99 protein-coding genes, 5 tRNA genes and 2 pseudogenes (2 of these 106 only partly in view) are annotated in these 114,419 nt (G+C 72.0%); 26 read left to right on the top strand and 80 right to left on the bottom strand.

Annotated elements, in window-relative coordinates:
- From HA039_RS08780 to HA039_RS08795, 4 genes are all read right to left on the bottom strand, one after another.
- Positions 1-155, bottom strand: partial view of a M50 family metallopeptidase gene (locus tag HA039_RS08780; RefSeq protein WP_167026316.1) — the 5' end (the start) only. It extends 1,147 nt beyond the left edge of the window; the window shows 155 of its 1,302 coding nt (coding positions 1-155); it begins with the start codon at positions 153-155; the stop codon falls past the left edge of the window.
- Positions 152-1,405 (bottom strand): 1-deoxy-D-xylulose-5-phosphate reductoisomerase, encoded by a 1,254-nt coding sequence (gene dxr, locus HA039_RS08785; RefSeq protein ID WP_167026319.1) that lies wholly within the window; start codon positions 1,403-1,405, stop codon positions 152-154. Before dxr ends, HA039_RS08780 begins: the two co-directional genes overlap by 4 nt.
- 140 nt (positions 1,406-1,545) lie before the next feature.
- Positions 1,546-2,238, bottom strand: coding sequence for a hypothetical protein (locus HA039_RS08790; protein ID WP_167026322.1), 693 nt, complete (start codon positions 2,236-2,238; stop codon positions 1,546-1,548).
- Between the two features lie 192 nt (positions 2,239-2,430).
- Positions 2,431-3,426 (bottom strand): GNAT family N-acetyltransferase, encoded by a 996-nt coding sequence (locus HA039_RS08795; protein ID WP_167026325.1) that lies wholly within the window; start codon positions 3,424-3,426, stop codon positions 2,431-2,433.
- A 283-nt stretch (positions 3,427-3,709) separates the two neighbouring features.
- On the opposite strand from HA039_RS08795, the gene HA039_RS08800 reads away from it, so the two are divergent.
- Positions 3,710-4,894 carry a glycoside hydrolase family 64 protein gene (locus tag HA039_RS08800; RefSeq protein ID WP_425086408.1) on the top strand — a complete coding sequence of 395 codons (1,185 nt, stop codon included), beginning with the start codon at positions 3,710-3,712 and terminating at the stop codon, positions 4,892-4,894.
- A gap of 91 nt (positions 4,895-4,985) precedes the next feature.
- Here HA039_RS08800 and HA039_RS08805 read toward each other — a convergent pair whose 3' ends face one another.
- From HA039_RS08805 to HA039_RS08820, 4 genes are all read right to left on the bottom strand, one after another.
- Positions 4,986-6,959, bottom strand: coding sequence for an acyl-CoA dehydrogenase family protein (locus HA039_RS08805; RefSeq protein WP_167026331.1), 1,974 nt, complete (start codon positions 6,957-6,959; stop codon positions 4,986-4,988).
- 143 nt (positions 6,960-7,102) lie between these two features.
- On the bottom strand, positions 7,103-8,551 hold the full coding sequence (locus HA039_RS08810; protein WP_167026334.1) for an aldehyde dehydrogenase family protein: 1,449 nt from the start codon (positions 8,549-8,551) through the stop codon (positions 7,103-7,105).
- Positions 8,552-9,082: 531 nt separating this feature from the next.
- On the bottom strand, positions 9,083-10,624 hold the full coding sequence (locus HA039_RS08815) for a PucR family transcriptional regulator (RefSeq protein WP_167026337.1): 1,542 nt from the start codon (positions 10,622-10,624) through the stop codon (positions 9,083-9,085).
- 123 nt (positions 10,625-10,747) lie between these two features.
- Positions 10,748-12,961, bottom strand: a complete 2,214-nt coding sequence (locus tag HA039_RS08820; RefSeq protein WP_167026340.1) for a type IV secretory system conjugative DNA transfer family protein — start codon at positions 12,959-12,961, stop codon at positions 10,748-10,750.
- Between the two features lie 317 nt (positions 12,962-13,278).
- Here HA039_RS08820 and gabT point away from each other — a divergent pair, with 317 nt between their 5' ends.
- Entirely contained in the window at positions 13,279-14,625 is a 1,347-nt protein-coding gene (gabT, locus tag HA039_RS08825; protein ID WP_167026343.1) for a 4-aminobutyrate--2-oxoglutarate transaminase, read from the top strand.
- A gap of 137 nt (positions 14,626-14,762) precedes the next feature.
- Positions 14,763-15,722, top strand: coding sequence for a phosphatase PAP2 family protein (locus HA039_RS08830; RefSeq protein WP_167026346.1), 960 nt, complete (start codon positions 14,763-14,765; stop codon positions 15,720-15,722).
- Here the strand turns inward: HA039_RS08830 and HA039_RS08835 are convergent.
- The 8 genes from HA039_RS08835 to HA039_RS08870 all read right to left on the bottom strand — a co-directional run bounded on the left by HA039_RS08835 (position 15,676) and on the right by HA039_RS08870 (position 25,464).
- Positions 15,676-17,499, bottom strand: coding sequence for a chitinase (locus tag HA039_RS08835; RefSeq protein ID WP_208298572.1), 1,824 nt, complete (start codon positions 17,497-17,499; stop codon positions 15,676-15,678). The genes HA039_RS08830 and HA039_RS08835 overlap by 47 nt on opposite strands.
- 96 nt (positions 17,500-17,595) lie before the next feature.
- The gene (locus tag HA039_RS08840; RefSeq protein ID WP_167026352.1) at positions 17,596-18,063 is read right to left on the bottom strand and encodes a hypothetical protein; all 468 of its coding nucleotides are present in this window, start codon (positions 18,061-18,063) and stop codon (positions 17,596-17,598) included.
- 139 nt (positions 18,064-18,202) lie between these two features.
- A complete protein-coding gene (locus tag HA039_RS08845) occupies positions 18,203-19,618 on the bottom strand; it encodes an NAD(P)/FAD-dependent oxidoreductase (protein WP_167026355.1) in 1,416 nt (471 codons plus the stop codon).
- Positions 19,619-19,657: 39 nt separating this feature from the next.
- Positions 19,658-20,464, bottom strand: coding sequence for an ABC transporter permease (locus HA039_RS08850; RefSeq protein WP_167026358.1), 807 nt, complete (start codon positions 20,462-20,464; stop codon positions 19,658-19,660).
- Positions 20,464-21,417 carry an ABC transporter permease gene (locus HA039_RS08855; protein ID WP_167026361.1) on the bottom strand — a complete coding sequence of 318 codons (954 nt, stop codon included), beginning with the start codon at positions 21,415-21,417 and terminating at the stop codon, positions 20,464-20,466. The genes HA039_RS08850 and HA039_RS08855 overlap by 1 nt, the downstream gene beginning before the upstream one ends.
- A complete protein-coding gene (locus HA039_RS08860) occupies positions 21,414-22,598 on the bottom strand; it encodes an ABC transporter ATP-binding protein (RefSeq protein WP_167026364.1) in 1,185 nt (394 codons plus the stop codon). Before HA039_RS08860 ends, HA039_RS08855 begins: the two co-directional genes overlap by 4 nt.
- Positions 22,599-22,653: 55 nt before the next feature.
- Complete coding sequence (locus HA039_RS08865; RefSeq protein WP_167026367.1) at positions 22,654-23,901, bottom strand: polyamine ABC transporter substrate-binding protein; 1,248 nt, start codon at positions 23,899-23,901, stop codon at positions 22,654-22,656.
- Positions 23,902-23,946: 45 nt separating this feature from the next.
- A complete protein-coding gene (locus HA039_RS08870; RefSeq protein ID WP_167026370.1) occupies positions 23,947-25,464 on the bottom strand; it encodes a gamma-aminobutyraldehyde dehydrogenase in 1,518 nt (505 codons plus the stop codon).
- Between the two features lie 251 nt (positions 25,465-25,715).
- Between HA039_RS08870 and HA039_RS08875 the strand changes: the two genes are divergently transcribed.
- The gene (locus tag HA039_RS08875; RefSeq protein ID WP_167036445.1) at positions 25,716-26,285 is read left to right on the top strand and encodes an NADAR family protein; all 570 of its coding nucleotides are present in this window, start codon (positions 25,716-25,718) and stop codon (positions 26,283-26,285) included.
- Positions 26,286-26,316: 31 nt separating this feature from the next.
- Here the strand turns inward: HA039_RS08875 and HA039_RS08880 are convergent, their stop codons facing one another.
- Entirely contained in the window at positions 26,317-27,072 is a 756-nt protein-coding gene (locus HA039_RS08880; protein ID WP_167026373.1) for a DUF4190 domain-containing protein, read from the bottom strand.
- Between the two features lie 163 nt (positions 27,073-27,235).
- On the opposite strand from HA039_RS08880, the gene HA039_RS08885 reads away from it, so the two are divergent.
- The 6 genes from HA039_RS08885 (at position 27,236) to HA039_RS08910 (ending at position 33,239) form a co-directional block, all read left to right on the top strand.
- Positions 27,236-28,261: an adenosine deaminase gene (locus HA039_RS08885; protein WP_167026376.1), complete on the top strand. Its 1,026-nt coding sequence runs from the start codon at positions 27,236-27,238 to the stop codon at positions 28,259-28,261.
- A gap of 27 nt (positions 28,262-28,288) precedes the next feature.
- The gene (locus HA039_RS08890; RefSeq protein WP_167026379.1) at positions 28,289-29,137 is read left to right on the top strand and encodes a glycerophosphodiester phosphodiesterase; all 849 of its coding nucleotides are present in this window, start codon (positions 28,289-28,291) and stop codon (positions 29,135-29,137) included.
- Positions 29,134-29,937 (top strand): SAM-dependent methyltransferase, encoded by an 804-nt coding sequence (locus HA039_RS08895; protein ID WP_167026382.1) that lies wholly within the window; start codon positions 29,134-29,136, stop codon positions 29,935-29,937. Before HA039_RS08890 ends, HA039_RS08895 begins: the two co-directional genes overlap by 4 nt.
- Before the next feature lie 50 nt (positions 29,938-29,987).
- Positions 29,988-31,181, top strand: coding sequence for a sensor histidine kinase (locus HA039_RS08900; RefSeq protein ID WP_243869291.1), 1,194 nt, complete (start codon positions 29,988-29,990; stop codon positions 31,179-31,181).
- Positions 31,178-31,894, top strand: coding sequence for a response regulator transcription factor (locus HA039_RS08905; RefSeq protein WP_167026385.1), 717 nt, complete (start codon positions 31,178-31,180; stop codon positions 31,892-31,894). The genes HA039_RS08900 and HA039_RS08905 overlap by 4 nt, the downstream gene beginning before the upstream one ends.
- A gap of 97 nt (positions 31,895-31,991) precedes the next feature.
- The gene (locus tag HA039_RS08910; RefSeq protein ID WP_167026388.1) at positions 31,992-33,239 is read left to right on the top strand and encodes a serine hydrolase domain-containing protein; all 1,248 of its coding nucleotides are present in this window, start codon (positions 31,992-31,994) and stop codon (positions 33,237-33,239) included.
- 72 nt (positions 33,240-33,311) lie between these two features.
- On the opposite strand, the gene HA039_RS08915 is transcribed toward HA039_RS08910, so the two are convergent.
- Positions 33,312-34,751 carry a gamma-aminobutyraldehyde dehydrogenase gene (locus tag HA039_RS08915; protein WP_167026391.1) on the bottom strand — a complete coding sequence of 480 codons (1,440 nt, stop codon included), beginning with the start codon at positions 34,749-34,751 and terminating at the stop codon, positions 33,312-33,314.
- A gap of 184 nt (positions 34,752-34,935) precedes the next feature.
- Between HA039_RS08915 and HA039_RS08920 the strand changes: the two genes are divergently transcribed.
- From HA039_RS08920 to HA039_RS08940, 5 genes are all read left to right on the top strand, one after another.
- Positions 34,936-35,439, top strand: coding sequence for an Lrp/AsnC family transcriptional regulator (locus HA039_RS08920; RefSeq protein WP_167026394.1), 504 nt, complete (start codon positions 34,936-34,938; stop codon positions 35,437-35,439).
- Positions 35,424-36,803: an aspartate aminotransferase family protein gene (locus tag HA039_RS08925; protein ID WP_167026397.1), complete on the top strand. Its 1,380-nt coding sequence runs from the start codon at positions 35,424-35,426 to the stop codon at positions 36,801-36,803. Before HA039_RS08920 ends, HA039_RS08925 begins: the two co-directional genes overlap by 16 nt.
- A 153-nt stretch (positions 36,804-36,956) precedes the next feature.
- Positions 36,957-37,685 (top strand): ABC transporter ATP-binding protein, encoded by a 729-nt coding sequence (locus tag HA039_RS08930; RefSeq protein ID WP_167026400.1) that lies wholly within the window; start codon positions 36,957-36,959, stop codon positions 37,683-37,685.
- Positions 37,667-38,887: a hypothetical protein gene (locus tag HA039_RS08935; RefSeq protein ID WP_167026403.1), complete on the top strand. Its 1,221-nt coding sequence runs from the start codon at positions 37,667-37,669 to the stop codon at positions 38,885-38,887. The genes HA039_RS08930 and HA039_RS08935 overlap by 19 nt, the downstream gene beginning before the upstream one ends.
- A 171-nt stretch (positions 38,888-39,058) precedes the next feature.
- Complete coding sequence (locus HA039_RS08940; protein WP_167026405.1) at positions 39,059-40,180, top strand: LOG family protein; 1,122 nt, start codon at positions 39,059-39,061, stop codon at positions 40,178-40,180.
- Positions 40,181-40,471: 291 nt separating this feature from the next.
- On the opposite strand, the gene HA039_RS08945 is transcribed toward HA039_RS08940, so the two are convergent.
- The 9 genes from HA039_RS08945 to rpsB form a co-directional block, all read right to left on the bottom strand.
- Positions 40,472-41,521, bottom strand: coding sequence for an ABC transporter ATP-binding protein (locus tag HA039_RS08945; protein WP_425086322.1), 1,050 nt, complete (start codon positions 41,519-41,521; stop codon positions 40,472-40,474).
- Positions 41,521-43,131 (bottom strand): ABC transporter permease, encoded by a 1,611-nt coding sequence (locus HA039_RS08950; protein WP_167036451.1) that lies wholly within the window; start codon positions 43,129-43,131, stop codon positions 41,521-41,523. Before HA039_RS08950 ends, HA039_RS08945 begins: the two co-directional genes overlap by 1 nt.
- Before the next feature lie 53 nt (positions 43,132-43,184).
- Positions 43,185-44,294, bottom strand: coding sequence for a thiamine ABC transporter substrate-binding protein (locus HA039_RS08955; protein ID WP_167026408.1), 1,110 nt, complete (start codon positions 44,292-44,294; stop codon positions 43,185-43,187).
- 273 nt (positions 44,295-44,567) lie between these two features.
- Positions 44,568-45,680, bottom strand: a complete 1,113-nt coding sequence (gene rlmN, locus HA039_RS08960) for a dual-specificity RNA methyltransferase RlmN (protein WP_167026411.1) — start codon at positions 45,678-45,680, stop codon at positions 44,568-44,570.
- Between the two features lie 169 nt (positions 45,681-45,849).
- Complete coding sequence (locus HA039_RS08965) at positions 45,850-46,920, bottom strand: phosphatidate cytidylyltransferase (protein WP_167026415.1); 1,071 nt, start codon at positions 46,918-46,920, stop codon at positions 45,850-45,852.
- Positions 46,920-47,477: a ribosome recycling factor gene (frr, locus tag HA039_RS08970; protein WP_167026418.1), complete on the bottom strand. Its 558-nt coding sequence runs from the start codon at positions 47,475-47,477 to the stop codon at positions 46,920-46,922. Before frr ends, HA039_RS08965 begins: the two co-directional genes overlap by 1 nt.
- Positions 47,478-47,634: 157 nt before the next feature.
- The gene (gene pyrH / locus HA039_RS08975; protein ID WP_167026421.1) at positions 47,635-48,432 is read right to left on the bottom strand and encodes a UMP kinase; all 798 of its coding nucleotides are present in this window, start codon (positions 48,430-48,432) and stop codon (positions 47,635-47,637) included.
- A 157-nt stretch (positions 48,433-48,589) separates the two neighbouring features.
- Positions 48,590-49,444, bottom strand: a complete 855-nt coding sequence (tsf, locus tag HA039_RS08980) for a translation elongation factor Ts (protein ID WP_167026424.1) — start codon at positions 49,442-49,444, stop codon at positions 48,590-48,592.
- 105 nt (positions 49,445-49,549) lie between these two features.
- Positions 49,550-50,497 (bottom strand): 30S ribosomal protein S2, encoded by a 948-nt coding sequence (rpsB, locus tag HA039_RS08985; RefSeq protein ID WP_167026427.1) that lies wholly within the window; start codon positions 50,495-50,497, stop codon positions 49,550-49,552.
- Positions 50,498-50,774: 277 nt separating this feature from the next.
- Between rpsB and HA039_RS08990 the strand changes: the two genes are divergently transcribed.
- On the top strand, positions 50,775-51,320 hold the full coding sequence (locus HA039_RS08990; RefSeq protein ID WP_167026430.1) for a M23 family metallopeptidase: 546 nt from the start codon (positions 50,775-50,777) through the stop codon (positions 51,318-51,320).
- A 361-nt stretch (positions 51,321-51,681) separates the two neighbouring features.
- Here HA039_RS08990 and HA039_RS08995 read toward each other — a convergent pair whose 3' ends face one another.
- The 17 genes and pseudogenes from HA039_RS08995 to HA039_RS09075 form a co-directional block, all read right to left on the bottom strand.
- Complete coding sequence (locus tag HA039_RS08995) at positions 51,682-52,239, bottom strand: TetR/AcrR family transcriptional regulator (RefSeq protein WP_167036457.1); 558 nt, start codon at positions 52,237-52,239, stop codon at positions 51,682-51,684.
- Positions 52,240-52,300: 61 nt separating this feature from the next.
- A complete protein-coding gene (whiG, locus tag HA039_RS09000; protein WP_161310885.1) occupies positions 52,301-53,137 on the bottom strand; it encodes an RNA polymerase sigma factor WhiG in 837 nt (278 codons plus the stop codon).
- 188 nt (positions 53,138-53,325) lie between these two features.
- Entirely contained in the window at positions 53,326-54,507 is a 1,182-nt protein-coding gene (gene dprA / locus HA039_RS09005; RefSeq protein ID WP_167026432.1) for a DNA-processing protein DprA, read from the bottom strand.
- Positions 54,504-56,165, bottom strand: coding sequence for a YifB family Mg chelatase-like AAA ATPase (locus HA039_RS09010; RefSeq protein WP_167026434.1), 1,662 nt, complete (start codon positions 56,163-56,165; stop codon positions 54,504-54,506). Before HA039_RS09010 ends, dprA begins: the two co-directional genes overlap by 4 nt.
- Entirely contained in the window at positions 56,165-56,542 is a 378-nt protein-coding gene (locus HA039_RS09015) for a YraN family protein (protein ID WP_167026438.1), read from the bottom strand. The genes HA039_RS09010 and HA039_RS09015 overlap by 1 nt, the downstream gene beginning before the upstream one ends.
- Before the next feature lie 204 nt (positions 56,543-56,746).
- Positions 56,747-57,055, bottom strand: a complete 309-nt coding sequence (locus tag HA039_RS09020) for a DUF2469 domain-containing protein (protein WP_014675276.1) — start codon at positions 57,053-57,055, stop codon at positions 56,747-56,749.
- Between the two features lie 56 nt (positions 57,056-57,111).
- Positions 57,112-57,639, bottom strand: coding sequence for an NUDIX hydrolase (locus HA039_RS09025; protein WP_167026441.1), 528 nt, complete (start codon positions 57,637-57,639; stop codon positions 57,112-57,114).
- Between the two features lie 31 nt (positions 57,640-57,670).
- Positions 57,671-58,474 (bottom strand): signal peptidase I, encoded by an 804-nt coding sequence (gene lepB / locus HA039_RS09030; protein ID WP_167026444.1) that lies wholly within the window; start codon positions 58,472-58,474, stop codon positions 57,671-57,673.
- 45 nt (positions 58,475-58,519) lie between these two features.
- Positions 58,520-59,659: a signal peptidase I gene (gene lepB / locus HA039_RS09035; RefSeq protein ID WP_167036460.1), complete on the bottom strand. Its 1,140-nt coding sequence runs from the start codon at positions 59,657-59,659 to the stop codon at positions 58,520-58,522.
- Positions 59,628-60,646: pseudogene (gene lepB, locus HA039_RS09040) on the bottom strand (signal peptidase I). The gene lepB (HA039_RS09035) and the pseudogene lepB (HA039_RS09040) overlap by 32 nt, the downstream one beginning before the upstream one ends.
- A complete protein-coding gene (gene lepB, locus HA039_RS09045; protein ID WP_167026447.1) occupies positions 60,639-61,436 on the bottom strand; it encodes a signal peptidase I in 798 nt (265 codons plus the stop codon). The pseudogene lepB (HA039_RS09040) and the gene lepB (HA039_RS09045) overlap by 8 nt, the downstream one beginning before the upstream one ends.
- Positions 61,437-61,493: 57 nt before the next feature.
- Positions 61,494-61,844, bottom strand: coding sequence for a 50S ribosomal protein L19 (gene rplS, locus HA039_RS09050; protein ID WP_161308525.1), 351 nt, complete (start codon positions 61,842-61,844; stop codon positions 61,494-61,496).
- A gap of 129 nt (positions 61,845-61,973) precedes the next feature.
- Positions 61,974-62,795 carry a tRNA (guanosine(37)-N1)-methyltransferase TrmD gene (trmD, locus tag HA039_RS09055; RefSeq protein WP_167026450.1) on the bottom strand — a complete coding sequence of 274 codons (822 nt, stop codon included), beginning with the start codon at positions 62,793-62,795 and terminating at the stop codon, positions 61,974-61,976.
- Positions 62,795-63,370 (bottom strand): ribosome maturation factor RimM, encoded by a 576-nt coding sequence (gene rimM / locus HA039_RS09060; protein WP_167026453.1) that lies wholly within the window; start codon positions 63,368-63,370, stop codon positions 62,795-62,797. The genes trmD and rimM overlap by 1 nt, the downstream gene beginning before the upstream one ends.
- A gap of 98 nt (positions 63,371-63,468) precedes the next feature.
- Positions 63,469-63,708, bottom strand: coding sequence for an RNA-binding protein (locus tag HA039_RS09065; protein WP_020868149.1), 240 nt, complete (start codon positions 63,706-63,708; stop codon positions 63,469-63,471).
- A gap of 2 nt (positions 63,709-63,710) precedes the next feature.
- Positions 63,711-64,157, bottom strand: a complete 447-nt coding sequence (gene rpsP, locus HA039_RS09070) for a 30S ribosomal protein S16 (RefSeq protein WP_161308528.1) — start codon at positions 64,155-64,157, stop codon at positions 63,711-63,713.
- 225 nt (positions 64,158-64,382) lie between these two features.
- Complete coding sequence (locus HA039_RS09075) at positions 64,383-64,976, bottom strand: hypothetical protein (protein ID WP_161308529.1); 594 nt, start codon at positions 64,974-64,976, stop codon at positions 64,383-64,385.
- 707 nt (positions 64,977-65,683) lie between these two features.
- Between HA039_RS09075 and HA039_RS09080 the strand changes: the two genes are divergently transcribed.
- Positions 65,684-66,556, top strand: coding sequence for a methyltransferase domain-containing protein (locus HA039_RS09080; RefSeq protein WP_167026456.1), 873 nt, complete (start codon positions 65,684-65,686; stop codon positions 66,554-66,556).
- Positions 66,557-66,764: 208 nt separating this feature from the next.
- Here the strand turns inward: HA039_RS09080 and ffh are convergent, their stop codons facing one another.
- From ffh to nsdA, 5 genes are all read right to left on the bottom strand, one after another.
- Positions 66,765-68,324: a signal recognition particle protein gene (gene ffh / locus HA039_RS09085; RefSeq protein WP_167026459.1), complete on the bottom strand. Its 1,560-nt coding sequence runs from the start codon at positions 68,322-68,324 to the stop codon at positions 66,765-66,767.
- 147 nt (positions 68,325-68,471) lie between these two features.
- Positions 68,472-70,931 (bottom strand): [protein-PII] uridylyltransferase, encoded by a 2,460-nt coding sequence (locus HA039_RS09090; RefSeq protein ID WP_167026462.1) that lies wholly within the window; start codon positions 70,929-70,931, stop codon positions 68,472-68,474.
- Positions 70,932-70,948: 17 nt separating this feature from the next.
- On the bottom strand, positions 70,949-71,287 hold the full coding sequence (locus HA039_RS09095; RefSeq protein WP_167026465.1) for a P-II family nitrogen regulator: 339 nt from the start codon (positions 71,285-71,287) through the stop codon (positions 70,949-70,951).
- A complete protein-coding gene (locus HA039_RS09100; RefSeq protein ID WP_167026468.1) occupies positions 71,284-72,561 on the bottom strand; it encodes an ammonium transporter in 1,278 nt (425 codons plus the stop codon). The genes HA039_RS09095 and HA039_RS09100 overlap by 4 nt, the downstream gene beginning before the upstream one ends.
- 265 nt (positions 72,562-72,826) lie before the next feature.
- Complete coding sequence (nsdA, locus tag HA039_RS09105) at positions 72,827-74,302, bottom strand: transcriptional repressor NsdA (protein ID WP_167026471.1); 1,476 nt, start codon at positions 74,300-74,302, stop codon at positions 72,827-72,829.
- A 427-nt stretch (positions 74,303-74,729) separates the two neighbouring features.
- Here nsdA and HA039_RS09110 point away from each other — a divergent pair, with 427 nt between their 5' ends.
- A complete protein-coding gene (locus HA039_RS09110) occupies positions 74,730-75,299 on the top strand; it encodes a bifunctional DNA primase/polymerase (protein ID WP_167026474.1) in 570 nt (189 codons plus the stop codon).
- Positions 75,300-75,408: 109 nt separating this feature from the next.
- Here HA039_RS09110 and ftsY read toward each other — a convergent pair whose 3' ends face one another.
- On the bottom strand, positions 75,409-76,647 hold the full coding sequence (gene ftsY, locus HA039_RS09115) for a signal recognition particle-docking protein FtsY (protein ID WP_167026477.1): 1,239 nt from the start codon (positions 76,645-76,647) through the stop codon (positions 75,409-75,411).
- A 183-nt stretch (positions 76,648-76,830) separates the two neighbouring features.
- Here ftsY and HA039_RS09120 point away from each other — a divergent pair, with 183 nt between their 5' ends.
- Positions 76,831-78,363, top strand: a complete 1,533-nt coding sequence (locus HA039_RS09120) for a purine-cytosine permease family protein (protein ID WP_167026480.1) — start codon at positions 76,831-76,833, stop codon at positions 78,361-78,363.
- Here the strand turns inward: HA039_RS09120 and HA039_RS09125 are convergent.
- The 4 genes from HA039_RS09125 to HA039_RS09140 all read right to left on the bottom strand — a co-directional run bounded on the left by HA039_RS09125 (position 78,276) and on the right by HA039_RS09140 (position 84,717).
- A complete protein-coding gene (locus tag HA039_RS09125) occupies positions 78,276-79,694 on the bottom strand; it encodes a sugar porter family MFS transporter (protein WP_243869293.1) in 1,419 nt (472 codons plus the stop codon). The two genes, HA039_RS09120 and HA039_RS09125, sit on opposite strands and share 88 nt — an antisense overlap.
- Positions 79,695-79,810: 116 nt before the next feature.
- Positions 79,811-83,617 carry an AAA family ATPase gene (locus tag HA039_RS09130; protein WP_167026486.1) on the bottom strand — a complete coding sequence of 1,269 codons (3,807 nt, stop codon included), beginning with the start codon at positions 83,615-83,617 and terminating at the stop codon, positions 79,811-79,813.
- Between the two features lie 211 nt (positions 83,618-83,828).
- The gene (locus HA039_RS09135) at positions 83,829-84,047 is read right to left on the bottom strand and encodes a hypothetical protein (protein ID WP_167026489.1); all 219 of its coding nucleotides are present in this window, start codon (positions 84,045-84,047) and stop codon (positions 83,829-83,831) included.
- Positions 84,048-84,435: 388 nt separating this feature from the next.
- Positions 84,436-84,717 (bottom strand): acylphosphatase, encoded by a 282-nt coding sequence (locus HA039_RS09140; RefSeq protein ID WP_167026492.1) that lies wholly within the window; start codon positions 84,715-84,717, stop codon positions 84,436-84,438.
- 146 nt (positions 84,718-84,863) lie between these two features.
- Here HA039_RS09140 and HA039_RS09145 point away from each other — a divergent pair, with 146 nt between their 5' ends.
- On the top strand, positions 84,864-85,763 hold the full coding sequence (locus HA039_RS09145; RefSeq protein ID WP_167026495.1) for a CAP domain-containing protein: 900 nt from the start codon (positions 84,864-84,866) through the stop codon (positions 85,761-85,763).
- A 31-nt stretch (positions 85,764-85,794) separates the two neighbouring features.
- Here the strand turns inward: HA039_RS09145 and mutM are convergent, their stop codons facing one another.
- The 9 genes from mutM to HA039_RS09190 all read right to left on the bottom strand — a co-directional run bounded on the left by mutM (position 85,795) and on the right by HA039_RS09190 (position 95,219).
- Positions 85,795-86,655, bottom strand: a complete 861-nt coding sequence (gene mutM, locus HA039_RS09150; protein ID WP_167026498.1) for a bifunctional DNA-formamidopyrimidine glycosylase/DNA-(apurinic or apyrimidinic site) lyase — start codon at positions 86,653-86,655, stop codon at positions 85,795-85,797.
- Positions 86,656-86,828: 173 nt separating this feature from the next.
- Positions 86,829-87,743 carry a ribonuclease III gene (gene rnc, locus HA039_RS09155; RefSeq protein WP_167026501.1) on the bottom strand — a complete coding sequence of 305 codons (915 nt, stop codon included), beginning with the start codon at positions 87,741-87,743 and terminating at the stop codon, positions 86,829-86,831.
- A gap of 19 nt (positions 87,744-87,762) precedes the next feature.
- Positions 87,763-87,936 carry a 50S ribosomal protein L32 gene (rpmF, locus tag HA039_RS09160; protein ID WP_003965982.1) on the bottom strand — a complete coding sequence of 58 codons (174 nt, stop codon included), beginning with the start codon at positions 87,934-87,936 and terminating at the stop codon, positions 87,763-87,765.
- 2 nt (positions 87,937-87,938) lie between these two features.
- Positions 87,939-88,577 (bottom strand): YceD family protein, encoded by a 639-nt coding sequence (locus HA039_RS09165; RefSeq protein WP_243870026.1) that lies wholly within the window; start codon positions 88,575-88,577, stop codon positions 87,939-87,941.
- Between the two features lie 168 nt (positions 88,578-88,745).
- Positions 88,746-89,924, bottom strand: coding sequence for an ATP synthase F0 subunit B (locus HA039_RS09170; protein WP_167026507.1), 1,179 nt, complete (start codon positions 89,922-89,924; stop codon positions 88,746-88,748).
- 98 nt (positions 89,925-90,022) lie between these two features.
- Entirely contained in the window at positions 90,023-90,502 is a 480-nt protein-coding gene (gene coaD / locus HA039_RS09175; RefSeq protein ID WP_208298779.1) for a pantetheine-phosphate adenylyltransferase, read from the bottom strand.
- 26 nt (positions 90,503-90,528) lie between these two features.
- Complete coding sequence (gene rsmD / locus HA039_RS09180; protein WP_167026513.1) at positions 90,529-91,113, bottom strand: 16S rRNA (guanine(966)-N(2))-methyltransferase RsmD; 585 nt, start codon at positions 91,111-91,113, stop codon at positions 90,529-90,531.
- A gap of 187 nt (positions 91,114-91,300) precedes the next feature.
- Positions 91,301-93,517, bottom strand: coding sequence for an ATP-dependent DNA helicase RecG (gene recG / locus HA039_RS09185; protein ID WP_167026516.1), 2,217 nt, complete (start codon positions 93,515-93,517; stop codon positions 91,301-91,303).
- 25 nt (positions 93,518-93,542) lie between these two features.
- A complete protein-coding gene (locus tag HA039_RS09190; RefSeq protein ID WP_167026519.1) occupies positions 93,543-95,219 on the bottom strand; it encodes a DAK2 domain-containing protein in 1,677 nt (558 codons plus the stop codon).
- A 281-nt stretch (positions 95,220-95,500) separates the two neighbouring features.
- Here HA039_RS09190 and rpmB point away from each other — a divergent pair, with 281 nt between their 5' ends.
- Positions 95,501-95,686 carry a 50S ribosomal protein L28 gene (rpmB, locus tag HA039_RS09195; protein ID WP_078877327.1) on the top strand — a complete coding sequence of 62 codons (186 nt, stop codon included), beginning with the start codon at positions 95,501-95,503 and terminating at the stop codon, positions 95,684-95,686.
- Positions 95,687-95,788: 102 nt separating this feature from the next.
- Here rpmB and thiD read toward each other — a convergent pair whose 3' ends face one another.
- Positions 95,789-96,598 (bottom strand): bifunctional hydroxymethylpyrimidine kinase/phosphomethylpyrimidine kinase, encoded by an 810-nt coding sequence (thiD, locus tag HA039_RS09200; protein WP_167026522.1) that lies wholly within the window; start codon positions 96,596-96,598, stop codon positions 95,789-95,791.
- A 10-nt stretch (positions 96,599-96,608) separates the two neighbouring features.
- The gene (locus HA039_RS09205) at positions 96,609-97,580 is read right to left on the bottom strand and encodes a thiamine-phosphate kinase (protein WP_167026524.1); all 972 of its coding nucleotides are present in this window, start codon (positions 97,578-97,580) and stop codon (positions 96,609-96,611) included.
- A gap of 204 nt (positions 97,581-97,784) precedes the next feature.
- Here HA039_RS09205 and HA039_RS09210 point away from each other — a divergent pair, with 204 nt between their 5' ends.
- Positions 97,785-98,018, top strand: a complete 234-nt coding sequence (locus tag HA039_RS09210) for an Lrp/AsnC ligand binding domain-containing protein (RefSeq protein WP_161309489.1) — start codon at positions 97,785-97,787, stop codon at positions 98,016-98,018.
- Positions 98,019-98,038: 20 nt separating this feature from the next.
- Positions 98,039-98,539, top strand: a complete 501-nt coding sequence (locus tag HA039_RS09215; protein ID WP_425086323.1) for a DUF3515 domain-containing protein — start codon at positions 98,039-98,041, stop codon at positions 98,537-98,539.
- Between the two features lie 45 nt (positions 98,540-98,584).
- Here HA039_RS09215 and HA039_RS09220 read toward each other — a convergent pair whose 3' ends face one another.
- The 3 genes from HA039_RS09220 to HA039_RS09230 all read right to left on the bottom strand — a co-directional run bounded on the left by HA039_RS09220 (position 98,585) and on the right by HA039_RS09230 (position 101,592).
- Positions 98,585-99,757, bottom strand: a complete 1,173-nt coding sequence (locus HA039_RS09220; RefSeq protein WP_167026527.1) for a D-alanine--D-alanine ligase family protein — start codon at positions 99,755-99,757, stop codon at positions 98,585-98,587.
- Between the two features lie 78 nt (positions 99,758-99,835).
- A complete protein-coding gene (locus tag HA039_RS09225) occupies positions 99,836-100,837 on the bottom strand; it encodes an NAD(P)H-dependent glycerol-3-phosphate dehydrogenase (protein WP_167026530.1) in 1,002 nt (333 codons plus the stop codon).
- On the bottom strand, positions 100,834-101,592 hold the full coding sequence (locus tag HA039_RS09230) for a lysophospholipid acyltransferase family protein (protein ID WP_167026533.1): 759 nt from the start codon (positions 101,590-101,592) through the stop codon (positions 100,834-100,836). The genes HA039_RS09225 and HA039_RS09230 overlap by 4 nt, the downstream gene beginning before the upstream one ends.
- A gap of 227 nt (positions 101,593-101,819) precedes the next feature.
- Between HA039_RS09230 and cofC the strand changes: the two are divergent.
- A pseudogene (gene cofC, locus HA039_RS09235) lies at positions 101,820-102,422 on the top strand (2-phospho-L-lactate guanylyltransferase); the annotation flags it as partial.
- A 334-nt stretch (positions 102,423-102,756) separates the two neighbouring features.
- On the opposite strand, the gene HA039_RS09240 reads toward cofC, so the two are convergent.
- From HA039_RS09240 to leuC, 4 genes are all read right to left on the bottom strand, one after another.
- Positions 102,757-103,389, bottom strand: coding sequence for an HU family DNA-binding protein (locus tag HA039_RS09240; RefSeq protein ID WP_167026536.1), 633 nt, complete (start codon positions 103,387-103,389; stop codon positions 102,757-102,759).
- Between the two features lie 143 nt (positions 103,390-103,532).
- Positions 103,533-103,760, bottom strand: a complete 228-nt coding sequence (locus tag HA039_RS09245; RefSeq protein WP_167026539.1) for an SCO5555 family protein — start codon at positions 103,758-103,760, stop codon at positions 103,533-103,535.
- A gap of 104 nt (positions 103,761-103,864) precedes the next feature.
- Positions 103,865-104,473, bottom strand: coding sequence for a 3-isopropylmalate dehydratase small subunit (gene leuD, locus HA039_RS09250; RefSeq protein ID WP_167026541.1), 609 nt, complete (start codon positions 104,471-104,473; stop codon positions 103,865-103,867).
- Between the two features lie 2 nt (positions 104,474-104,475).
- Positions 104,476-105,912, bottom strand: coding sequence for a 3-isopropylmalate dehydratase large subunit (leuC, locus tag HA039_RS09255; protein WP_167026544.1), 1,437 nt, complete (start codon positions 105,910-105,912; stop codon positions 104,476-104,478).
- 176 nt (positions 105,913-106,088) lie between these two features.
- On the opposite strand from leuC, the gene ndgR reads away from it, so the two are divergent.
- Positions 106,089-106,805, top strand: a complete 717-nt coding sequence (gene ndgR, locus HA039_RS09260) for an IclR family transcriptional regulator NdgR (RefSeq protein WP_030361934.1) — start codon at positions 106,089-106,091, stop codon at positions 106,803-106,805.
- Positions 106,806-106,859: 54 nt separating this feature from the next.
- On the opposite strand, the gene HA039_RS09265 is transcribed toward ndgR, so the two are convergent.
- The 8 genes from HA039_RS09265 to HA039_RS09300 form a co-directional block, all read right to left on the bottom strand.
- Positions 106,860-106,932, bottom strand: a tRNA-Glu gene (locus HA039_RS09265).
- A 19-nt stretch (positions 106,933-106,951) separates the two neighbouring features.
- Positions 106,952-107,023, bottom strand: a tRNA-Gln gene (locus tag HA039_RS09270).
- A 20-nt stretch (positions 107,024-107,043) separates the two neighbouring features.
- Positions 107,044-107,116, bottom strand: a tRNA-Glu gene (locus HA039_RS09275).
- A gap of 61 nt (positions 107,117-107,177) precedes the next feature.
- Positions 107,178-107,250, bottom strand: a tRNA-Glu gene (locus HA039_RS09280).
- Between the two features lie 20 nt (positions 107,251-107,270).
- Positions 107,271-107,342: transfer RNA gene (locus HA039_RS09285), tRNA-Gln, on the bottom strand.
- Between the two features lie 195 nt (positions 107,343-107,537).
- Positions 107,538-109,016, bottom strand: coding sequence for a glutamate--tRNA ligase (gene gltX / locus HA039_RS09290; RefSeq protein ID WP_167026547.1), 1,479 nt, complete (start codon positions 109,014-109,016; stop codon positions 107,538-107,540).
- Entirely contained in the window at positions 109,009-109,791 is a 783-nt protein-coding gene (locus HA039_RS09295; protein WP_167026550.1) for a fumarylacetoacetate hydrolase family protein, read from the bottom strand. Before HA039_RS09295 ends, gltX begins: the two co-directional genes overlap by 8 nt.
- 141 nt (positions 109,792-109,932) lie before the next feature.
- Positions 109,933-110,136, bottom strand: a complete 204-nt coding sequence (locus HA039_RS09300) for a hypothetical protein (protein WP_167026553.1) — start codon at positions 110,134-110,136, stop codon at positions 109,933-109,935.
- 574 nt (positions 110,137-110,710) lie between these two features.
- On the opposite strand from HA039_RS09300, the gene HA039_RS09305 reads away from it, so the two are divergent.
- A protein-coding gene (locus tag HA039_RS09305; protein WP_167026556.1) for a sensor histidine kinase crosses the window boundary here: on the top strand, positions 110,711-114,419 show its 5' portion. It continues 206 nt past the right edge of the window; 3,709 of the gene's 3,915 nt are visible here — the first part of the coding sequence; the start codon lies at positions 110,711-110,713; its stop codon lies off the right edge, out of view.

Below are 114,419 nucleotides of genomic sequence, written 5' to 3' on the forward strand. Positions count from 1 at the left end.
GACCACACCGTCGGGCCGAAGCCGACCATGTACTGGGGGACGCGGATCCCGAAAAGCTTGGCCGTGGAGAGGTGGCCGAGCTCGTGCCAGGCGATGGAGATGAGCAGCCCCACGGCGAAGACGGCGATGCCGAGGACCGTCAACAGGATCGTCATGCGCGAGCCTCCGCTGTTGCCTTCACTGCCAGTTCCCGGGCCCGGGCGCGGGCCCAGGTCTCCGCTTCAAGGACGTCCGGCACGGTGAGGGAGGTTCCCGTGAGGGGATTCCCGTGCTCCGCGACGACCTCGGTGACCGTGTCCATGATGCCGTTGAACGGGAGCCGGCCGCCGAGGAAGGCGTCCACGCACTCCTCGTTGGCGGCGTTGAACACCGCGGGAGCCGTGCCCCCGAGCGTACCCACGTGCCGGGCGAGCCCGACCGACGGGAAGGCCTCGGTGTCGAGCGGGAAGAACTCCCAGGCCGACGCCTTGGTCCAGTCGAAGGCGGGGGCGGCGTCCGGGACGCGCCGGGGCCAGCCCAGTCCGACGGCGATCGGTCCGCCCATGTCGGGCGGGGTGGCCTGGGCGAGGGTGGAGCCGTCGGTGAACTCCACCATCGAGTGGACGTACGACTGCGGGTGGACGACGACCTCGATGCGTTCGAAGGGGATGTCGTACAGGAGATGCGCCTCGATGACCTCGAGGCCCTTGTTGACGAGGGTCGCCGAGTTGATCGTGATGACCGGGCCCATGGCCCAGGTGGGGTGGGCGAGGGCGTCCTCGGGGGTGACGTCCGCCAGCTCCGCCCGCGTGCGGCCCCGGAAGGGTCCGCCGGAGGCCGTCACGACCAGCTTGCGGACGTCGGCGCGGGTGCCGGCGGCCAGCGCCTGGAAGAGCGCGGCGTGCTCGGAGTCCACGGGGATGATCTGGCCGGGTCTCGCCACGGCCTTGACCAGCGGGCCGCCGACGATCAGCGACTCCTTGTTGGCGAGGGCGAGGGTCCGGCCGGCTTCGAGGGCGGCCAGGGTGGGCGCGAGACCGATGGAGCCGGTGATGCCGTTGAGCACCGTGTGGCAGTCGGACGCGGCGAGGTCGGTGGCGGCCCCGGGGCCCGCGAGGATCTCGGGGAGGGGCTCGCCCGGGCCGTACTCCAGCCGCAGGGCCTCCTTGAGCGCGGGCACGGCGTCCTCGCGCGCGACGGCGACCGTGCGCACCCTGAGCCGCCGCGCCTGTTCGGCGAGCAGCGCCACCCGGCCGCCCGCGGCGGACAGCGCGGTGACGCGGAAGCGGTCGGGGTTGCGCAGGACCAGGTCGATGGCCTGGGTGCCGATGGAGCCTGTCGAGCCGAGGACGACGATGTCCCGGCGGCCTTCGGTGGGATCGAAGGCGATGTGCGGGTCCGCGAGAGGGGCTGGGCTGTCGCTCATGGGCCCCATTCTTGCCCCATCAGCGCCGCGTAAGGACAGCGCGCCCCTCCGCACGACCCGATCGGGACACGCGGATCCCGGACGGGGTTCTCCGGGGGGCGGTCGGAAGGGTGGTCGGGAGGCGCGGTCGGGGAGCGTGGTCAGGAGGCGTCGAACTTCGCCCACTGGGCGCGGATCACGTCGGCGGGCACGGCGCCGACGTCCTGAGTGCCGGTGACCTCGGCGCGGAAGGAGAGTGTGGTGGAGCCGGACCGTACGACGGTCAGGTATTCGTACAGCTTCTTCTTGCCCCGGACGTCGAGGATCGTGAAGCGGTACGCGGCGGAGCTGTCCCCGAGTCGCGGCGCCGCGACCGCCTCGACCGCGAGGTATTTCGCCCGCACGAGGGACAGGCGGTCCTCGGTGAACCCGCCCGCGCAGGTACGGCCCGCGGTGGTGAGGGCCTTCATCACGCGGGCGGCGCCCTGGCCCGCGTACGAGCGCAGCTGGATGTCGACGGTGACGCCGAGCGTCTCGGCGGGGTTCTCGGCCTGGCGGCCGACCTCGGCGGCGGGACGGAATCCGCTCACGGCGGGGGCGAGGCTGACGAGGGGCTGGCAGGCGGCGGGCTCCGCCGTGTAGTCCGTGTCCAGCGGGCCGCCGAGGGGGTACGTGGAGACGGTGTAGGCGCCGGCCCGCTCGCCGTCCGAGAGGGCGGCGGCGGTCAGTTGGCGTTCGGTACGGGGTGGCGGGCCCGCCGGGGAGGGGGCGGCGGACGGCTTGTTGTCGCCCGTACCGCCGCCGTCGCAGCCGGCGAGAGTGGCCAGGAGGCTCCCGGTGAGGAGTACGGCCACGGTGAGGCGCTTCCGGCGGGGACCTCGTCCGCGCCTGCCTTCGTGTCCGTGTCCGTGTCCGTGTCCGTGCCCGTCGTGCTTCGCTGCCCCGACCACCCTGTGTCTCCCCCTGCCGTGCCGATCACCGCGTCGGTGTCGCCGTGTTGATCACGACGCCCGGGCTCGATTGTGCGGCACGGGGCGGCCCGTTCCTCACGCGGCGCCGGGGGTCTCGCGCGGGAGCGGGGTGTAGCGGTGCTCCAGGACCGCGCGGTAGCCCGACACGTCGTACAGGCCCATCGCGACGGTGTTCCCGCCGAACACGTTGAACATCAGCACCGAGTCGCCCGCCGCGAGGGTCCCGCTCTCGGCGACCGCCATCGAGGCGTGGCCGTACCCCTGGCCCCGGAACCGTTCGTCGATCTCCAGCGAGAAGCCGAAGGTCACCCCGGGCAGGTGGTGGTGCTTGAGCCAGAGGGTGCCGATCGGGGCGCCCGCCGCCTCCAGGACGACGACGGCGTGGTCGGGGGTGGCCAGCCCGGCGGGCAGGAGGTCGGCGAAGTCGCGGTCCGACTTGATCCGGGCCTCTTCGGGGGTGAGGGACCCGGAGCGGACGATGTCGGCGACGTACTCGTCCTTGCCCGCGACCAGCCAGGGACCGTACTCGTCGTCCGTCATCGGACGGGCGGTGAGGGCGGGGCGGGTCCGGGGCGCGGGACCGGTTCCGGCGGCCGGCGCGGAGTCGCGGGGCGGTGCGGAATCGGCGGCCGGGGCGGCCGGGGCTGCGAGATGGCGCAGGCGTGTCTGGCCCCGGACGGCGTAGTGCGCGAACAGCGGTTCCGTCTCGGTGAGTTGCACGGTCAGCCGGGTCGCCCCCGCCGCCGCGCACCGGTCCTCGGCCCAGGTGCGAGCGGCCTCCCCGTACCCCTGGCCGGCGTGCTCGGGGTCGATCCAGAGGTCCACGATCCGGCCGGTGAGGGACCCGCCCGGTTCGTCCTCGTCCAGGGACACGGCGACACAGCCCACCACCTCCCCCGCCTCCCCGGTCAGTTCGGCGACCGTCAGCCGGGGGACGGCGGCCCGGACCTCCTCGACGCGGCGCTCCACGGCGGCCGGCGGGTGCCCGGCGGAGTCGTACGCGGCGCGCAGCCGCCGCTCGAATCCCGCCTGCCAGCGGGAGAGGTCGTCCAGGAGGCCGAAGTCCGTCATCGCGTCACCGTGTCCGTCGTCGTGGTGTCCATCGCCGTGCGCCCCCGCTCGGCAGGTGCCCGGGACCGGAGGTCCGCCGCGACGATACGCGGTCGTCGGGCGCGCTCCCAGGGGTTATCGGGGCCGGGGGCGGCGGCCGTACGGGGGTGCCCCAACGGCCTTTCCTGGCACGGCAGTTGTGTCCCGTCCATTGACACGTCCTCTCCGCCGGATCGATTCTGAGAGCGCTCTCACCCCCGTGACCCCCCGCCCCCCACAGTGCAGGAGGCAGAGCGTGCTCTCCCTGAAGAAGGTGCTGGCGCCCTTCGCGGCCGCGGTGATCCTCGCCGCGGGGTTCACCGCCGCGGGACCGGCGGAACCGGCCGAGGCCGCCGTCCCGACGACGATCCCCCTGACCCTCACCAACAACTCCGGTCGCACGGACCCGGTCTACGTCTACAACCTGGGCACCCTGCTCACCACGGGCCAGCAGGGGTGGGCCGACGCGAACGGCACGTTCCACGCCTGGCCCGCCGGCGGGAACCCGCCGACCCCCGCGCCCGACGCGTCGATCGCCGGACCCGCCAACGGGCAGTCGAAAACGATCCGGATGCCGAAGTTCTCCGGACGGGTCTACTTCTCGTACGGCCAGAAGCTCGACTTCCGGCTGACCACCGGCGGCCTCGTGCAGCCGGCGGTCCAGAATCCGGCCGACCCGAACCGCAACATCCTCTTCAACTGGACCGAGTACACGCTCAACGACGCCGGGATCTGGATCAACAGCACCCAGGTCGACATGTTCTCCGCGCCCTACGCGGTCGGCGTCCGGATCCCCAACGGCACGACCAGGACCACCGGGCACCTCAAGCCGGGCGGCTACAACGGCTTCTACAGCGCGCTGCGCGGCCAGTCCGGCTGGGGCGGCCTGATCCAGACCCGGTCCGACGGTACGGTCCTGCGCGCGCTCTCGCCCGGCCACGGCGTGGGGTCCGGGGCCCTGTCCGGCGCGGTGCTCAACGACTACATCAACCGGGTCTGGACGAAGTACGCGTCCTCGACCCTGACCGTGACCCCGTTCACGGACCAGCCGAGCATCAAGTACTTCGGGCGGGTCTCGGGCAACGTCATGAACTTCACCAACAGCGCGGGGGCGGTCGTCACGTCCTTCCAGAAGCCGGACTCCGACAGCGTCTTCGGCTGCTACAAGCTGCTGGACGCGCCCAACGACCTTGTACGCGGGCCGATCTCACGCACCCTGTGCGCCGGCTTCAACCGCTCCACGCTCCTGACGAACCCCAACCAGCCGGACGCGAGCGCGGCGAACTTCTACCAGGACGGGGTGACCAACCACTACGCGCGGCTGCTCCACGACCGGATGGCCGACGGCAAGGCGTACGCCTTCGCCTTCGACGACGTCGGCGCGCACGAGTCGCTGGTGAACGACGGCAACCCGCAGCAGGCGTACATCACGCTCGACCCGTTCAACTAGGGCGTGTCCGGCGGGACTTCCCAGGGCGTACGACAGGGCCGCGTCCCTCCTTCGCGGACGCGGCCCCGTCGTCGGCACCGACCTCGCCGGGTCAGCCGATCCTGCGGTGGACGTTCTCCCGCCCGGACGGGCCCGGTGTCGCGTCCGCGATCCAGGGGCCGTCCCCGCTGGGGTCGACGATGCCCTCCTCCAGCCAGGTGTACGTGCCGGACATGACGCCGTCCACGACCTTGCGGTCGATCTCGTCCGTGTTGGACCAGAGCCGCGTGAACAGCTCCTCGACCCGGATCCTGGCCTGGCGGCAGAAGACGTCGGCCAGTTGGTACGCCTCGCGGCCGTGGTCCCCGCCCGCGCGCAGCATCTCGGCCCGTACGCAGGCCGCGCTCATCGCGAAGATCTCCGCGCCGATGTCCACGATCCGCCCGAGGAAGCCCTGCTTGGTCTCCATGCGGCCCTGCCAGCGGGACATCGCGTAGAACGTGGACCGGGCCAGCTTGCGCGAGGTCCGCTCGACGTACCGCAGGTGGACCGACAGGTCGGCGTGGCCGCTGGGGTGGAACTCCGCGTACGAGCCGGGGAGTTGGCCGGTCCCGGCGACCAGCTTCGGCAGCCAGCGGGCGTAGAACCTGCCCGCCTGCGCGCCCGCCCTCGCCTTGTCCGCGAGGGACTTGTCCGGGTCGATGATGTCGCCGGCCACCGCGAGGTGGGCGTCGACGGCCTCGCGGGCGATCAGCAGGTGCATGATCTCCGTCGAGCCCTCGAAGATGCGGTTGATGCGCATGTCCCTGAGCATCTGCTCGGCGGGCACGGCCCGTTCACCGCGCGCCGCCAGCGACTCGGCCGTCTCGAAACCGCGGCCGCCGCGGATCTGGACCAGCTCGTCGGCCATGCGCCAGCCCATCTCGGAGCCGTACAGCTTGGCGAGCGCGGCCTCGATCCGGATGTCGTTGCGGTCCTCGTCGGCCATCTGCGAGGAGAGGTCGACCACCGCCTCCAGCGCGAACGTGGTGGCCGCGATGAAGGAGATCTTCTCGCCCACGGCCTCGTGGCGGGCGACCGGCCTGCCCCACTGCTCGCGGGCCCCCGACCACTCGCGGGCGATCTTGAGGCACCACTTGCCCGCGCCCACGCACATGGCGGGCAGGGAGAGGCGCCCGGTGTTCAGGGTGGTGAGCGCGATCCTGAGCCCCGCGCCCTCCTCGCCGATGCGGTTCGCCGCCGGGACGCGGACCTGGTGGAAGCGGGTCACGCCGTTCTCCAGGCCGCGCAGGCCCATGAAGGCGTTGCGATGCTCGACCGTGATGCCCGGGGAGTCGGCCTCGACGACGAACGCCGTGATGCCGCCCTTGCGGCCGTCGGCCTTCGGCACCCGGGCCATCACCACGAGGAGGTCGGCGACCACGCCGTTGGTGGTCCACAGCTTCACGCCGTCGAGCACGTACTCGTCGCCGTCCGGGACGGCCGAGGTGGCCAGCCGGGCGGGGTCGGAGCCCACGTCGGGCTCGGTGAGGAGGAAGGCGGAGATGTCCGTACGGGCCAGGCGCGGCAGGAAGGTGTCCTTCTGCTCCTGGGTGCCGAACATCTTGAGCGGCTGCGGTACGCCGATCGACTGATGGGCGGAGAGCAGCGCGCCGACGGCGGGGTTCGCGGACCCGATGAGCGAGAGCGCCTTGTTGTAGTACACCTGGGTGAGGCCGAGGCCGCCGTACTTGACATCGATCTTCATGCCGAGCACGCCGAGCTCCTTGAGGCCGGCGATCACCTCGTCGGGGATCCTGGCCTCGCGCTCGATCAGGGCGCCGTCCAGCTTCTCGTCGCAGAACGCGCGCACCTTCGCCAGGAACGCCTCGCCCCGCCGGACGTCGTCGGGGGCGGGCACGGGGTGCGGGTGGATGAGGTCGAGACGGAAGCGGCCGAGGAACATCTCCTTGGCGAAGCTGGGCTTGCGCCAGCCCTGCTCACGGGCGTCCTCGGCGACCTGCCTGGCCTCCCGTTCGGAGACCGTGGGCCTGCCCTGCGGGTCCTTCGACGCTGATGCTTCTGAGGGTACGGATGGGGCGGACATCAGGAACTCACCTCGCCGCGAGGTCGGGAGCGGGTGGACGTGTACCGGCCGGTTCTACTCGTCCGTATCTACCCGATATCCGACACGCGCACCAGTGGTGGGCCGACCAATCGGTCCGGCCCACCACGGACCGCGGGCGTGCGTCAGAGGGCGAGGCCCGTCAGGACCATCACGCGCTCGTAGGTGTAGTCCTCCATCGCGAACCGCACGCCCTCGCGGCCGACGCCGGACTGCTTGACGCCGCCGTACGGCATCTGGTCGGCGCGGTACGACGGGACGTCGCCGATGATCACGCCGCCGACCTCCAGGGCGCGGTGGGCGCGGAAGGCGGCCTGGAGGTCATGGGTGAACACCCCTGCCTGGAGGCCGTACGCGGACTCGTTGACGGCCTCGAAGGCGGCGCTCTCGCCCGTCACGCTCCGGACGGTGAGGACGGGCCCGAAGACCTCCTCGCGGGCGAGGGTGACGTCCTCGGGGACGTCGGCGAGGACGGTGGGCGCGTACGAGGAGCCGTCGCGCTTGCCGCCGGTGAGGAGCCGGGCGCCCGCCTGCACGGCCTCGTCGACCCACGACTCGACGCGCCGGGCGGCCTCCTCGCTGACCAGCGGGCCGACGTCGGTGGAGTCGTCGGCCGGGTCGCCGGTGACCTGGGCCTCGACGGCGGCGACGACGCGGGGCACGAGCCGCTCGTACACCGCCGCGTCCGCGATCACGCGCTGCACGGAGATGCAGGACTGGCCGCCCTGGTAGTTCGAGAAGGTGGCGATACGGGTCGCCGCGTGATCGAGGTCCGCGTCGCTCGCGAAGTCGGCGAGGACGACGGCGGCGCCGTTGCCGCCGAGTTCGAGCGTGCAGTGCTTGCGGGGGACGGAGTCCATGATCGCGTAGCCGACCTTGTCGGAACCGGTGAACGAGATCACCGGGAGCCGGTCGTCCTGGACGAGCGCGGGCATCCGGTCGTTCGGCACCGGCAGGACGGACCAGGCGCCGGCCGGCAGGTCGGTCTCGGCCAGCAGTTCGCCCAGGAGCAGGGCGGACAGGGGGGTGGCCGGGGCCGGCTTGAGGATGATCGGGGTGCCGACGGCGAGGGCGGGGGCGACCTTGTGGGCGCAGAGGTTGAGCGGGAAGTTGAACGGCGCGATCCCGAGGACGACGCCCTTCGGGAAACGCCGCGTCAGCGCGAGGCGGCCGGCACCGCCCGCGTCGGTGTCGAGGCGCTGCGCCTCGCCGCCGTTGAACCGCCTGGCTTCCTCGGCGGCGAACCGGAACACGGACACGGCGCGGCCGGCCTCGCCCCGGGCCCACTTGAGGGGTTTGCCGTTCTCGGCGGAGATGAGGCGGGCGATCTCCTCGGCGCGCTCGGCGAGGCGGCGCGACACGTGGTCGAGAGCGGTGGCCCGCTGGTGCGCGGGGGTCGCGGCGAACTCGGCGCGCACGGCGTACGCGGCCGCGACGGCCTCCTCGACCTGTGCCTCGGTCGGCACGGCGACGGTACCGACGTGCCGGCCGTCCCAGGGGGAGGTCACGTCGAGGGTGTCCTCGCCGGAGGTGGCCTGGCGGCCGGCGAGCCAGAAGGGGGTGGTGGAAGTCATGGGTCCACGGTAGGTGGGGGGCTGTCGTGCGGGGTTGGCCACGATGGAGTGGTGCCTGCTTCGGGGGCGCCGCTTTGGCGGGGGGGGGTCCGCGCGCCGGGCCTTTTGTCCTCAATCGCCGGACGGGCTTGATTGTGCCCCCTGCGGCCCGGATCCGACCCTCGGCTCGTCGCCGGGGGTCGGCCAGGGGCCATGTCCTGCACTGCATGTTTTACGTCGCGCTCACCAACCTGTCCTGATTAACCCCCGTCACGCGACACAAAACACGCTCTACGTTCCGGACACGACCCCTGCCCGCCCCCCTTCCAGGCGCACGCCAAAACAACCCGGCCCGCCCCGGGCTTGTTTTCAGCCCGTCCGGCGCTTGAGGACATCTTTGACCGCAACGGTCACGATCGGACCGCAACCCCTCTCAAGCCCGTCCGGCGATTGAGGACATCTTTGACCCGCACGGGCAGGCCCGAGCCACACCCAGCCCGTCCGGCGCTTGAGGACATCCGTGAGCCGCGCCCGCGCAACGGGCGGACGGTGTTAGCGGTCGCTCGTCTTCAGGGAGAGCCACAGCTCCATGCGGACGTCCGGGTCGTCCAGGGAGCGTCCCAGGATCTCCTCCACCCGGCGCATCCGGTAACGGAGCGTGTGGCGGTGGACGCCCAGGTCCGCGGCCGCGGCGTCCCACTGCCCGTGCCGCGACAGCCACGCCCGCAAGGACGCCACCAGGTCACCGCGCCCCTTCGCGTCGTGCTCGTACAGCGCCCGCAGCAACCCATCCGCGAACGCCCGCACCGCGTCGTCCGCGAGGAGGGGCAGGATCGAGCCCGCCGCCAGCTCCTCGTGCTCGACCAGCACCCGCCCCCGCCGCCGCGCCACCGACAGCGCCGCCTCGGCCTGTTTGTACGCCCCGCCCACCGCGATGGGCCCCGTGGGCGCCGAGAGCCCGATCACCACGTCGTCCGGCGCGGCCGCCGACAAGGACGCCACCACCGCGCCCCCGTCCACCGCGAGCACCGCGAGCCGCTCCCCGTCGGGGACCGCGAGCACCGCCTCCCCCGCCCGCGCCCCCGCCGCCTCCAGCGCGTCGGAGAGGGCCTCCAGCGTGCCGGGCTCGGTGCTGTCGGACTCCGGTTCGGCGATCAGCAGGCGGAAGGGCGCGTCCAGCAGCCCGCCGTACAGCTCGCCCGCCACCGACCGCGCGTGGTCGGGCTGCCCCGACAGCAGCATCGTCAGGACCGCCGCGCCGAGCCGCTGCTCGGCCTCCTGGAGGGCCCGCGACCGCGCGGTCGTGAGCGTGAGGAGCGCGACCGCCGAGTGCACGGCGTACCGCTCGGCGGTGCCCAGCGCCGCGCCCGTACCCACCGCCAGCGCCCCGCCGACCCGCCGCCCCGTCCCCAGGGACTGGAGCTCGACCCGGTCCTCCGCCCCCTCGCCGTGGCCCGTGTGCCCGACGACCACGCTCGCCGGCGCCGGCCGCTCCCGCAGCCGGTCCACGTCCGCCGTCAGCCGGGCCGCGCGCCGCGCCGCCCACTCGGGCGCGGCGGCGACCACCGCGCCGGTCGCGTCGTACAGCGCCGCCCAGCCGTCCACGTACGCGGCGAGCCGGGTGAGCAGCACGGCGGGCCCGTCGGCGAGCGCGGCGCGGGTCAGTTCGCGCTGGGCCTCGAAGCCCGCTGTCACCGCCCGGTACTGGTCCGCCGAGATCGCCGCGGAGACGGCCTTGCTGATCGCCAGGAAGGGCGTGCGCCGGGGCACTTCGAGCAGAGGCAGCCCTTCGACGCGCGCCGCCGTGAGGAGCGCCTCGGGGACGTCGTCGTAGTTCACGCCCACCGCGAAGCCGAGTCCCGCGACCCCCGCGCCGACGAGCCGTCGTACGTACGTGGTCATGGCCTGCGGGTCCTCGGCGTCGAGGGTGGTGGCGGTGACGAGGAGCAGCTCGCCGCCCTCCATGTACGGCACCGGGTCGGCGAGCTCGCTGGCGTGGGCCCAGCGCACGGGCGTGCGCAGCCGGTCCTCGCCCGCGCGGACGGTGAGGTGGAGGGCCGAGTGCTGCACGAGCGAGGCGAGCGTGGGCGGCATGGCGGGACCGTAGGCCTTTGTCTGGGAACGTCGGGGACGTCCGGGAAACCGGCGGGCGAGTACGCCGTCCCGTACGAACGGCGTTCCCCAATCCTGCCAGCTTGTACGAACCCCGTACCCGGCTCAGCCGCCCAGATCCACCAGCAGCGGCGGCGCGTGCTCGCCGCCCACCGTGCGCAGCGACAGCACGGCGTGGCCGGCGGGGACCGCGTGGGCGAGGTCGGAGGCGGACCAGCGTTCGCGTTCGACCTGGCGTACGGTCACCGCGTCCGTCGTCACGGCCTTGCCGGTGACCAGCTTGCGGAAGGCGTGGATGGCCCGGGTCAGGGGCTGGTCGGCGAAGACCGTGCGCTGGGTGACGTCCCGGGTCTCGACCCATTCGGTGCCCCACGCCTCGGCGAACCGCTTGCCGTCCCAGGTCGTGATCCCGGAGAACGCCATCCGGCATCCGACGGCCCCGAGCAGGGAGGTGTGCAGTGCTTCCGGTACGTCGTCGAGCGTACGGAGGGTGAGCACGGCGCCCGCGTTGGCGGACCGCAGGCGCTGTACGCCGCGCAGTGTCTCGGCGGTGAGGGTACGGGTGGCGTCGTCCAGGACGAGGCAGGCGAAGAGCGAGCGGTCGGCGCGGACGGCGGCGTTGGCGGTGAACTGGGCGAGGATGAGCCGCGCCAGCATCCGGGAGGCCTCGGCGTGGCCGCGCTCGGGGAGGTCGATGCGGACCCGCAGCGGGTGCTCCAGGGTGCGCAGGGAGAAGGGCCTGGTCCGGCCGCTGGTGTCGAAGAACCCGGCGAAGGCGGGGCGGTCGAGCAGGGCGATCCGGTCGGCGAGCGCGGGCCCGGGGTCGCCGGGGGTGCCCGACTGCCGTTCCCTGGTGTCGAGTTCGCGGCGCATGCCGTACTGGCCCTTGGTGTCGAGCGCTTCGCGCAGGGCGGCCAGGGCGGTGGGTTCGCCGTCGAGCAGTTCGCGCAGTTCCGGTACGGACGGCAGGCGGTCGTGGGCGGCGCGGAAGGGGCCGAGGAGCTGCGCGAGGGCGGTGGTGGCGCGCCGGCCGTCGGTGTCGGCGAGGTCGCCGACCAGGCCTTCGGCCAGGAGGGTCGCAGCCTCGTCGGGGTCGTTGGTGCCGCCGTAGAGGTCGAGGTCGTACACGGAGGCGGGGTCGCCGAGGCCGACGACGACGTCGTACGCCTCGTCGGGGCCGAGGCGGGTGCCGGTGGCGCAGACGGCGATGACGGCGGCGCGTCCGGCGAGGGCCTGGAGGGCGAGGGACTCGACGACGGGGCGGACGACGGCGCGGGTCTTGCCCGCGCCGGGCGGGCCGACGGCCAGCAGCGAGGTCCCGAGGAGGTCGGGGTCGAGGGCCAGTCCGGTGCCGCGGCGGGCGTACGGGTTGCGCTGCCCGTCCTGGACCGTGCCGAGGAGGACCTGACGCCCCAGCAGGTCGTGGCGGGCGGCGCGGACGGGGAGGTCGCGGGCGTGGGAGGGGTGGACGCAGGCGGCGGCGCCGTGGGCGCGGACCTCGTCGGTGAAGGCGGTGAGGCGGGAGGGGTCGGCGCGTACGGACTGCCAGGCGCGGCGGATGCGGGTGTAGTCGACGTCGTTCATCCGCCCGTCGCGCACCTCGGCGGCGAGCCGCGCGGCGGTCTCGCCCTGCCCGGCGGCACGCAGCTCGGGCCACTCGGCGAGATCGTCCTCGGGACCGGGCGGAACGGGGACGGGAACGCCCGCCCCGGGCCGCGGCCCGAAAGCGCGCCGGGCCAGCTCGGCCCAGCGACCGAGGCGGCCGAAGACGACGGCCATCACGATGATCATCAGTGCGTAGTAGACCTTGAGCGAGGTCTCGCCCGTGGTCGTTCCCGGCCAGGAGTCGGGGGTGAACGCGAGGAGCGGCCACACCCAGATGCTGCCGAGATAGCCGTTGTAGATCAGCGACCAGAGCAGCACTCCCGCCAGGAGCGAGATGAGGGCGCCGCTGACCAGCTGGCGCAGGGGGGCTTTCTCCGGTTCCCGCTCCGCCCGTACGACGTGTCCGTACGCCCAGGTCCCCGGACCCGCGTCGACGCGCGGGACATGCAGCCAGTCACGCAAGGTGGGGCCGATGACGGGCCGGTGTTCGGGGGCGGGCGGCGGCTCCACGGGCCCGGGCCGGGGGCCGGCGGCGGCCGAGGGGGCCACCGGCGGGGGCGCGGAGGGCGGCAGGGGCGGTGGCGGCCCCGCCGGGCGCGGCACGGAGTGGGCACGGGGACCGTCGGAGTTGTCCCACCCGTCTCCCGGTGAACCGGCCCGCCCCGTTGAACCGGCCCGCGCATCCCGTGCGTCGTACGTGCCGTCGGTGTCCATGAGCTCCTGCCCCCTGACCAGCCAGGACCGATCCGCGTGTGCGCCGTCTCGTCTCGACGTATTGCAACCGCAATACGTCGAGACACAGTATGGCGACTACCCGGCGTCAGCGCGTGGTTGACCGGTCCGCGCCCGCCCGGGTGTCGCCCCCTCCCCGCCCCTAACCACCCCCCTATGTCCGTCGCGGACAAACGACACGGGTGGATCCCTACCGAACGGCGCATGCCCGGGGCGGCCCGGCGCGCCTAGCCTGCGGGAGAGCGCCGCGTCCACGTCCGCGTCCCGAGCACCGCCGGAACACCCCCCAGGAGCCCCTCATGACCGCCATCCCGCAGGAGCGCCGTCTTGTCACCGCCGTCCCAGGACCCCGGTCGCTGGAGTTGCAGGCCCGGCGCGAGGCCGTGGTCGCCGCCGGGGTGGCGTCCACGCTGCCCGTGTTCGCCGCGCGGGCCGGGGGCGGGATCCTGGAGGACGTGGACGGGAACCGGCTGATCGACTTCGGTTCCGGGATCGCGGTCACCACCGTCGGCGCCAGCGCCGAGGCCGTCGTGCGCCGGGCCACCGCGCAGCTCGCGGACTTCACCCACACCTGTTTCATGGTCACGCCGTACGAGGGGTACGTCGAGGTCTGCGAGAAGCTCGCCGAGCTGACCCCCGGCGACCACGCGAAGAAGTCCGCGCTGTTCAACTCGGGCGCCGAGGCCGTCGAGAACGCCGTGAAGATCGCGCGCAGTTGGACGAAGCGCCAGGCGGTGGTGGTGTTCGACCACGCGTACCACGGCCGTACGAACCTCACGATGGCGCTGACCGCGAAGAACATGCCGTACAAGAACGGCTTCGGGCCGTTCGCCCCGGAGATCTACCGGGTGCCCGTCGCCTACGGCTACCGCTGGCCGACCGGCCCCGAGAACTGCGGCGCCGAGGCGTCCGCGCAGGCCATCGACCAGATCACCAAGCAGATCGGCGCCGAGAACGTCGCCGCGATCATCATCGAGCCGGTCCTCGGCGAGGGCGGTTTCATCGAGCCGGCGAAGGGGTTCCTGCCCGCGCTGGCGCGGTTCGCGAAGGACCACGGCATCGTGTTCGTGGCGGACGAGATCCAGTCCGGCTTCTGCCGTACGGGCCAGTGGTTCGCGTCCGAGGACGAGGGCCTGGTGCCCGACCTGGTCACCACGGCGAAGGGCATCGCGGGCGGCCTGCCGCTCGCCGCCGTGACCGGCCGCGCGGAGATCATGGACGCGGCGCACGCGAGCGGGCTGGGCGGTACGTACGGCGGGAACCCGGTGGCCTGCGCCGCCGCGCTCGGAGCGATCGAGACGATGAGGGAGCTGGACCTCGTCGCGAGGGCCCGGCGCATCGAGGAGATCATGAAGGGCCGGCTCTCCGCGATGAGCGAGAAGTACGACGTGATCGGGGACGTCCGGGGCCGCGGCGCGATGATCGCGATCGAGCTGGTGAAGGACCGGGGCACGAAGGAGCCCGACCCGGCGACGACCGGCGCGCTGGCGAAGGCGTGCCACGCGGAGGGGCTGTTGGTCCTCACCTGCGGGACGTACGGCAACGTGCTGCGCTTCCTGCCGCCGCTGGTGATCGGCGAGGACCTGCTGAACGAGGGCCTGGACGTCCTGGAGTCGGCGCTCGCCGCGCTCCCGGGCGCGTCCTAGGACGGGCCCTAGGGGCGCGGAACGACACTCATGGTCGGTAACCGCTGGTCAGAGCCTGTGAAGAAGGTGTGCGGGGGCCATGGGGGCCGCGCTTTCCCGCTGTCCGTCCTCCCCGCCCTGACGTACGGTTTGTGCAGATGAGAGAAACACCCCGCTCGCAGGGGACTGCGGGCGACACCGGATCGGGGCGTCCCCAGCACCGTTCCGGCCGTGCCTTCGCGCACACCACCGGGGCTTCTGGCTCCGGGTCTCCTCATGGATCGGACGGCCGCACGGCCCAAACCCCCCGGGGCGTGCGGCACACCGGTCCCGTCGGCCGCCCTGGAACCACCCCCCCTGTTCCAGGGCGGCCGCTTTCTCTCCTCTTCTCCGCGGTCCGCTCCGGCTTCCGGTCGGGCCTCTCCGCCTTCGTCTCCGTCTTCTCCGTCCCGCGCCGCCCGTGGCGTTCCCGGCGTACGTGGGGCTTCGCTCTGTGCGCGGTCCTCTTCGCCCTGGTCACCTGGCGGGCCGCCACCGACGGGCCCGTCCGCCGGGCCGACGAGCGGCTGGAACTGTCCCTCGCCGGTCACGGGCCCCGGCCGCTGACCGAGTTCTTCGCGGATCTCGGAAGCGTCGTGGTGGCCGTGCCCGTCCTGGCCCTGGCGCTCGGGTACGTGGTGTGGCGGGGGCGGCGCGACCGCGCGCTCGCGGCGGCCCTCACGATGGTGGCCGTGCCCCTGCTGGTCGTCCCGCTCAAGTTCGGGATCGACCGGCGGGGGCCGCTGACCGACGCCACCGGGTACTACCCGTCGGGCCACACGGCGACGGCGATGGTCGCGTACGGCGCGGCGGCGCTGCTCCTCGCCCCGTACGCGGGCCGGAGACGTACGGTGCCCGTCGCCGTCCTGCTCACCCTGGCGACGGGCACCGGTCTTCTCCTGCGGGGCTACCACTGGCCGTTGGACGTCCTCGGCAGCCTGGCGCTCGGCGGGATACTGCTGCTCCTGCTGGACCGGGCGCTGCGGGGAGCGGACTCCCGGCGCGCCCGGCGGTCGGCGGGTGTCGGGCCGGTCAGGGGAAGTACGCGTCGAAGTTCCGCGAGAACTCCTGGCCGTTGAAGCGGTCCCAGTTGATCGACCAGGTCATCAGGCCGCGCAGCGCGGGCCAGGTGCCGTGGGTCTGGTAGGAACCGCAGTCGGTCTTCTTCGTGAGGCAGTTCAGCGCCTTGTTGACCTCGGCCGGGGTGGTGTAGCCGTTGCCCGCCTGGGTCGAGGCCGGGAGGCCGATGGCGACCTGGTCGGGGCGCAGCGCCGGGAAGACCCGGGAGGTGTCGCCGGCCACCGGGAAGCCGGTGAGCAGCATGTCGGTCATGGCGATGTGGAAGTCGGCGCCGCCCATGGAGTGGTACTGGTTGTCGAGGCCCATGATCGGGCCCGAGTTGTAGTCCTGGACGTGCAGCAGGGTGAGGTCGTCGCGCAGGGCGTGGATGACCGGCAGGTAGGCGCCGGCGCGCGGGTCCTGGCCGCCCCAGGGGCCCGAGCCGTAGAACTGGTAGCCGAGCTGGACGAAGAACGTCTCGGGGGCCATGGTCAGGACGAAGCCCGCGCCGTACTTGGCCTTGAGGGTCTTGAGCGCGGAGATCAGGTTGACGACGACGGGGGTGGTGGGGTTGCGGAAGTCGTTGTCGCCGGTGTTGAGGGACAGGGAGTGGCCCTCGAAGTCGATGTCGAGGCCGTTCAGCCCGTACTCGTCGATGATCTTCGAGACGGACGAGACGAAGGTGTCGCGGGCGGCGGTCGTGGCCAGCTGGACCTGGCCGTTGGCGCCGCCGATGGAGATCAGCACCTTCTTGCCGGCGGCCTGCTTGGCCTTGATGGCGGCCTTGAAGTCGGCGGCGGACTCGACGTTCGGGCACTCGGTGACGGGGCAGAGGTTGAACCGGATGTCACCGGAGGTCACCGAGGTGGGCTCGCCGAAGGACAGGTTGATGACGTCCCACGAGGCGGGCACGTCGGCCATGCGGGTGTAGCCGGAGCCGTTGGCGAAGCTGGAGTGCAGGTAGCCGACGAGGGCGTGCGCGGGCAGGGTCGTACCGCCGCCTCCGCCGCCCGAGGCGCTGGTGGTGGCCGAGACAGCGGAGGAGAGCGCCGAGGCGCCGCCCGAGTTGGTCGCGGCGACCTGGAAGCTGTACGCGGTGGACGCGTTGAGCCCCGAGACGGTCGCGGAGGTGCCGGTGACGTCGAGGGCCTTGGTGCCGCCCCGGTAGACGCTGTAGCCGGTGGCGCCGGTGACGGCCGTCCAGGAGAGGCTGACCGAGGACGAGGTCACGCCGGTGGACCTGAGGCCGGTGGGGACGGCCGGGGGCTGGACGGGGGTGCCGCCGGGGCCGACGAGCGTGAGGTCGTCGGCGTAGTAGGCGGGGGTGCCGTACCAGCCGTTGAGGTAGATCGTCACGGACCGGGTGGAGGGGCCCGAGCGGAAGGTGGTGGTGAGCTTCTGCCAGTCGGGCGCGGACTGCGTCCAGGTGGAGACGTCGGTGGTGCCGGTGCCGGAGGCGCCGAGGTAGACGTAACTGCCGCGGACCCAGGAGCTCAGCGTGTACGTCGAGTCGGGCTGGACCGTGACGGTCTGGGAGCACTTGGCGTTGTCGTTGCCCGCGGGCGTGCCGCGCAGGGCGCCCGAGCCGGCGTGCACCGGGGTGGTGACGGCCGCGCCGCTGCCGGCCGTACAACTCCAGCCGCTCAGGCCGGACTCGAAGCCGCCGTTGGCGGCGACGTCCACGTCGGCGGCCTGCGCGGTCTGGGCGGTGGCGACGAGGCCGCCCGCGGTGAGAAGGGCGGCCGCGAAGGCTGCCACCAGTCTGGGGTACCGGCCACGGCGTCTGGTGCGTTCCACAACTGCCTCCGGGCATGGGGGAAAAGAGGGGGCGGGTGGCGACAGCATGGTCCAGACCAATTGATGTGGTCAATACCTCTGGTGGCATCGATCGCGCTACGCGCCGTTCTCCCGCACGCCACCCCCCTGACCTGCCGCGGCCTCGTGCATGGCCAGTTCCAGCAGCGCCGGATCGGTCAGGGTGCCCGAGCCGTCCGGCGGGATCAGCCAGCGCACCCCGCCGCGGGCACGCCCCGGGTACGGCACGACGATCCAGGTGCCGTCGCCCGCGCCGCGCACCCCCGTACCGAGCCAGCGGGTCGCCGTGCCCGGGGGCACGAAGAACCCCATGCGGGCGTCGCCGAAGTCGGCGAGGACCGGTCCCGGCCGGTCGACGAGCCGGGTGAGCACGTCGAGCGTCGGATAGCCCAGCTCCCCCGGCAGGATCAGTACGTCCCAGCGCCTGCCGGCCGGCAGCAGCGCCACCCCCAGCGGGTTGCGCTCCCACTCCCACCGGCAGGCGTCGGGATCCGGTGCCACCGAAACCAGCCACTCCACCGCGCTCTTGGCCGCCGAGCCAGTCATCTGTCCGGCCTCCCCTCCGTGTTGTTGGACAGTACGTCCATACGGGGAGAGACACGGGTGGCGCCGGATGATGACGCGGGTTCGGGCGGGCAATCGGGAGAAGCGGCCCAACGGGCTCTCGGTGGGGGCGGATCGCGGGTCAGCTGTCGAAGCCGAGTCCCAGCCGGTCCATCGTCCGCAGCCACAGGTTGCGCCGCCCGCCGTGCGCGTCGGCGCGTGCCAGCGACCACTTGGTGAGGCCGATCCCGGCCCAGGCGGCGGGTTCCGGCGGGAACGGCAGCGGTTTGGTGCGCACCATCTCCAGTTCGGTGCGTACGGTCCGCTCCCCCGCCAGCAGGTCGAGCATCACCTCCCCGCCGAAGCGCGTCGCGCCGACCCCGAGGCCGGTGTAGCCGGCGGCGTACGCGACCCTCCCGTCGTACGCCGTGCCGAAGAAGGCCGAGAAGCGCGAGCAGGTGTCGATGGCCCCGCCCCAGGCGTGGCTGAAGCGGATCCCCTCCAACTGCGGGAAGCAGCGGAAGAAGTGGGAGGCGAGTGTCAGGTACGTCTCCGGGCGCTGGTCCAGGTCGGCGTCGAGCCGCCCTCCGTACGGGTAGACCGCGTCGTAACCGCCCCACAGGATCCGGTGGTCGGCGGTGAGCCGGAAGTAGTGGAACCGGTTCGCGCTGTCGCCGAGCCCCTGGCGGTTGCGCCAGCCCACGGAGGCGAGTTGGGCCTCCGTCAGCGGCTCGGTCGTCAGGGCGTAGTCGTACACCGGCACCGTGTACGGCCGCACCCGCTTGACCAGCGAGGGGAAGACGTTGGTGCCGAGGGCGACCCGGCGGGCGAAGACCCGGCCGTACGGGGTGCGGACGGCCATGCCGGTGGCCGTGCGGGCCAGTTCCAGGCCGCGGGTGTTCTCGTAGATCCGCACGCCCAGGGCGGTGACGGCCCGTTTCAGCCCCCAGACCAGCTTCGCCGGGTGCAGCATGGCCACCCCGCGGGGGTCGTGCAGGCCGCCCAGGAACGTCGGCGAGTCGACCTCGGCCCTCACCGCGTCCCGGTCGAGCAGTTCCAGCCCGGTGACACCCGCCTTCACCGCCGCCTCGTACGTCTCGCGCAGGTCCGCCAGTTGGTACGGCTCGGTCGCCACGTCGATCTCGCCGCTGCGCTCGAAGTCGCAGTCCAGCGAGTAGCGGGCGACGGCCGCCTCGATGGCGTCGAGGTTGCGCGCGCCCAGCTCTTCGAGGACGTCCAGCTCGCCGGGCCAGCGGGCGAGGCCGTTGCTGAACCCGTGGGTGAGCGAGGCGGCGCAGAAGCCGCCGTTGCGGCCCGAGGCGGCCCAGCCCGCCTCGTGGCCCTCGATCAGCACGACGTCACGGTCCGGGTCGCGCTCCTTGGCGAGGAGCGCGGTCCACAGCCCGCTGTACCCGCCGCCGACGACCAGCAGGTCGCAGCGCTCGTCGCCGGTGAGGGCGGGCAGGGCGCCGGGGCGGCCGGGGTCGTCCAGCCAGTACGAGAGGGGTCGCGCGTCGGACAGTGAGGCGGCGGCGGTACGCATGGCACGTGGGGCCATGACTTCCAACTCCCTCGGAGCTCTCGGGTGGCGGGGTTCTCAGGTGGTGGCGGCACTCTTCCGCCGGCGGTTGCCGATCAGCTGGCCGGCGCCCACCAGCGCCACGGCGATGACGAACATGGCCGTGCCGATGACGTTGATCTGCACCGGCGTGCCGCGCTGCGCCGATCCCCAGACGAACATGGGGAAGGTGACGGTCTGGCCGGCGTTGAAGTTGGTGATGATGAAGTCGTCGAACGACAGCGCGAACGCGAGCAGCGCGCCCGCCGCGATGCCGGGGGCGGCGATCGGCAGGGTGACCCGTACGAACGTCTGCACCGGCCCCGCGTAGAGGTCGCGGGCCGCCTCTTCGAGCCGGGGGTCCATGGACAGGACCCGCGCCTTGACCGCCGTCACCACGAAGCTGAGGCAGAACATGACGTGGGCGATGAGGATGGTGGTGAAGCCCAGCTGGGCGCCCAGGTTGAGGAAGAGCGTGAGCAGCGAGGCCGCCATGACCACCTCGGGCATCGCCATCGGCAGGAAGATCAGCGAGTTGATCGCGCCGCGCGCCCGGAACCGGTAGCGGACGAGCGCGAAGGCGATCATCGTGCCGAGGACGGTCGCGCCGATCGTGGCGAAGGTCGCGAGCCGCAGCGAGAGGCTCAGCGAACCGCACAGGTCGGCGACCCCGCAGGGATCCTTCCAGGCGTCCAGGGAGAAGGTCTGCCAGGAGTAGTTGAAGCGTCCCTGGGGCTTGTTGAACGAGAAGACCATCACGACGACGTTCGGGACGATCATGTACGCGAGCGTCAGCAGGCCCGCGAGGACGACCAGGTTCCGCCTGATCCAGCGAACGGCACCCATCAGAGCAGTTCCTCCGTCCCCGCGCGGCGGATGTAGAAGGTGACCATCAGCAGGACGACGGCCATCAGGATGAAGGACAGCGCGGCGGCCGTCGGGTAGTCGAGGACCCGCAGGAACTGCGTCTGGATGACGCTGCCGATCATCTTGGTGTCGGTGGAGCCGAGCAGTTCCGCGTTGACGTAGTCGCCGCTCGCCGGGATGAAGGTGAGCAGCGTGCCGGAGACGACGCCCGGCAGGGAGAGCGGGAAGGTCACCTTGCGGAAGGTGGTCAGGGGCCGGGCGTAGAGGTCGCCGGCGGCCTCGTGGAGCCGGCCGTCGATCCGTTCCAGCGAGGTGTAGAGCGGCAGGATCATGAACGGCAGGAAGTTGTACGTCAGGCCGCAGACGACGGCCATCGGCGTGGCGAGGACGCGGTCGCCCTCGGTCCAGCCGAGCCAGCCGGTGACGTCCAGGACGTGCAGCGAGTTGAGGACGCCGACGACCGGGCCGCCGTCGCTGAGGATCGTCTTCCAGGCGAGGGTGCGGATCAGGAAGCTGGTGAAGAACGGCGCGATGACCAGCACCAGCACCAGGTTGCGCCAGCGGCCGGCCTTGAAGGCGATGAGGTACGCGAGCGGGTAGCCGAGCAGCAGGCACAGGATCGTCGCCGTGCCCGCGTACAGCAGGGAGCGCACGAACTGCGGGTAGTACTCCTGGAGGGCGTCCCAGTACGTCTGGAAGTGCCAGGTGACCTCGAAGCCCGCTTCGAGGGAGCCGGTCTGGACGGACGTCGAGGCCTGGTAGACGAGCGGCAGGGCGAAGAAGACCAGCAGCCAGAGGATGCCGGGCAGGAGCAGCCAGTACGGGACGAGCCGCTTGCGCCGCGAGACCTTGTGCAGCGGGATCTCTGCGGGTCCGGCGGCCGGCGGGGTGGGCGGTCCCGGGGGCGCGGGCGGTGCTTCGGTGGCGGTCACGAGGCGTCCCCGTCCGCCGTCTCCGTACCCCCGGCGCCCGTGGTCCCGGCGCGGAGGGACTGCGCGGCGTCCAGGCCGAAGGTGTGGGCGGGGTTCCAGTGCAGGACGACCTCCGCGCCGGGCACCAGGCGGGTGTCGCGCTCGATGTTCTGCGCGTACACCTCCAGCGCGGTGCCGGCCGGGCTGTCGACGACGTACTGGGTGGAGACGCCGATGAAGCTGGAGTCCACGATCCGGCCGGGGACGCGGTTGCGGCCGTCGGGGACGCTTCCCGCGTCGTCCGCGTGCGCCAGGGAGATCTTCTCGGGGCGTATGCCGACGAGGAGCGTCCCCCCGCTCGTCGTCGGCGCGGAACAGCGGGCCGCCGGGAGCACGAGCTTGGCGCCGCCGACCGTGACCACGACGTCCCCGCCGTTCTTCCCGGCGACCTCGGCCTCGATGAGGTTGGAGGTGCCGAGGAAGTTGGCGACGAAGGTGGTGTTCGGGTTCTCGTACAGGTCGGCGGGGCTGCCCAGTTGCTCGACCACGCCGCCGTTCATCACCGCGACCGTGTCGGCCATCGTCATGGCCTCCTCCTGGTCGTGGGTGACGTGGATGAAGGTGATGCCGACCTCGGTCTGGATCCGCTTGAGCTCCAGCTGCATCGTGCGGCGCAGCTTGAGGTCGAGGGCGCCGAGCGGCTCGTCGAGCAGCAGGACCTGCGGGTGGTTGATGAGGGCGCGGGCGACGGCGACGCGCTGCTGCTGGCCGCCGGAGAGCTGGTGGGGCTTGCGCCGGGCGAAGTCGCCGAGCTGGACGAGGTCGAGCATGTCGCCGACCTGCTTGCGTACGGACTTCACGCCGCGGCGGCGCAGGCCGAAGGCGACGTTCTCGTAGATGTCCAGGTGCGGGAAGAGCGCGTAGCTCTGGAAGACGGTGTTGACCGGGCGCTTGTACGGCGGCAGGTCGGTGACGTCCTTGTCGCCGAGGAACACCGAGCCGGTGGTCGGTTCCTCCAGGCCGGCGATCATCCGCAGGGTGGTGGTCTTGCCGCACCCGGAGGCGCCGAGGAGCGCGAAGAACGAGCCCTGCGGCACGGTGAGGTCGAGCGGCTTGACGGCGTGGAAGGAGCCGTACGTCTTGCTGATCCCGGTGAGGCGGACGTCGTCGCCGCCGTGGCCGGTGGGTGCGGTCTCTGTCATGGGTCACGATCCCGGGGGCTGGGAGGGAGGGGTCGGGGTTCGGGGGCCTCGGGGCTCAGGCGCCGATGAGCTTGGCGAACTTCCCCTCGTACGCCGTCTCTTCCTTGCTGCTGAGCGAACGGAAGGCGTGCGAGGCGGCCGCCATGGCCGCGTCCGGGAGGATCAGCGTGTTGTCCGCCATCGCCTTGTCGATCTTCGCCAGCTCCGGGCGTACCCCGTCCACCGGACAGACGTAGTTGATGTACGCGGCGAGCTGCGCGGCGATCGGCGGCCGGTAGTAGTGGTCGATGAGCTTCTCGGCGTTGGTCTTGTGCCGCGCCTTGGCCGGGACCAGCAGGTTGTCGCTGGAGATGATGTAGCCGCTCTCCGGGATGGCGAACTTGATGTCCGGGTTGTCGGCCTGGAGCTGGACGATGTCCCCGGCCCAGGCGACACACGCGGCGATGTCGCCCTTGTCGAGGTCGGCGGTGTAGTCGTTGCCGGTGAAGCGGCGGATCTGCTGGTTGTCGACGCCCTTCTGGAGCCGGGCGATCGCCGCGTCGAAGTCGTCGTCCGTGAACGAGCCGGGGTCCTTGCCGAGGTCGAGGAGGGTCATCCCGACGGAGTCGCGCATCTCGGAGAGGAAGGCGACCCGCCCCTTGAGCGCCGGGTCGTCGAGCAGCTGGCCGACCGACTCGACCTTGCGGCCCTTGGTCGCCTTGGCGTTGTAGGCGATGACGGTCGGGATGCCGGTCCAGGGGTAAGAGTAGGCCCGGCCCGGGTCCCAGTCGGGCATCCGGAACTGCTCGGCGAGGTTCGCGAACGCGTGCGGGAGGTTCGAGGGGTCGAGCTTCTGCGCGTACCCGAGCCTGATCATGCGGGCGGCCAGCCAGTCGGTGACACATATGAGGTCGCGGCCGGTGTCCTGGCCGGCCGCCAGCTGCGGCTGGATCTTGCCGAAGAACTCGACGTTGTCGTTGATGTCCGCCGTGTACTTCACCGTGATCCCGGTGCGCCGGGTGAAGGCCTCCAGCGTCGGGTAGTGCTTCTCGTCCTCGCTGGTGTCCATGTACTCGGTCCAGTTGGAGAAGACGACCCGCTTCTCCTTCGCCGAGTGGTCGGTGGACGCCGGACCGTCCTCGTCCCGTTTGGCGGGCGGGATGCCGCAGGCGCTCAGACCGGCGAGGCCGCCGATCGTGAGCGCGCCCACGCCGGTGGCGCGCAGCACCGAGCGGCGGGTGAGGGCGCCCCTGCCACGGGCCAGGGTGCGCCGCATCGCGGCCAGTTGGGCGGCCGACGGACGGTCGGGCTCGTACTGCTCCATGCGCTGTGCCCTTTCGGGTGGTGGTGACGGCCGGATCCGCGCGGGCTAGGGGCGGTCCCCGAAGATCGTGCGGTGCCAGTCCTTCCGTGCGACCGCGGTGTTGTCGAACATCACATGCTTGATCTGCGTGTATTCCTCGAACGAGTACGCGGACATGTCCTTGCCGTAGCCGCTGGCCTTGTAGCCGCCGTGCGGCATCTCGCTGATGATCGGGATGTGGTCGTTGACCCAGACGCAGCCGGCCCTGATCGCGCGGGTGGCGCGGCCCGCGCGGTAGACGTCGCGGGTCCAGACGGAGGCGGCGAGTCCGTACGGGGTGTCGTTCGCGAGGGCGAGGCCTTCGTCGTCGGTGTCGAAGGGCAGGACGACCAGGACAGGGCCGAAGATCTCGGCCTGGACGGCCTCGCTGTCCTGCGGCGCGTCGGCGATCAGCGTGGGCCGGTAGTACGCGCCGTCCTCGAACGCGCCGCCCGGCGCCTCGCCGCCGGTGACGACACGCGCGTAGCCGCGGGCCCGGTCGACGACGGCCGCGACGCGGTCGCGGTGGGCGTGCGTGATCAGCGGGCCGAGGTCGGTGGCCGGGTCGGCGGGGTCGCCGAGGCGGACGGTCCCCATGAGTGCGGCGACCCCGTCGACGAACGCCTCGTACAGGGGGCGTTGCACGTACGCGCGGGTGGCGGCGGTGCAGTCCTGGCCGCCGTTGATGAGCGCCCCGGCGACGGCGCCGTGGATCGCGGCCTCCAGGTCGGCGTCGTCGTGGACCAGGAAGGGGGCCTTGCCGCCGAGTTCGAGGTGGAGGCGGGTGACGGTGGCGGCGGCGATCTCGGCGACGCGCTTGCCGACGGGCGTGGAGCCGGTGAAGGAGGTCATCACGACGTCGGGGTGGGCGACCAGCCGCTCCCCCGCGTCGGGTCCCGCGCCGGAGACGATGTTGATCACCCCGTCGGGCAGTCCGGCCCGCTGGGCGGCCTGGGCGAACATCAGCGCGGTGAACGGGGTGATCTCGGCGGGCTTCAGCACGATGGTGTTGCCCGCCGCGACGGCCGGGAGGATCTTCCACGCGGCCATCTGGAGCGGGTAGTTCCAAGGGGCGATGGAGCCGATGACACCGAGCGCCTCACGGCGTACGTAGGAGGTGTGGTCGGCGCTGTACTCGCCGGCCGAGACGCCGTCGAGGTGGCGGGCGGCGCCCGCGAAGAACGCGGTGTTGTCGATCGTGCCCGGTACGTCGAACTCGGTGGCGAGCCTGACCGGTTTGCCGCACTGGAGCGATTCGGCGTACGCGAGCTCCCCGGCCTGTTCGGTGAGGACGGCGGCGAGGCGGTGCAGGGCGTCGGAGCGCTCGCCGGGGGTGGCGGCCGACCAGGAGGGGAAGGCGGCCTTCGCGGCGGCGACGGCGTCGTCCACGTCGGCGGCGCCCGCCAGTTCGTACGTGTAGACCTCTTCGCCGGTGGCCGGGTCGACGACCGCCTGCGTGCGCCCCGAGGTACCGGCGCGCAGGCGGCCCCCGACGAACTGCGCGCCGGCCGCGAAGCGGTCCCGTACCTGGAAGCGGTTGCCCATGACGCTCTCCGATGTCCCGGCCGGCGTTCCGGCGGTGCCCCGTACCGGCGGTACCGCACGCCGGCCGTGGTTCCCGTCGTTGTCCGGCTGTAATTGAGTGCCGATCCTGACAGAGCACGTCCACCTCAACAAGGGATTCCGTTGTTGCCTTTTGGTTACGCGACGGAATCGGTGGACCGTGTGTCGTGTCAGGGGGCTGATCGCCGTACGGACGCACGGGAACGGGGACAGGCATGGGAACGGGCAAGGACATGGGCGGGCACACGGGCGGCACGATCCGGACCGCCGACGAGCTGGTCAGCCACGTCGGGCGCGGCGAGACGGTGAAGTACCTGCGCTTCTGGGGGCACACCCCGAGGGCGGACGGCGCGCTGGGCGCGGGCTGTCTCAGCCAGTGGTGGCCGTCGCCGTTCACGGTGGACGGGGTGGAGTACGCGACGGCCGAACACTGGATGATGGCGGCCAAGGCCCGGCTCTTCGAGGACCCGGAGGCCGAGCGGCAGGCCGTGGCGGCGGCGAGTCCGGCGCTGGCGAAGAAGGCGGGGCGCCTGGTGCGCGGCTTCGACCAGGGGGTGTGGGAGCGCGAGCGGTTCGGTGTCGTGGTGGCGGGCAGCGTGCACAAGTTCGGGCAGGATCCCGCGCTGCGGGAGTTCCTGCTGAACACGGGCGCGCGGGTGCTCGTCGAGGCCAGCCCCAGGGACCGGATCTGGGGCATCGGGCTGTCGGCCCAGGACGAGCGCGCGGAGGACCCCGCCCGGTGGCGGGGTCTGAACCTGCTGGGCTTCGCGCTGATGGAGGCGCGGGAGCGGCTCCGGGCCTGAGGGTCACGGGTTCAAGGGACGGGTCACGGGTTCACGGGGTCACGAGCACCACGGACGAGGTGGAGAACGGGTCCTCCTCGGAGTCGAACGTGCTGTCGTCGGTGGTGACCACCCAGATGAACAGGGCGAGGAAGAGCGCGCCGAGCACGGTCGCGACCGAGCCCAGGATGATCCCCGCCAGCGCCACACCGCCGTTGTTCGCCTCGCCCCTGCGGGCCCGGCGGCGGCCGACGATGCCGAAGATCAGCGCGAGGACGCCGAGGATGATCCCGATGCCCCAGATGCACCCGATGACCAGCGCGACGATGCCGAGCACGAGCGCGGCCACACCCATCCCGTTCGCGGGAGGCTGCTGCCAGGCGCCGTTCCCGTACCCGGGGTAGCCGGGGTACGGGGCGGTGTTGCCCACGCCGGTGGCGTAGCCCGGGGGGTATCCGGCGTGGGTCCCCGCGGCGGGCGCCGCCGCCGGGTAGCCGTAGCCGGCCCCGGTGGCGGTGTCGTAGGTGCCTCCCGTACCGGTGGCGTACGGAGAGCCGTACGCCGGGCCGGCCTGCGGCGGGACCGCGGCGCCGGGGTAGCCGTACGGTCCCGGCGCCCCCGCGCCGGGGCCGCCGGGCGCGGGCGGCGGCGGGGGTACGGCGGCGGGCGGACCGCCGATCACGGTCGGCTGGTCGTGCACCGACCCGGCCGCGGGCGCCTGCTTGTCGAGCGGTACGCGCCGCTCGGGCGGAGCCCAGGGATCGTCGTCCGCGAAGCCGCCCGACGGCTGGTCATTCTGGTCCGGCATGGTTCCCCCCTACGTTGTCCCGTCATGGTAGGGCCTGCCCCGGGGCCCGGGAGGGCCCGGCCTACGATGTTCCCCGACCCGGTCGGCCCCCGGCAGAGGGCGGACACCCCGCCGCCGCGGCGCCGTCCGCCGCCGTACCCGCGCCACCTCCGGAGGTTCCACGATGACCGATCTGCACCCCTTCGTCGCGGGGCTGCCCAAGGCCGAGCTCCACGTCCACCACGTGGGCTCCGCCTCGCCGCGCATCGTGGCCGAACTGGCCGCCCGCCACCCCGACTCCGCGGTGCCCACCGACCCCGAGGCACTCGTCGACTACTTCACGTTCACCGACTTCGCGCACTTCATCGAGGTGTACCTCTCCGTCGTGGACCTGATCCGTACGCCGGAGGACGTCCGGCTGCTGACCTACGAGGTCGCCCGGGACATGGCGCGGCAGAACATCCGGTACGCGGAGCTGACGGTCACGCCGTACAGCTCGACCCGCCGGGGCATCCACGAGGTGGCCTTCATGGAGGCGATCGAGGACGCCAGGAAGGCGGCGGAGGCGGAGTTGGGCGTCGTACTGCGCTGGAGCTTCGACATCCCCGGCGAGGCCGGGCTCCAGGCGGCCGAGGAGACCGCGCGGCTCGCGGTGGACCTGCGCCCCGAGGGCCTGGTCTCGTTCGGGCTGGGCGGCCCCGAGATCGGCGTGCCCCGGCCGCAGTTCAAGCCCTACTTCGACCGGGCGATCGCCGCGGGCCTGCACTCCGTGCCGCACGCCGGGGAGACCACCGGGCCGGGGACCGTCTGGGACGCGCTGCGCGACCTGCGCGCCGAGCGCATCGGGCACGGCACCAGCTCCGTCCAGGACCCGGCGCTCCTCGCGCACCTGGCCGAGCACCGCATCCCGCTGGAGGTGTGCCCGACGTCCAACATCGCGACGCGCGCCGTCGCCGACCTCGACGAGCACCCGGTCAAGGAGATGGTCGCGGCCGGTGTGCTGGTGACGATCAACAGCGACGACCCGCCGATGTTCGGCACGGACCTCAACCAGGAGTACGGGGTGGCCGCGCGGCTGCTCGGCCTGGACGAGCGCGGGCTCGCCGACCTGGCGAAGAACGGTGTGGAGGCGTCGTTCCTCGACACGGACGGCAAGAAGCGGCTGATCGCGGAGATCGACACGTACACCTCCGCCTGGCTGGCGCGCTGAGCGCCGCCTGAGGCCACAATTGCTCCCATGCGCACGAAGCGGGACGAGCGACACGAGCGGGCCGGACGGGCCGGGCACGTACGACGGGCAGGACGGGACGCCGAAGGCCCGCGGGACGACGGCGAAGGCGGGCCGGGCACGCGCGAAGGCGGGCGGCCCGTCGTCGCCGTGGGGCACCGGGGTGATCCGTACCGGATCAGGGAGAACACCCTCCCCTCGCTGCGTTCCGCCCTCGCGCGCGGCGCGGACGCCGTCGAGTTCGACGTACGGCTGACCCGCGACGGGGTGCCCGTCCTGCTGCACGACGCGACGCTGGAGCGGCTCTGGGAGGACGAGCGGCGGCTGGCCGACCTGACCCTCGCCGAGGTGCGCGAGCACACGCGCGGCGGGGTGCCGACCCTCGCGGAGGCGCTGGCCGCCCTGCCCGGCGCGCGGCTGATGATCGATCTCCCGGGGGCCTTGGCGGCGGCGGTCCGTACCGTCGTCGGGACGGTACGGGACGGCGGCGCCGCCGACCGGGTGTACTACTGCGCATCCCCCACCGCGATGCTCGCCGTCCGGGCGGCGGACGCGGGCGCGGAGATCGCGATGACGTGGACCACGGTCGCCCCGCCCCGCCCCACCCTCCTCGACGCCGTGCGGCCGCGCTGGCTCAACTACCGCTTCGGCCTGGTCAGCGCGGAGCTGGCCGAGCGCAACCACCGCGACGGCCTGCTGGTCTCGGCCTGGACCGTCGACACGGCGCGCTCCATGCGGCGGCTGGTCGCCCGGGGCGTCGACTCGATCACCACCAACCGGATCGACGTCCTCGCCGCCCTCCTCGGCCCCGCCGCCCGCCCTGTCTCTCCCCCGACCCCTCACCTGGAGCAGTCGTGACCGACCAGGACCTCCCGGAAGGCGTGCGTTCCGACGTCGCGCAGAACGCCCGTGTCTGGAACTACTGGCTGGGCGGCACGGACAACTATCCGGTCGACCGTACGGTGGGCGACCAGATCACCAGCATGTACCCGTCCATCGGCGAGGTCGCCCGCGCCGACCGGGCGTTCCTCGGCCGCGCCGTCACGCACCTGACCCGCGACCTGGGCGTACGGCAGTTCCTGGACCTCGGCACCGGGCTGCCCACCGCCGACCACACCCACCAGGTCGCGCAGCGGATCGCCCCCGAGTCGCGGGTCGTGTACGTCGACAACGACCCGACCGTGCTGGCCCTGGCCCGGGTGCTGCTGACCAGCACCCCCGAGGGCGCCACCACGTACCTCGACGCGGACGTCCACCAGCCCGAGCAGATCCTCGCGGGGGTCGAACCGACCCTGGACCTGGGCAAACCGGTCGCGGTGATGATGCTGGGCATCCTGAACTTCGTGATGGACACGGTGGAGGCGCATTCGATCGTGGGCCGGATGATGGACGCCGTACCGTCCGGCAGCTACCTGGTCCTGACGCACCCGACGCTGGAGCTGGGCGGCGGCGGCAACGCGGAGGCCATGCGGTTCTGGAACGAGCACGCGTCGCCGCGGATCGTGGCCCGCGGCCGCGCGAAGATCCTGGCGCTGCTGAGCGGCCTGGAACTGCTGCCGCCCGGCCTCGTCTCCTGCTCGCGCTGGCGCCCGGAGCCCACGGCCGAGGACGGCGTCGGCGAGGTGGCGCAGTTCGGCGTGGTGGGACGCAAGCCCTGAACGCCCTGGCGGGCCCGCGTGCCCGGGCCGGCGGGACCCGGTGGGCGGGGGTGGCCGCCCGGCTGAGCGGCCGGGCGGGCCCCTGGGGCGTGGACGTCGGGGTCGCGCTGCTCGTCCAGGCCGCGGTGACCATCCCGTTCGCGGTCCCGCGCGCCGCCTCGCTGCCACCGGCCGACTGGCCCTCGTACGGTCTGACGACCCTCGGCGTCCTGCCGCTGGTGTGGCGGCGGCGCGCCCCGGTGACCGTCCTGCTGGCCGTGCTGGCGGCGCAGGCCCTGTACGGGCTGGCCTGGAACGGCCCCGGCCAGACCCTCCCGTACACGGCACTGCTGGCGGTCTACACGGTCGCCGCGCTGTCGCCCGCGCGCAGGCGCCTGCCGGCGGCCGCCCTGACCCTGGTGCTCATCTTCCCGTCCGTCGCGTTCAACTCCGGTGAGGCGAGGGAGCTGTTGTTCTCGCTGCTCGTCTTCGGCGCGGCGTACGCCTTCGGCCGGCTGAGCCGGATCCGGCGGGACTACACGGCTGCGGTCGAGGACCGGGCGGCCCAGTTGGAGCGGGCGAACCGGATCGAGGCCGAGCAGGCGACTGCGCGCGAACGGGCCCGTATCGCGCGGGAGATGCACGACATCCTCTCGCACGCCGTCAGTATCATGATCGTCCAGGCGGAGGCGGGTCCGGTGGCGGTACGGACGGCGCCGGAGCGGGCCGAGGCGGCGTTCGACGCGATCTCGGAGACGGGCCGCGACGCGATGGTGCAACTGCGCCGGATGCTGGGCGTGCTCCGCGAGGACGGGTCGGGCGGCGGCCGGGCGGCGGCGGAGCCCGCGCCGCCGCTGCACCCCCAGCCGACCCTGGCGGAGCTGCCCGGGCTGGTGGAGCGGGTGGCCGCGGGCGGGGTCGAGATCGGGTGCGTGACGGCGGGCCGGCCGCCGGCGCCGCTGTCGCTCGACACGCAGGCCACGGTCTACCGGGTGGTCCAGGAGGCGCTGACCAACGTGGTCCGGCACGCCGCCGCCGGCTCCGTCCTGATCCGGCTGGAGTACGGCCCCGACACCCTGGAGGTCACGGTCACCGACGACGGGCGCGGCCCCGGCGACTCCACGGGGCACGGGCTGGTCGGGGTCCGCGAACGGGTGGCCGCGCACGGCGGCACGGTCACGGCGGGCCCGGGTCCCGGGGGCCGGGGATTCCGGCTGGCGGTACGGCTGCCGCTCGTAGACTCCCGTACGGAGGTGGGGCGTTGACGATCCGGGTGGTGGTCGCGGACGACCAGGAGCTGGTACGGAGCGGGTTCGCGATGATCCTGGACGCGCAGCCCGACATCGAGGTGGTGGCGGAGGCGGGCGACGGCGCGGCGGCGGTCCGGGCCGTGCGGCGCCACCGCCCCGAGGTGGCGCTGCTGGACATCCGGATGCCGGGGACGGACGGGATCGAGGCGTGCCGGGCCATCACCTCGGCGGGCGGCTGCCGGACGGTCATGCTCACCACCTTCGACTCCGACGCGTACGTGTACGAGGCGCTGCACGCGGGCGCGTGCGGGTTCCTGCTCAAGGACGTCCGGCGGGACGATCTGGTGCACGCGGTACGGGTGGTGGCGGCGGGCGACTCGCTGCTGGCGCCGTCGGTGGCGCGGCGGTTGGTCGAGGAGTACGTACGGCGTTCCCCGGCGCCCTCGGCCGTGGCGGCTGCTTCCGCCCGGCCCGACGTCCTGACCGCGCGCGAGCACGAGACGCTGCTGCACCTGGCGCGGGGGCGGTCGAACGCGGAGATCGCGGCGGCGCTGACGCTCAGCGAGCACACGGTCAAGACCCATGTCGGCAACGTGCTGGCGAAGTTGGGGCTCCGGGACCGGATCCAGGCGGTGATCCACGCGTACGAGACCGGGCTGATCGCGGCCGGGCATCCCTCGGCCGGGGGAGAGCGGGCCGCCGACTCCCCCGTACCGGCGAGGGATTGAGGCGCCGGGACCGCTCGCCCGGGCGATCCGCCGGGGCGCCGTGGTCCGCAGGATGAGGAGGGCCGGCCAGTCGGCCCCGTCACCTGGAGACCACGCCATGAACACCCGTACCCGCACCACCCGCATCCGCACCGCCCGTATCCGCACCACCCGCATCCGCACCACCCGCATCCACGTCACCCTGGCCGCCGCCCTGGTCCTGGGGATCACGGCGGGATCCCCGGCCCCGGCCGCGCTCGCCGCACCGGACACCGCGCGGCACGCGCCCGGCGCCACCGCCGCCCCCGACGCCCGGGCCCTGCGCGCCGCCCTGGCCGGGCTGCCCGACGCCGACGCCACCGCCGCGCTCGTCCGGGTCGGCGGCACGGACGGCGTCTGGCGCGGCAGCGCGGGCATGCACGACCTGGCCTCGGGCGCGCCCGCCGACCCGCACGCCCGCTTCCGGGCCGGTTCGGTGACCAAGGTGTTCACGGCGGCGGTGGTGCTCCAACTGGCCGCCGAGCACCGGGTCGACCTGGGCCGGACGGTCCGCTCCTACCTGCCGGACCTGGTCCCCGCCGCGTACGGGCGGGTGACCGTACGGCAGTTGCTGAACCACACCAGCGGGATCCCGGCCGCCGACCTGCCGGGCACCACCCCCGAGGAGCGGTACGCGCACCGCTTCGACGTCCACGACCCCGCCGAGATGGCCGCCTCGGCCCTGGCGGAGGAGCCGGAGTTCGCGCCGGGCGAGCAGCAGCACTACCTGAACATCAACTACACCCTGCTGGGCCTGCTGACCGAGAAGGTCACGGGCCGCCCGTACGCCGACGAGGTGGCCCGCCGCGTGCTGCGCCCGCTCGGGCTGCGCGACACGTACGTCCCCGGCGCCGATCCCCGGATCAGCGGCCCGCACAACCACGGCTACCAGACGTTCGACCTCCCCGGCGGGGGCACGGAGCTGCGCGACGTGACGGTGTGGAACGCGACCGAGTCCTGGGCGGCCGGTGACCTCATCTCCAGTACGGCGGATCTGGAACGCTTCGTCCAGGCGCTGTTCCGGGGGCGGGTCGTCCCGCGTCCGCAGCTGGCGGAGATGTTCACGCTGCCCGCCGGGTCCGTGCGCCAGTACGGCTCGGGCGACCCGGCCGCGTACAGCGCGGGCCTGTCGGTCGTCACGCTCGGGGGCCGTCAGGTGTGGGGCAAGACCGGGAGCCGCTGGGGCTACACGACGGCGATCGGGGCGACCCGCGACCTCTCGCGCACGCTGGTCTACAGCGTCAACGCGACGGACGCGAAGGGCGAGGGGATGAACCCGAGGGCGCTGTCGCTGATGGTGGCGGCGTTCGGGGAGCCGTCCGCGTAAGGGGCAGGGCACGGAGGGAGCGCCCGGCCGCCGCGCGGCCGGGCGCTCCCCGTCCCACCTGTCCCAGGCGTCTCAGCTGTCGAGCGACGTCATGACGTGCTTGATACGGGTGTAGTCGTCGAAGCCGTACCCGGAGAGGTCCTTGCCGTACCCGGACTGCTTGAAGCCGCCGTGCGGCATCTCGGCGACCAGCGGGATGTGGGTGTTGATCCACACGCAGCCGAAGTCCAGGGCCTTCGACATGCGCATCGCGCGGCCGTGGTCCTTCGTCCACACGGAGGACGCGAGGGCGAAGTCGACGCCGTTCGCGTACTCGACGGCCTGCTCCTCGTCCGTGAAGGACTGGACGGTGATGACGGGGCCGAAGACCTCCTGCTGGACGATCTCGTCGTCCTGCCGGAGCCCGGAGACGACGGTCGCGGCGTAGAAGTACCCCTGGTCACCGACGCGGTGGCCGCCGGCCTGGACCTTGGCGTGCGCGGGCAGCCGCTCGATGAAGCCCGAGACGTGCGCGAGCTGGTTCGCGTTGTTGAGCGGCCCGTAGAGCACGTCCTCGTCGTCCGCCGCGCCCGTCTTGGTGTCGGCGGCGGCCTTGGCGAGGGCCGTCACGAACTCGTCGTGGATCGACTCGTGGACGAGGACCCGGCAAGCGGCCGTACAGTCCTGTCCCGCGTTGAAGTACCCCGCCACCGCGATGTCCTCGACGGCCTTCGCGATGTCGACGTCCTCGAACACGACGACCGGCGCCTTGCCGCCCAGCTCCAGGTGGACGCGCTTGACGTCCTTGGCCGCCGACGCGGCGACCTGGGCGCCGGCCCGTACCGAACCGGTGATGGACGCCATCGCGGGCGTCGGGTGCTCGACCATCAGCCGCCCGGTGTCCCGGTCGCCGCACAGGACGTTGAAGACGCCCTGGGGGACGATCGCGCCGATGATCTCGGCGAGGAGGAGCGTCGAGGCGGGGGTGGTGTCGGACGGCTTGAGGACCACCGTGTTGCCGGCCGCGAGCGCGGGCGCGAACTTCCACACGGCCATCATCATCGGGTAGTTCCAGGGCGCGACCTGGGCGCAGACGCCGAGCGGCTCGCGCCGTACGAACGAGGTCAGCCCCTCCATGTACTCGCCGGCCGAGCGGCCTTCGAGCATCCGGGCGGCCCCCGCGAAGAAGCGGATCTGGTCCACCATGGGCGGGATCTCTTCGGTACGGGTCATTTCCAGCGGCTTGCCGGTGTTCTCCGACTCGGTCGCGATCAGCTCCTCCGCCCGCTCCTCGACGGCGTCCGCGATCCTGAGCAGGACCTTCTGGCGCTCGGCGGGCGTGGCGTCGCGCCAGGCCGGGAAGGCGGCCGCGGCGGCCTCCATGGCGGCGTCGACGTCGGCCTGACCCGAGAGCGGCGACGTGGCGTACACCTGGCCCGTGGCCGGGTCGACCACGTCGATCGTCCGCCCGTCGGCGGCGTCCCGGAACTCCCCGTTGATGTAGTTACGCAGACGGCGCGGTTCGGTGGTCACTGCCACCCTCCTGTCAGGTGTCCGGTGTCCGGTGGGTGAGACACCCAGCCTAATGGCTCGGTCGACGCTTTCGACAGGCCCGGCCCCCACGAACTTCGGATTCGGTTCCCCAGAGGTCCCGTAACAACGAATTTCATCGCTACAGGGTTGCGGGACGGTCGAGTCGCAGTGCACAGTGAGCTGCGTGGCCAGTCGCAGCGCAGATCCCAGACCGGAGTCCAGGAGCGGGAACGGATCCTCCCCCTCCATCGATGCCGTGTCCCTCGCCATCATCGAACAGCTCCAGGAGGACGGCCGGCGCTCCTACGCGGCGATCGGCAAGGCCGTCGGGCTCTCCGAGGCGGCCGTGCGCCAGCGGGTGCAGAAGCTGCTCGACCAGGGCGTGATGCAGATCGTCGCCGTCACCGACCCGCTCACCGTCGGCTTCCGGCGCCAGGCGATGGTCGGCATCAACGTCGAGGGCGACATGGACGCCGTGGCCGACGCGCTGGCGGCGATGGACGAGTGCGAGTACGTGGTGATGACCGCGGGCTCCTTCGACCTGATGGTGGAGATCGTCTGCGAGGACGACGAACACCTGCTGGAAGTGATCAACAAAAGGATCCGCGCGCTCCCCGGCGTGCGCTCCACCGAGAGCTTCATCTACCTCAAGTTGAAGAAGCAGACCTACATGTGGGGAACCCGATAGTCGTGAGCCAGGACCTCTCCAAGACCGCGTACGACCACCTGTGGATGCACTTCACCCGCATGTCGTCGTACAAAGACGCACCCGTGCCCACCATCGTGCGTGGCGAGGGCACCTACATCTACGACGACACGGGCAAGCGCTACCTCGACGGCCTCTCCGGCCTGTTCGTGGTCAACGCCGGCCACGGCCGTCACGAACTGGCCGAGACCGCCTACAAGCAGGCGCAGGAGCTGGCCTTCTTCCCGATCTGGTCGTACGCCCACCCCAACGCGGTCGAGCTGGCCGAGCGGCTGGCCCACTACGCGCCCGGCGACCTCAACAAGGTCTTCTTCACCACGGGCGGCGGTGAGGCCGTCGAGACCGCCTGGAAGCTCGCCAAGCAGTACTTCAAACTGACCGGCAAGCCGACCAAGTACAAGGTCATCTCCCGCGCGGTGGCCTACCACGGCACCCCGCAGGGCGCCCTCTCCATCACCGGACTGCCCTCGCTCAAGGCGCCCTTCGAGCCGCTGGTCCCCGGCGCGCACAAGGTCGTCAACACCAACATCTACCGCGCCCCCATATTCGGGGACGACCCCGAGGCGTACGGGCGCTGGTGCGCCGACCAGATCGAGCAGGAGATCCTCTTCGAGGGCCCCGACACGGTCGCGGCGGTCTTCCTGGAGCCGGTGCAGAACGCGGGCGGCTGCTTCCCGCCGCCGCCCGGGTACTTCCGGCGGGTCCGCGAGATCTGCGACCAGTACGACGTGCTGCTCGTCTCCGACGAGGTCATCTGCGCGTTCGGCCGGCTCGGCACGATGTTCGCGTGCGACAAGTTCGACTACGTACCGGACATGATCACCTGCGCGAAGGGCATGACGTCGGGCTACTCCCCGATCGGCGCGTGCATCATCTCCGACCGCCTCGCCGAGCCGTTCTACGAGGGGGACAACACCTTCCTGCACGGCTACACCTTCGGCGGCCACCCGGTCTCGGCCGCGGTGGGCCTCGCCAACCTCGACATCTTCGAGCGCGAGGGCCTCAACCAGCACGTCCTGGACAACGAGGGCGCGTTCTTCGACACCCTCAAGAAGCTCCACGACCTGCCGATCGTCGGCGACGTCCGCGGCAACGGGTTCTTCTACGGCATCGAGCTGGTGAAGGACAAGGCGACGAAGGAGACGTTCACCGACGAGGAGACCGAGCGGGTCCTGTACGGGTTCCTCTCCAAGGAGCTGTTCGACCGCGGCCTGTACTGCCGCGCGGACGACCGGGGGGACCCGGTGGTCCAGCTGGCCCCGCCGCTGATCTCCGACCAGGCGACCTTCGACGAGATCGAGGGGATCCTGCGGTCGGTCCTGACGGAGGCGTGGACGAAGCTCTGACCGCCGGAGCGCTGATCACCTGATCGTATCGACGGCCCGGGTGCCCCCTTTCGAGTGAGAAGGGTGGCATCCGGGCCGTGTGCTGTGCGCGCACCCGGCCCGGGTTACCTACCGTGCCGAGAGACCGATCCGACCGAGGTGGAGGTGTGCGCCATGGTGGCCCCGCCGGACAACGACGTGCTCTGGGCTCGTTCCCTGCACTACTCCCACAACGGCTCGCCCGCCCTCACCGGTGTCTCGCTGGGCGTGCGCGAGGGCGACATCCTCGCCGTGAACGGCCCGCGCGGCAGCGGCAAGTCGACGCTGCTGCGCTGCCTGTCCGGCCAACTGGTGCCGGACCAGGGCGAGGTGTGGTTCAACAGCTCGCCCGTCCACACCATGAACGCGGTGCTGCGCGAACGCCTGCGCCGCGACCGTTTCAGCTGGATCGACCCGGAGCCGTGCCTCGTCCCCGAGCTGAGCGCCTGGGAGAACGCCGCGCTGCCGCTGCTGATGCGGGGCGCCGGGCACCGCGCGTCCAAGACCGCCGCCATGGAGTGGCTGGAGCGCCTCGACATCGGCGCGTGCGCCCGTAAGCGCCCGCACGCCCTGCTCCAGAGCCAGCGCCAGCGGGTCGCCGTCGCCCGGGCCCTGGTCACCAAGCCGTCCGTGCTCTTCGCCGACGAACCGACCGCGCCCCTGCACCAGGCCGACCGGGCCCAGGTGCTCCGTACCCTGACCACCGCCGCCCGCTCGCACCGCATCACCGTGGTGCTGGCGACGCTGGACCCGGAGGTGGCGACCCTCGCCGACCGTACGGTCTCGCTGCTCGACGGCCGCCGGGTGGGCTCCCTCCAGCCGTCCGAGGCGGAAGGCCAGGACGCGTGCTCTCTCTCCGTCTGACCCGCGGCACCCACCCGCTGGTCCTGCTGCGCCGGCTGCTGGTCGCCGCGGCATCCGCCGGGGTCGGATTCCTGCTGCTGTGCACCCTCGGCTGGGCGCTCGGCCACCCGGCCGGGTCGTACCTGCGGCTGCTGTGGTGCCTGGTGCCGCTGGCCGCCACCGTCCAGTTCGCGGTGGCGGTCGCCAGGACCGACCCGAGCACCCGGCCGCGCCGCGGACTGTCCGCGGTCGGCCTCGGCCCGGCCCGCCTCACGATGCTCGCCGTCGTGTCGACGGCCGTGGCCACCACCCTCGGCAGCGCGGTGGCGCTGCTGGTCTTCCTGCACCTGCGCGGCGACCTGACGGGCATGCCGTTCGACGGCGACGCGGCCGACCTGCTCTCCGCGGACCGGCCGCTGCCGATGGGCGCGGCGCTGACCCTGCTCGCGGCGGCGCCGGTTCTGGCGACGCTCGCCGCGGGCTTCGCGCTGCGCCCGCGCCCCACCGCCCCCGTGGCCGAGCGCTCCGAGGCCGGTACGGGTGCCGGGGCGGGTACCGGTACGGCGGAGGCCGGCGAGGCGAAGCCGCGGCGGCCGGACGCGTTCGCCCCGTCGTCCGCGCCGAGCGGGCTGCCGTGGGGGGTCGCGCTCACGGCGGCGGGCCTCGCGGTGGAGACGTACGCGAGCCGGAACGGCAACGCCGGCGCGCTGCCCCTGCCCGGCCGCTTCGACAGCGGCTCGGCGGGCGTGCTGGCCGGCTGGGCCCTGACCGCGGTCGGCCTCGCGCTGGCCGGCCCCGGCATCACCCACCTGTGCGGCTGGCTGCTCCAGACCCTGCGCCCCGGCGCGGTCCGGCTGCTGGCGGGGCGCACGCTGATGAGCGAGGCGAGGCGCATCGGGCGTCCGCTGGGCGTGCTGTGCGCGGTGATCTCCGGCGCGTTCGCGGCGGCGAGTCTGTACGGGCCCGGCGACGAACGGCCCTTCGGCCCGCTGACCGGGCTGGGCGCGGGGCTGGTCATCGGCTGCACGGCGGCGTCCCTGCTGACGGCGGCGCTGGAGTCGCGTCAGGCGCGGGCGACCACGACGGAGGAGCTGGTACGGCTGGGCGCCCCGGCGGCGATGCTCCGCACGGCGGCGGCGGTACGGGCGGCCACCCTGGTCGCCGTGTTCGTCCCGCTGACCTGGGCGGTCGCGTCGCTGGCCGCGGTGCCGCTGACGGCCTGAGGCTTCCGCGGGGCGAACGGCCGCGCGGTCGGTGCCGAGGACACCGGTGATCGGCCGTCGCGAGGCGGACACGGGAATCTTCGTGGCGGGCGGGGGCCGGTGGGCGCGGGCGGGGTGCGCTGGGCGCGGGCGGGGCGGACGGTGAAGAGGACCGGCCGCTATCGTGACGCCATGGTGAATGGCGATGACCTCCAACCGCAGCCGACGGACCGGGAGATAGAGACCCTCGACGAGTTCGACCTCAGGATCGTCGAAACCGGCGGGAAGCTCGACGGCTTCCGCCTCCAGTCCGTGGACCTGACCAGCCGTACGGACACCCTGATCGCCACCGACACCTCCGGCGCCGTGTTCCTCGGCTGCCCCATGGAGACCGACGCGCTGGCCAAGGTCCGCGCCGACGGGGCCCTGGTGTTCCCGCCCGTACCGAACCTGCCCTTCGACCCGTACCGGGGCCTCCTGTACTCCCCCGACCAGCTCTTCGACGGGCTCGCGGACCACGGGTACGACGCCACGCCGGACGCCCGGGCCTACGCGTGGTTCCAGCGCACCCGGTCGGACGGCGACGTGTTCGCCTCCATGCTGCGCTCGGTGCACGACGACGCGATCTCGGACGCCCTCGACGAACTGCTCGTCGGGGCGCGGGTGGTGGGTGTGATGGGCGGCCACGCGATGGCCCGCGGCACGGACGCGTACGCGGGGGCGGCGCGCCTCGGCCGCGCGCTGACCCGTACCGGGCTGACCGTCGCGACCGGGGGCGGGCCGGGCGCGATGGAGGCCGCGAACCTCGGCGCGTACGCCGCGCCCCACCCCGACGACATGCTGGACGAGGCGCTCGAACTCCTCGCCGAGACGCCGTCGTTCGTGCCCTCCGTCTCCGACTGGGCGCAGGCCGCCTTCGACGTGCGGGCGCGGTGGCCGAAGGGCGACGAGTCGGTGGGGGTCCCGACGTGGTTCTACGGCCACGAGCCGCCGAACGCGTTCGCCGCGCACATCGCGAAGTACTTCGCCAACGCGACCCGCGAGGACGGGTTGCTGGCGCGGTGCAACGCGGGCGTGATCTTCCTGCCGGGCGCGGCGGGGACGGTCCAGGAGATCTTCGACAACGCGACCCCGAACTACTACGAGTCGCGGGGCGAGCCGACGCCGATGGTGCTGGTGGACCGGGAGCACTGGACGGAGACGCTGCCGACGTGGCCGCTGCTCTCGTCGCTGGCGCGACGGAGACCGATGGAGGCTCGGATAGCACTGGTCGACTCGGTAGACGACGCCCCGGCAGCGCTGGCCGCCCTGTAAAGCCCGGCCCCGGCGCGGGTCACCGCTTTGTCCTCAATCGCCGGACGGGCTTGGGGGCCGGTGGGCCGCGCGGGTCACTGATTGTCCTCAATCGCCGGACGGGCTTGATGGTGCCCACTGCGGGCCGGTGGTCCCGGTGCGGCTTGTCGCCGGGGGCCGGGCCCAAACAGCCCGGCCCCGGCATTTCAAGCCCGTCCGGCGTTTGAGGACGTCTTTGACCCGCAGGGGCAACGGGCCCGAGCCCCCTCAAGCCCGTCCGGCGTTTGAGGACGAAGCCCGCGAGCGCGGCGCTCAGCGCGACGGCGGAAGCACCACCACCTCGTCCTCCGCGAACGTCACCCCCACCACCTCCCCCTCCCGAGGCGCACCCCCCACCTCGCACTCCGCCTCCAACAAAGCCTCCCCCGCGCGGAGCGACACCCCCACCCGGCTCCCCCGGAACGTCCTCGCGGCGACAACACAACGCAACGCACCCGGCTCCCCGGACCCCGCGGACACCCGCACCCCGCCCGGCCGCACCAACAACGTCACCGCCCCCTGCGACGACCCCGCCGGCACCGGCACCCTCCCCCACGGCGTATCCGCGACGGACCCGGCGACCGTCGCCGGGACCACGTTCTCGAAGCCGAGGAAGCGCGCCACGAAGGCGGAGGCCGGCCGCTGCCACACCTCCAACGGCGTCCCGCTCTGCGCCACCCGCCCGTCCCGCATCACCACCACCCGGTCCGCGAGCGCGAACGCCTCGCCCTGGTCGTGCGTGACGGCCAGCACCGTCGTCCCCAACCGCCCGAAGAGGCCGCGCAGTTCGGCGACGAGCCGCTCCCGCAGGCTCCGGTCGAGCTGGCCCAGCGGCTCGTCGAGCATCAGCAGCCGGGGACGAGGCGCGAGCGCCCGCGCCAGCGCCACCCGCTGCTGCTCACCGCCCGAGAGCGCGGAGACGGCACGGCGCCCGGCCCCGGGCAGCCCGACGAGGTCGAGCAACTCCTCGACACGACGCGCCTGTTCGTCCCGCGAAACCCCCCGCATCCGCAGCCCGAAGGCGACGTTCCCGCCGACGTCACGCTGCGGGAACAGCTGGTGGTCCTGGAACATCAGCCCCACCCCCCGCCGGTGCACCGGCACCCCCGCCTGGTCCGCGCCGTCGAGCAGCACCCGTCCCCCGGAGAGCTCCTGGAGCCCGGCCACCACCCGCAGCAGCGTCGACTTGCCGCTCCCGCTCGGCCCCAGCACACACACGATCTCGTGCTCGGCGACCTCCAGGTCGACCGCGTCGAGCGCCGTCCTCGGGGCCTTGCGGTCGCCGAACCGTACCGTCACCCCCGCGAGACTGAGCAGCGTCATCAGAATTCTCCCGAGCGGTCGGTACGGATACGTTCGAGCACGAGCAGCGACACCGCGCACACCACCATCAGCACGGTGCTCAAGGCCATCGCCTGCCCGTAGTTGAGCTCCCCGGGCCGGCCCAGCAGCCGCGCCACGGCCACCGGCAGCGTCGGCCGGTCGGGCCGCGCGATGAAGACCGTCGCGCCGAACTCGCCGAGCGAGACCGCGAAGGCGAACCCGGCCGCGACGAGCAATGCCCGCCGTACCAAGGGGAGATCGACCTCGCGCCAGGCCCGCAGCGGCGACGCGCCGAGCACCGCCGCCGCCTCGCGCAGCCGTCCGTCCACCGCCCGGAGCACGGGGAGCATGGTGCGTACGACAAAGGGCACCCCGACCAGCGCCTGGGCGAGCGGCACCAGGATCCAGGAGGCCCGCAGGTCCAGCGGCGGCTTGTCGAGGGTGATCAGGAAGCCGAAGCCGACGGTCACCGCCGAGACGCCCAGCGGCAGCATCAGCAGGGCGTCGAACCCGCGCACGAGCCGCCCCGCCCGCCGGGTCAGCGCCGCGGCGGCCGACCCGCCCACGGCCAGGGCGATGGCCGTGGCGACCACCGCGTACTCCAGCGAGGTCCGCACCGCGTCCAGCGGCGGGACCAGGAAGGTACCGCTCGTCCCCACGGAGGTGAGCGCCCGGTAGAAGGTGAGGCCGTACCCGCCGGGGCCGTCGAAGGAGCGCTCGACCAGCACCCCGAGCGGCAGCAGGATCAGGAGGAGCACCACCGTGAGGACAACGCCGAGCAGCGTCCACTGTCCCGGCCCCTTCGGGCGGCGCGCCGTCAGCGCGGGGTCGACCAGGCGCAGCGCGGTCTCCCGCCGCCGTACGGTCCAGGCGTGCAGCGCCAGGATCGCGCCGACGGCGGCGAACTGCACGAGGGTCAGCACGGCGGCGGTCGGCAGGTCGAGCAGTTGCGCGGTCTGCCGGTAGATCTCCACCTCCAGCGTGGAGTAGGCGGGACCGCCCAGGATCTGGACGACGCCGAAGGAGGTGAAGGTGAAGAGGAAGACCATGAGGGCGGCGGCCGCGACGGCGGGGCCGAGGGCGGGCAGCGTCACCCGCCACCAGGCGGCGAGGCGGCTCGCGCCGAGGACCCGGGCGGCTTCCTCCTGGCGCGGGTCGAGCTGTGACCACAGGCCGCCGACGGTCCGTACGACCACCGCGTAGTTGAAGAAGACGTGCGCGAGGAGGATCGCCCAGACCGTCGTGTCCAGGCGCACACCCCACAGTTCGTCGAGGAGTCCGCCGCGTCCGAGGAGGGCGAGGAAGGCGGTGCCGACGACGACGGTGGGCAGGACGAACGGCACGGTGACGACGGCCCGGAGCAGGTGTCTGCCGGGGAAGTCGAAGCGGGCGAAGACGTACGCGCCGGGCAGGGCGACGACGAGGGTGAGCGCCGTGGAGGCGAGGGCCTGCCAGGTGGTGAACCAGAGGACGTCGAGGATGTCGGGGCGGCTCAGTACGTCCCCGACGCGGCCGAACTGCCAGACGCCGTCGCTCCGCAGCCCGCGGCCGACGATCGCGGTCACGGGGTACGCGAAGAAGACCGCGAAGAACAGGACGGGCACGGCCATGAGGCCGAGCCGTACGGCGTGTGCCCGTACGGCCCGGCGGTCCGGCTCGCGGACTACTTCACTACGAGTGAGGTCCACGTCTGGATCCACTGCTCCCGGTTGGCGGCGATCTTGTCGGGCGCCACCGTCTCCGGCTGGTCGACGGTCGCGCCGAACTCGGTGAACAGCGGCGGCAGGGGTACGGACGCGACCACGGGGTTCACGAACATGTTCAGCGGCATGTCCGCCTGGAACCGGTCGCTGATCAGGAAGTCCAGCAGCGCCTTGCCGCCGGCCTCGTTCTTGGCCCCGCCGAGCAGGCCGGCGAACTCGATCTGCCGGAAGCAGGTGCCGGTGGCGACGCCGGTGGGCGCGACCTTGGGCTGGGGCTCGGAGTACAGGACTTCGGCGGGCGGGCTGGAGGCGTACGAGACGACGAGCGGGCGGTCGCCGTGCGCCTTCCTGCCGCCGGAGGAACCGGAGAAGTTCTCGTTGTAGGCCTGCTCCCAGCTGTCGACCACCTGGACGCCGTTGGCCTTGAGCTTCTTCCAGTAGTCCTGCCAGCCGGAGTCGCCGGAGTGCGCGACCGTACCGAGCAGGAAGCCGAGGCCGGGCGAGGACGTGGCGACGTTCTCGGTGACGAGGAGGTTCTTGTACTGGGGCTTGACCAGGTCGTCGAAGGTCTGCGGCGGGGCGAGCTTCTTGTCCGCGAAGTATTTCTTGTCGTAGTTGACGCAGATGTCGCCGGTGTCGATCGGGGTGACCCGGTTCTTCGCCGCGTCGAGCTGGGAGTCGGCGCTGACCCGGTCGAGGCCCTTCGCCTTGTACGGGGTGAACAGGCCGTTGTCGAGGGCGCGGGAGAGCAGGGTGTTGTCCACGCCGAAGAAGACGTCACCCTGCGGGGAGCCCTTGGTGAGGATCTCCTTGTTGAGCGCCTCGCCGGCGTCGCCGCTCTTGAGCACCTTGACGGTGTAGCCCGTCTCCTTGGTGAACGCCTTGAGCACGGCGGGAGAGGCGTTGAACGAGTCGTGGCTGACGAGCGTGACGGTCTTCGACTTCGTCCCGCTCCCGCCGCTGCCCGACGATGCCGGGCTGTCGGACCCGCCGCACGCGGCGAGGGTCGACACCCCGAGCGCGGCGACGAGCGCGAGGCCTGCTGCTGTTCTGGCGTGCTTGTTGCCCACTGGTTTTCCTCCTGGGAACTCCAGGAGAAGACGCGGCCCTGCCCGGCGCCCGCCCGCGACGGACGCGGGCCGGGCGCCGGGCAGGGCGCAACAGCTTGAGTGATGTCCGAACTTCCTACCCAGAATGACCTGGGCAAGGTTCAGAGGGTCTGCGACCGGTGTCCGCTCGTGGAGCGGGATCCGTATCGCACTCTCAGCGCTGTGGCGCTCCCCTGTCGGAATATGTGTCGTACGGGAAATCTGTTGTTCAGAGCCAGATTACACAGATTCGCCTCAGCGTTCGGAAGCGGCCAGCTGCCCGCACGCTCCGTCGATCTCCTGGCCCCGGGTGTCGCGTACGGTCACCGGCACGCCGTGGCGCGCGATCGCCTCGACGAACGCCTTCTCGTCCTCGGGGCGCGAGGCCGTCCACTTCGAGCCCGGGGTCGGGTTGAGGGGGATCAGGTTGACGTGAACCCGCTTGCCCTTGAGCAGCCGGCCCAGCCGGTCGCCCCGCCACGCCTGGTCGTTGATGTCCCGGATCATGGCGTACTCGATGGAGATCCGGCGGCCGGACTTCGCCGCGTACTCCCATGCGGCGTCGAGCACCTCCGGCACCTTCCAGCGGGTGTTGACCGGTACGAGGGTGTCGCGCAGCTCGTCGTCGGGCGCGTGGAGCGACACCGCGAGGCGGCACTTGAAGCCCTCGTCGGCGAACCGCAGCATCGCCGGGACCAGGCCGACCGTCGAGACGGTGATCCCGCGCTGCGAGATGCCGAGGCCGTCGGGCTCGGGGTCGGTGAGCCGGCGGATCGCGCCGATGACCCGGTTGTAGTTGGCGAGCGGCTCGCCCATGCCCATGAAGACGATGTTGGAAAGCCGTGCGGGACCGCCGGGCACCTCGCCGTCGCGCAGGGCGCGCATGCCGTCGACGATCTGGTGCACGATCTCGGCGGTCGACAGGTTGCGGTCGAGGCCGGCCTGGCCGGTGGCGCAGAACGGGCAGTTCATCCCGCACCCGGCCTGGGACGAGATGCACATGGTGACCCGGTCCGGGTAGCGCATGAGGACGGACTCGACCAGCGTGCCGTCGTGGAGGCGCCACAGGGTCTTGCGGGTGGTGTCGTCGTCGCAGGAGATGTGCCGTACGACGGACATCAGGTCGGGCAGCAGCTCCGACGCGAGCTTCTGCCGCGCCCCGGCGGGGATGTCGGTCCACTGCTCGGGGTCGTGCGCGTAGCGGGCGAAGTAGTGCTGGGAGAGCTGCTTGGCGCGGAACGGCTTCTCGCCGATGGCCGCGACGGCGTCACGGCGCTCGGCGGGCGTGAGGTCGGCGAGGTGCCGCGGCGGCTTCTTGGCTCCGCGGGGCGCGACGAAAGTGAGTTCTCCGGGGGTCGGCGGGGCCATGAACGCAAGTCTCCTCGGTGCGGCGAGGCCCGATCCCCGGTGCCACGGGGAAGAGCGGCACCACGTTGCCGGTGCCGGGAGACCTCACGGGATCAGCCCCGCGCGGGCGCGGGGACCAAAAGGGCTCGCCACCGGTGAGTGGCGAGCCCTTCAAGAGTACCGGTGCGGTTCACCCCGAGCCGACGAAGATCACCAACAGCAGCCAGACCACCGGCGCGGTGGGCAGCAGCGAGTCGAGCCGGTCCATGATGCCGCCGTGGCCGGGCAGCAGCGTCCCCATGTCCTTGATGCCCAGATCGCGCTTGATCATGGATTCGCCCAGGTCACCGAGGGTGGCGCTGGCGGCGACCGCGATGCCGAGCAGCAGGCCCTGCCACCAGACGCCGTCGTTGATCAGGAACTGCATGCAGAGCGCGCCCGCGACCATCGCGAAGACGACCGCGCCGAGCAGCCCTTCCCTGGTCTTGCCGGGGCTGATGCGCGGCGCGAGCTTGTGGGTGCCGAAGCGCCAGCCGACGGCGTACGCGCCGGTGTCGCTGACCACCGTCAGCAGCAGGAACATCAGCACGCGCCGGGCGCCGTCGTCGGCGGTGAGCATCAGCGCGACGAAGGTGGCCAGGAACGGTACGTAGAACGCGGCGAACACACCGGCCGTGACGTCCCGCAGATACCCCTCGGGCTGCTCGGTCATCCGCCACACCAGGACGGCGAGGGCCGTCAGGGCCATGGCGACCCAGGCGCCCTCGACCCCGCGCACGTATCCGGCGACGACCATCGCGGCGCCACCGACGGCCAGCGGTACGAGCGGGGCCTTGATGCCCTTCTTCTCGTCGAGGCGGGAGGTCAGCTCCCACAGCCCGACCACGACGGCGACCGCGACGACCCCGACGAAGGCCGCCTTCACGATGAAGAGCGAGGCCACGACCACCACACCGAGCCCGACGCCGACCCCTATGGCGGCGCGCAGGTCACGGCCCGCCCGCTTCTTCTGCGGGGGTGGCGGGGGCGCGGGCATGGGCTCCTGGGCGATCTCGTCGCGGAACACGGGGCCGCCCGCCCGGGCCGCCCCCCGGTCGTCGTCCTGGCCCCCGCCGCGGGCGGGTCCGTCGGGCACGATGGGCATGGGCCGAGTCTGCTGTGCGGCAGGCTCATCGTAGGCGGGACCCGCCGGGCCGGCCCCCTGGTCGGGCTGTCCCCAGAGGTCGGCGGTCGGCGGGGAACCCCAGGAAGAGTCGTTCATCAGACTTCGAGCAGCTCGGCTTCCTTGTGCTTGAGCAGCTCGTCCACCTGTGCCACGTACTTCGCGGTGGTGTCGTCGAGCTCCTTCTCGGCGCGGCGGCCCTCGTCCTCGCCGACCTCGCCGTCCTTGACCAGCTTGTCGATGGTCTCCTTGGCCTTGCGGCGGACCGCGCGGATCGAGATCTTCGAGTCCTCGGCCTTGGACTTCGCGACCTTGATGAACTCCTTGCGGCGGTCCTGGGTCAGCTCCGGGAACACCACCCGGATGATGTTGCCGTCGTTGCTCGGGTTGACCCCGAGGTCGGAGTCGCGGATCGCCTGCTCGATGTTGCGCAGCGCGCTCTTGTCGAACGGGGCCACCACGGCCATCCGCGGTTCGGGCACCGAGAACGACGCCAGCTGGTTGATCGGCGTCGCCGCCCCGTAGTAGTCCGCCACGATCTTGTTGAACATCGCCGGGTGCGCCCGCCCTGTGCGGATCGCGGCGAAGTCGTCTTTGGCGACCAGGACGGCCTTCTCCATCTTCTCCTCGGCCTCGAGGAGGGTCTCTTCGATCACCACTTGCTCCTGCGTGTCTTGAGTGGGCCGGGCCTGCTACCGGTCCTGGCGGATCCTGCGTCGCGTCCTGCCCTGCACGGTGTCCGACCGTCAGGGCTTTGTCCATCCCCGTGCGGGGCCGTACGGATCAAGTGTCCCGCGGTGTGTCCCGCGCGACTCAGCTCCGGGTGCCCTGGTCGCTCACGAGCGTGCCGATCTTCTCACCCTTGACCGCGCGCGCGATATTGCCCTCGGTCAGCAATTCGAAGACGAGAATCGGCAGCTTGTTGTCCTGGCACAGCGTGATCGCGGTCATGTCGGCGACCCGCAGGTCGCGGGCGATGACCTCGCTGTACTCCAGCGCGTCGAACTTGACCGCGCCCGGGTGGGTCTTGGGGTCGGAGTCGTAGACCCCGTCCACACCGTTCTTGCCCATCAGCAGCGCCTCGGCGTCGATCTCCAGGGCGCGCTGGGCGGCGGTGGTGTCGGTGGAGAAGTACGGCATGCCCATGCCCGCGCCGAAGATGACGACGCGGCCCTTCTCCAGGTGCCGTACGGCGCGCAGCGGGATGTACGGCTCCGCGACCTGGCCCATCGTGATGGCCGTCTGGACGCGGGAGTCGATGCCCTCCTTCTCCAGGAAGTCCTGGAGGGCCAGGCAGTTCATGACCGTACCGAGCATGCCCATGTAGTCGGAGCGCGCCCGGTCCATGCCGCGCTGCTGGAGTTCGGCGCCGCGGAAGAAGTTGCCGCCGCCGAGGACGATGGCGATCTGGGCGCCGTCCCGTACGACGGCCGCGATCTCACGGGCGATGGCGTGTACGACGTCGGGGTCGACGCCGAGCCCTCCCCCGCCGGCGAACGCCTCACCGGACAGCTTCAGCATGAAGCGGCCGGCGCCCTTGGCCGGGTCGCTGCGACCCACGGTGTTGTCCTTGCCGTCGGCAGACTGGGTGGCGTCCGCGCCCTTGTTCATGGGGATCTCCTCGTGCACATACGACGAAGGCCATTGCCGGTGGGTGTGTGTCCCGTGCGGCAATGGCCTCCTCGTCAGATCTGCGGTCGTCCGTCGCGTTCGCGTGTGACGACTCCGTAAGACCCTAGCGGGGTCCTGCGTCGAACGCTGTACGGACTCAGATGCCGACCTTGATGCGCGAGAAGCGCTTCAGGGTGACACCGGCCTCGTCCAGGACCTTCTGGACCGACTTCTTGTTGTCCTTCGCGAACGCCTGCTCCAGGACGACGACGTCCTTGAAGAAGCCGTTGACGCGACCCTCGACGATCTTCGGCAGGGCGGCCTCGGGCTTGCCCTCCTCGCGGGAGGTGGCCTCGGCGACGCGGCGCTCGTTCTCGACGACGTCGGCGGGGACCTCGTCACGCGTGAGGTACTTCGGCGCGAAGGCGGCGATGTGCTGGGCCACGTCCTTGGCGGCCGTGGCGGCCGTCTCGTCCGAGGCGGAGCCCTTGTCCAGCTCGACCAGGACGCCCACCTGCGGCGGGAGGTCGGGCATGGTGCGGTGCATGTACGCGGCCACGTAACCGCCGGTGAACTGCGCGAAGCGGTCCAGGACGATCTTCTCGCCGAGGTTGGCGTTGGCCTCGTCGACGTACGCCTGGACGGTCTTGCCGGCCTCGATCTCGGAGGCGAGCAGGACACCCAGGTCGGCCGGGTTGGACGAGGCGACGAACGCGGCGAGCGTGTTGGCGACGGTGATGAACTTGTCGCTCTTGGCGACGAAGTCCGTCTCGCACTTCAGCTCGACGAGCACGCCGGACGTCTTGTCCTCGGAGATGAGGGAGACGACGGCGCCGTTCTCGGCCGAACGGCCTTCGCGCTTGGCGACGCCCTTCTGGCCCTTCACGCGGAGCAGCTCGACGGCCTTGTCCACGTTGCCGTCGGCCTCGTCCAGGGCCTTCTTGCAGTCCATCATGCCGGCGCCGGTGAGCTCGCGGAGCTTCTTGACGTCAGCGGCGGTGTAGTTCGCCATGTCTGTGAATCTCTCTCGGAAGTCGAAGATCTACGGGTGGACGGCGGGGAGCCGGCGCCGGGGTACGGCACCAGCTCCCGCAGTCAGCAACCGAACCGGTGAAGGTCAGGCCTGCTCGTTGTCCGCAGCCGGGGCGGCAGCCTCGGTCTCGGCCGGGGCGGCGGCCTCGTCGACCTGCTCGGCGTCGGCGACCTTCTCCGTCTCGGCGGAGGTCTGGACGTCGGCCTCGGCGGCGACGGCGGCGTCGTCGGCGGGCTTCTCGGCGTCGTCCTTCTTCTCGCCCTCGAGGAGGTCGCGCTCCCACTCGGCGAGGGGCTCGCCGACGGCCTTCTCGCCCGGCTTGGAGTCACCGGTGGCGACGCCGGAACGGGCGATGAGGCCCTCGGCGACGGCGTCGGCGATCACGCGGGTGAGCAGCGTGACGGAGCGGATCGCGTCGTCGTTGCCGGGGATCTTGTAGTCGACCTCGTCGGGGTCGCAGTTGGTGTCGAGGATCGCGACGACCGGGATGTGGAGCTTGCGCGCCTCACCGACCGCGATGTGCTCCTTCTTGGTGTCCACGATCCAGACGGCGCTGGGCACCTTCTGCATCTCGCGGATACCGCCGAGGGTCTTCTCCAGCTTGGCCTTCTCGCGGGAGAGGACGAGCAGCTCCTTCTTCGTGAGGCCCGAGGCCGCCACGTCGTCGAAGTCGATCTGCTCGAGCTCCTTGAGGCGCTGGAGACGCTTGTAGACGGTGGAGAAGTTGGTCAGCATGCCGCCGAGCCAGCGCTGGTTGACGTAGGGCATGCCCACGCGCGTCGCCTGCTCGGCGATCGCTTCCTGCGCCTGCTTCTTGGTGCCGACGAACATGACGGAGCCGCCGTGGGCGACCGTCTCCTTGACGAACTCGTAGGCGCGGTCGATGTACGACAGCGACTGGAGCAGGTCGATGATGTAGATGCCGTTGCGCTCCGTGAAGATGAATCGCTTCATCTTCGGGTTCCAACGACGGGTCTGGTGACCGAAGTGGACGCCGCTTTCCAGCAGCTCCCGCATCGTGACGACGGCCATGGCCGTACTCCTAGAGGCTCTCGGTTGTCGCACCCGCCGGACGGCGGATGCGCCTGACGCCCCGACGCGCTGTGCCACGGAGGACCGAGTAGCGCGGCCGGCGGCTCGAAGAGGCCGCTGGCGGGGCGTGCGAAGTCGACCCGGTGACCCGGATCGCCACATGAAGTGTACGGGACCCGCGCACCCCCGAGTGACGGCGATATCCACAACCGGGGCGCTGTCCACAGATCCGGGGTGTGATCGGCGGGGGTGGGGTGGTGGGGGCGAGCCTGTACGCATGCGCACCGCTCTCCTCCTGACCCTGACCCTGCTCACCCCCTCCCCGCTCACGCCCTCGGCCGCCCCCACCCCTGCCACCCCTCCCGCCGTCTGGCCCGTGACCCCGGCCTCGGTCGTACGGGCATGGGATCCGCCCGCCTCCCCGTACGGCCCCGGCCACCGGGGGATCGACCTGGCCGCGCCCCCGGGCACCCCGGTACGGGCCGCGGCGGCGGGGCGGGTGCTGTACGCGGGGCAGGTGGCGGGGCGCGGCGTCCTGTCGATCACGCTCACGAGCCCGCCCACGAAGCCGGGCGCCCCACCCCTCCGCATCACCTACGAACCGGTGGACGCCCTGGTCACCCGAGGCACGGAGGTCGAGGCGGGCGAGCTGGTGGCGAGGCGCTCACTGTCCGCGTCCCACTGCGCGACGGAGTGCCTGCACTGGGGCCTACGCAGCGGCGACACGTACCTGAACCCGGTGTCCCTACTCTCCCACTCCGAACTGACCCGCCCCCCACCCCGCCTACTCCCCACGCTCAGCGTCCCCCTCCCCAAGCAATGACAGCCTCACCAATCGTCCTCAATCGCCGGACGGGCTGGGGGGCCGGTGGGCCGCGCGGGTCACCGCTTTGTCCTCAATCGCCGGACGGGCTTGATGGTGCCCGCTGCGGGCGGGTTTCGATCCGCGGGCCGGTTGCCGGGGGTCGGGCAGGGGTCGTGTCCTGCACTGCATGTTTTACGTCGCGCGCAACCCCTCTCAAGCCCGTCCGGCGATTGAGGACATCCTTGACCCGCACGGGCAACGGACCGGAGCCAAAATCAGCCCGTCCGGCGATTGAGGACATCGGTGAGCCGCGCACGCGCACCGGGCCGACGCACAACCAAGCCCGTCCGGCGATTGAGGACGCGTGGGGCTGGGCCGACTACGGGTGGACGCCTCGTAGGACCATGGCCACCGTCGTTTCCGCGACCTCCGTCGGGGTTTCGGCGGCGCCCAGCTCGATACGACGGACCGCCGCGTCCACCATCCCCTGCACCAGCATCGCCGCCAACCGCGGCCTCTCGTGTCCCAGGTCCGCGAGCGCTTCGACGATCATCGCGATCAACCCCCCGTGCGCCGCCCGGATCTGTTCCCGCGCGCCCGCGTCCAGTTCGCTCGCCGAGATCGCGACCACCGCGCGGTGGTGGCGGTCGCCGACCAGCGCGAGCTGCGTCCGTACGTACGCCTCGACCTTCGCCTCCGGCGCCCCCACCCCCGCCATCGCCGCCTCGACCTCCGCCGCCCAGACCGGGAAGTCGACGGTGCACAGCTCCTCGACCACGGCCGCGCGCGAACGGAAGTACTCGTAGACCGACGACCTGGCGAGCCCCGTGCGCTCGGCGAGGGCCGGGAAGGTCAGCGCGTCCGTACCGCCTTCCGACAGAAGGGAGCGTGCGGCGTCCAGCAGGGCGCCTCGCTGCATCGTCCGGTGCTCGGCCACGGAGGCCGCTCGAATCCTGGGCACGGTTCCACTCTACGGATGCCGACGCGCCCCTCCCCCGTCAGCGGCCGACGTCGGCCAGCTTCGCCCGCAGTTGCAGCACGGACTTGGTGTGGATCTGGCTGACCCGGCTCTCCGTGACACCCAGGACGTTCCCGATCTCGGCGAGCGTGAGCCCCTCGTAGTAGTAGAGCGTGACCACCGTCTTCTCCCGGTCGGGGAGCGTGTTGATCGCGCGGGCGAGCAACCGCCGCAGCTCCCGCCCCTCGGCGACCTCCACCGGGTTGTCGGCGGCGGTGTCCTCCAGGGTGTCCATCAGGCTGAGCCGGTCGCCGCCCTCGCCGCCGACATGCAGCAGCTCCTCCAGCGCCACCACGTTCGCCAACGACAACTGGCTGAAAACGGCGTGCAGTTCCTCCAGCGCGATCCCCATCTCGGCGGCGACCTCGCTCTCGGAGGGCGTGCGGCGCAGCTGCGCCTCCAGGGTGGCGTAGGCGCGCTCGACGGCCCGTGCCTTCTGTCGTACGGAGCGGGGGATCCAGTCCAGGGCGCGGAGTTCGTCGATCATCGCGCCGCGGATGCGGGTGATCGCGTAGGTCTCGAACTTGATCGACCGCTCGATGTCGAACTTCTCGATCGCGTCGATCAGGCCGAAGACGCCGGAGGAGACGAAGTCGGCTTGCTCGACGTTGGACGGCAGCCCCACGCTCACCCGGCCCGCGACGTACTTCACCAGCGGTGAGTAGTGCAGGATCAACTGCTCCCGCAGCCGGCCGTCGCCCGTGGTCTTGTACGACCGCCACAGCTCGTCGAGAGACGTGGGCGCGGGGGGCCGCACGGCGCCCCGGGCAGCGGGGGGCGCCGCCGCGCGGTCAGACCCGGAGGTGTGCTGGGGCATGCGTTGCCTTGAGCCGTTCTGCTGTGACGTGCGGGGGGACATCTTTCTGGGCCGGAATCCAGGTGAGCGTAGCGTGACTGGGAAGTAGCGGTGCGCGAGGAACGGGCGACGCCGGCGCCGGCCCCTCGGGCGCCGCGAACAGATCGGGGAGCGGCGCCGCTCACACCTTTTCACCCGAATGCCCCAGGTCAAGTACCGCCTCGCCGCGCCGCGCCCGCCGGTGTCGGGCGCCGGGCCAACTGCCAGCCGTCGCCGTGCCGTTCGACGAAGCCCAACGAGTGGAGTTCGTAGAGCCTGCCGAGCGCCTCGTCGGTGGTCGTGCCGGCCCCCCGGGCGATCTCCCGTCCGTCGGCGGCCCCCTGGGCGGGCAGCGCCTCCAGCACCCGCGCGCTGTCGGGGTGCAGCAGGTCCCTGGGCACGACGGGGCCGCGCCGTTTCGGTGCGAGATCGCCGATGTCGCCGACGAGCTCGGCGACTTCGGCGGCGTCCGTGACCAGCACTCCTTCGCCGCGGAGCAGTTCGTGCACCCCGGCCGAGAGGCCGCTCGTGGCGGGCCCCGGGACGCCCATCGTGAAGCGGCCGAGCCGCTGCGCGCAGCGGGCGGTGACGAGCGATCCGCTGCGGTACTCCGCCTCCACGACGACGGTGCCCCGGGTGAGCGCGGCGATCACACGGTTGCGCAGGACGAACCTGCTGCGGGTGGGGTGGGCGCCGGGTGGCAATTCGCCGACGACCAGTCCCTGTTCGGCGATGCGTCCGATCAACTCGGCGTGACCCCGGGGGTAGACGACGTCGACGCCGCAGGCCAGGACGGCGACGGTCGCCCCGCCCGCCGACAGGGCGCCCCGGTGGGCCGCGCCGTCCACGCCGAACGCCGCGCCGGACGTGACGACCCAGCCGCGCTCGGCGAGTCCGGAGCCCAGCACGGCCGCCATATGTGCCCCGTACGGAGTACACGCCCGGGCGCCGACCAGGGCGACGGAGCGCAGCGACCAGAGCCGCAGATCCGGCCTTCCCCGCACCCAGAGCCCGACCGGCCGCCCCTCGCCGAGGTCGTCGAGCTGGCTGGGCCACTCCGGGTCGCCGGGGCAGACGAAGCGCCCGCCGAGCGCGTGCACGGCCGCGAGGTCCCGCTCGGGCCTGGCGGCGGCGGCCCGGGCCCGGCAGCCCGCCAGCCGTTGGTCGCCGACGCCCGTCAGCTCGTCGCGTCCGTCGTCCCCGGAGGTGAGGCGGGCGAGGAGCCCGACGGCCCCGAACTCCGCCAGCCACCTGCCCCCGTGCTCGTCCCCCGGCTCCAGCACCCGCGTGAGCGCCGCCCGCGCCAGCCGCTCGCGCGGCGTGACCCCGCCGCCCACCTCGTCGCCCGTCATACCGGCCCCCCGCCCGCGACCCGGGTGTCCGCGCCCGCCGACTCCCCCACGACCCCGGCGCCCCGGGCGATCCCGGTCCGCAGCTCCAGGGCCAGGTCGACGTCCCGCGCGTCGGGGCAGGCGTGCCCGGCCAGGTCCGCGACCGTCCAGGCCACCCGCAGCACCCGGTCCAGGCCCCGCGCCGTCAGCAGACCCCGCTCCAGGTCGCGCTCCGCCGTCTCCAGCGCTCCCGGCGCCACCGGCCAGCGGGTCCGCAGCTCGTGCCCCGGAACCTCGCTGTTGACGGCCCAGGGCGTGCCCGCCAGCCGCACCGCCGCCCGGGCCCTGGCCTCCCTGACCCGGGCGGCGACCACCGCCGTGGACTCCCCGCGCCCGCCCTGTCCCACCAGGTCGGCGCGGTGGACGGGCTGCACCTCGACCCGCAGGTCCACCCGGTCGAGCAGCGGGCCCGACAGCCGTGCCTGGTAGCGCCGGATCGCCGAGGGCGGGCAGTCGCACCCGGCCCCGTGGAGCGTGTGGCGCCCGCAGGGGCACGGGTTGGCGGCCAGGACCATCAGGAAGCGGGCGGGCAGCCGTACCACCCCCGCCGCGCGCGCCACCACCACATGGCCCGACTCCAGGGGCTGGCGCAGCGCGTCCAGGGCCCGCCCGGAGAATTCCGGGGCCTCGTCCAGGAAGAGGATGCCGCGGTGCGCCAACGACACCGCTCCCGGTCTCGGCATCCCGTTGCCGCCGCCCACCAGGGACTGCATCGTCGCCGAGTGGTGCGGCGCGCAGTAAGGGGCCGAACGGACGAGCGGTTCGCCGGGCGGCAGCATGCCCGCCACCGAGTGCACGGCCGTGACCTCCAGGGATTCCTGCTCGGTCAGGGGTGGCAGCACCCCGGCCAGCCGCTCCGCGAGCATCGTCTTGCCCGCGCCGGGCGGCCCGTGCAGCAGCAGGTGGTGCCCGCCCGCCGCGGCCACCTCCAGCGCCGTGCGCGCCGCGGTCTGGCCCGCCACGTCGGCCAGGTCGGGCCGGTGCCCGTCCCGCTCCCCCAGCCTCGAGGCCAGGCCCGTGCCGACCCCGGCGCCGGGCACCATCAGCCCCGCCAGGAGGGGGTCGGGGCGGCCCTCGCCCGTCTCGGCCGGTTCGTCGGGCACCGGCTCGTCGCTCAGGATCGCGATGAGCTGGCGCAGCGTCCGGACCCCCAGGACCGAGACGCCCGGGACCAGCGAGGCCTCCCCGGCGGTCCGCTCCGGGACGACCACCTGCCGGTACCCGGCCTCGGCCGCGGCGAGCACCGCGGGCAGCACCCCCCGCACCGGCCTGACGCGCCCGTCGAGCCCCAGCTCCCCGATGAGCACCAGGTCCGCGATGGCCCGGGGGTCGAGGCGCTCCGCCGCCCCGAGGATGGCGACGGCGACGGCCAGATCGAAGCCTGAACCGCTCTTGGGCACCGAGGCCGGGCTCAGCCCGACCGTGAGCTTCTTCTGCGGCCACTCGCCCCCGGAGTTGACCACGGCGGCCCGCACCCGGTCCCTGCTCTCGACGAGGCTCTTGTCCGGCAGCCCCACCAGGGTGAACGCCGCGACCCCGGGCTCCAGGTCCGCCTGCACCTCCACCACCACGCCCTCGACGCCCACCAGCGCCACCGAGCAGGCCCGCGCGAACCCCATCAGGCCACCCCCCGCGCGTGCTCGACCACGGCCGCGCCCCGCCGGGGCAGGACCACCCCGATCAGGTCGATGCGGACCCCACCGGGCGGCGGGCCGCCGCACCGCTCCAGCCAGCAGGCCGCCAGCCGTCTCAGCCGGTCCGCCTTGACCGGGGTGACCGCGGCCATCGGATGGACGAACGAATCCTCCCTGCGGGTCTTCACCTCGCAGACGACCAGCACCTCACCGCCCCCGGCGTCCTCGTCCCGGGCCACGATGTCGATCTCGCCCGTCCTGCCGCACCGCCAGTTCCTCGCCAGCACGGTCATCCCGGCCTCGGCCAGCCGCCGCACGGCCAGCTCCTCGCCGTAGCGTCCCAACGCCCCCGTCGCGTTCATCTCGGCACCACCTCCGGCACCGACTCTGCCGCGTCCGCCCGAAGCGAGTGGATCTTGGTGGACAACTCAGGCGTTGTGGAAAACTCGCTCACCCGTGCGAGTGACGCGAGCCGTACGACGAACGGGCGTGCCCCGGGGGATCAGCCCCGGGACACGCCCGCCTGTCGTCCGGTCGCGCGTTCCGTCACGCGCCGGTCATGCTCTTCAGCCTCCGGGCAGTTCGAGATCGCTCTTGTTCAGCTCCTCGATGTTCACGTCCTTGAACGTGAGCACCCGTACCTGCTTGACGAACCGGGCAGGTCTGTACATGTCCCAGACCCACGCGTCCGCCATCGTCACCTCGAAGAAGACCTCTCCCTGTACGGAATGCACCTGCATCTCGTAGTCATTGGTGAGGTAGAAGCGACGCTCGGTCTCGATCACATATTTGAACAGACCGACGACATCGCGGTACTCCCGGTAGAGCTTCAGCTCCATCTCGGTCTCGTACTTCTCGAGGTCCTCGGCGCTCATGGCAATGTTCCCCTTCAGCCGTACGTCCCCCTATTGTGCTCCGGTCCCCCGCGCCCCTAGACGATTTCGGGGGCGAGGACCACCGGTTCATCCGGGGGACCCTCGTCGAGCAGCGTGCGAAGCAGCTCGGCGAGCCTGGTCGGATACACCGTCTCACGTGCCGCCAGCAGTTCGGCGGAGGTCCACCACCTCAGCCCCGCGACACTGCGCCGCTCCAGCTCGGTCAGGCCGCCGGGGGCCGTCACGGTCTGCGTCGTACGCGCCAGGAAGTACCACTCGTCCTGGTCCCAGCGCCGCCCGTCGAACGGGAACGAGCACTGCCGGTGCCACAGCACGGGACCCAGCTCGACCTGTGTGATCCCTGTCTCTTCCACGAGCTCCCGCAGCGCGGCCTCCTCGCGGCTCTCGTCGCCCTCCAGGCCCCCGCCGGGCGTGAACCACCAGGTGTCGGCCGGATCGTCCGGCTCGTAGCCGTGCAGCAGCAGGATCCGGTCCTCCGGATCGAGCAGCACCACCCGGGCCACCTTCCGCAGCGGCCCCTCACCGAACCCGAACCCCGCGCCGGCCCCGGATCCGGACTCCAATCCAGACCCCAACCCCGACCCCGACCCGCCCTCAGACTCCGCCACGCGCCGTCACCCTTCCCCCCGGCCGCCCCGCCCCGCTCCGCGCCCGCCGCCGTTTCGCCCGCCGCTCCGCGACCGGCCCGTACGCCGCACCAAGCATGATCAACACAGCCCCGAGAACCACCGCGCCCACCAGCACCCGGACCGGTCCCGCCTGCGACACCCCGCCCGGCAGCGCCGCGAACCCCGCCGGCCGCCCCAGGAAGCCGGGCGACGGCCAGATGACGGCGTCCACCCGCGCGTCCACGGCCGAACGCGGCACCGAGCCCTGGCCGGGGTCCTCCAGGTGCACCCGCGAGTCCAGCGAGACGTTCCGCTGGTCGCCCAGCAGGAACAGCTGCCCCGCCGGCACGGTCGCGTCGAAGTCGGCGCCGGACGCCCGCCCGCCGGGCAACCCGGCCGCGTACGGCTCCGCGATCGGCCGGCCGTTGACCGTCAGCCGGCCGCCCGGGTCGCAGCAGGCGACCTTGTCGCCGCCGACCCCGACGACCCGCTTCACCATCGGCGAGTCACCCCACTGCTTGTCCCGGAAGACCACCACGTCCCCGCGCCGCACCGCGTCACCCGATATCCGCTGGGCGAGCACCCGGTCCCCGGCCCGCACCGTGGGGGACATGGAGTCGGTCGGCACCGTGTACGGCCGGTACTCCACGGCCCCCCACACGAACCCGCCGAGGAAGAGCGCACAGCCGACGGCCACGACCAGCCCCGACAGCACGCTGCCGAGGCGGCCGTGGCCGCCGTTCCCAGGTCCCGTACGTCCTGTTCCGCCCGTACGTCCCGTTCCGCTCACCCGAGCACCCCACCGTTCCGGAAATCGACGATCCGGGACGGCACCCTACCCGGCGGTACCGCCATCGACTCCGGTGCTGTCACCGGCTCCGGTGCTGTCACCGTCTCCAGCGCCACCGGCTCCCGCGCCGCCACCGGGCCCGGTGCTGTGCGCACCCGATCCGTCCACCGGGCGCGACGTGAGCCGCTTCCTGCGCCACAGCACCAGCGGCACCGCACCGGCGAGGCCGAGCGCACCCGGAGCCGCGAGCGACGCCACCGCGCCGGCCGCCTGCGCCGGACCGGCCTTGTCGAAGGTGTCGGGCACCGGCAGCGTCGCCAGCCGGTCGAGCGGCCACGCGACCACCACGGCCCGGCCGACCACGTCCTTGACCGGGACGAATCCCCGGTCGGCGTTGTCCATGTGGTAGCGCGAGTCCTGCGAGTTCTGGCGGTGGTCGCCCATCACCCAGAGCCGGTCCTTGGGCACCTTGAACGGGCCGAAGGGCTGGTCGTCGCACGGCGTGTTGCCGGCGAAGATGAAGCCCTTCTCGTCCAGCGGGTGCCCGTTGACGACCACCGGGCCGCCCTTCTTGCACTCCACCGTGTCGCCGCCGACCGCGATGACCCGCTTGATCAGGTCCTTCTCCTCCGCGGACGGCATCAGCCCGATGAAGCTCAGGAACTTCTGCGCGATGTTCGGGTCGGGGACGTCCGTCTCCGGCAGCCAGCCGCCCGGGTCGTGGAAGACGACCACCTCGCCGCGCTCCGGCTCCGACCCGAACCACGGGGTCAGCTTGTCCACCAGGACCCGGTCACCCCGCTGGAGGGTGTTCTGCATCGAGTCCGAGGGGATCGAGAACGCCTGGACCAGGAACGTCTTGATCACCAGCGCCAGGACCAACGCGATGACGATGAGGAGAGGCAGCTCCTTCCAGAAGGAACGCTGCTTCCTCTGCCCTTCGCCATCACCGTCCCCGGCACTGTCGACGTCGCCGTCCGAGGGACCGCTGCCCGCGGGACCACCGCCCAGGGGGTCACCGCCCGAGGGCCCGCCACCCAAGGGATCGCTGCCCGAGGGACCACCGCGCAAAGGATCTCTCCCGGGTTCTGTCGTGCTGTCCGTCGTCACGACCGCGGGCGACTCGGCAAGCTGCCCGTGTCCCTCCTCGGGATCATCGTGACCGGAACGTGCGCCGACCGCCACATCCCCCACATCCACTCCTCACTCCGTGCGATTCACTCCGTGCGGCCGCCTGCCCCGGAAGAGGGGCAGGCCCACCACTCCCATAACGAGCGGGAGTTCCGCAGGGCTCGGGAGCCGGACCAATCCATGTCGATCCCGCGGGAACACACTATTCGACTCACCTGTGGCCGACGGCGGCGCGGGACGCCGGTCCGGGACCTTGCTGAACGGCTCCGAGTCGCCCAGCCGCCGCCAGTGACCGATCGGCCAGGCGATGACCACGGCCCGCCCCACCACCTCGTCCTCCGAGACCGTGCCCTGGTCCTTCTCGTCGAGGTGGAAGCGGGAATCGGCCGAGTTCTCCCGGTGGTCGCCCATCACGAAGATACGCCCCGCGGGGACCTTCACCTCGAAGGGGATCTCCGAAGGGGCGTTGTCAGGATGGAGATACGGCTCCTCCAGGGGCACACCGTTGACGGTAATTTTGCGCGATGCGTCACAACACTTGACGGTGTCACCCCCGACCCCGATGACCCGCTTGATCAGATCCTGGTCGTCGGCGGACGGCAGCAGCCCGATGAAGGTCAGGCCTTCCTTGATCTGCTTGACGACGATCGGGGACGTGTCCGGTACGGGCTTCTCGTCCTGGAGCCAGTTCCCCGGGTCCTTGAAGACGACGACGTCGCCGCGCTCCGGCTGCCAGCCGAACCACGGGGTCAGCTTGTCCACCAGGACCCGGTCGCTGATCCTGATCGTCTGCTCCATCGACCCCGACGGGATCACGAAGGCCTGCACCAGGAACGTCTTGAGGACCAGCGCGATCAGCAGCGCCACCACGACGAGCACCGGGATCTCGGTCATGGCGGAGCGCCGCCTGCGGTTCTTGACCCGCCGGGCGAGCCTGCGCCGGTCGGCCCGCCCCGGCAGCGCCCGGCCCATGGTGGGCCGGCTGCCGGTCGGCAGCCGGGTGTCGTGCCCGTGGCTGGCGACGCGCCCGCGCTTACCCATGGCCATCGCCCCGCCTCCCCTGTCCCCCGCCGGGAGCCTGTACGGCACCGGCCGGGCTCCTCACCCCGTCGAAGACGTGCGTGGGTCTCAGCGCCGACCAGCGGCCCGGCGGAAAGGCGATCCACCTCACCCGTCCCACGACCCGCTCCACCGGCACCACGCCCCCGCCCGGCTCACCGAGGTGGTCCCGGGAGTCGCGGGAGTTGTCGCGGTGATCACCCATGACCCACAGCGTGTCCTCCGGGACGACGATGTCGAAGGGGACGCGGGACGGGGCGTCACCGGGATACACGTACGGTTCGTCCACCGCCCGGCCGTTCACCTCGATCCTGCCCCCTCGGTCGCAGCAGACCACGTGGTCGCCTCCCACCCCGATCACCCGCTTCACGAAGTCGGTCTCGGCCGGCTCGGCGAGCCCGACGGCGGCCGCGGCGCCGCGCAGGAGCCCCGTGACGGGATTCTCCCGGGGCGCCTCCTGGACGAAGGACCCCGTGCCGTCGAAGACGACGACGTCACCGCGGCGCGGTACGGACCCGGAACGGTACGCCAGCTTGTCGACCAGCACCCGGTCCCCGACCCGGAGGGTGGGTTCCATGGAGCCGCTCGGGATCAGGAAGGGCTGCGTCACGAAGTGGCTGACCAGCAGGACGACGGTGACACACACCACGGCGAGCACCACCGCCCCGCGCCAGGACCGGCGGGGGAAACGCGCGGAGCGCGACTCCTCCTCCGGCCCGGTGAGGGGCGGGGAGGAGGAGTCGCGCTCCGTGTGCTGTGCTTCGGTGTCCATCGGGGCAGGAGCTTATCCGGCGGCCTGACGGACCCGATCGCGACGGTGAGCCGGGGCTCAGTTGTCGCGCTTCTCCTTGATCTTCGCCTTCTTGCCGCGCAGCTCGCGCAGGTAGTAGAGCTTGGCGCGACGGACGTCACCGCGGCTCACGAGCTCGATCTTCTCGAAGATCGGGCTGTGGACCGGGAAGGTCCGCTCGACGCCGACGGAGAAGGAGACCTTGCGGACCGTGAAGGACTCACGGACGCCGGAGCCCTGACGCCGGATGACCACGCCCTTGAACTGCTGGATACGGGAGCGGTTTCCTTCGATGACCCGCACGTGGACGTTCACGGTGTCACCGGCGCGGAACTTGGGGAGGTCGCTGCGGAGCGACGACGCGTCTACGGCGTCGAGCAAGCTGGTCATGGGATCTGCTTCCTCACTGATGCCACAGGTCATCAGCGGATGTCGGTACGAGAGTCTGGGGCGCCGTTCTCGTCGGGCGGGCGTCGTTCCCCCTGTGGCAGGGGCGCACGCCGGACGTACGGCAGCGGCCTATTCTTCCACGGCGGGGGGCCTGCGCCAAAATCGGCCGCCGGGCTCGGGGGCCCAGCCGAGGATGGAGAGGATCTCGCGGTCCTTCTTGTCGAAGGCCGAGGGGTCGCAACGCTCGATCAGGTCGGGGCGGTTGAGAGCGGTACGTTCGAACGCCTCGTCGCGCCGCCAGCGCGCGATCTTCCCGTGGTGGCCGCTGAGCAGCACGTCCGGGATGCCGCGCCCGCGCCACTCGGGGGGCTTGGTGTAGACGGGCCCCTCCAGCAGGTCGGCCATCGCGCCGGGCGCGAAGGAGTCGTCGCGGTGCGACTCGGCGTTGCCGAGTACACCGGGCAGCAGCCGGACCACGGCCTCGGTGATCACCAGCACCGCCGCCTCACCGCCGGCCAGGACGTAGTCGCCGATGGACACCTCGTGGACGGGCACGCGCGTGCGGTACTCGTCGACGACCCGGCGGTCGATGCCCTCGTACCGGGCCGGTGTGAAGATCAGCCAGGGGCGCTCGGAGAGCGCGACGGCGGTCTCCTGGGTGAAGGGCCGTCCGCTGGGGGTGGGCACGACCAGTACGGGGTCGTGGGCGCCCGACTCGTACCCGCTCGCCAGCACGTCGTCCAGGGCGTCGCCCCACGGCTCGGTCTTCATGACCATGCCGGGTCCGCCGCCGTACGGGGTGTCGTCGACCGTGTTGTGCCGGTCGTACGTCCACTCCCGCAGGTCGTGCACGTGCACGCCGAGGCGCCCGCGCGCGCGGGCCTTGCCGACCAGCGAGACGTTCAGGGGGTCCAGGTACTCGGGGAAGATCGTGACGACGTCGAGCCGCATCAGCGCTCGCCCTTGCCGGACGGGTCGGACGCCTCGGGCAGGTCCGTCTCTTCGAGCTCGTCGATGAGCTCGTCGATCAGACCCGGGGGCGGGTCGATGACGGCCCGCTGCTCCTCCAGGTCGATCTCGGTGACGATCTCCTCCACGAAGGGGATCATCACCTCGCTGCCGTCGGGCCGTTCCACGATGAACAGGTCCTGCGACGGCAGGTGCGTGATCTCCGTGATCCGCCCGATCTCCGTGCCGTCGGCGAGCACGACGTCGAGATCCATCAGCTGATGGTCGTAGAACTCGTCGGGGTCCTCGGGGAGTTCCTCGGGGTCGACCTCGGCGATCAGCAGGATGTTACGGAGCGCCTCGGCGCCCCCGCGGTCGTGGACGCCCTCGAAGCGGAGTAGCAGCCTGCCGCTGTGCACCCGGCCCGTCGCGATGGTCAGCGGGCCGGCCGAGGCCGGTTCCGTGCCCAGTACGGCGCCGGGCCCGAGCCGCAGTTCGGGCTCGTCCGTACGCACCTCGACGGTGACCTCACCCTTGATCCCATGGGCGCGACCGATCCGCGCAACCACCAACTGCACTGCTATACGCCCCTTTTACGGTCACACATGGAACAAACGGCAACGAGCCGGGGCGGACCATACGGCCCGGCCCCGGCCCGTGCCGGTGTTGAACTCTGTCAGCGGACCTGGTCCACGTCGACGAGGTCGACGCGGATGCCGCGGCCGCCGATGGCACCCACGACCGTACGCAGCGCGCGGGCGGTCCGGCCGTTACGGCCGATCACCTTGCCGAGGTCGTCGGGGTGGACCCTGACCTCCAGCACGCGGCCGCGGCGCAGGTTGCGCGAGGCGACCTGCACTTCGTCCGGGTTGTCGACGATGCCCTTCACGAGGTGCTCGAGAGCCTCCTCGAGCATGCTCAGGCCTCGGTGGACTCGGCGGGCGCCGAGGACTCGGTCCCGGCTTCGTCCGCCTTCTTGTCGGCCTTCTTCGCCTTCGGGGTGATGGCCTCACCCTTGGGCTCGTCGCCGCCGTCCTTGGTGAGCGCCTCGAAGAGGGCCCGCTTGTCGGCCTTCGGCTCCGGCTGGAGCAGGGGCGCGGGGGCCGGGAGGCCCTTGTGCGCCTGCCAGTCACCGGTGAGCTTGAGGATCGCGAGGACCGGCTCGGTCGGCTGGGCGCCGACAGACAGCCAGTACCGCGCGCGGTCCGAGTCGACCTCGATGCGCGAGGGGTTCTGGACCGGGTGGTAGATGCCGATCTCCTCGATCGCGCGGCCGTCACGGCGGACGCGGGAGTCGGCGACGATGATGCGGTAGTGAGGCGAACGGATCTTGCCCAGACGCTTCAGCTTGATCTTGACTGCCACTGGAGTGGTCTCTCCTGGTCTTGACGTGGTTGGGCGAGGCGGGAGGCCGCGTGGGGTTGCGGTACCCGATCCGCCCGATGGACGCGTCAGCCGGAGGAGAGAGGGGTCCTGTGCGACTGTCGAGTACAGCTGGCCATTCTGCCACACACCTGCGGTGCGGCATGACGCGGCGGTGGTCGGGACGCCGGGCCCGGCCCACCGGCGTGCGCCGGTGGGCACCGGGGCTCAGCTCGCGGCGGCGACCACTTCCGGGATACGGAACGGCTTGCCGCAGCCACCGCAGACGATGGGCGCCTGGGCCAGGACCGACGGGACCACGCGGACGTTGCGCCCGCAGTCGCAGACCGCCTTGACGCGCACGCCCCCGCCGGACGAGCCGTGCCGGGCCGCGGGGCCGCGGAAACTCCGCTTGGTGTCGGCGGCCGTCGCGACCGTGTGCGCCTTGAGGGCCCGTTGCAGGCGCTCCATGGTGGGGCGGTAACGGCGCTTCGCCTCGGGGCTGAGCGAGACCAGCGAGAAGCCGCTGCTGGGATGCGGCTCCTCGGGGTGGTCGAGGCCCATCTCCTCGGCGATCGCCAGGAATCGGCGGTTGTGATAGCGGCCCGCTCGCGAGGTGTCGCGGACACCTCTCGCCGCGGCGATGCCGTGGACCGCTTCGTGAAGCAGTCGTTCGAATGAGAGCTCCGCGCCGCAGGCGGACGAGGACTCTCCGATCAGGGACTCTGGCGCGGCAAGATCCGGCAGCTCGGGGTGGGACCGCTGAATATCGGCCCACGCCTGTGCCAGCTCTGCGGCGAGAACAGGTGGTGTCGTGCTCACGTCGTGAATAACGAGCTGGGACGCTCCGGGGTTCCATTCCGGGGCATCCCAAATAATTTGCACGTACCCGTCAGTTGCCATTGATGCGTCCTGACGAGGGCGGGTGCGTAGATCTGCGGAGAAGTCTCACAGCTCATACCAAGCTGGTACGTAGCGACTCGTACGCTTCGACGCGTAGACGATCTACGTACGGGGGCGCGGGCGCACAGAAGGCGCGGGCGGGCTGCGGGGCGGGCGCTCGACGGAGCGCGGGCCACAAGACCGACAGTACCCGCCGCATCGCCGGATTCCGGCACCGGGCCGTCGTGCGGCCGGGGGCGTACGCGCGGGGCGTACGCGGGCGCGGGATCGCGCCGCCCGTGCGCCACCACCCGTTCGGCCCAGTCCCCGGCGCGGTGCGGGTGAGGCGGTTGTCGGCCAGTTCGCGGACGGGGGGTGGACCCGGGCGCCCCAAGGGAAATCGGCTGTCCGAGCCGCCGGAACAGGGATGTTCGCCCGGCACCGGCCCGGGCGGCCGGGACGCCCCAGGACGGGAACCGGCCGCACACGCGGGGGCGTACCAGTGGTTCACCGACGCTTTGCCAATCGCCCACTGGACGCGGGCACGGATGCGGAGTTCCCTGGCATACGGGGGATGTAGACGCGCACGTACACGGGGGATGTCATTCGGGGCAATACCGACCTCTCGGCGGATTGGGGCGCTATCCATGACACGTACGCTCGTCCAGCACCATACGAACGCGGGGCCGCCCCCGGCGGTCGCCTCCGACACCTCCGTACGCGCCCGTGACTGGGCCGAGATCCAGGAACGCATGCTGGTGCCGCTGCACGAGGCGGTGTACGAGCGCCTGGAGGTCCGCGCGGGGACCCGGTTGCTCGGCCTGGGCTGCGGCTCGGGCCTGGCGCTCCTGATGGCGTCGGCGCGGGGCGCGCGGGTCACGGGGGTGGACTCCGACGACGAGCTGTTGGCGCTGGCCCGGACCCGGCTGGCCGCGGACGCGGAGCTGCCGGGCCGGGCATCCGGGTCCGGCGGGGCGCCCTCCGGGGCGGTGCTCCCCACGTCCCGGATGAGCGAGGCCGCGCTGCCGGGCGGGGTGCCGTACGACGTGATCACGGCGCTCCAGCCGATCGGCTGCGTGGCGGGCGACGCGAAGGGGCTCGGACCCGCGCTGGACGCGGCGATACCGCTGGCGGGCCGGGGTACCCCGGTGGTGCTGACGGGCTGGGGCCCGCCGGAGCGCTGTGCGACGGCGGGGGTCCTGCGGGTCGCGGGCCGGCTCGCCGACCGCCTGCGCAAGGGGGGTTGGCGCCCTGCGTACCGGGACGACCTGGAAGAGGTCGCCGCCCGGGCGGGACTCAAGCCGGACGGCTCAGGCCGGGTGTCGTGCCCGTTCGGCTACGCGGACACGGAGAGCGCGGTGCGCGGGCTGCTGTCCACGGGGGTGTTCGACGGGGCGGTGCGGGCGACGGACCGGCGGCAGGTGGAGAAGGAGATCGCGGAGGCCCTGCACCCGTACGTACGCAAGGACGGCACGGTCTGGATGCCGAACGTCTTCCGCTACCTGATCGCGCGCACGTAACCCCGGCGCCGCAACCACCACTGTCCTCAATCGCCGGACGGGCTTGGATCTGTCGCCACGTCCGTGTCCGGGCGCGGGTCACAGATGTCCTCAAACGCCGGACGGGCTGGATTGGCCCGCTGCGACCCGCCGCCTGGGCGGGGGTCGCCGCCGGGGCAAGGCCGGGATCAACAAGCCCGTCCGGCGATTGAGGACAGTCTTTTCGGGGTCAGCCCATGAACTTCTTGAACTCGTCGGGGAGTTCGAAGTTCTTGTCGGGCTCGCCGGTCGGCAGGCCGAAGGCGTTGCCCGGGGACGACTCCCCCGACTCCCGCCGCGTCGCCGCCGCCTGCTCGTCCAGCTTGCGCTTCATCGGGTTGCCCGAGCGCTGCTTGCCCTTCGCGACCTTCTGCTTCTTCTTCGTACGGCCGGGACCGCCGCCCATCCCGGGAACGCCCGGCATCCCGGGCATCCCGCCGCCCTGCGCCATCTTCGACATCATCTTGCGCGCCTCGAAGAACCGCTCGACCAGGTTCTTGACCGCGCTGACCTCCACTCCGGAACCGCGCGCGATCCGCGCCCGGCGCGAGCCGTTGATGATGGTCGGCTCGTGACGCTCGCCCGGCGTCATCGACTTGATGATCGCGGCGGTACGGTCCACGTCCCGCTCGTCGATGTTGTTGATCTGGTCCTTGATCTGGCCCATGCCGGGGAGCATGCCGAGCAGCTTGGAGATGCTGCCCATCTTCCTGACCTGTTCCATCTGGGCGAGGAAGTCGTCCAGCGTGAAGTCCTTGCCGCCCTTGCTGCTCTGGAGCTTGGCGGCCATCTTCTCGGCCTCGGCCTGGCTGAACGTCTTCTCCGCCTGCTCGATCAGGGTGAGGAGGTCACCCATGTCGAGGATGCGGGACGCCATCCGGTCCGGGTGGAACGCGTCGAACTCGTCGAGCTTCTCGCCGTTCGAGGCGAACATGATCTGCTTGCCGGTCACGTGCGCGATGGACAGCGCCGCACCACCGCGGGCGTCGCCGTCGAGCTTGGAGAGGACCACGCCGTCGAAGCCGACGCCGTCGCGGAACGCCTCGGCGGTGTTGACCGCGTCCTGGCCGATCATCGCGTCGACGACGAAGAGCGTCTCGTCGGGGTTGACCGCGTCGCGGATGTCCGAGGCCTGCTTCATCAGCTCCTGGTCGATGCCCAGGCGGCCGGCGGTGTCGACGACGACGATGTCGTACTGCCGCGAGCGGGCGTACTCGATCGAGTCCTTGGCGACCTTGACCGGGTCGCCGACCCCGTTGCCCGGCTCCGGGGCGTACACGGCGACGCCCGCGCGCTCGGCGACGACGGAGAGCTGGGTGACGGCGTTGGGGCGTTGGAGGTCACAGGCGACCAGCAGCGGGGAGTGGCCCTGGTTCTTGAGCCAGAGGCCGAGCTTTCCCGCGAGGGTGGTCTTACCGGCGCCCTGGAGGCCCGCGAGCATGATGACGGTGGGTGCCGTCTTGGCGAAGCGCAGCCGCCGGGTCTCACCGCCGAGGATGCCGACGAGCTCCTCGTTGACGATCTTGATGACCTGCTGGCTCGGGTTCAGCGCGCCCGAGACCTCGGCGCCGCTTGCCCGCTCCTTGACCTTGGCGATGAAGGCGCGCACGACGGGCAGGGCCACGTCGGCCTCGAGCAGCGCGATACGGATCTCGCGGGCCGTGGCGTCGATGTCCTCCGGGCTGAGGCGCCCTTTGCCCCGGAGGCTCTTGAATGTGGCTGCGAGGCGGTCGGAGAGAGTGTCGAACACGGTGGTCGCGAATCCTCGGGTCGGGGGCGGGCGGGTAGATCGCCCTCCAGGGTATCTGCCTGAACCGGCACAGCGCCCTCGGCCGCCGGAAATCGGCGGCCGAGGGCGCTTTTCGCAGCTTTCACCGCGTCGGGGCGGGCCTCACGCTCACCTCAGCGCTTCCTCCAGGGACTTGGCGAGGGCCGCCGCGTCCGCCTCGGGCAGCCGCGACCCGTCGGCGCGCGTGACGTACACGGTGTCGACGGCATTCGCGCCGAGCGTCGAGACGTGGGCGCTGCGGACCCGTACCGCCGCCTCCTCCAGCGCGCGCCCGATGCGGTGCAGCAGCCCCGGGGCGTCCTGGGCGCGCACCTCGATGACCGTGGCGTGCCGGGAGGCCGTCGGCGCGACGGTCACCCGGGGCGGCGGGGCCTTCACGCCCCGGCGCCTGGGGTACGCGGCCTCCCGCTCGGCGAGCCGGGCGGGGATGTCCAGCGTGCCGTCCAGGGCCCGTACGAGATCGGCGCGCAGCCGGGCCGCCTGCGGGAGGGAGCCGTACTCGGCGGCCACCCGCCAGCTCAGCAGCAGGACGTCGGAGGACTCGCCCAGCTCCGTGGGCAGCTCCACGGCCCGCAGGTCGGCGGCCCGGACGGTGAGCCGGTGCAGGGCGAGCACGCCGGCCGCCGCGGGCAGGACGCCGGGCCGGTCGCGCAGCGCGATGAGCAGTTCGACGCCGACGGGTTCGGGGTCGGCGTCGGGGTCCGCCTCGGGGGGCGGCTCGGTCTGGGGCGCGTGCAGGGCGAGGACGGGTTCGCCGGTACGGAGTGCCTCGACGGCGAGGCGTTCCTGTTCGGCGCTGGGGGCGGTGGGTTCGGGTTCGGGGACCTCGTCGCCCGCGAGGACGGCGGCGACCCGGCGCACGAGGTCGGCGACGAGTCCGGCGCGCCAGGTGGACCAGGCGGCGGGCCCGGTGGCGAGGGCGTCCGCCTCGGTCAGGGCGTGGAGCAGCTCCAGGGTGCCGAGGGAGCCGACCCGGGCGGCGACGGAGTCGACCGTCGCGGGGTCGTCGAGGTCGCGCCGGGTGGCGGTGTCGACGAGGAGCAGGTGGTGGCGTACGACGGTGGCGATGACGGCCATGTCGTCGCGGTCGAAGCCGATGCGGGAGGCGACGTCGCGGGCGATGACCTCGCCGGCGACGGAGTGGTCGCCGGGCCAGCCCTTGCCGATGTCGTGCAGCAGGGCGCTGACGAGGAGCAGGTCGGGCCGGTGGACGCGGCGGGTCAGGGAGGACGCCTGGACGGCGGTCTCGACCAGGTGCCGGTCGACGGTCCAGGTGTGGACGGGGTTGCGCTGGGGGCGGCAGCGGACCCGCTCCCAGTCGGGCAGGAGCTGGGTGATCAGCCCTTCGGCCTCCAGGGCCTCCCACACGGGGACGGTGGACTCGCCGGCGCCGAGGAGCTTGACGAGTTCCTCGCGGGCCTCGGCGGGCCAGGGCACCGGCAGGGGCTTCGCGGCGGCGGCGAGGCGGCGTACGGCGTGCAGGGAGATCGGCAGGCCCGCCTGGGCGGCGGCGGCCGCGGCCCGCAGGGGCAGGACGAGGTCGCGTTCGACGCGTGCGGTACGGGCGAGGACGACCTCGCCGTCCTGCTCGACCACGCCTTCGGCGAGGGGGGTGCGCTCGGGCGCGGGTTTGCTGCCGAGCATGGCGCGCAGGCGGGGCCGGGCGCCCCGGGAGCGCAGGACGCGGTTGACCTCGCGCCAGGTGACGTCGGAGGCGTACGAGACGGTGCGGGCCGCCTCGTACACCTGCCGGAGCAGGGCGTCGGCGTCGAGCAGGCCCAGTTCGGCGGCGACGGAGTCCTGTTCCTGGAGGGCGAGCCGGTCGGTGGCGCGTCCGGTGGTCAGGTGCAGGGCGTCGCGGGCGTCGAGCAGGCGTCTGCGGGCGTCGGCGAGGCCTTCGCGGGGCGCGTCGGCGAGCCAGGACGCGGCGACGGCGCGCAGGGCGGTGGCGTCGCGCAGGCCGCCCCTGGCCTCCTTGAGGTCGGGTTCGAGGAGGAATTGCAGTTCGCCCTGGCGTTCGGCGCGTTCGCGGCACAGTTCGTCGAGCTCGGGCAGCCGCTTGGGGGCCTGGTTGCGCCAGTCGGCGAGGATCGCGGTGCGTACGCCGGTGACCAGGCCGAGGTCGCCCGCGACGTGCCGGGCGTCGAGCAGCCCGAGCTGGACCTTGAGGTCCTCGCCGGCGGTCTTGCGGGCCTCGGCGGGGGTGCGGACGGAGTGGTCCAGGGCGAGGCCGAGGTCCCACACCGGGTACCAGACGCGGTCGGCGAGGGCGGCGATCGCGGGGGCGCCGGCCTTGCCGTCGTGCAGGAGCAGCAGGTCGAGGTCGCTGCGCGGGGACAGCTCGCCCCGTCCGTAGCCGCCCACGGCGACGAGGGCCGCGCCCCGGACGCCGGCCTCCCTCGCGGCGGTGGTGAACAGCGCGTTCAGCCAGCCGTCGGTCAGCTTCGCGAGGGCGGCGCGCCGCGGCGGCCCGGACCGCGCCTTCTCCTGGAGGAGGCGCAGCCGGGCCGCCGCGTAGCCGCTGGGTCCCGAGTCTGCCTGTTCGGTTGTCTCTTCGAGGCTCGTCACCCAGTCGTTCCCGTCTCTCAGAGGGCGTCGGGGCCGCGTTCGCCGGTCCGTACCCGGACCGCCGTGTCGACCGGGACGCTCCATACCTTGCCGTCACCGATCTTGCCGGTTCTGGCGGCCTTGACCACTACTTCGATGAGCTCTTCGGCGTCGCTGTCCTCGACCAGTACCTCGATACGGATCTTGGGGACGAGGTCGACGGTGTACTCGGCACCCCGGTAGACCTCGGTGTGCCCGCGCTGCCGGCCGTATCCGCTGGCCTCCGTGACCGTGAGCCCCTGGATCCCGAAGGCCTGGAGGGCCTCCTTGATCTCGTCGAGCCGGTGTGGCTTCACGACTGCGGTGATGAGCTTCATGCGTCCACCTTCTTGTTCTTCGCCGCTCCGGCGAGGTCGGCCGGGACGCTACTACGGCCCGAGGGAGAGCCGCCCAGCGCACTGAAGTCGTAGGCCGACTCGGCGTGGAAGGCCATGTCGACGCCGCTCGTCTCGTCGTCCTCGGACGCCCGGAAGCCGATCGTCTTGTCGACGAGCTTGGCGAGGATCCAGGTGACGACGAAGGAGTAGGCCATCACCGAGAAGGCTCCGGCCGCCTGCTTGCCGAGCTGGGAGAGGCCGCCGACGCCGTTGATGGCGAGGACGCCGACGAGCAGGGTGCCGATCAGACCGCCGACGAGGTGGACGCCGACGACGTCCAGCGAGTCGTCGTAGCCGAGCTTGTACTTGAGGCTGACGGCCCAGGAGCAGACCGCGCCGGCGACGACGCCGATGAGCAGCGCGCCGAACGGGTTGACCGCCGCGCCGGACGGGGTGATGGCGACCAGGCCGGCGACGGCGCCGGACGCGGCGCCCAGGGTGGTGAACGCGCCGTGGCGGATGCGCTCGTAGGCGAGCCAGCCGATCATCGCGGCGGCGGTGGCGATCTGGGTGTTGAACGCCATGATCGCGGCGGTGCCGTTGGCGGCGAGCGCCGAGCCGGCGTTGAAGCCGAACCAGCCGAACCACAGCAGTCCGGCGCCGAGGACGACGAGCGGCAGGCTGTGCGGGCGCATCGGGTCCTTCTTGAATCCAATGCGTTTGCCGACGACCAGGACCGCGGCGAGGCCGCCGATACCGGCGTTGATGTGGACCGCCGTACCACCGGCGAAGTCGATCACCCCGAGCTTGAAGAGCCAGCCGTCGGACTGCCACACCCAGTGGGCGATCGGGAAATACACCACGCTGACCCACAGCGCGATGAACAGCGTCCAGGAACTGAATTTCACGCGGTCGGCGAGTGCGCCGCTCATCAGTGCCGGGGTGATCACGGCGAACATCAGCTGGAACAGGGCGAAGGCGAAGACGGGAATGCCTTCCTTGCCCCCGGTCAGCGTGTCGGCCGTGATGCCCTTGAGCCCGATGTGGTCGAAGTTGCCGAGCAGCCCCCCGCCGATGTCGTCGCCGAACGTCAGTGAGTACCCGTAGAGCACCCACAGCACGCTGACGACGGCGAGCGCGCTCATCGACATCATGAGCATGTTGAGGGCGCTCTTCACCCGCACCATGCCGCCGTAGAAGAATGCCAGGCCGGGCGTCATCAGCATGACGAGCGCGGCACTGATCAATACGAATGCGGTATCTGCGCCATTCAAGGCCAGCGTCTCCTCGGGAGTCGGAACGGCCCGTGCGGATGCTCAGGGGGGTCTGGGCCGACTGTGCTGAGGAGATTGGCGCAGCGCCGTTTCAGTCAGTGCCGCTGCATGTTTCGCCACAGTGACGAAGACGTCCTGCATGTTACGTGCCGATGAACCGCCGGACATCGTAAACCGGCCGTGACCGTCACCCTGCTGACCACGCGGCGGGGGAGCCGTGTCGGGCTGTACGGGGTGACGGCCGCGGCCGGAGCGCGGGCGCCGCTCAGACCGCCTCGGCGGACTCGGGCAGCTGGGTGGAGAGGCGGTCGGTGAGGTAGGCGATCTCGGCGACGTCGCCGAAGTCGCGGGCGGCGGTGTCGACGGTCTTGCGCAGCCGGTTGTTGACCCGCTCCGACCGCACCTTCTTCGCCGCGTCGAGGGCGGTCTGGGCCAGGGCGGCCGACTCCTCGGGCTCGCGCTTGAGCAGGTGCACGGTGGCCATGCCGATGAGGTTCAGCGCGTACGACCGCTGGTGCTCCCGGTCGTGCTCGAACAGCTCGACGGCGCGCCGCATGACGGGCTCGGCGAGGGAGGCGTACGTCGGGCTGCGGCCGGCGACATAGGCCAGGTCGCGGTACGAATGGGCGTTCTCGCCGTTGAGTTCGGCCTCGGAGAAGAAGCGGATCCAGTCGGGTTCGGGTTCGCCGTCGAGGCCCACGTCGGCGAAGGTCTCCTCGGCCATCCGGACGGCTCGTTTGCACTTGCTCGGCTGGCCCATGTTCGCGTAGGCGCGGGCCTCCATCGCATACAGCATCGCCTGCGTCCGGGAGGTGGCGCAGTCGCGGCTGCCGTACTGGGCGAGGTGGATCAGTTCCAGCGCGTCGTCGGGCCGGCCCAGGTGGATCATCTGGCGGCTCATGGACGACAGGATGTACGAGCCGAGCGGCTTGTCCCCGGCCTCCTTGGCGGCGTGCAGGGCGAGGACGAAGTACTTCTGGGCGTTGGGCTGAAGCCCCACGTCGTAGCTCATCCAGCCGGCCAGCTCGGCCAGTTCGGCGGCGCAGCGGAACAGCCGCCGGGACGTCTCCTGGGGCTGCGGTTCCTGGAGTAGGTCGGTCACCTCGTGGAGCTGCCCGACGACGGCCTTGCGGCGCAGCCCGCCGCCGCACTGGGCGTCCCACTGCCGGAACATGGCGGTGGTCGACTCCAGCAGGTCCAGCTCGGGCCGGGAGAGCCGGGACGGCCGGCCCCCGGTGTCCTCGGTGCCCGGCTGCTCGCGCTCGACGGCCGGGGTGGGGACGAGCCAGCGCTGCATGGGCTCGACCAGGGACGGGCCCGCCGCCAGCGCCAGGGACGAGCCGAGGAAGCCGCGCCGCGCCAGCATCAGGTCGCTGCGGGAGAACTCGCTGAGCAGCGAGACGGTCTGCGGGCCGGCCCAGGGCAGGTCCACGCCGGACACCGACGGTGACTGGTGGGCGGTGCGCAGGCCGAGGTCCTCGACGGCGACGACCGTGCCGAAACGCTCGGAGAACAGCTCGGAGAGGATCCGCGGGATGGGCTCGCGGGGCTGCTCGCCGTCGAGCCAGCGCCGTACGCGTGAGGTGTCCGTGCTGATGTGGTGGGCGCCCATCTCGCGGGCCCTGCGGTTCACCTGACGTGCGAGTTCGCCCTTCGACCAGCCGCTTCGCACGAACCACGAGCCCAGCTGCCCATTCGGGCTCTTGCCTGAATTCGTGCCGCTTGCGCCGCTGCCACCCACTGGAACGCCCCCATCCGCTCAAGCCCTGTCACGCGAACCGCTATCAGAATGCCGTGAGTCACGGTCCCTTGTCCGGAGGTTGCCCCCCTTCGAACAGGAAACCGAGTTGCCCCGGGCATACCCGTGGTCGCACTTTCCTCCGGGGTCTGTGTACCGAAAGTAATCCTACGATCACCCGTCCGGCGAGGGTGATTGCGGAAACGCCACCATTCGCCACCCCTTCGAATGAACTCGCCTGCGGCCGGGCGCGATTCACTTGACAGACGACGATCAGGAACGGGTGGAGCGGTGTGCGCCGGGGCGCGTGCGGCGGATCGCACCACCCCCAGTGCTCCCGTACGCCACCGGAAGCGACCCGACGAACACAGAGGGTCACGGGCAGACTGCGAGTCGTAACCACCGGCGCACTCGACCCGTTGGAGGGGGCATGGGCTTCACGATCGGCGGCACGCGCCGCCGCGGCCGCACCACGGAGTGCACGGCGGTGGCGGAGTACACGGGACTCTGGGGCTGGGACGTCGCCCCCGGTTCACCGGAGGGGCCGGGCGACGAGGTGCCGGCGGGGGCAACGCTGGCCGACGTCACCAAGGCGTGGTCGGACACGCCGGGAGCGCCGGTCCTGCTGCCGGTGGGCCGCAGCTTCGACGTGATCGACGTGTCGGCCACGGCCGGCTCACGCGCGCTGGTCCGGCTGGAGCGGATGGGGCTGCCCCTGGGCCCGGTCCTGGCGACGCCCTGCGGGCGCGCCTACTTCTTCGTGGCGCCGGGGGCGGCGGCCGAACTGCCGCAGCTGCTCTACCGCATGGGCTGGGACGACGCGGGCCTGGACCTGCGCTGCCAGGGCTCGGGGCACGTACCGGCCCCGCCCACCGAGATCGCGGGACAGGGGCCGGTCCGCTGGCTGCGCCCGCCGTCCCTGGACACGGCGGCGACCCCGCCGCAGGCGAGGCTGCTCCTCGGCACGCTGGCGTACATCTGCCACCGCTCGGCGGCGTGAGGCGCGGCCCGCCCTGTCCCGCACGCGCTTCGCGCGGATGTCCTCGATCGCCGGACGGGCTTGGAACGCCCGGGGCGGGCGCCGAGGAGACCTCGGCCCCCGCGCGGCGCTACTCCCCGATCAGCGCGTCCACGAACGCGCCGGCCTCGAAGGGGGCCAGGTCGTCGGCGCCCTCGCCGAGGCCCACCAGCTTCACCGGTACGCCCAGTTCCCGCTGCACCGCGATCACGATGCCGCCCTTGGCGGTGCCGTCCAGCTTGGTGAGCACGATCCCGGTGATGTCCACGACCTCCGCGAACACCCGCGCCTGGACCAGGCCGTTCTGACCGGTCGTCGCGTCCAGCACCAACAGCACCTCGTCCAGCGGCCCGTGCTTCTCCACGACCCGCTTGACCTTGCCCAGCTCGTCCATCAGCCCGGTCTTGGTGTGCAGCCGCCCCGCGGTGTCGATGAGCACCACGTCGGCGCCCTCCGCGATGCCTTCCTTGACCGCGTCGAAGGCCACCGACGCGGGGTCGCCGCCCTCGGGTCCGCGTACCGTACGCGCCCCGACCCGCTGCCCCCAGGTCTGGAGCTGGTCCGCGGCCGCCGCGCGGAACGTGTCCGCCGCGCCGAGCACGACCGACTTCCCGTCCGCGACCAGGACCCGCGCCAGCTTGCCCGTGGTGGTGGTCTTGCCGGTGCCGTTGACGCCGACGACCATCACGACGGCCGGCGTGTCGAGGACGCTCTCGGTCCTGACCGTCCGGTCGAAGTCCTCGCGGTCGGCGCCCACGTCCAGCAGCGCCACCAACTCCTCGCGCAGCAGCGTGCGCAGCTCGCCGGGCGTCCGGGTGCCCAGCACCCGTACCCGCTCGCGGAGCCGTCCGACCAGCTCCTGGGTGGGCGCGACGCCGACGTCCGCCGTGAGCAGCGTCTCCTCGATCTCGTCCCAGGTGTCGTCGTCCAGGTGCTCGCGCGACAGGAGCGTGAGCAGCCCCTTGCCGAGGGCGTTCTGCGAGCGCGAGAGCCGGGCGCGGAGGCGGACCAGCCGGCCGGCGGTCGGCTCGGGGATCTCGATCTCCACGGCGGGCGGCGCGCCGACCACCGGGTCCTCGACGGCGACCGGCGCCCCGGTGACGTCCGAGGCGTCCGGGAGACCGACCTCCTCGATGGTGCGGCGCGGTTCGTCGCGCGGCGTCTCCGCCTCGTCACCGACATGCGGCTCGGCGGGCGGAGCTGTGAGAGTCGGCGCACTCGACGGCGCCCGCGGCGGCAGCTGCTTCTTCTTGCGGCTGCTGACCACGAGCCCGCTGATCGCGCCGACCGCGACCAGGGCGATGACTACAACAAGGATGACGATTTCCATAACGCTCCCCAGTATCGGCCACGACCGCGCCCGTCCCCCGTTCCGGAGGATCACATACAGAACACGGTCACGATTTGGCCTTTTTGCGATGAACGTACAAGATGGGTGTTCTGGGTTTTTTGCCCGGACTCCGCTCATCAGGCCTCCGGTCCCCGGAGCCCCACCTCTGTACGGAGCCCCCACATGCCCCACGCCTCCGCTTCCGAAGGCGCGTCCGCGCCCCGGGGCGCGATGGAGACCCGCGGTCTGGAACCCGTCCCCGACGGGGCCCGTACCGGCCGTGTCCGGGAACTCTTCCCCACCTGGGTCGCCGCCAACATCAGCGTCCTGCTGCTCACGCTGGGCGCGGGGCTGGTCGTCTTCAACGGCCTGAACCTCTGGCAGGTGCTGGTCGTCGGCTGCGTGGCGCCCGCCGTGTCGTACGGCCTGGTCGGGCTGATCTCGCTGGCCGGGAAGCGCGGCGGCTCGCCGGGCATGGCGCTCTCCCGGGCCGTCTTCGGCCGGCGCGGAAACCTGTTCCCCGGCTCCGTCATCTGGGTCGCCCGCTGGGGCTGGGAGACGATCAACGCCGTCACCGGCGCCTACGCGGTCCTGACGGTCCTCGACCTGCTCTTCGGAGTGGGGCCCTCCACCCCCCTGATCGTGGTGACGCTGCTGCTCTTCGTCGCCGGTACCTTCCTCGTCTCGGGCCTCGGCATCAAGGCCCTGCGCGTGTGCAGCCGGTGGGCGGCGTACCTCTTCGGCGCGTTCAGCGTGCTGGTGCTCGTGTACCTGGTCGGGCACACGGACTGGTCGGCGGTCCTCTCCCGGCCCGCCGGGTCGACGGCCGCGATGATCGCGGGCATCGGCACCCTCGCGGCCGGCGGCCTCAGCTGGGCCCCCACCGGACCCGACTTCACCCGCTACCTGCCCCGGGCGTCCTCGGGACGGGCCGTGGTCGGCCGGACCGTCGGCGGGGCCGCCGTCGTGGTCGTACCGCTCGTGGTGATGGGCGCGGTGATGGCGGTCGGCACGCCCGGACTGGCGCACGCCCGCGACCCGGTCTCGTTCATCGGCGGGCTGCTGCCGGCCTGGATCGCGGTGCCGTACCTGCTGATGGCGCTGGTCGGCATGGTGCTGATCAACGCGATGTCCATGTACTCGGCGGGCTTCACCGCCCAGACCCTGGGCATCAAGGTCCCGCGCGCCTGGGCTGTCAGCGTGAACGCCGTGATCAGCCTGGTCCTCGGCTTCCTGCTGATGGTCGTGGCGACCGGCTTCCTCGGCTCGTTCGTCGCGTTCCTCACCCTGCTCGCGGTGGCCTTCTCCGCGTGGATCGGGGTCTTCGGCACGGACATGCTGCGCCGCCGTACGTACGACGGGGCGGCGCTGATGGACGCGACCCGCACCGGCGCCTACTGGTACCGCGGCGGGTTCGCGCCCTCCGCGATGGTGGCGTGGGCCGCGGCGCTGGTGGTCGGGCTGCTGTTCACCGACGTCGAGTGGTTCTCCGGGCCGCTCGCGTCCACCTGGATCGGCGCGAACGGCCTCGGCTGGGTGGCGACGACCGTGGTCGCGTCGGCGCTGTACGCGGTGCTCCCCCGCGCCCGCCCGCGGATCCGGAAGGCGGACACGCCCGGGGACGCGCCCTACCCCATCTCCTCCAGCGTCTTGCCCTTGGTCTCCTTGACGAAGAGCAGCACGAACGGCAGCGACAGCGCCGCGAAGCAGGTGTAGATGATGTACGTCCCCGAGAGGCTCCAGTCCGCGGACAGGCTCGGGAAGCTCGCGGTGATCGCGTAGTTGGCGATCCACTGCGCCGAGGCCGCGACACCGAGCGCCGCCGCGCGGATCTTGTTGGGGAACATCTCGCCGAGCAGCACCCAGACGATGACCCCCCAGGACAGCGCGAAGAAGAGCACGAAGACGTGGGCGGCGACCAGCGCGGTGGTGCCCTGGGTGCTGGGCAGCTTGCCGTCCACGAGGTGCGCGGAGAACGCCCAGGCCTCGAAGGCCAGGGCGACGGTCATCCCGCAGGACCCGACGATCGCCAGCGGCTTGCGGCCCACCCGGTCGACCAGCGAGATCGCGATGATCGTGCCGATGATGTTCACGATCGAGGTCGTGAAGGAGTAGAGGAACGAGCTGGACGGGTTGATCCCGACCGACTGCCAGAGCGTCGCCGAGTAGTAGAAGGCGACGTTGATGCCGACCAGCTGCTGGAAGGCCGACAGCCCGATGCCGACCCACACGATGGGCAGGAAGTTACGGCCGTTGAGCAGGTCTTTGAAGGTCGACTTGTGCTCGCGGCGCATCGCCAGCTCGATCTCGGCGACGCGCGCGTCCAGGTCGACGTTCTTGTCCTCGACCGAGGCGAGCACCTTCTTGGCCTCCGGCTCCCGCCCCACGGAGATCAGGAAGCGCGGGGACTCGGGGATCGTGAAGGACAGGACGCCGTACGTGATCGCCGGGACGACCATCACCCCCAGCATCCACTGCCACGCCTCCAGCCCCGCGAGGTTGCCGCGCTGGTCACCGTCGGCGAGTTGCAGAATGCCGTAGTTCACCAGCTGCGAGATGGCGATGCCGAGCACGATGGCGCCCTGCTGGAAGGAGCCGAACCGGCCCCGGTACGCGGCCGGCGACACCTCCGCGATGTACGCGGGGCCGATCACCGACGCCATCCCGATCGCGAAGCCGCCGATGACCCGCCACACGGCGAGGTCGTAGATGTCGAAGGGCAGGGCGGAGCCGACCGCGCTGACGGTGAACAGGACCGACGAGATCCGCATGCAGTGGAGCCGGCCGATACGGTCCGCGATCCGGCCCGCGGTGGCCGCGCCGATCGCGGAGCCCAGCAGGGCGACGGCGACGACCTGGGCGAGCGGCAGCGAACCGATGTCGTACCGGCCGCGGATGCCCTGGACGGCGCCATTGATCACCGAACTGTCGTAGCCGAAGAGGAATCCGCCCATCGCCGCGGCCGTGGTGATGTAGATGACGTGGCGGAGGTGGTCGGGGCGGGGCGTGTTGCCGTCGGACGGCTGCACCTTCGTTGTGCTGGTCACATGAACTCCTGGAGCCCCCGGCGTCGCCGGGTGTGGGGTGGCGATCCCCCACAGTGGCGCATAACGGGGCATCACGCCCCGCTGCAACACCCGCCGGTTGAGTGAAAACTCAACCGTCAGCGCAGCCGCTGGCTGATGACCTTGGAGACCCCGTCGCCCTGCATGGAGACGCCGTACAGCGCGTCGGCGACCTCCATCGTGCGTTTCTGATGGGTGATCACGATCAGCTGGGAGCTCTCCTGGAGCTCCTGCATGATGCGGATCAGCCGCTGGAGGTTGGTGTCGTCCAAGGCCGCCTCCACCTCGTCCATCACGTAGAACGGGCTGGGCCTGGCCTTGAAGATGGAGACCAGCAGGGCGACGGCGGTCAGCGAGCGTTCGCCGCCGGAGAGCAGCGACAGCCGCTTGACCTTCTTGCCCGGCGGCCTCGCCTCGACGTCGACGCCGGTCGTGAGCATGTGGTCGGGGTCGGTGAGGATGAGGCGGCCCTCGCCGCCGGGGAAGAGTCGCGAGAACACCCCCTCGAACTCCCGCGCCGTGTCGCGGTACGCCTCGGTGAAGACCTGCTCGACCCGCTCGTCGACCTCCTTCACCACGAGGAGCAGGTCCGTCCTGGTCTTCTTGAGGTCTTCGAGCTGCTCGGAGAGGAACTGGTGCCGTTCCTCCAGCGCCGCGAACTCCTCCAGCGCCAGCGGGTTCACCTTCCCGAGCTGCTGGTACGCGCGCTCGGCCGCCTTGAGCCGCTTCTCCTGCTCGGCGCGGGCGTAGGGGCGCGGCCGGTTGCGCGGGTCCTCGGGATCGTCGGGCAGGGTCTCGCCCTCGGCGGGCTGGGACGGCGGTACGAGCTGGTCGGGGCCGTACTCGGCGACCAGCCCGGCCGGCTCTATGCCCAGCTCCTCCAGGGCCTTGGCCTCCAACTGCTCGATGCGCATCCGCTTCTCGGCGCCGAGGACCTCGCCCCTGTGGACGGAGTCGGTGAGCTTGTCCAGCTCGGCCTTGAGGTCCCGGCCCTGGGTGCGCTCGGTGACCAGGTCGCGTTCGCGCTCGGACTTGGCGGCCTCGGCGGCGGTACGTTCCGCCTCCGCGCGGACGACGGACACCTCGACGTGGGCGAGGAGCTGGCGGGCGCCGGACGCGACGGCCCCGGCGACGCGGGCCTCGTGGCGCAGCCGGGCGCGGCGCTGCTCCGCGCGCGCCCGCGCCTCGCGCTCGGCGCGCGCGCCCCGGTCGAGGGCGTCGGCGCGGCCGGCGAGGCCCTTGACGCGTTCCTCGTGGGTACGGACCTGGAGGCGCGCCTCCATCTCGGTCTGGCGGGCGTTGGCCCCGTCGGCGGCGAGCCGGTCGCGTACGGCGGTGTCGGGCTCGTCCTCCGTGCCGTCGCCGGCCTCCTGGGCGACGAGCAGCCGCTCGGCCAGCTCCTCGGCCTCCTCGGTGGCGCGCTCCAGGGCGTCCTCGGCCTTGGCGGCGGCGGAGGCGGTGCGCTCGGCCTCGCCGGCGGCGCCGCGGGCCTGCCCGGAGAGGCGGCCGAGCTGTCCGGAGACGGCGGACTTCGCGCGGTCGGCGGCGCGGCGGAGGTCGCCCAGCTCGTCGACGAGCGCGGCGCACTCGGCGCGGGTGGTGGTGGCCGTGGCCTGCGCCTTCGCCAGCTCCTCGCTGCGGGTGTCCAGGTCGTGGAGCGCGGCGGCGGCCTCGTCCACGGAGGCCTGGACCTCGAGCAGGCTGGGGGCGCCGGCGGAGCCGCCGTGCGCGAAGTGCGCGCCGAGGAGGTCGCCTTCGGCGGTGACGGCTACGAGGCGGGGGTCGGCGGTGACGAGTTCCTCGGCGTCTTCGAGCGTCCCGACGACCACGGCGTCCCTCACGAGGAAGCGGACGGCGTCCATGAGCTCGCGGGGTCCCCGCACGAGGTCCGCAACGCGCTGAGCCCGCACCCGCCCACCTCCGGCGAAAAGGACGTCCTCAATCGCCGGACGGGCTTGAACGGTCTCGCCGCCTCCGGCGGCAAAGGTGTCCTCAATCGCCGGACGGGCTTGAATGGCGCCCTTGCCCGCGGGCGTGTCCTCGAACGCCGGACCCGCTGGGTGGGCGTGCGCATCAGCCCTCTCCAGCCCGTCCGGCGATTGAGGACGCGGCGGGGCCGGAGGCCTCGCAAGCCCGGCCTCGGGGGCGTCCTCCGTGCTGACCGCCTGGGCCGGGACCCCCGTCGGCGAGCCCGTCAACAGCAGCGACGCCCGCCCCCCGTCCTCCGTGCGGAGCAAGCGGATCGCGGCCGCCGCCGCCCTCGGTGTGGACACCGCGATCGCGTCCGCCGCCGCCCCCAAAGCCGCCGCCACCGGGATCTCGTGGCCCGGGGTCACCGTGAGCAGTTCGGCGGCCGGGCCGAGCAGCCCCGTGAGCCGGTCGCGGGCGGCGAGCAGCGCGCCCGAGCCGTCCTTGCGCCGCAACCCCAGCGCCAGCGCGTCGTGGCGCGCCGCCACCGCCGCCCGCTCCCGGTCCGCGCCCGTCGCCGCCTCCCGCGCGGCCGTCAGCCCCGCCTCCGCCGCCGCCAGCGCCTCCCGCGCCGCCGCGTACCGCTCCGCCAGGTCCTCGTCCTCGGCGTCCAGCCCGTCGACCTCGGCCTTGAGCTGTTCGTACTCCTCCTGGGCCGTGGCCGCCCGCTCCCGCGCCGCGTCCCGGGCCTCGGCGAGCCGCCCGATCTCGGCCCGCGCCGAGGCCGCCCGCCCCCGGGCCGCGTTGACCTGCCCCGCCAGCCGCGCCAGCCCCTCGCGCCGGTCGGCGATCGCCCGCGCCACGTCCTTGAGGCGGCGTTCCTCCACCGCGAGCGCCCGCTCCAGCTCCGAGCGGTGCGCGACGGTGTCCTCCAGCGCGTGCTCGGCCGCCTCCAGCGCGGCTTCCAGTTCCGCCTCCTGCTCGCGGATGCGGGCGGCCTCCCGCTCCATGTCCTCGGGCTCGCGCCCCCGGCGGTCGTCGGTGGGCGGCGCGGTCGCGCTCTTCACTCGCGCGTCGGCCAGCGAGACCGTGCCCCGCACCCGCTCGGCGAGCTGGGACAGCTCGTACCAGGTCTGCTGGGCCCGCTGGAGGCGGGGCGCGAGGCGCCGTACCTCGTCCTCCAGCTCGGTCTCGCGGGTCAGCGCGGCCTTGAGCCGCCCCTCCGCCTCCTCCTTGCGCCGCTTCAGCTCCGCCTCGTCCGCGATCTCCGTGCGCAGCGCCTCGCGCAGCCGTACGAGATCGTCGGCGAGCAGCCGCAGCCGCGCGTCGCGCAGGTCGGCCTGGATGACGGCGGCCCGCCGGGCCACCGCCGCCTGCCGGCCGAGGGGCTTGAGCTGGCGGCGCAGCTCGTCGGTGAGGTCCTGCACGCGGGCCAGGTTCGCCTGCATCGAGTCGAGTTTCCGCAGCGCCTTCTCCTTGCGCTTGCGGTGCTTGAGAACACCCGCCGCCTCCTCGATGAAGGCCCGGCGGCCCATCGGGTCGGCGTGCAGGACGGAATCGAGCTGGCCCTGTCCGACGATCACGTGCATCTCGCGGCCGATACCGGAGTCGGAGAGGAGTTCCTGGATGTCGAGAAGCCGGCAGGTGTCCCCGTTGAGCTGGTATTCGCTGCCGCCGTTGCGGAACATGATCCGCGTAATGGTGACTTCCGCGTAGTCGATGGGCAGGGCGCCGTCGGAGTTGTCGATCGTGAGCGAGACCTCGGCGCGGCCGAGCGGGGGCCGCCCGGTCGTCCCGGCGAAGATCACGTCCTCCATCTTTCCGCCGCGCAGCGATTTCGCTCCCTGTTCGCCCATGACCCAGGACAACGCGTCCACGACGTTCGATTTGCCGGAGCCGTTCGGGCCCACGACACAGGTGATGCCGGGCTCGAAACGCAGTGTCGTGGCGGACGCGAAGGATTTGAAGCCCCGCAGGGTCATGGCCTTGAGGTGCACGCCGCCGGACTTTACCCGGCTCCCATGGCCGTCCGGCGGTTTCGCCGTCGAACGCGCAGGGCACATCTGACATTGAGAATGGGCGTCGTACAGCCAACGTTCCTGCGTACAACGGGAGATGGAAAGAAAGAAGGGACGCCGAAGCGTCCCTTGCATATCTTGCCGATTCTTGCGTGAGTGTGACTCACCTGGCCCCGACGGGGGGCTTTCCTCAGGTGAGCGCAGGCTCCGCCTGGTGTACCTCGATGTCCATGTTCTCGAACAACGAGTCTCCAGGGTGCTGTGCGACGGCGGCGTTCAACGCGTCGTTCTCGGACTGGATCCGTACGAGCTCGGATTCGAGGTCCTGGACGCGCTGCTGAAGCCGTCGCATCTCGGCGAGGAGTCGCGGGTCGGAACCGCCGACGTAACCGAGAAGCGCCTTTGCCATGATGGATGGTCCTCCACACTGAGTGACCGACCGTATGCGGTTGGGTCATAGGGGAAATCGCACCCGCGGTGCCTGACAGGCCTTGCTCCACTGCGGTTCTTACTGCCAAACAGCTAAGGTGCGCGGGGCTTCCAGAGTCTCACCAAAAAGTTTGACGGTCAACACGATCACCGCCCGTGCAGGCCGTCGGCCCGGGGGGCCCGGCCGCTCGGACGCGGCACCGCCTCACCCACGGGCCCCTGCGGGCGTGGAGATCATCGTTAATCGCGCAGCCTCGCACGGCGGGGCCATTCTTGGCAACCACCAGGTCAATGCTGACGTGCGCATGTGCCACGGGCACCCACCGGCCCTCCGCGCGGTGCCCGTGAGGGGGCGCCGGGCACCCCGATCAGCGGATCGCGAAGGTGTCGTACCCCCCGCGCGGTGTGCTCCAGATCTCCGTCACTCCGTCGACCCGTCCGGGTGTGTCGCCGGAGCGGAGCCAGTCGAGCAACCCGTGGCACTTCTCACGCGCCCCTTCCGCCACCACCTGAACCCGGCCGTCGTCGAGGTTGAGGGCGAATCCGGTGAGCCCGCCGATCTCCAGCGCGTTCGCCCTGGTGAACCAGCGGAAGCCCACTCCCTGTACTCGTCCGCGTACCCAGGCGGTGAGCCGTACGTCGTCATTCACGGCCTCACGCTAACCCGGGCAATCGGTCGCACGGGACGGCGGGCAAGGACCCCATGGGCTACAGTCCGGTCACAATGAGCCTCACTCGTACGGGTGAGGCACATTGCTATCAAGATCATGTCGAGAGCATGAGGAAGGCACAGTCGATGGGACGCCATTCGCGCTCCGCCGCCGTACCCGCCGCCGTTGACTACGCGGACGCCACGGCAGGCAGGCACCGGGGTGGTGCCCGCCGGAAGCGGCGGGTCGCCGCCCCCGTGAGGACCGGACTGCTCGGCGCCTCGGCGGCCATGGCCGTCGGCGCGGTCGCCGTGGCCTCGGGGCTGCTGCCCGGCGGCGACCAGTACAACGTGGGCGGCGGGCCCACCGGGGAGCAGGTACGCACCGAGGGCGCGCCCGACCTGCTGGTGCAGGGCAGCCCCTCGGCCGAGCCCACGGAACTCCCCTCCGCCTCCGCCTCGCCCTCCGCACCGGGCCGGGTGCCGACCACCCCGGCCAAGAAGCCCGCCGCGAGCCCGTCGAAGCCGGCGGCCGAGGTGTCGAGGAAGGCGAAGGCCCCGGTGACCCGGGCGCCCGAGACGAAGAAGGCCGAGGCGCCCGCGACCAAGGCGCCGGAGCCCGAGCAGACGACCCAGCGCGCGGCCGAGAGCCAGGGGCAGGGCCCCGCGGCGGCGTCCGCCGCGACGGCCGTCCTCTCGCTGGTCAACCAGGAGCGGGCGAAGGTCGGGTGCGCCCCGGTCAAGGCCGACTCCTCGCTGGCCGGGCTGGCCCAGGACTTCAGCCAGGACATGGCCGCGCGCGGCTTCTTCGACCACACGGACCCCGACGGGAAGACCCCCTGGGACCGCGCCGACCAGGCGGGCGTGAAGAAGCTCGGCGGCGAGAACATAGCCAGGGGCCAGGCCGACGCCCAGGCGGTGATGGACTCGTGGATGAACAGCGAGGGCCACCGCGCGAACATACTGAACTGCGACTACACCCGACTGGGCGTAGGAGTGGTCACCGGTACGGGCGGCCCCTGGTGGACGCAGGACTTCGGCTTCTGAGGACTCCGGCCTCCGATCCGCCGGACCGGTCCTACGCCGCCGCGCGCGGCGGGCGCTGGCAGTGCGGGCAGAAGTAGCTGGAGCGGTTCATCCACGGCCTGCGCCGGATGGGGGTGCCGCAGCGCCGGCAGGGCTCACCCTCCCGCCCGTACGCGTCCAGCGACCGGTCGAAGTACCCGGACTCGCCGTTCACGTTGACGTACAGACTGTCGAAGCTGGTGCCGCCGACGGCGAGCGCCCCGTTCATCACGTCCCGCGCGTGACCGAGCAGCTCCGCGGCGCGCGGCCGGGGCAGGGTCGCGGTGGGGCGTTCGTAGTGGAGCTTGGCGCGCCAGAGCGCCTCGTCCGCGTAGATGTTGCCGACGCCGCTGATCAGTGACTGGTCCAGGAGCGCGCGCTTGACGGTGGTACGGCGCAGGCGCAGCGCCTTGAGGAAGGCGTCGTCGTCGAAGGCCGGGTCCAGGGGGTCCCTGGCGATGTGCGCGATGACGTCGGGCACCCCGTCCGGGGAGTTGTCGTGGAGCGACAGCCCGCCGAAGGTCCGCTGGTCGACGAAGCGCAGTTCGGTGCCGAGGGAGTCGGCGAACCGGATCCGGATCCGCAGGTGCTTCTCGTCGGGGGTCGTCTCCGGCTGGACGAGGAGCTGACCGCTCATGCCGAGGTGGCCGAGGATCGAGGCGTCGGTGTCGGCGAGCGGGAGCCACAGGTACTTGCCGCGCCGGCGGGCCGTGCCGATGGTGTGGCCCTGGAGGCGGGCCGCGAAGTCCTCGCCGCCGGCGAGGTGGCGCCGTACCGCGCGCGGGTGCAGGACCTCGGTCGCGACGACGGTCCGGCCGCTGATCCAGCGCTCCAGACCGCGCCGTACCACTTCGACCTCGGGCAGCTCGGGCACGGGGACTCCTCGCGGGACGACAGGGACAACAGGGACAACAGGAAGGGCAGGTGGGAAAGGGCAGGCGGCGAAGGGCGCGGAACGGGCGACGCCCCTCACGCCGGGGTGCGGCGCGAGGGGCGTACCGGAAAAACCCGTACCGGGACGGGCCGTACGGCTGACCGTGCTGCCGGTCAGGCCTTGGCCGCGTCCGCGGAAGCGGAATCGGCGGGAATCCCGGCCTCGGCGGCACCGGTGTCGGTGCCCCCGCCGGAATCCGCGTCGGTCGGATCGCCGGCCCCGGGAAGCCCGGGAGTCTCGGGGGCCGGGTCGGCCCCTTCGATGTGCACGACGTTCTTCTCCGCCGCGGCCCGTTCGTCCGCCACGGTCCTGATGGACCGCCACGCGGACTCCGCCGCCTGCTGTTCCGCTTCCTTCTTGCTGCGGCCGGTGCCGGTGCCGTACGAGACACCACCGACGCGGGCGGCAGCAGTGAAGGTCTTTTCGTGATCGGGGCCGGTTTCCGTGACGAGATACTCGGGAACCCCGAGACTCTCCGCCGCGGTCAGCTCCTGGAGACTGGTCTTCCAGTCCAGGCCGGCTCCGAGGTTGGAGGACTTCTCGATGAGCGGGTCGAAGAGCCGGTGCACCAGCTCGGAGGCCGCGTCGAGACCCTGGTCGAGATAGACGGCGCCGATCACCGCTTCAAGGGTGTCGGCGAGGATGGATGCCTTGTCCCGGCCACCCGTGCCCTCTTCGCCCCGGCCGAGCCGGATGAAGGAGCCGAGTTCCAGGCCGCGGCCCACTTCCGCAAGCGCACGCGAGTTGACCACCGCGGCCCGCAGTTTGGCCAGTTGGCCTTCCGGCAGGTCGGGGTGGGTGCGGTACAGCGTGTCCGTGACCACCAGGCCGAGCACCGAATCCCCGAGGAATTCGAGCCGCTCGTTGGTGGGCAGACCGCCGTTCTCGTACGCGAACGAACGATGGGTCAGCGCACGCACCAGAAGGGCGGACTCCAGCTGGTAGCCGAGCCGCCCTTCCAGAAGCGTGGGGGACGAGGCCGTACTGACGTTGTCTGCCTGCTTCTTGGCAGTGGACAGTTCAGACATCGAGCCTCTCACCAGCCGCTCAGACCTCGAGGACCTGGCGCTTGTTGTACGTGCCACAGCTCGGGCACGCGATGTGCTGGAGCTTCGGCTCCTGGCAGCGCTCGCACGACACCAGGGTGGGGACCGCAGCCTTCCACTGCGACCGGCGGTGGCGCGTGTTGCTGCGCGACATCTTCCGCTTCGGAACAGCCACGGCTACTTCTCCTGCTTCTCGTCGACGCCAGCTGCGGCGCCGCCCATGTTGTCCTTCTCGCCGTCCTTGACGGTTTCGGCGAGTCCCTGCAGTGCCGCCCAACGGATGTCGACGGCGTCGTGGTGGTGACCGGGGTTCTCGTCCAGCCTGATCCCGCATTCGGAACACAGGCCGGCGCAGGTCTCCCGGCACACCGGCTGCATCGGCAGTGCGAGCACCACCGCATCACGCAGCACGGGCTCGAGGTCGAACAGTCCGTCCTCGATGAACAGTGTGTCCTCGTCGTCCTCGGCGTCGTCGCCGGGCTCCGCACGGGTGCGGCCCCGGTCATCGGCGTCGTGGTACGAGAACAGCTCCTGGAAGTCCGCCTCGACCTGTTGGTCCAGCGGCTCCAGACACCTTACGCACTCCCCCTCGGCCGTCGCGCGGGCGGTGCCGGTGACGAGCACGCCCTCCATGACGGATTCGATACGGAGAGTGAGTTCCACGGGACCGCCCTCGGGCGTCCCGATGACTCCGCCGATGCCGAAGTCCTTGGGCGCGGGGACCGTCCTGGCCAGCTTCCTGAGCGCACCGGGTCGCCGCCCCAGCTCGTGTGTGTCGAACACGAGGGGGTCGCGGTGGTCGAGGCGCGCGTTCAGGGCTGTTCCAACTTTCGGATCGTGGAGTGGCCGCCGCAGTGTCGTGGGAACGAAGAGGGCAGCACGGGCCGCGGACATACACGCGGCCGAAGAGCCAGGGTACTGGACCGGCCGCCGTAGGCCCAATCCGGGCCGGTGGTACGCCGGCGCCGGCCGGCCCGGTCCGCCTCAGCGGCCCTGTTCGTACCGGCGCAGCTGGTCGAGGTCGATCATGCTGGTGTCGAAGAGGCTGGTCTCGTCCAGGGCGCCCTGCTGGTCGGGGTGGGCCTGGCCGGGCTGGTGCTGGGGGACGGGGGGCGCCCCGGCGGGCTGCTGCCAGCCGTAGGCGGGGTCGTACCCCTGGGCCTGGCCCTGGTCCTGGCCGTACCCCTGGGTGACCGGGGGCTGCTGCTGGTACGCGTACGGGTCCTGCTGGTAGCCGCCGCCGTAGGTGTCCTGCTGGCCGTACCCGGCGTAGGCCTGGTCGGGGTACGCGGGGTCCTGGTAGCCGGTGTCCTGGTACGCGGCGGCGGCCGGCTGGCCGTAGGCCGGGTCGGTGTAGGGCTGCTGGGCGGGGATCTGCGGCACCTGCGCGGCCGCCTGCTCCTGCCCGGCGGGCTGCTCGCGCGGCAGCTCCGCGAGGTCCGCCCAGTGGTCGGCGTCGCTGGTCCGCATCTGGGGGCCCGCCGCGTCCTGGGCGGCGAGGTGCGCGGCCAGGTCGTCGATCTCGGTCCTGCCCAGCAGCTTCTGTCGGCCGCGGCCGACGGCTTCGAGGGTCTTGGAGAGGACCGCCTCGAAGGCGCCGATCTTGGCGTCCACGTACTCGTCGGCGCGGCGGATCAGGGTCTCCGGGTCGGCGCTGTACTCGGGGGCGTCGTCGGCGTCGCCGTCCTCGGGGCCGTACCCCTGTTCGCCTCGGCCCGGGTCGCGGCCGAGCAGCTTCTCGCGGCCGCGGTCGACGGAACCGATGGTCTTGGTGAGGACCACCTCGAAGTTGGCGAGCTTGGAGTCGACGTAGTCGTCGGCCTCGGCCTTGACCTCGGCGGCGTCCCTGCGGGCCTCGGAGAGGATCCGGTCGGCCTCCTCCTGGGCGCGGCGGGCGACGGCCGTCTCGGAGATGAGGGTGCTGCGTTCCGCGTGGGCGGCGCCGATGATCCGGTCGGCCTCCTGGCGGGCCTGGACGGCGAGCTGTTCGTGGCCGCCGAGCAGTTCCTGGGCCTGGGCCAGCGAGCCGGGGAGCGCGTCGCGTACCTCTTCCAGCATCGCGAGCAGCTCGGCGCGGTTCACCACGCAGGACGCCGACATGGGCATGGAGCGGGCGCTGCCCACCGTGTCGACGATCTCGTCGAGCTTCTTCTGCACGTCCACCGTGTGCTCGCCACTCTCTCAGCTGGTTTGGAGACGGACGCAACGACTGTACGGCCAGTGGGAGGCGGTCCGACACCGGGTGACGGGCAGTCGGACCGTCAGGACGTGCCGAGGCGTGCGGCGAGGGCCCGGTGGACGGCCGGGGGGATCAGGTGGGAGACGTCTCCGCCCCAGGTCGCGACCTCTTTGACCAGGGAGGAGGAGAGGAAGCTGTACACGGGGTTGGTGGGGACGAACAGAGTCTCGACACCCGAAAGGCCGTGATTCATCTGGGCCATCTGGAGTTCGTAGTCGAAGTCGCTGACCGCGCGCAGGCCCTTGACGATGGCGGGGATGTCGCGCTGCTTGCAGAAGTCGACGAGCAGGCCGTGGAAGGACTCGACCTCCACGTTGCCGAACTCGGAGGTGACCTCGCGGATCAGGTCGATCCGCTCCTCGACCGAGAACAGCCCCTTCTTCGACTGGTTGATCATCACCGCGACGTGCACCACGTCGTACAGCTTGGAGGCGCGGGCGATGATGTCGAGGTGTCCATTGGTGATGGGGTCGAAGGACCCCGGACAGACGGCGCGGCGCAACTGATTTCCCTCGCTCTCCGGTCCGGTCATGGTGCGTCTTCGCACGTAGAGGCGGCGCGACCGTACCAAAACGTTCCCTCGCCGTAGCGACGGGACCGCACGGGTTCGAAACCCTCGGGCCAGCCGAACTCTCCGCCTCTGGTGCTGCGTTCCACGGTGGCGACGGCGTCGCCCGTGAGCCAGCCCTGAGTGCGGAGTGTGAGGAGGATCTCCCGAAGATCGTCATCGGTGACGGCGTACGGCGGATCGAGGAAGACCAGGTCGTACGGGGCGTCGGGGGCCGGTCCGGTGACGATCTGCTCGGCCTTGCCGGTACGGACCTCGGCGCCGGGCAGGCCGAGCGTCCTGACGTTGTCGCGGACGGTCCTGGCGGCGCGGGGGTCGGACTCGACGAGCAGGGCGTGCGCGGCGCCCCGGGACAGGGCTTCGAGGCCGATGGCGCCGGAGCCCGCGTAGAGGTCGGCGACGCGGACGCCGTCGAGGGTGCCGAGGAGCGATCCCCAGCTGGAGAAGAGCCCCTCACGCGCCCGGTCGGAGGTGGGGCGGGTGCCGGTGCCGGGCGGGACGGCGAGCCGGCGTCCGCCGGCGGAACCGGCGATCACGCGGGTCATGGGTGGCGGTTCCTCGGTTCGGAGCGGGCAGGGCTGCGGGTGCGGGTGGTGCGAGTGCCGGTGCTGCGGGTGCTGCGGGTGCTGCGGGTGCTGCGGGTGCTGCCTTCACGATATGGCGTACGGCGCGGCGGGGCCCGGCCGGTGGGCCCGAGGGGGTAGGCAGGGGCGTCCTCGGCGGCGGCCCCGGTCAGCCCTTGTCCAGGTAGCGCTCGCGCTCGGCGTCCAGCAGGGCGTCCAGGGTCATCCGCAGCTCCGGGTAGCGCCCCAGCTCCGGGTCCTCGGCGACCACGGCGACGGCCTCCTCGCGGGCCGCCGCGATGATCTCCTCGTCGTCGATGACGGCGAGCATCCGCAGGGACGAGCGGACCCCGGACTGGGCCTGGCCGAGGACGTCGCCCTCCCGGCGCTGTTCCAGGTCGATACGGGACAGCTCGAAGCCGTCCAGGGTGGCGGCGACCGCGCCGAGCCTGGCCCTCGCCGGGCTCGCCTCGGGCATGTCGGTGACCAGCAGGCAGAGCCCGGGGGCCGAGCCGCGGCCGACCCGGCCGCGCAGCTGGTGGAGCTGGCTGACGCCGAACCGGTCGGCGTCCATGATCACCATCGCGGTCGCGTTCGGCACGTTCACCCCCACCTCGATGACCGTCGTCGCGACCAGGACGTCCACCTCGCCCGCGGCGAAGCGGCGCATCACGGAGTCCTTGTCCTCGGGCTGCATCCGGCCGTGCAGGATCTCGATCCGCAGACCGGCCAGGGGGCCCCGGGCCAGCTGGGCGGCGACCTCCACCACGGCGAGCGGCGGCCGCTTCCCGTCCTCCTCCGGGGCCTTCTCGGCGGACTTCCCCTTCGCCTTCGACGGCTTCTTCTTCCCCGCCTCGTCCTCGTCGTCCCCGATCCGCGGGCACACCACGTACGCCTGGTGGCCCTTGCCGACCTCCTCGCGCACCCGCTCCCAGGCCCGGACCAGGAAGTGCGGCTTGTCCTCGGCCGGGACGACATGGCTCGCGATCGGCAGCCGTCCGGCCGGCAGCTGGTCCAGGACGGACGTCTCCAGGTCGCCGAAGACCGTCATGGCGACCGTCCTGGGGATGGGGGTGGCCGTCATGACCAGCAGGTGCGGGGGCTGCTTGCCCTTGGAGCGCAGGGCGTCGCGCTGCTCGACGCCGAAGCGGTGCTGCTCGTCCACCACGACGAGGCCGAGGTCGTGGAACTTCACCTTGTCCTCGATCAGCGCGTGCGTGCCGATCACGATCCCCGCCTCGCCGGTGACCAGGTCCAGCAGCGCCTGGCGCCGGGCCGCCGTGCCCATGGAGCCGGTGAGGAGCACGACCTTCGTGGCCTTGTCGGCGCCGCCGAGCATGCCGCCCTGGGCCAGCTCGCCCATCATCTCGGTGATCGACCGGTGGTGCTGCTGGGCGAGGACCTCGGTGGGGGCGAGCATCGCGGCCTGCCCGCCCGCGTCCACGACGGTGAGCATGGCGCGCAGCGCGACGAGTGTCTTGCCCGATCCGACCTCGCCCTGGAGCAGCCGGTGCATGGGGTGTTCGGTGGCGAGGTCGGCGAAGATCTCGGCGGTGACCTTGAGCTGGCCGTCGGTGAGGGTGAAGGGCAGGCTCGCGTCGAGGGCGTCCAGCAGGCCGCCCCCGACCGGTTTCCGCGCCACGGCGGGGAGTTGGGCGTCCGCGTGCCGGCGCCGGGCCAGCGCGACCTGGAGGACGAAGGCCTCGTCCCACTTGAGGCGCTCGCGCGCGTCAGCGATGTCGGCGCGGGTCTCGGGCCGGTGCACCTTGAGCAGCGCCTCGGGCAGGGACGCGAAGCCGCGTCCGTCGCGGAGCGCGGGCGGCAGCGGGTCGAGGGCCTCGGCGGCCCGGGGCAGGACCGCGTCGACCGCCTTGGTGATCTTCCAGGATTCCAGGCCCTTGCAGGCGGGGTAGATCGGGATGAGCTTGCCGGCGAACGCGTCCACCGCGTCCTCGCCGCTGTCGGTGCCCAGTGCCACGTACGTCGGATGGGCCAGCTGGAGCTTGCGGTTGAAGACGGACACCTTGCCGGCGAACATGCCGCGGCTGCCGGGCGGCAGGTCCTTGTGCGGCTTGTGGATGCCCCGGCCGAAGAAGACCAGCTGGAGCCGGCCGCTGCCGTCGGTGAGGGTGATCTCCAGGCGCTGGCCCGAGCCGCCGCCGTACCGCACGATCCGGGAGTCGGCGACCTGGGCGACGACCGTCACGTCCTCCTCCAGCGGCAGGTCGGCGAGCTTGGTCAGCTGGCCGCGCTCCTCGTACCGCCGGGGGTAGTGGTGCAGCAGGTCGCCGACCGTGTGCAGGTCGAGCTGCTCGGCCATCACCTTCGCGGTGGCGGGTCCGAGTGTCTTGGTGAGGGATTCGTCCAGCGCTGACACACGATCCATTGCACACCACGGCACTGACAGAGAGCTACTCCACGCCGATGAGGAGGGGCGCGGACCGCCGGCCGCCCCGGTAGACGACGGTGTCGACGGCGAGGTGCCCTTCGCGTACGTGGGCCTCCAGGCGGTCGGCGAGGGCGTCGGGTACGTCCTCGCCGAGGACGAGCGTCACCAGTTCGCCGCCCGCGAGGAGCATCCGGGTGAGGACGGCCTCGGCGGTCGCGGCGAGATCGGCGCCGATCACGGCCACGTCGCCCTCGATCAGGCCCAGCACGTCCCCGGCCTGGCAGATGCCCGCCATGGTCCAGGACTGCCGTTCGGCGACGGCCAGTTCGGCGTAGCGGGTGGCACCGGCCGCCGAGGTCATGGCCACGACGTCCTCGTCGAAGCGGCGGTCGGGCTGGTGGACGGCGAGGGCGGCGATGCCCTGGACCGCGGCCCGGGTGGGGATGAGGGCGACCCGTACCCCTTCGGCGCGTGCCTGCTCGGCCGCCGCGGCGGCGGTGTGGCGCAGGGCCGCGTCGTTGGGGAGCAGCACCACCTCGCGGGCGTGCGCGCGCCGGATCGCCTCGACGAGTTCGCCGCTGGCGGGCGGCTCCCCGGGGCGGGCGAGCACGGTCGTGGCGCCCGCCTCGGCGCAGAGCCCGGCGAGGCCCTCGCCGGGGACGACGGCGACGACGGCCCGCTGGACCTGTTCCGGGGCCCGTTCCGCCGCGCCGAAGTGGGTGATCCGGATGCGGTACGGGCGTCCCGCCTCGACCCCCGCCTCCACGGCGGCCCCGGCGTCGTCGACGTGGACGTGCACGTTCCACAGGCCGTCGCCGCCGACGACGACCAGGGAGTCGCCCAGCCGGTCGAGGCGGGCGCGCAGCCGGGTCACGGCCTCGTCGCCGGCCTCCAGCAGGTAGATCACCTCGAAGGCGGGCCCGTCGTCGGCGTCGCGGCCCCCGTGCGCCGCGGAACCCGCGGTGCCGATGTCGGTCAGCTCCACGGGCCGCTCCCCCGGCCGCCGGGGCGCGGCGGTGAAGGCCGCGGGGGCCCGGCCCGTCAGGGCCTGGACGAGGGCGCCCAGGACGGCGAGGAGTCCGCGCCCGCCCGCGTCCACGACACCGGCGCGGTCGAGGACGGCGAGCTGTCCGGGGGTGGCGACGAGGGCCGTACGGGCCCCGGCGTGGGCGGCGCGGGCGGTGGCGGCCGTACCGGCGCGGGCCTGCTCGGCGGCGTCCGCGGCGGCCGAGGCCACGCTGAGGATCGTGCCCTCGACGGGGTGCGCGACGGCCTCCCTGGCGAGCCCGGCGGCCCGGCGCAGCGCCCGCGCGAGGTGCTCACCGCCCCCGGCGTCCGGGGCCGCGCCCCCGGCGGCGGGCGTCTCCCGCGTGCCGTCCGTCAGCACGTCGGCCATGCCGCGGAGCAACTGCGCGAGGATCGTGCCCGAGTTGCCCCGGGCGCCGATCAGCGCGCCGTGCGCCATGGCCCGTACGGCGTCCCCCGCCGCGGGGACGGACCCACCGGTCTCGTGCGCGGCGAAGACCGCCTCGACGGCCTGCGCCGCCGATTCGAGGGTCAGGTAGAGGTTGGTGCCGGTGTCGCCGTCCGCGACCGGGTAGACGTTGGTCGCGTCGATCTCCTCGCGCTCCCGCCCGAGGGCCTCCAGAGCCAGTGAGCACCAGCTCCGCACCGCTGCGGCGTCGAGGGTCTGCGGCACCGGGTGGTCCTCCTTGGGCGGCCTTCACGGCCTGGGCTGGCGGGCTGGACGCAGGGTAACCCCGGCGGCGCCCGGCACCCCCCAGGGGTCGGGGGCCCGGGCGGGGGCCGGGAGGGGGGCCGGGCAGGTCGTGGTAGTTTCGTTGTACCGAGGCAGCCGTTGTATGCTGCTCCGGTTGCCCGACGAGAGTCGGGGCATTCCCCCGGCAAGGCCACATCAATCACTTGATTCGGGCACGCCGGATTTCTCTGTACGTACATCTGAAGTCTTTGGAGTGACCCGTGGCTGCCAACTGCGACGTCTGCGGCAAGGGGCCGGGCTTCGGCAACAGCATTTCCCACTCGCACCGCCGTACGTCCCGTCGCTGGAACCCGAACATCCAGCGCGTGCGTGCCGTGGTCGGTCGGACGCCGAAGCGGCTCAATGTCTGCACATCGTGCATCAAGGCCGGCAAGGTCTCGCGCTGACGCCTGCGTCGTAGCGCAGCCCCTGCGGTTGCCTTGAAAAGCCGGTCCACCTCGGTGGGCCGGCTTTTTGCCGTGCGCGTACGGGTCTCCGGCACCCCGGCCTCACATCCCCCGGCGGAAGCGCCACGCGTGGTCCACCGGGCCGATGCCGGCGCCGAGCGGGAAGCCGTGCGCGATCGCCCCGGTGACGTACTCCTTGGCGGCGACCACGGCCTCCACCACCCCCTGCCCGTTCGCCAGTCCCGACGCGACGGCCGAGGCGAGGGTGCAGCCCGTCCCGTGCGTGTGGCCGTTGGGGTGGCGCGGGGCGCGCAGCCAGTGTTCCTCGGTCCCGTCGGTGAGCAGGTCGACGGCGTCGCCCGGCAGGTGTCCGCCCTTGACGAGCGCCCAGCGGGGCCCGAAGTCCAGGACGGCGTCCGCCGCCCGCCGCATGGACCGTTCGTCCGTCACCTGTACGCCGGTGAGCTGGGCCACCTCGTCCAGGTTGGGGGTGGCGACGGTGGCCGCCGGCAACAGCTTCGCGCGCACGCTGTCCAAGGCGGACTCGGCGAGGAGCGGGTCCCCGTGCTTGGAGACCCCGACCGGGTCCACGACCGCCGGGGCGTCCGTCGCGGCGAGCAGCTCCGCGACGGCCCCGACGAGTTCGGCCGAGGCGAGCATGCCGGTCTTCACGGCCTGGACGCCGATGTCGTCGGCCACGGCGCGGTACTGGGCCCGTACCGCCTCCACCGGCAGTTCCCACACCCCCCGCACCCCGAGGGAGTTCTGCGCCGTGACGGCGGTGAGCACGCTCATGCCGTGCACGCCGAACGCCAGCATGGTCTTCAGGTCGGCCTGGATGCCGGCGCCGCCGCCGGAGTCGGAACCGGCGACGGTCAGGACGCGGGCGGGCGCGGGCGCTGAGGGGCTCATGCGTCCGAATCTACTGCGCGTCCTCGATGTCCCCGAAGTGGTCCCAGCCGCCCTTGCTGGTCCAGGGCGCCCCGTCCACCGTCACCTGCGGCAGCGCGGACGGGTGGAGCACCTCGCCGATCACCTTCCAGCGGGCGGGGAGTTTCACGTCGGGCGGGAAGGTGGCCACGATCGCGTGGTCCTCTCCCCCGGTCAGCACCCACTGGAGCGGGTCGATCCCGACGGCCTGGCCGATGTCGTGCATCTGCTGGGGGATGTCGACCAGCCCGGACCGCAGGTCGATGCGGACCTTGCTGGCGTCCGCGATGTGCCCGAGGTCCGCGACGAGTCCGTCGCTGACGTCCGTCATGGCGGTGGCACCGAGCCCGGCCGCGGCGGGGCCCGCGTGGTACGGCGGTTCCGGCCGGCGATGGGCCTCCACGAAGGCGCGGGGCGAGCGGAAGCCGCGGGAGAGCACCGCGTGCCCGGCGGCCGACCAGCCCAACCAGCCGGTGTACGCGACCACATCGCCGGGCCGCGCGCCGGACCTGACGACCGCGTCGTGGCCGCGCAGGTCGCCGAGGGCCGTGATGGCGAGGGTGATGGTGTCGCCGCGCACGACGTCACCGCCGACCACGGCCGCGCCCGCGACCTGGCACTCGTCGCGGATGCCGTCCATCAGCTCGGTGGGCCAGGTGACCGGGAGTTCGGCCGGGACGACCAGGCCGAGCAGCAGCGCGGTGGGCACGGCGCCCATCGCGGCGATGTCGGCGAGGTTCTGCGCGGCGGCCTTGCGGCCGACGTCGTACGCCGTGGACCAGTCGCGGCGGAAGTGCCGGCCCTCCAGCAGAATGTCCGTACTCGCCACGACCCTGCGGTCGGGCGCGGCCACGACCGCGGCGTCGTCGCCCGGCCCCAGCCGGACCGCCGGGGTGGTGGTCAGCCGGGAGGTGAGCTCCCTGATGAGGCCGAACTCCCCCAACTCGCCCACGGTTCCCTTCACCGAGACTCCCCTCTCATCGCCGGCCGCGCCTGCGGTCGCGGGCCGTCACTGCTGTCGGTACCGTCAAGAGACACGTCAACCTACGTTTTCCGTACGCCACCCGGGAGCGCCACCGTGCCCCCGGGTCTCCCCGTGGCCCGCGACGACGCGATACCGTGGCGTCCCTTTCCCCCACATGATCCTCGTGGCCGCCCTGGAGGTTCCGTGGTACAGGCGTACATCCTTATCCAGACCGAGGTGGGCAAGGCGACCACCGTCGCCGAGACCATCGCCAAGCTCACAGGAGTGATACAGGCCGAGGACGTGACAGGCCCCTACGACGTGATCGTCCGCGCGCAGGCGGACACCGTCGACGAGCTGGGCCGCATGGTGGTCGCCAAGGTCCAGCAAGTGGACGGCATCACCCGCACCCTGACCTGCCCGGTCGTGCACCTGTAGCCCCCGTCTACGCTTGGCCGGTGACCGTTACCCGCCGCCGGCTCTCCCGCCGCAGGCTATCCGGCCGTCCGCTGCTGGTCGTGCCCGCCGTCGCCCTGTTCCTGGCCGCGGCGGGCTGCTCGTCCGCGGACGCGGGCTCCCCGGTCGCGGTCCCGAGCCCCGGCCCCGGGGAGGCGAAGCTGTGCGGTGCCCTGCACAAGGCGCTGCCCCGCACGCTGGGCGGGCTGGAGCGGGACGATCCCCGGCCGCGTTCCGAGCTGACCGCCGGGTGGGGGGACGACGCGATCGTACTGCGCTGCGGGGTCCCCCGCCCCAAGGAGATGGACGACCCCCAGGCGAACGCGGTGGACGCCGACGGCGTCAACTGGATGCTGGAACAGCTCGACTCGGGGGCGCGGTTCACGACCACGTACCGGAAGGCGTACGTGGAGGTCACCATGGGCCCGCGGTTCGCCAACGACGCGACCCCGCTGGCGGCGCTGGCGGCGCCGGTCGCGAGGACGGTCCCGAGCAGTCTCTGAGCGGTACGGCCCCGGCGGGGGGTCCCGCCGGGCCGCCGCGGCGGCTCAGCGCAGGCCGGTGGGGCGGCGCAGGGCCGCCTGGATGAGCAGGTCGACCAGTTCCGGGTAGCTCACCCCGGTCTCCTGCCACATGCGCGGGTACATCGAGATCGGCGTGAAGCCCGGCATCGTGTTGATCTCGTTGATGACGAACCCGCCGTCCTCGGTGAGGAAGAAGTCCGCGCGGACCAGCCCCTCGCAGGACGCCGCCTCGAACGCCTCGACGGCGAGCCGCCGTACCTCGGCGGTCTGCTCCTCGGTGAGGGGCGCGGGCACCAGCCCGGCGGCGGAGTCGATGTACTTCGCCTCGAAGTCGTAGAAGTCGTGGGCGGTGACGGGCGGGATCTCCGCCGGCACGCTGGCGCGCGGGCCGTCCTCGAACTCCAGTACCCCGCACTCGATCTCGCGGCCGCGCAGCAGCGACTCCACCAGGATCTTGGGGTCGTGGCGCTGGGCCTCGGCGATCGCGTCGTCGAGACCGGAGAGGTCGTCGACCTTGGTGATGCCCATGGAGGAGCCGGCGCGGGCGGGCTTCACGAACAGCGGCCAGCCGTGCTCGGCGGCGAAGTCCACGATCTTCTTGCGGGCGGCGGCGCCCTTGGCGCCCTCCGGGCCCTGCTCCCACTCGCGGGGGCGGATCACCACGTACGGGCCGACGGGCAGCCCGAAGGAGGTGAACACCCGCTTCATGTACTCCTTGTCCTGGCCGACGGCCGAGGCGAGGACACCCGCGCCGACGTACGGGACCCCGGAGAGCTCCAGCAGGCCCTGGAGCGTGCCGTCCTCCCCGTACGGGCCGTGCAGGACGGGGAAGACGACGTCGACCTCGCCCAGCGCCTTGGGCACGGAGCCCGGCTCGCTGTAGACGACCTCGCGGTTGGCCGGGTCCACGGAGAGGACCACCCCGCCGTCCAGCGACTCGGCGACGCCTTCGACGCTCGGCAGGACGCGGTCGGTGATGCTCATCCGCTCGGGCGCGTCCGCGGTGAGGGCCCAGCGGCCGTCCGTGGTGATGCCGATGGGCAGGACGTCGTACTTCGTACGGTCGATGGCGCGCAGGACGGCGCCGGCCGTGACCACCGAAATGCCGTGCTCGGAGCTACGGCCGCCGAAGACGACGGCCACGCGCGGCTTGCGGAGCTGCTGCTCAGGGCTCTGGGAGGAGTTCTCGCTGCTCATATCGCGATGAGCGTACCCGGTGGACAGCGCCTCGTCAGCGGCCGACCCGGTGGCATTCGGGCGCGGTGGCGCCGCGGCTCAGTGGCGTTCCGCCTTGGCGCTGCGCGACATCAGTTCCTTGAGCGCGACGAGCGGCGGCTTGCCGTTGTGGACGATGTCGACGACGGTCTCGGTGAGGGGCATCTCCACGCCGTGGCGCCGGGCCAGATCGAGCACGGACTCGCACGACTTGACGCCCTCGGCGGTCTGCCGGGTGACCGCGATCGTCTCCTGAAGGGTCATCCCGCGGCCCAGGTTGGTGCCGAAGGTGTGGTTGCGGGAGAGCGGCGAGGAGCAGGTGGCGATCAGGTCGCCCATGCCGGCCAGGCCGGAGAAGGTCTGCGGGTCCGCGCCCATGGAGAGCCCCAGGCGGGTGGTCTCGGCGAGGCCGCGGGTCATCAGCGAGGCCTTGGTGTTGTCGCCGAGTCCCATGCCGTCGGCGATGCCGACGGCGAGCCCGATCACGTTCTTGACGGCGCCGCCCAGTTCGCAGCCGACGACGTCGGTGTTGGTGTAGGGGCGGAAGTACGGGGTGTGGCAGGCGGTCTGGAGGCGGCGGGCGACGGCCTCGTCCCGGCACGCGACGACGGCCGCGGCGGGCATCCGGTCGGCGATCTCCTTGGCGAGGTTGGGCCCGGTGATCACCGCGACCCGCTCGGCGGGCGCCTTGGCGACCTCCCCGATCACCTCGCTCATCCGCTTGGCCGTGCCCAGTTCGATGCCCTTCATCATCGACACGAGCACCGTGTCGGAGGGCAGGACGGGCGCCCACCGGGCGAGGTTCTCGCGCAGGGTCTGGGAGGGCACGGTCAGGACGGTGAACTCGGCGCCGTCCGCGGCCTCGGCCGGGTCCGTCGTGGCCCGTACCCCCTCGGGGAGCACGAAGCCCGGCAGGTAGTCGGGGTTGGTGCGGGTGGTGTTGATGGCCTCGGCGACCTCGGGGCGGCGGGCCCAGAGGGTCACCTCGCACCCCGCGTCGGCGAGGATCATCGCGAACGCCGTGCCCCACGAACCCGCTGCGAATACGGCGACCCGCGTCACTTCGACTCCTCTTCCGCTTCCGCGGCCCTGCGCCGCTGTTCCGCCCTGGCCCTGCGCGGGTCGTACAACTCGGCGGGGACCGGCTCCCCGCGCAACTCGGCGAGCAGCTCCGTGATGGCCGCCATGATGACCTCGGTCGCCTCGCGCAGCACCTCGGGGGTGGCCTCCTGGCCCTCGAACCGCGAGAGGTCGACGGGCGGGCCGGCGAGGACCCGCAGCGTCTTGCGCGGGAAGAGCCGTACGGGCCGCTCCTTGGCGTACGGCGGCAGCGCCAGGTGGGAGCCCCACTGGGCGACGGGGATGACCGGGGCCTTGGTCAGCAGGGCGACGCGGGCCGCGCCGCTCTTGCCGGCCATGGGCCACAGGTCGGGGTCGCGGGTGAGGGTGCCCTCGGGGTAGAACACCACACACTCGCCCTGCTCGATCGCGTGCACGGCGGCCCGGAACGCGTTCAGGGCGTTGGTGCTCTCGCGGTAGACGGGGATCTGGCCGGTACCGCGGAGCATCATGCCGACGAACGATCCCTTGAAGAGCCCGGCCTTCGCCAGGAATCGCGGGACGCGACCGGTGTTGTACTGGAAGTGACCGTACGACAGAGGGTCGAGATACGAATTGTGGTTGACCGCGGTGATGAATCCGCCCTCGGCCGGAATGTGCTCCGTGCCCTGCCAGTCCCGCTTGAACAGAACGATCAGCGGGGGTTTTGCGATGACGGCCGCCAGGCGGTACCAGAAGCCGATTCTGCGGCGGGACACTCGTGACACCTTCCTCTTCGGGAGCCGGATCGCGATCCGGCGGCCCGGGGCCAAGTCTCGCCCCGGGGTTGCGCTCTGTCGAGAACACCGTACGCCCCGGCCCGGGGAGCGGGCCTGCGAGCCGGACACGGCCGGGCAACAATAGGGGGCCGGTACACGCAGATCCGCGTCCGGCACACACGGAGGGAGAGTTCGCCACGGACACCGACCCGACCGCCCGCTGGTCCCTGGTCGTCCCGCTCAAGCCGCTCAGGCTGGCCAAGAGCAGGCTCGCCGGGGCCATGGGAAGCGCCCTGCGCCCCCGGCTGGCCCTGGCGTTCGCACAGGACACGGTGGCCGCCGCGCTGGCCTGTCCGGCCGTGCGGGACGTCGTGGTCGTCACGGACGATCCGACGGCGGGGGCGGAGCTGGCCGCGCTGGGGGCGCGCGTGGTGCCGGACGCGCCGGCCGCCGGTCTCAACGCGGCGCTGGCGCACGGGGCCGCGGTGGTGCGCGCCGCCGACCCGCGGGCGCCGGTGGCGGCACTGAACGCGGATCTGCCGGCGCTGCGGCCCGCGGAGCTGGCCCGGGTGCTGGGGGCCGCGCGGGCCTTTCCGCGGGCATTTCTGGCGGACGCGGCCGGAATCGGCACGACTTTGCTGGCGGCGGCCCCGGGAGCGGAATTGAATCCGGCTTTCGGCGGTCCTTCCCGGGCCCGGCATTTGTCGTCGGGCGCCGTGGAAATTCCGCTGACCGGGGTGGATTCCGTACGGCGGGACGTCGACACCGGGGCCGACCTGCTGGCCGCCGCGGAGCTGGGGCTCGGCCCTCGGACGGCCGCGCGGTACGCCGACCGCTACGCTGCGGGCATGCAGGCGACCGCGTACACGTACGAGTCAGAGACCCGCAGCGGGAGTGTGCTGCTGGACGACGGCACCCCGGTGGAGTTCGACGCCCCGGCCTTCGACGCGGGCGGCCTGCGGCTGCTGCGGCCGGGCCAGCGGGTGCGGATCGAGACCGAGGGCGAGGGCCCCGCCCGGCGCATCACCCTGGTGACGCTCCAGACCTTCTGAGCGGGCGGCGCGGTCCCGCGGCCCACGCCCTTCCGGACGGTCCCGTACAACGCCGCGGGCCGGGCTCCCCGAGGGGAGCCCGGCCCGGCGCGTGAGTCGCCCTGTTGTTCGCTTACTTCCCCCTGGCGGCGGTCTTCTTCGCGGTGGTGGTGCGGGACGCGGCCTTCCTCGCCGGCGCCTTCTTGGCGGTCGCCTTCTTGGCGGGCGCGGTCTTCTTGGCGGTCGTCTTCTTGGCGGCGGTCTTCGCCGCCGACGACGTGGTCTTCTTCGCCGTGGTCTTCTTCGCGGCGCTGGTCTTCTTCGCGGTGGTCTTCTTGGCGACCGTCCGCTTGGCCGCCGTCTTGGCGGTCGTGGCCTTCTTGGCGGTGGCCTTCTTGGCCGCGGCCTTCACCGTCGTACGGGTGGAAGCACCGCCCGAGAGGCTGCCCTTGGGGGCCTTCTTGACGGCCACGTCGTTCTTGGGGAGCTTCTTCGAGCCGCTGACCAGGTCCTTGAAGCCCTGACCCGCGCGGAAGCGCGGCACCGAGGTCTTCTTGACCCGCACCCGCTCACCCGTCTGCGGGTTACGCGCGTAACGCGCCGGGCGGTCGACCTTCTCGAACGAGCCGAAGCCGGTGACCGAGACCCGGTCGCCTGCGACGACCGCGCGGACGATCGCGTCGAGTACCGCGTCGACCGAGTCCGCGGCCTGCTGGCGGCCGCCGACCTTGTCCGCAATCGCTTCTACGAGCTGCGCCTTGTTCACGTCTTCCCCTTCGGAGACATTGCCAGAACGAAAGTGTTCAAGCTTTTTCGCACGTTAGGCAGATATATACCGCAAATCAAACACGAAACGGGCTAATCACCCTAGTGCCGCAACGAAGTCGGCCCGGCGGAGTTCCGCACGGGTCAGTCGCCTTCCGGAAATCGACCCTCGTCGAGGTCCTTCGTGAAGCGGTCCAGACGCCTTGCCGCATCCGGGAGATCGTGCTTCGCCGCAGCCGTGATGACCAGCAGCTTCCGGGTGAGCGCCATGCGTACGCCCTCCGGGACTTGCAGTCCACGCACCCTTGCGTGTGCCTCTTTCAGTTGTTCGGCGACGAACCCGTAAAGCTTGAGTTGGTTGTCGCGTTCCATGCACCGATTGTGCCATCTGGGGCGAGTTGTCGCCCGACGGGGTCTCAACAAGCAACTGCACCCCCTGCCCGGAGGCAGGGGGTGCAGTAGGGGAAAAGCGCTGATCAGGCGGTAATGGTGCGTGGTTTGAAGGACGGCCTGGAGGCCTCGTAGGAGGCGATGTCGCCTTCGTTCTGAAGGGTGAGGCTGATGTCGTCGAGCCCGTTCAGCAACCGCCAGCGGGCGTTCTCGTCAAGGTCGAAATCAGCCGTCAGCACTGCTCCATCGGGGGAGCCGGCCCGCACCTGGCGCTGCTCCAGGTCCACGGTGACCTCCGTCGTGGGGTCCTTCTCCACGAGCTCCTGGAGGGCGTCCACCACGGACTGGTCCAGAACCACGGTCAGCAGACCGTTCTTGAGCGAGTTGCCCCGGAAGATGTCGGCGAACCGGGAGGAGACGACGGCCTTGAAACCGTAGTTCTGCAACGCCCAGACGGCGTGTTCGCGGGAGGATCCGGTGCCGAAGTCGGGTCCGGCGACCAGGACGGTGCCCCCGGCGTACTCGGACCGGTTGAGCACGAACTCGGGATCCTTGCGCCAGGCCTCGAAGAGCCCGTCCTCGAACCCGTCCCTGGTGACCTTCTTGAGCCAGTGGGCGGGGATGATCTGGTCGGTGTCCACGTTGCTGCGGCGCAGCGGCACGGCCCGGCCGGTGTGGGTGGTGAAGGCTTCCATGGTTATCGCGCTCCAGCGGGCGTACGGGCGGCGTCGGCGTCGGACAGGTCGGCGGGCGAGGCCAGATGGCCCAGTACGGCGGTGGCGGCGGCGACCTGCGGGGAGACCAGGTGCGTGCGGCCGCCCTTGCCCTGCCTGCCCTCGAAGTTGCGGTTGGAGGTGGACGCGGAGCGCTCGCCGGGCGCGAGTTGGTCGGGGTTCATGCCCAGGCACATCGAGCAACCCGCGTGCCGCCATTCGGCTCCCGCGCCGGTGAAGACCTTGTCCAGGCCCTCGGCGACGGCCTGGAGCGCGACCCGTACCGAACCGGGCACGACCAGCATCCGTACGCCGTCGGCGACTTTGCGGCCTTCCAGGATCGAGGCCGCGGAGCGGAGGTCCTCGATGCGCCCGTTGGTGCACGAACCTACGAAGACGGTGTCGACCTTGATGTCGCGCAGCGCCTGTCCCGCGGTCAACCCCATGTACTCCAGGGCCTTTTCGGCGGCGTGCCGCTCCGAAGCGTCCTCGTACGAAGCCGGGTCGGGGACGTGCGAGGTGAGCGGCGCGCCCTGCCCGGGGTTGGTGCCCCAGGTGACGAACGGGGCCAGTTCGGCGGCCTCGATGAAGACCTCGGCGTCGAAGACGGCGTCGTCGTCGGTGCGCAGCGTCTCCCAGTACGCGACGGCGGCATCCCAGTCGGCGCCCTCGGGGGCGTGGTCGCGGCCCTTGAGGTAGTCGAAGGTGGTGGCGTCGGGGGCGATCATGCCCGCCCGGGCGCCGGCCTCGATCGACATGTTGCAGATGGTCATCCGGGCCTCCATCGAGAGTTTCTCGATGGCGGAGCCCCGGTATTCGAGGATGTAGCCCTGGCCGCCGCCGGTGCCGATCCTGGCGATGATGGCGAGGATCAGGTCCTTGGCGGTGACCTCGGGGGGCAGTTCGCCCTCGACCGTGATGGCCATGGTCTTGGGCCGGGCGAGCGGCAGGGTCTGGGTGGCGAGGACGTGCTCGACCTGGCTGGTGCCGATGCCGAACGCGAGCGCGCCGAACGCGCCGTGCGTGGAGGTGTGGCTGTCGCCGCAGACCACGGTGGTGCCGGGCTGGGTCAGCCCCAGCTGGGGGCCGACGACGTGCACGACGCCCTGCTCGACGTCGCCGAGGGGGTGCAGCCGTACGCCGAAGTCCGCGCAGTTCTTGCGGAGCGTCTCCAACTGCACGCGGGAGACCGGGTCGGCGATCGGCTTGTCGATGTCGAGGGTGGGAGTGTTGTGGTCCTCGGTCGCGATGGTGAGGTCGAGCCGCCTGACCTGCCGGCCGCCGAGGCGGAGGCCGTCGAAGGCCTGCGGGCTGGTCACCTCGTGCAGCAGGTGCAGATCGATGTAGAGAAGATCGGGCTCGCCCTCCGCGCGCCGGACGACATGATCGTCCCAGACCTTCTCCGCGAGTGTCCTACCCATCGCTTTCCCTCCGGCCGGCGGAGCGCCGGCACATTTCGAGACGTGGGCCCGCGTCCGTACCCCTTCGTGCCGGACGCCGGCGGGGACCCGTGGTCCGCGGGCCTGTACCTACAGGTTGGCAAAGACCCTGGGAAAAGGAACTTGCGTTTCACAGAGTGAGACGCGAGTATCGTTGCATGGACAACTCTAGCGGCGTCGGCGTTCTCGACAAGGCTGCTCTCGTACTGAGCGCCCTGGAGTCCGGTCCGGCCACCCTCGCCGGGCTGGTCGCGGCGACCGGGCTCGCTCGACCCACGGCCCACCGGCTGGCCGTGGCTCTGGAACACCACCGGATGGTGGCGAGGGACATGCAGGGCCGGTTCATCCTCGGCCCGCGGCTGGCCGAGCTGGCCGCGGCGGCCGGCGAGGACCGGCTGCTGGCGACGGCGGGGCCCGTCCTCACGCACCTGCGGGACGTGACGGGCGAGAGCGCCCAGCTCTACCGGCGGCAGGGTGACATGCGGATCTGCGTGGCCGCCGCCGAGCGGCTGTCGGGGCTGCGGGACACGGTCCCGGTCGGCTCGACGCTCACGATGAAGGCGGGCTCCTCGGCCCAGATCCTGATGGCGTGGGAGGAGCCGGAGCGGCTGCACCGGGGTCTCCAGGGCGCCCGCTTCACGGCGACGGCGCTGTCCGGGGTACGGCGCAGGGGCTGGGCCCAGTCGATCGGCGAGCGCGAGCCCGGGGTGGCCTCGGTGTCGGCGCCGGTCCGGGGTCCGTCGAACCGGGTGGTCGCGGCGGTCTCGGTGTCGGGGCCGATCGAGCGGCTCACCCGCCACCCGGGCCGGATGCACGCGCAGGCCGTGATCGACGCGGCGGGCCGGCTGAGCGAGGCGCTGCGGCGGACGAGCTGAGAAGGCGGGGCACGGAAAAGGCCCTCCCCGTCGGGGAGGGCCTTCTCGGATACGTACCCCCGACCGGATTCGAACCGGCGCTACTGCCGTGAGAGGGCAGCGTGCTAGGCCGCTACACAACGGGGGCGAGGATCCAGAGGATCCAGCTGGGCTACCAGGACTCGAACCTAGAATAACGGTACCAGAAACCGTTGTGTTGCCAATTACACCATAGCCCATGGTGACTTACGTATTACCGTACCCCCGACCGGATTCGAACCGGCGCTACTGCCGTGAGAGGGCAGCGTGCTAGGCCGCTACACAACGGGGGCCTTAGCGATCCAGCGTCGACGCGTCCGGGTGCGACCCGAAAGCGTCGGAGAGAAGGATCTGTACCCCCGACCGGATTCGAACCGGCGCTACTGCCGTGAGAGGGCAGCGTGCTAGGCCGCTACACAACGGGGGCATTGCAGAATGGTGTCTGCGCTGGGCTACCAGGACTCGAACCTAGACTAACGGAACCAGAAACCGTCGTGCTGCCAATTACACCATAGCCCACCAAAACTCAACCCCCTGACGGGGGTTCGCTTGGCTTGCGTCTCCCGGCCGGGCCTTTCGGCCTTCCCGGGCGGCGCAGGAAGAACATTACCCGACAGCGGGCAGCGCTCCAAAACGAGTATCGGCGGGGGCGGGCCCAGGAGCCGGACGGGCCGCGAAGCCCGTCCGGCGATCCGGAACCGTGTCCGCCTGCGGCTACGCCCCCGCCGTCAGCTTCGACAGCGCCGCGTCGACCCGCGCGAGCGTCCGCTCGCGGCCCAGCAGCTCCAGCGACTCGAAGAGCGGCAGGCCGACCGTACGGCCGGTGACCGCGACCCGGACCGGCGCCTGCGCCTTGCCCAGCTTGAGGCCGTGCTCCTCGCCGGCCGCCAGGACCGCGTTCTTGAGCGCCTCGGCGGTCCACTCCGACGCGGCGATGTGCGTACGGGCGGTCGCCAGCAGCGCGTCCGCGCCCGGCTTCATCGCCTTCTCCCAGGACGCCTGGTCCTCCACCGGCTCGTCCAGGAAGAGGAAGTCGACGTTGGCCGTGATGTCCGAGAGGACCGTCAGCCGGGTCTGGGCCAGCGGCGCCAGCTCCTCGAAGGCCGCCGCGTCGAAGGCCTCGGGGGCCCACGGGGCGTGCGGGGCGCGCAGCCAGGGGCCGCAGGCCTCGGTGAACGTCTTCACGTCCAGCATCCTGAGGTGGTCCCCGTTGACCGACTCGGCCTTCTTGAGGTCGAAGCGCGCCGGGTTGGCGTTGACGTCCGCGATGTCGAACGCGGCGACCATCTCGTCCATGGAGAAGATGTCGCGGTCCGGGGCGAGCGACCAGCCCAGCAGCGAGAGGTAGTTGAGCAGCCCCTCGGGCAGGAAACCGCGCTCGCGGTAGAGGTTGAGGGACGCCTGCGGGTCGCGCTTGGAGAGCTTCTTGTTGCCCTCCCCCATCACGTACGGGAGGTGCCCGAACGCCGGGACGTCCTTCGCCACGCCCAGCTCGATCAGCGCCCGGTAGAGGGCGATCTGGCGCGGGGTGGAGGACAGCAGGTCCTCGCCGCGCAGGACGTGCGTGATCTCCATCAGCGCGTCGTCGATCGGGTTGACGAGCGTGTAGAGCGGGGCGCCGTTGGCGCGGACGATGCCGTAGTCCGGGACGTTCTCCGGGGTGAAGGTCAGCTCGCCGCGGACGAGGTCCGTGAAGGTGATCGGCTCGTCGGGCATCCGGAAGCGCACGATGTGCGTCCGGCCCTCGGCCTCGTACGCCGCCTTCCGCTCGGCGCTCAGGTCCCGGCAGTGGCCGTCGTACCCGGACGGCCTGCCCGCCGCGCGGGCCGCCGCGCGGCGCTCGTCCAGCTCCTCGGTGGTGCAGTAGCAGGGGTACGCGTGCCCCGCGGCGAGCAGCTTCTCCGCGATGTCGCGGTAGAGGTCCATCCGCTGGGACTGGCGGTACGGGGCATGGGGGCCGCCGGTCTCCGGGCCCTCGTCCCAGTCGAGCCCGAGCCAGCGCAGCGAGTCGAGCAGCGCCTCGTACGACTCCTCGGAGTCGCGCGCCGCGTCGGTGTCCTCGATGCGCAGGACCAGGGTGCCGCCGGTGTGGCGGGCGTACGCCCAGTTGAAGAGGGCGGTGCGGACCAGGCCCACGTGCGGGTTGCCGGTCGGCGAGGGACAGAAACGAACACGGACGGGGCCGTTAACCACGCTTGATCACCCTGTTGGTGAGAGTGCCGATGCCTTCGATGGAGACGGCGACCTCGTCGCCGACGCTGAGGGGGCCGACCCCGGCAGGGGTGCCCGTGAGGATGACGTCTCCGGGGAGCAGCGTCATGGCCTCGGTGATGTGGACGACCAGGTCCTCGATGGACCGGATCATCTCGCTCGTACGGCCGAGCTGGCGCTGTTCGCCGTTGACCGTGCACTGGATCGTGAGGTCGGACGGGTCGAGCGCGGTCTCCACCCAGGGGCCGAGCGGGCAGGAGGTGTCGAAGCCCTTGGCGCGGGCCCACTGCTTCTCGGTCCGCTGCGTGTCCCGGGCGGTGACGTCGTTGGCGCAGGTGTAGCCGAAGATGACGTCCTTGACGCGCTCGCGCGGGACCTCACGGCACAACCGGCCGATCACGACGGCCAGTTCGGCCTCGTAGTGCACGTCGTTCGAGAAGGAGGGGTACTCGATGGCATCGCCCGAGCCGATCACGGAGGTGGTGGGCTTGAAGAACGCCACCGGTACCTCGGGGACCTCGTTGCCCAGCTCCGCGGCGTGCTCCGCGTAGTTGCGGCCGATGGCCACGACCTTGTTGGGGAGCACGGGCGGCAGCAGCCGCACCTTGCTCAGCGGCACCTTGGTGCCGGAGAGCTCGAAGTCGGTGTACGGAATGCCCCTGATGATGTCGAGGACGAGGCCGGCGGGGTCGCCGCCGTCGCCCTCGACCGCGCCGAAGGCGACATTGCCGTCGATGGAGAATCTGGCGATGCGCACGGGTGCTGTCGCCCCTCACTGTCACTTGCTGGCCTGCTGGAGACTGACACTCCAGGCTAGCCGGTGCGGGGTGGCGCGCTCGCGTACGACCGCCGGGGCCGCGGGGCCCCGGGGTCCCGGCGCGGGCCGGGGCCGTACCCCTTACGAGGCCGGCTCGGCCTCGGGAACCTTGTAGGGCGCCGGTGCGTCCATCAGGATCGTACGGCGCGGGTTGGCCGTGCGGTTCGGGAGAGTGACGGGGTGTTCCGGGCGCTCCGTGGGTACCAGGCCCGTGGCGTCCTTCAGGTGCGCCAGGGTGGTGCGCCGGGGATTGGCGGTGTTGCGGAACAGCATCGTCGTCTTCATCTGTGTGTTCAGACCCTGTCGCGTGTTCGAGCGCCGGAGCGCCGGTGTCGGATGTGCCGTCCCAGTAAAGCGCGGGACCGAGGAGGGGATTCCCCGGCGGAGCGGGGATGCTTCAGCGATCTCCCTGTGAGTTTGCTCACGAACGGGCGGACATCACGGGCATTCCGGGCGGCGGTCCAAGGTCATCGAAACGGACATTGCCTCACTGAACGTTGCATTCCGCTGCTGATCATCAGGACTGGGACACCCCCCACCCGTAAGCAGCGTGTCTGCAATCGCCCCTTTCCTCCGTGAACCCTTTCTACGGCTTGTGACACCCCGCTCACCCGCTGTCATACAGGTCACAGCCCGGTACGCGGCCCTTGTTGGAGGTCCTGCACTGTGCTGGAATTCCCCCCACCGCCGCGGGTTTCAAGCCGGCGCGCAGGGGCGCAACGCAGCGCCGCGTGGCGGTGGGGAAGGGGTAAAGCGCCGGTCACTCAAGACCACCATGGGGAGCGTTCTGCGCCCCACGACGCCGACACCGTCCTGCCGTTTCGCGGTTGGGACGCCTGGTCCAGAGGTTGCGACGCTAGTGCAGGGACGTTTCAAGAGGGATAGCAGCGCTGCGGCGGAGCAAGAGCCCCGCAGTGGAACCGACCGCGGTGCCTCGCCCCAGCACACCCAGAACCCGGGCCAGGCACCGACGGGCGAGAGCGGCCCGCGTGCCGCGCGCCCCGGGGCGGCACCGGCCGGCGACGGGAAGACGGCCGCGCCGAAACCCGTGGGGCCGACCGACGCCGGCTCACGAATACTTTTGCGCAACTGGCGCATCAGTACCCGCCTGGTCGCTCTGCTGACCCTCCCGGTGGTCGCGGCGACCACCCTGGGCGGGCTGCGGATCAACGAGTCCTTGAACGAGATCCAGCAGCTGGAGCACATGCAGCTGCTGACAAAGATGACCAAGGAAGCGACCAACCTCGCGGCCCAGCTCCAGGCGGAGCGGGACGAGTCGGCGGGTCCGCTGACCAACGGCGCGACCGCTTCCGACTTCAAGGTGCAGGACCGCCGGACGAAGACGGACCGGGCGAAGAAGGCCTTCCTCGACGCCACCGTCGACATCGGCAACACCGACGGCGACGAGGCGCTGGAGTCGATCCGCTCCAACGTCAACCAGATCGCCACGCAGGTCAACCAGATCAACAAGATCCGCCAGGGCGCCTACCAGTCCAAGGGCGCCGACTCGCTCACCGTGGACGCCTACAGCGGACTGATCGAGTCCCTGCTGAGCCTGTCGCAGGACATGGCGCAGGCGACCAGCAACCCGGACATGATCAAGCGGACCCGCGCGCTGGCCGCGTTCTCGTCCGCCAAGGAGTACGCCTCCATCCAGCGGGCCATCATCGCCGCCGCTCTCCCCGCCGACCCGAAGAAGGACGGCACGCTGAGCGAGAACGACCGTCTCTACGGTCAGAACGCGCTCACCAAGGAGAAGAACGCCCTCACGTCCTTCAACTCGCTGTACGAGTCGATGGGCGGCAACGCCGAAGAGCTGACCGCACCGCTCAACGGCCAGGGCAACCCCGAGATCCAGGCCGCCGAGAAGTACGCGGACCGCGTCCTCGGACAGCCGGACGGCCTCAAGAACGAGCCCCACCGCTCGTACCTGGACTGGACCGACCAGGCCTCGACCCGCATCAACGCGATGAAGACCATCGAGGCCACGCTGCTCGGCGAGATGGAGGGCAAGGCCCGCGAACTGCGCGACCAGGCCCAGCGCGACGCGTACATCAACGGTGCGCTGATCCTGCTCGTCCTCGGGGTCTCGCTCGTCGGCGCCTTCGTGGTGGCCCGCGCGATGATCCGCTCGCTGCGGCGCCTCCAGGACACCGCCACCCGGGTCGCCCAGGACCGCCTGCCCGAGCTGGTCAAGGCCCTGTCCGAGTCGGACCCGCAGGACGTCGACACCTCCGTCGAGTCCGTCGGTGTCCACTCCAGGGACGAGATCGGCCAGGTCGCCGCGGCCTTCGACGACGTGCACCGCGAGGCCGTCCGCCTCGCCGCCGAGCAGGCCCTCCTGCGAGGCAACGTCAACGCGATGTTCACCAACCTCTCGCGCCGCAGCCAGGGCCTCATCCAGCGCCAGCTCTCGCTCATCTCCGAGCTGGAGTCGCGCGAGGCCGACCCGGACCAGCTGTCCTCGCTGTTCAAGCTGGACCACCTCGCGACCCGTATGCGCCGTAACGGTGAGAACCTCCTCGTCCTCGCCGGTGAGGAGCCGGGCCGCCGCTGGACCCGGCCCGTCCCCCTGGTCGACGTGCTCCGCGCCGCCGCCTCCGAGGTGGAGCAGTACGAGCGCATCGAACTGTCCTCGGTCCCCGCGACCGAGGTCGCCGGACGCGTCGTCAACGACCTCGTGCACCTGCTCGCCGAGCTGCTGGAGAACGCGACGTCGTTCTCCTCGCCGCAGACGAAGGTCCGGGTCACCGGTCACGCCCTGCCCGACGGCCGCGTGCTGGTCGAGATCCACGACACCGGCATCGGCCTCTCCCCCGAAGACCTCGCGGCGATCAACGAGCGGCTCGCGTCGCCGCCCACCGTGGACGTCTCGGTCTCGCGCCGCATGGGTCTGTTCGTGGTCGGCCGCCTGTCCCTGCGACACGGCATCCGGATCCAGCTGCGCCCCTCCGACTCCGGCGGTACGACCGCGCTGGTCATGCTCCCGGTCGACGTCGCCCAGGGCGGCAAGAAGGGCCCGGTCGGCAAGCCCGGCATGAACGTCGGCGGCCAGAACGGCCAGGCCCCGGTGGCCGGCCGGCCGCCCGCGGGACCCGGCCTCACCGCCGGTCCCGGCGGCGCCCCCGCTCCCGGTCTCACCGCGGGTCCCGGTTCGCCGCCGCCCGGCCGGATCGCCGCGGGCACCCCGCGCGGCCAGGTCGGCGCCGGGTCGGGCCCGCGTGCCGCGCTCCCCGGCCGCGACGGCGGGCAGGGCGGCCCCCAGGGCGGTGCGCCCCAGAACCAGCAGCGCCAGGGCTCGGCCCGTACCGGCCAGAACGGCCAGGCGGACCAGAACGGCCAGAACAGCCAGACCGGTCAGCACAGCGTCTTCGGCGGCCAGAACACGTTCGCGGGCCAGGGCCAGGGTCAAGGACCGGGCCAGGGCCAGAACCCCGGACAGGGCCGTAACGACGGACCCGGCGCGCCGAACGGACAGCCCGGCCAGAACGGATTCAGCGGCCACGCCCAGAACGCCTTCCAGCAGGGCGGCGCACCCGAGCGGAGCCGGCAGCTGCCGCCTCCCGGTGGTCCGCGCGCCGAGCTGCCGGGCGGGAACCCGCAGCCGCAGAACCGCCAGCAGCGCCCCGAGACCACCAGCTGGGGCACCGGGCAGCAGCCCGCGCAGGACGCCCCGCGCGGTCACGAGGAGCACGAGAACACCGGTCAGTACGCCCGGCCCCAGGTCCTGCCGCAGAACGCCGGCGCCACCTCCGAGTTCCCGCGGCCCGACTTCGACGCGCCGCGCCCCGGCCTCGACAACAACCGCCGGGGCGGGGCCCCGCAGCCGCAGGACGCGGCCGCGACGGCCCAGTTCCCGCGGCCCGACTTCAACGCGCCCCCGCCCAGCGGCTACCAGCCCGACTACAGCGCCCAGCAGGGCGGCTACCAGCAGGGTTACGGCAACGGCCAGCAGCAGGACTACGCCGCGCCGCCCGCCTACGCCCCGCAGCAGGACTTCAACGCCCCGCGCCCCCCGGCTCCCTCCGCGGCGCCGGGCGCGCAGGGCCGCGGCCCCGGGCAGTTCGACCAGTACGGCCAGCCGCTCAACGGGCGGGGCGGTCAGGACGGACCGGGTTACGGCGCCCCGCGCCAGCCCAGCCTGCCGCCGCAGCCCCAGCACGAGGCGCTGCCGCCGGCCGGTCCCGGTGACGGCCGCACCCCGCTGTTCGACAACCTGGAGACCAATTGGTTCCACGGTCAGCAGCCGGGTGGACAGCAGCAGCCGCCCCAGCAGCCCCCGGCGCCGGTCGTCCCGCAGCACCAGGCCCCGGCCCCGCTGCCGCCGGCTCCCCGGCGCGAGCCGATGCCGCAGCGCGAGCCCGGTGCCGGTCTGATGGGCGCGGGCGCGCCGAGCGGCAACGGTTTCGGCGGCAACGGCTCCAGCAGCCCGGCCACCAACGGCTCGGGAGCCAACGGCTCCAGTGCCACCTCCTCCTGGCGCACGTCACCCAACGACGAGCTGGTACGCCAGGCAGAACGGGTCAAAAAGCCCCAGGCGGGCGGTATCACCACTTCAGGTCTGCCCC

Origin of the sequence: Streptomyces liangshanensis (genome assembly GCF_011694815.1) — a bacterium.
GTDB classification, from domain to species: Bacteria; Actinomycetota; Actinomycetes; order Streptomycetales; family Streptomycetaceae; genus Streptomyces; species Streptomyces liangshanensis.

Bases quoted from the DNA above. Each gene is read 5' to 3' on its own strand.
- dxr (WP_167026319.1), bottom strand. From the start codon at position 1,405: ATGAGCGACAGCCCAGCCCCTCTCGCGGACCCGCACATCGCCTTCGAT.
- HA039_RS08795 (WP_167026325.1), bottom strand. From the start codon at position 3,426: ATGACGGACTTCGGCCTCCTGGACGACCTCTCCCGCTGGCAGGCGGGA.
- HA039_RS08805 (WP_167026331.1), bottom strand. From the start codon at position 6,959: ATGTCCGCCCCATCCGTACCCTCAGAAGCATCAGCGTCGAAGGACCCG.
- HA039_RS08810 (WP_167026334.1), bottom strand. From the start codon at position 8,551: ATGACTTCCACCACCCCCTTCTGGCTCGCCGGCCGCCAGGCCACCTCC.
- HA039_RS08815 (WP_167026337.1), bottom strand. From the start codon at position 10,624: ATGCCGCCCACGCTCGCCTCGCTCGTGCAGCACTCGGCCCTCCACCTC.
- HA039_RS08820 (WP_167026340.1), bottom strand. From the start codon at position 12,961: ATGGACACCGACGGCACGTACGACGCACGGGATGCGCGGGCCGGTTCA.
- gabT (WP_167026343.1), top strand. From the start codon at position 13,279: ATGACCGCCATCCCGCAGGAGCGCCGTCTTGTCACCGCCGTCCCAGGA.
- HA039_RS08830 (WP_167026346.1), top strand. From the start codon at position 14,763: ATGAGAGAAACACCCCGCTCGCAGGGGACTGCGGGCGACACCGGATCG.
- HA039_RS08840 (WP_167026352.1), bottom strand. From the start codon at position 18,063: ATGACTGGCTCGGCGGCCAAGAGCGCGGTGGAGTGGCTGGTTTCGGTG.
- HA039_RS08845 (WP_167026355.1), bottom strand. From the start codon at position 19,618: ATGGCCCCACGTGCCATGCGTACCGCCGCCGCCTCACTGTCCGACGCG.
- HA039_RS08850 (WP_167026358.1), bottom strand. From the start codon at position 20,464: ATGGGTGCCGTTCGCTGGATCAGGCGGAACCTGGTCGTCCTCGCGGGC.
- HA039_RS08860 (WP_167026364.1), bottom strand. From the start codon at position 22,598: ATGACAGAGACCGCACCCACCGGCCACGGCGGCGACGACGTCCGCCTC.
- HA039_RS08865 (WP_167026367.1), bottom strand. From the start codon at position 23,901: ATGGAGCAGTACGAGCCCGACCGTCCGTCGGCCGCCCAACTGGCCGCG.
- HA039_RS08870 (WP_167026370.1), bottom strand. From the start codon at position 25,464: ATGGGCAACCGCTTCCAGGTACGGGACCGCTTCGCGGCCGGCGCGCAG.
- HA039_RS08875 (WP_167036445.1), top strand. From the start codon at position 25,716: ATGGGCGGGCACACGGGCGGCACGATCCGGACCGCCGACGAGCTGGTC.
- HA039_RS08880 (WP_167026373.1), bottom strand. From the start codon at position 27,072: ATGCCGGACCAGAATGACCAGCCGTCGGGCGGCTTCGCGGACGACGAT.
- HA039_RS08885 (WP_167026376.1), top strand. From the start codon at position 27,236: ATGACCGATCTGCACCCCTTCGTCGCGGGGCTGCCCAAGGCCGAGCTC.
- HA039_RS08890 (WP_167026379.1), top strand. From the start codon at position 28,289: ATGCGCACGAAGCGGGACGAGCGACACGAGCGGGCCGGACGGGCCGGG.
- HA039_RS08910 (WP_167026388.1), top strand. From the start codon at position 31,992: ATGAACACCCGTACCCGCACCACCCGCATCCGCACCGCCCGTATCCGC.
- HA039_RS08930 (WP_167026400.1), top strand. From the start codon at position 36,957: ATGGTGGCCCCGCCGGACAACGACGTGCTCTGGGCTCGTTCCCTGCAC.
- HA039_RS08940 (WP_167026405.1), top strand. From the start codon at position 39,059: ATGGTGAATGGCGATGACCTCCAACCGCAGCCGACGGACCGGGAGATA.
- HA039_RS08945 (WP_425086322.1), bottom strand. From the start codon at position 41,521: ATGACGCTGCTCAGTCTCGCGGGGGTGACGGTACGGTTCGGCGACCGC.
- HA039_RS08950 (WP_167036451.1), bottom strand. From the start codon at position 43,131: ATGGCCGTGCCCGTCCTGTTCTTCGCGGTCTTCTTCGCGTACCCCGTG.
- rlmN (WP_167026411.1), bottom strand. From the start codon at position 45,680: ATGGCCCCGCCGACCCCCGGAGAACTCACTTTCGTCGCGCCCCGCGGA.
- HA039_RS08965 (WP_167026415.1), bottom strand. From the start codon at position 46,920: ATGAACGACTCTTCCTGGGGTTCCCCGCCGACCGCCGACCTCTGGGGA.
- pyrH (WP_167026421.1), bottom strand. From the start codon at position 48,432: ATGAACAAGGGCGCGGACGCCACCCAGTCTGCCGACGGCAAGGACAAC.
- tsf (WP_167026424.1), bottom strand. From the start codon at position 49,444: ATGGCGAACTACACCGCCGCTGACGTCAAGAAGCTCCGCGAGCTCACC.
- rpsB (WP_167026427.1), bottom strand. From the start codon at position 50,497: ATGGCCGTCGTCACGATGCGGGAGCTGCTGGAAAGCGGCGTCCACTTC.
- HA039_RS08990 (WP_167026430.1), top strand. From the start codon at position 50,775: ATGCGCACCGCTCTCCTCCTGACCCTGACCCTGCTCACCCCCTCCCCG.
- whiG (WP_161310885.1), bottom strand. From the start codon at position 53,137: ATGCCCCAGCACACCTCCGGGTCTGACCGCGCGGCGGCGCCCCCCGCT.
- dprA (WP_167026432.1), bottom strand. From the start codon at position 54,507: ATGACGGGCGACGAGGTGGGCGGCGGGGTCACGCCGCGCGAGCGGCTG.
- HA039_RS09010 (WP_167026434.1), bottom strand. From the start codon at position 56,165: ATGGGGTTCGCGCGGGCCTGCTCGGTGGCGCTGGTGGGCGTCGAGGGC.
- HA039_RS09015 (WP_167026438.1), bottom strand. From the start codon at position 56,542: ATGAACGCGACGGGGGCGTTGGGACGCTACGGCGAGGAGCTGGCCGTG.
- HA039_RS09020 (WP_014675276.1), bottom strand. From the start codon at position 57,055: ATGAGCGCCGAGGACCTCGAGAAGTACGAGACCGAGATGGAGCTGAAG.
- lepB (WP_167026447.1), bottom strand. From the start codon at position 61,436: ATGGACACCGAAGCACAGCACACGGAGCGCGACTCCTCCTCCCCGCCC.
- rplS (WP_161308525.1), bottom strand. From the start codon at position 61,844: ATGACCAGCTTGCTCGACGCCGTAGACGCGTCGTCGCTCCGCAGCGAC.
- trmD (WP_167026450.1), bottom strand. From the start codon at position 62,795: ATGCGGCTCGACGTCGTCACGATCTTCCCCGAGTACCTGGACCCCCTG.
- HA039_RS09065 (WP_020868149.1), bottom strand. From the start codon at position 63,708: ATGCTCGAGGAGGCTCTCGAGCACCTCGTGAAGGGCATCGTCGACAAC.
- HA039_RS09080 (WP_167026456.1), top strand. From the start codon at position 65,684: ATGACACGTACGCTCGTCCAGCACCATACGAACGCGGGGCCGCCCCCG.
- HA039_RS09095 (WP_167026465.1), bottom strand. From the start codon at position 71,287: ATGAAGCTCATCACCGCAGTCGTGAAGCCACACCGGCTCGACGAGATC.
- HA039_RS09110 (WP_167026474.1), top strand. From the start codon at position 74,730: ATGGGCTTCACGATCGGCGGCACGCGCCGCCGCGGCCGCACCACGGAG.
- ftsY (WP_167026477.1), bottom strand. From the start codon at position 76,647: ATGGAAATCGTCATCCTTGTTGTAGTCATCGCCCTGGTCGCGGTCGGC.
- HA039_RS09120 (WP_167026480.1), top strand. From the start codon at position 76,831: ATGCCCCACGCCTCCGCTTCCGAAGGCGCGTCCGCGCCCCGGGGCGCG.
- HA039_RS09135 (WP_167026489.1), bottom strand. From the start codon at position 84,047: ATGGCAAAGGCGCTTCTCGGTTACGTCGGCGGTTCCGACCCGCGACTC.
- HA039_RS09145 (WP_167026495.1), top strand. From the start codon at position 84,864: ATGGGACGCCATTCGCGCTCCGCCGCCGTACCCGCCGCCGTTGACTAC.
- rnc (WP_167026501.1), bottom strand. From the start codon at position 87,743: ATGTCTGAACTGTCCACTGCCAAGAAGCAGGCAGACAACGTCAGTACG.
- rsmD (WP_167026513.1), bottom strand. From the start codon at position 91,113: ATGACCCGCGTGATCGCCGGTTCCGCCGGCGGACGCCGGCTCGCCGTC.
- recG (WP_167026516.1), bottom strand. From the start codon at position 93,517: ATGGATCGTGTGTCAGCGCTGGACGAATCCCTCACCAAGACACTCGGA.
- thiD (WP_167026522.1), bottom strand. From the start codon at position 96,598: ATGAGCCCCTCAGCGCCCGCGCCCGCCCGCGTCCTGACCGTCGCCGGT.
- HA039_RS09220 (WP_167026527.1), bottom strand. From the start codon at position 99,757: ATGAGCAGCGAGAACTCCTCCCAGAGCCCTGAGCAGCAGCTCCGCAAG.
- HA039_RS09245 (WP_167026539.1), bottom strand. From the start codon at position 103,760: ATGGAACGCGACAACCAACTCAAGCTTTACGGGTTCGTCGCCGAACAA.
- leuD (WP_167026541.1), bottom strand. From the start codon at position 104,473: ATGGAAGCCTTCACCACCCACACCGGCCGGGCCGTGCCGCTGCGCCGC.
- leuC (WP_167026544.1), bottom strand. From the start codon at position 105,912: ATGGGTAGGACACTCGCGGAGAAGGTCTGGGACGATCATGTCGTCCGG.
- ndgR (WP_030361934.1), top strand. From the start codon at position 106,089: ATGGACAACTCTAGCGGCGTCGGCGTTCTCGACAAGGCTGCTCTCGTA.
- HA039_RS09300 (WP_167026553.1), bottom strand. From the start codon at position 110,136: ATGAAGACGACGATGCTGTTCCGCAACACCGCCAATCCCCGGCGCACC.